At 70.9% G+C, this 111,606-nt stretch carries 109 protein-coding genes, 1 other RNA gene and 1 pseudogene (1 of these 111 only partly in view); 62 read left to right on the top strand and 49 right to left on the bottom strand.

What is annotated here, in order from left to right:
- The 3 genes from VF092_23805 to VF092_23795 all read left to right on the top strand — a co-directional run.
- Window positions 1–128: the final stretch of a hypothetical protein gene (locus VF092_23805; protein ID HEX6750339.1), read on the top strand. 877 nt of this gene lie to the left of the window's left edge; the window shows 128 of its 1,005 coding nt (coding positions 878–1,005); its start codon lies off the left edge, out of view; its stop codon occupies window positions 126–128.
- Between the two features lie 15 nt (window positions 129–143).
- Complete coding sequence (gene recO / locus VF092_23800; protein HEX6750338.1) at window positions 144–926, top strand: DNA repair protein RecO; 783 nt, start codon at window positions 144–146, stop codon at window positions 924–926.
- A gap of 380 nt (window positions 927–1,306) precedes the next feature.
- Entirely contained in the window at window positions 1,307–1,816 is a 510-nt protein-coding gene (locus VF092_23795) for a hypothetical protein (GenBank protein HEX6750337.1), read from the top strand.
- Window positions 1,817–1,985: 169 nt separating this feature from the next.
- Here the strand turns inward: VF092_23795 and VF092_23790 are convergent, their stop codons facing one another.
- Window positions 1,986–2,342 (bottom strand): C4-type zinc ribbon domain-containing protein, encoded by a 357-nt coding sequence (locus tag VF092_23790; GenBank protein ID HEX6750336.1) that lies wholly within the window; start codon window positions 2,340–2,342, stop codon window positions 1,986–1,988.
- An 18-nt stretch (window positions 2,343–2,360) separates the two neighbouring features.
- Window positions 2,361–2,813 (bottom strand): PTS sugar transporter subunit IIA, encoded by a 453-nt coding sequence (locus tag VF092_23785; protein ID HEX6750335.1) that lies wholly within the window; start codon window positions 2,811–2,813, stop codon window positions 2,361–2,363.
- A 268-nt stretch (window positions 2,814–3,081) separates the two neighbouring features.
- Between VF092_23785 and VF092_23780 the strand changes: the two genes are divergently transcribed.
- The 4 genes from VF092_23780 (at window position 3,082) to VF092_23765 (ending at window position 10,834) form a co-directional block, all read left to right on the top strand.
- Window positions 3,082–7,044 (top strand): hypothetical protein, encoded by a 3,963-nt coding sequence (locus VF092_23780; protein HEX6750334.1) that lies wholly within the window; start codon window positions 3,082–3,084, stop codon window positions 7,042–7,044.
- A 100-nt stretch (window positions 7,045–7,144) separates the two neighbouring features.
- Entirely contained in the window at window positions 7,145–8,143 is a 999-nt protein-coding gene (gene dusB / locus VF092_23775; GenBank protein ID HEX6750333.1) for a tRNA dihydrouridine synthase DusB, read from the top strand.
- Complete coding sequence (gene larB / locus VF092_23770) at window positions 8,140–8,901, top strand: nickel pincer cofactor biosynthesis protein LarB (GenBank protein HEX6750332.1); 762 nt, start codon at window positions 8,140–8,142, stop codon at window positions 8,899–8,901. Before dusB ends, larB begins: the two co-directional genes overlap by 4 nt.
- Window positions 8,902–8,962: 61 nt before the next feature.
- Entirely contained in the window at window positions 8,963–10,834 is a 1,872-nt protein-coding gene (locus VF092_23765) for a sensor domain-containing diguanylate cyclase (GenBank protein HEX6750331.1), read from the top strand.
- Window positions 10,835–10,941: 107 nt separating this feature from the next.
- Here VF092_23765 and VF092_23760 read toward each other — a convergent pair whose 3' ends face one another.
- Window positions 10,942–12,000, bottom strand: coding sequence for a phosphodiester glycosidase family protein (locus VF092_23760; GenBank protein HEX6750330.1), 1,059 nt, complete (start codon window positions 11,998–12,000; stop codon window positions 10,942–10,944).
- Between the two features lie 297 nt (window positions 12,001–12,297).
- On the opposite strand from VF092_23760, the gene ssrA reads away from it, so the two are divergent.
- Window positions 12,298–12,672, top strand: a transfer-messenger RNA (tmRNA) gene (gene ssrA, locus VF092_23755).
- 178 nt (window positions 12,673–12,850) lie between these two features.
- On the opposite strand, the gene VF092_23750 is transcribed toward ssrA, so the two are convergent.
- From VF092_23750 to VF092_23710, 9 genes are all read right to left on the bottom strand, one after another.
- The gene (locus VF092_23750) at window positions 12,851–14,062 is read right to left on the bottom strand and encodes a dienelactone hydrolase family protein (protein ID HEX6750329.1); all 1,212 of its coding nucleotides are present in this window, start codon (window positions 14,060–14,062) and stop codon (window positions 12,851–12,853) included.
- 311 nt (window positions 14,063–14,373) lie between these two features.
- A complete protein-coding gene (locus VF092_23745) occupies window positions 14,374–14,610 on the bottom strand; it encodes a hypothetical protein (protein ID HEX6750328.1) in 237 nt (78 codons plus the stop codon).
- Window positions 14,611–14,911: 301 nt separating this feature from the next.
- Window positions 14,912–16,255 (bottom strand): radical SAM protein, encoded by a 1,344-nt coding sequence (locus VF092_23740; protein ID HEX6750327.1) that lies wholly within the window; start codon window positions 16,253–16,255, stop codon window positions 14,912–14,914.
- Window positions 16,256–16,336: 81 nt separating this feature from the next.
- Complete coding sequence (locus VF092_23735) at window positions 16,337–16,801, bottom strand: nucleotidyltransferase (GenBank protein ID HEX6750326.1); 465 nt, start codon at window positions 16,799–16,801, stop codon at window positions 16,337–16,339.
- A complete protein-coding gene (locus VF092_23730; protein HEX6750325.1) occupies window positions 16,737–16,943 on the bottom strand; it encodes a hypothetical protein in 207 nt (68 codons plus the stop codon). Before VF092_23730 ends, VF092_23735 begins: the two co-directional genes overlap by 65 nt.
- A gap of 92 nt (window positions 16,944–17,035) precedes the next feature.
- Window positions 17,036–17,575, bottom strand: coding sequence for a DUF1697 domain-containing protein (locus VF092_23725; protein HEX6750324.1), 540 nt, complete (start codon window positions 17,573–17,575; stop codon window positions 17,036–17,038).
- A gap of 114 nt (window positions 17,576–17,689) precedes the next feature.
- Window positions 17,690–18,013 carry a hypothetical protein gene (locus VF092_23720; GenBank protein ID HEX6750323.1) on the bottom strand — a complete coding sequence of 108 codons (324 nt, stop codon included), beginning with the start codon at window positions 18,011–18,013 and terminating at the stop codon, window positions 17,690–17,692.
- 182 nt (window positions 18,014–18,195) lie between these two features.
- Window positions 18,196–18,351, bottom strand: a complete 156-nt coding sequence (locus VF092_23715) for a hypothetical protein (GenBank protein ID HEX6750322.1) — start codon at window positions 18,349–18,351, stop codon at window positions 18,196–18,198.
- Between the two features lie 400 nt (window positions 18,352–18,751).
- On the bottom strand, window positions 18,752–19,750 hold the full coding sequence (locus VF092_23710) for an L-threonylcarbamoyladenylate synthase (GenBank protein ID HEX6750321.1): 999 nt from the start codon (window positions 19,748–19,750) through the stop codon (window positions 18,752–18,754).
- A 113-nt stretch (window positions 19,751–19,863) separates the two neighbouring features.
- On the opposite strand from VF092_23710, the gene VF092_23705 reads away from it, so the two are divergent.
- Window positions 19,864–20,178: a hypothetical protein gene (locus VF092_23705; GenBank protein HEX6750320.1), complete on the top strand. Its 315-nt coding sequence runs from the start codon at window positions 19,864–19,866 to the stop codon at window positions 20,176–20,178.
- 453 nt (window positions 20,179–20,631) lie between these two features.
- Here the strand turns inward: VF092_23705 and VF092_23700 are convergent, their stop codons facing one another.
- Entirely contained in the window at window positions 20,632–21,936 is a 1,305-nt protein-coding gene (locus VF092_23700) for a pitrilysin family protein (protein HEX6750319.1), read from the bottom strand.
- Window positions 21,929–23,254, bottom strand: coding sequence for a pitrilysin family protein (locus tag VF092_23695; GenBank protein ID HEX6750318.1), 1,326 nt, complete (start codon window positions 23,252–23,254; stop codon window positions 21,929–21,931). Before VF092_23695 ends, VF092_23700 begins: the two co-directional genes overlap by 8 nt.
- Before the next feature lie 582 nt (window positions 23,255–23,836).
- Here VF092_23695 and asd point away from each other — a divergent pair.
- From asd to VF092_23675, 4 genes are all read left to right on the top strand, one after another.
- On the top strand, window positions 23,837–24,790 hold the full coding sequence (gene asd / locus VF092_23690; GenBank protein ID HEX6750317.1) for an archaetidylserine decarboxylase: 954 nt from the start codon (window positions 23,837–23,839) through the stop codon (window positions 24,788–24,790).
- Window positions 24,791–25,258 carry an SET domain-containing protein-lysine N-methyltransferase gene (locus tag VF092_23685; protein HEX6750316.1) on the top strand — a complete coding sequence of 156 codons (468 nt, stop codon included), beginning with the start codon at window positions 24,791–24,793 and terminating at the stop codon, window positions 25,256–25,258. It abuts the gene before it with no gap.
- Between the two features lie 8 nt (window positions 25,259–25,266).
- Entirely contained in the window at window positions 25,267–25,719 is a 453-nt protein-coding gene (locus tag VF092_23680; GenBank protein ID HEX6750315.1) for a hypothetical protein, read from the top strand.
- A gap of 205 nt (window positions 25,720–25,924) precedes the next feature.
- The gene (locus VF092_23675) at window positions 25,925–26,101 is read left to right on the top strand and encodes a hypothetical protein (GenBank protein ID HEX6750314.1); all 177 of its coding nucleotides are present in this window, start codon (window positions 25,925–25,927) and stop codon (window positions 26,099–26,101) included.
- A gap of 89 nt (window positions 26,102–26,190) precedes the next feature.
- Here VF092_23675 and VF092_23670 read toward each other — a convergent pair whose 3' ends face one another.
- Complete coding sequence (locus tag VF092_23670) at window positions 26,191–26,706, bottom strand: hypothetical protein (protein ID HEX6750313.1); 516 nt, start codon at window positions 26,704–26,706, stop codon at window positions 26,191–26,193.
- Between the two features lie 273 nt (window positions 26,707–26,979).
- Here VF092_23670 and VF092_23665 point away from each other — a divergent pair, with 273 nt between their 5' ends.
- On the top strand, window positions 26,980–27,225 hold the full coding sequence (locus tag VF092_23665) for a hypothetical protein (GenBank protein HEX6750312.1): 246 nt from the start codon (window positions 26,980–26,982) through the stop codon (window positions 27,223–27,225).
- A gap of 91 nt (window positions 27,226–27,316) precedes the next feature.
- Here VF092_23665 and VF092_23660 read toward each other — a convergent pair whose 3' ends face one another.
- Window positions 27,317–28,054 carry a MerR family transcriptional regulator gene (locus VF092_23660; GenBank protein ID HEX6750311.1) on the bottom strand — a complete coding sequence of 246 codons (738 nt, stop codon included), beginning with the start codon at window positions 28,052–28,054 and terminating at the stop codon, window positions 27,317–27,319.
- A 312-nt stretch (window positions 28,055–28,366) separates the two neighbouring features.
- Window positions 28,367–29,035: a glycoside hydrolase domain-containing protein gene (locus VF092_23655; GenBank protein ID HEX6750310.1), complete on the bottom strand. Its 669-nt coding sequence runs from the start codon at window positions 29,033–29,035 to the stop codon at window positions 28,367–28,369.
- A gap of 536 nt (window positions 29,036–29,571) precedes the next feature.
- Here VF092_23655 and VF092_23650 point away from each other — a divergent pair.
- Entirely contained in the window at window positions 29,572–32,469 is a 2,898-nt protein-coding gene (locus VF092_23650) for a BTAD domain-containing putative transcriptional regulator (GenBank protein ID HEX6750309.1), read from the top strand.
- A gap of 126 nt (window positions 32,470–32,595) precedes the next feature.
- Here the strand turns inward: VF092_23650 and VF092_23645 are convergent, their stop codons facing one another.
- From VF092_23645 to VF092_23635, 3 genes are all read right to left on the bottom strand, one after another.
- The gene (locus tag VF092_23645) at window positions 32,596–34,221 is read right to left on the bottom strand and encodes a M2 family metallopeptidase (protein ID HEX6750308.1); all 1,626 of its coding nucleotides are present in this window, start codon (window positions 34,219–34,221) and stop codon (window positions 32,596–32,598) included.
- On the bottom strand, window positions 34,218–35,576 hold the full coding sequence (locus VF092_23640) for a dipeptidase (GenBank protein ID HEX6750307.1): 1,359 nt from the start codon (window positions 35,574–35,576) through the stop codon (window positions 34,218–34,220). The genes VF092_23645 and VF092_23640 overlap by 4 nt, the downstream gene beginning before the upstream one ends.
- A 215-nt stretch (window positions 35,577–35,791) precedes the next feature.
- The gene (locus VF092_23635) at window positions 35,792–35,992 is read right to left on the bottom strand and encodes a hypothetical protein (GenBank protein HEX6750306.1); all 201 of its coding nucleotides are present in this window, start codon (window positions 35,990–35,992) and stop codon (window positions 35,792–35,794) included.
- Between the two features lie 294 nt (window positions 35,993–36,286).
- Here VF092_23635 and VF092_23630 point away from each other — a divergent pair, with 294 nt between their 5' ends.
- Entirely contained in the window at window positions 36,287–36,541 is a 255-nt protein-coding gene (locus VF092_23630; protein ID HEX6750305.1) for a hypothetical protein, read from the top strand.
- A 145-nt stretch (window positions 36,542–36,686) separates the two neighbouring features.
- Here VF092_23630 and VF092_23625 read toward each other — a convergent pair whose 3' ends face one another.
- Window positions 36,687–37,709, bottom strand: coding sequence for a helix-turn-helix domain-containing protein (locus VF092_23625; GenBank protein ID HEX6750304.1), 1,023 nt, complete (start codon window positions 37,707–37,709; stop codon window positions 36,687–36,689).
- 112 nt (window positions 37,710–37,821) lie between these two features.
- Here VF092_23625 and VF092_23620 point away from each other — a divergent pair, with 112 nt between their 5' ends.
- The 6 genes from VF092_23620 (at window position 37,822) to VF092_23595 (ending at window position 43,893) form a co-directional block, all read left to right on the top strand.
- Window positions 37,822–39,111 carry an MFS transporter gene (locus VF092_23620; protein ID HEX6750303.1) on the top strand — a complete coding sequence of 430 codons (1,290 nt, stop codon included), beginning with the start codon at window positions 37,822–37,824 and terminating at the stop codon, window positions 39,109–39,111.
- Window positions 39,112–39,479: 368 nt separating this feature from the next.
- Entirely contained in the window at window positions 39,480–39,899 is a 420-nt protein-coding gene (locus tag VF092_23615; GenBank protein HEX6750302.1) for an ester cyclase, read from the top strand.
- 75 nt (window positions 39,900–39,974) lie between these two features.
- Entirely contained in the window at window positions 39,975–40,580 is a 606-nt protein-coding gene (locus VF092_23610) for a hypothetical protein (GenBank protein ID HEX6750301.1), read from the top strand.
- 102 nt (window positions 40,581–40,682) lie between these two features.
- Complete coding sequence (locus VF092_23605) at window positions 40,683–41,270, top strand: hypothetical protein (GenBank protein HEX6750300.1); 588 nt, start codon at window positions 40,683–40,685, stop codon at window positions 41,268–41,270.
- A 122-nt stretch (window positions 41,271–41,392) separates the two neighbouring features.
- Window positions 41,393–41,713, top strand: coding sequence for a hypothetical protein (locus tag VF092_23600; protein HEX6750299.1), 321 nt, complete (start codon window positions 41,393–41,395; stop codon window positions 41,711–41,713).
- Between the two features lie 353 nt (window positions 41,714–42,066).
- Window positions 42,067–43,893 carry an Ig-like domain-containing protein gene (locus VF092_23595; GenBank protein HEX6750298.1) on the top strand — a complete coding sequence of 609 codons (1,827 nt, stop codon included), beginning with the start codon at window positions 42,067–42,069 and terminating at the stop codon, window positions 43,891–43,893.
- Between the two features lie 83 nt (window positions 43,894–43,976).
- Here the strand turns inward: VF092_23595 and VF092_23590 are convergent, their stop codons facing one another.
- From VF092_23590 to VF092_23580, 3 genes are all read right to left on the bottom strand, one after another.
- A complete protein-coding gene (locus tag VF092_23590) occupies window positions 43,977–44,207 on the bottom strand; it encodes a hypothetical protein (GenBank protein HEX6750297.1) in 231 nt (76 codons plus the stop codon).
- A 491-nt stretch (window positions 44,208–44,698) separates the two neighbouring features.
- On the bottom strand, window positions 44,699–46,036 hold the full coding sequence (locus VF092_23585) for a hypothetical protein (protein HEX6750296.1): 1,338 nt from the start codon (window positions 46,034–46,036) through the stop codon (window positions 44,699–44,701).
- Between the two features lie 26 nt (window positions 46,037–46,062).
- Window positions 46,063–46,881 (bottom strand): hypothetical protein, encoded by an 819-nt coding sequence (locus tag VF092_23580; GenBank protein HEX6750295.1) that lies wholly within the window; start codon window positions 46,879–46,881, stop codon window positions 46,063–46,065.
- An 887-nt stretch (window positions 46,882–47,768) separates the two neighbouring features.
- Here VF092_23580 and VF092_23575 point away from each other — a divergent pair.
- The 10 genes from VF092_23575 (at window position 47,769) to VF092_23530 (ending at window position 53,828) form a co-directional block, all read left to right on the top strand.
- Entirely contained in the window at window positions 47,769–48,608 is an 840-nt protein-coding gene (locus tag VF092_23575) for a S8 family serine peptidase (GenBank protein HEX6750294.1), read from the top strand.
- Window positions 48,605–49,606 carry a hypothetical protein gene (locus VF092_23570; GenBank protein HEX6750293.1) on the top strand — a complete coding sequence of 334 codons (1,002 nt, stop codon included), beginning with the start codon at window positions 48,605–48,607 and terminating at the stop codon, window positions 49,604–49,606. Before VF092_23575 ends, VF092_23570 begins: the two co-directional genes overlap by 4 nt.
- A gap of 37 nt (window positions 49,607–49,643) precedes the next feature.
- Complete coding sequence (locus VF092_23565; protein ID HEX6750292.1) at window positions 49,644–49,871, top strand: hypothetical protein; 228 nt, start codon at window positions 49,644–49,646, stop codon at window positions 49,869–49,871.
- Window positions 49,872–49,891: 20 nt separating this feature from the next.
- The gene (locus VF092_23560) at window positions 49,892–50,644 is read left to right on the top strand and encodes a LamG-like jellyroll fold domain-containing protein (GenBank protein ID HEX6750291.1); all 753 of its coding nucleotides are present in this window, start codon (window positions 49,892–49,894) and stop codon (window positions 50,642–50,644) included.
- Window positions 50,645–50,686: 42 nt separating this feature from the next.
- Window positions 50,687–50,929 carry a hypothetical protein gene (locus tag VF092_23555; protein HEX6750290.1) on the top strand — a complete coding sequence of 81 codons (243 nt, stop codon included), beginning with the start codon at window positions 50,687–50,689 and terminating at the stop codon, window positions 50,927–50,929.
- 12 nt (window positions 50,930–50,941) lie between these two features.
- Complete coding sequence (locus VF092_23550; protein ID HEX6750289.1) at window positions 50,942–51,802, top strand: hypothetical protein; 861 nt, start codon at window positions 50,942–50,944, stop codon at window positions 51,800–51,802.
- Between the two features lie 69 nt (window positions 51,803–51,871).
- The gene (locus VF092_23545; protein ID HEX6750288.1) at window positions 51,872–52,720 is read left to right on the top strand and encodes a hypothetical protein; all 849 of its coding nucleotides are present in this window, start codon (window positions 51,872–51,874) and stop codon (window positions 52,718–52,720) included.
- A gap of 9 nt (window positions 52,721–52,729) precedes the next feature.
- Window positions 52,730–53,089, top strand: coding sequence for a hypothetical protein (locus VF092_23540; protein ID HEX6750287.1), 360 nt, complete (start codon window positions 52,730–52,732; stop codon window positions 53,087–53,089).
- Window positions 53,090–53,222: 133 nt separating this feature from the next.
- A complete protein-coding gene (locus VF092_23535) occupies window positions 53,223–53,474 on the top strand; it encodes a hypothetical protein (GenBank protein HEX6750286.1) in 252 nt (83 codons plus the stop codon).
- Between the two features lie 69 nt (window positions 53,475–53,543).
- A complete protein-coding gene (locus VF092_23530; GenBank protein HEX6750285.1) occupies window positions 53,544–53,828 on the top strand; it encodes a hypothetical protein in 285 nt (94 codons plus the stop codon).
- Window positions 53,829–53,956: 128 nt separating this feature from the next.
- Here VF092_23530 and VF092_23525 read toward each other — a convergent pair whose 3' ends face one another.
- Entirely contained in the window at window positions 53,957–54,178 is a 222-nt protein-coding gene (locus VF092_23525) for a DUF3072 domain-containing protein (protein HEX6750284.1), read from the bottom strand.
- 170 nt (window positions 54,179–54,348) lie between these two features.
- On the bottom strand, window positions 54,349–54,912 hold the full coding sequence (locus VF092_23520) for a type 1 glutamine amidotransferase domain-containing protein (protein ID HEX6750283.1): 564 nt from the start codon (window positions 54,910–54,912) through the stop codon (window positions 54,349–54,351).
- Between the two features lie 144 nt (window positions 54,913–55,056).
- Between VF092_23520 and VF092_23515 the strand changes: the two genes are divergently transcribed.
- From VF092_23515 to VF092_23480, 8 genes are all read left to right on the top strand, one after another.
- Window positions 55,057–55,491: a hypothetical protein gene (locus VF092_23515; protein ID HEX6750282.1), complete on the top strand. Its 435-nt coding sequence runs from the start codon at window positions 55,057–55,059 to the stop codon at window positions 55,489–55,491.
- Window positions 55,492–55,738: 247 nt separating this feature from the next.
- Window positions 55,739–56,749, top strand: coding sequence for a DUF1028 domain-containing protein (locus VF092_23510; GenBank protein ID HEX6750281.1), 1,011 nt, complete (start codon window positions 55,739–55,741; stop codon window positions 56,747–56,749).
- A gap of 218 nt (window positions 56,750–56,967) precedes the next feature.
- Window positions 56,968–57,312 (top strand): hypothetical protein, encoded by a 345-nt coding sequence (locus tag VF092_23505; protein ID HEX6750280.1) that lies wholly within the window; start codon window positions 56,968–56,970, stop codon window positions 57,310–57,312.
- A gap of 100 nt (window positions 57,313–57,412) precedes the next feature.
- Window positions 57,413–57,835: a DUF4186 domain-containing protein gene (locus VF092_23500; protein ID HEX6750279.1), complete on the top strand. Its 423-nt coding sequence runs from the start codon at window positions 57,413–57,415 to the stop codon at window positions 57,833–57,835.
- Window positions 57,836–58,166: 331 nt separating this feature from the next.
- Entirely contained in the window at window positions 58,167–59,795 is a 1,629-nt protein-coding gene (locus VF092_23495) for a M28 family peptidase (GenBank protein ID HEX6750278.1), read from the top strand.
- A 245-nt stretch (window positions 59,796–60,040) separates the two neighbouring features.
- A complete protein-coding gene (locus tag VF092_23490; GenBank protein HEX6750277.1) occupies window positions 60,041–60,688 on the top strand; it encodes a hypothetical protein in 648 nt (215 codons plus the stop codon).
- The gene (locus VF092_23485) at window positions 60,685–60,957 is read left to right on the top strand and encodes a hypothetical protein (GenBank protein HEX6750276.1); all 273 of its coding nucleotides are present in this window, start codon (window positions 60,685–60,687) and stop codon (window positions 60,955–60,957) included. Before VF092_23490 ends, VF092_23485 begins: the two co-directional genes overlap by 4 nt.
- Window positions 60,958–60,995: 38 nt before the next feature.
- Window positions 60,996–62,117, top strand: a complete 1,122-nt coding sequence (locus VF092_23480; GenBank protein HEX6750275.1) for a hypothetical protein — start codon at window positions 60,996–60,998, stop codon at window positions 62,115–62,117.
- Window positions 62,118–62,288: 171 nt separating this feature from the next.
- Here the strand turns inward: VF092_23480 and VF092_23475 are convergent, their stop codons facing one another.
- Window positions 62,289–62,684 carry a hypothetical protein gene (locus tag VF092_23475; protein HEX6750274.1) on the bottom strand — a complete coding sequence of 132 codons (396 nt, stop codon included), beginning with the start codon at window positions 62,682–62,684 and terminating at the stop codon, window positions 62,289–62,291.
- 559 nt (window positions 62,685–63,243) lie between these two features.
- Here VF092_23475 and VF092_23470 point away from each other — a divergent pair.
- The gene (locus VF092_23470) at window positions 63,244–63,414 is read left to right on the top strand and encodes a hypothetical protein (GenBank protein HEX6750273.1); all 171 of its coding nucleotides are present in this window, start codon (window positions 63,244–63,246) and stop codon (window positions 63,412–63,414) included.
- 92 nt (window positions 63,415–63,506) lie between these two features.
- Here VF092_23470 and VF092_23465 read toward each other — a convergent pair whose 3' ends face one another.
- From VF092_23465 to VF092_23455, 3 genes are all read right to left on the bottom strand, one after another.
- A complete protein-coding gene (locus tag VF092_23465; protein ID HEX6750272.1) occupies window positions 63,507–63,872 on the bottom strand; it encodes a hypothetical protein in 366 nt (121 codons plus the stop codon).
- Between the two features lie 56 nt (window positions 63,873–63,928).
- Window positions 63,929–65,071: a hypothetical protein gene (locus tag VF092_23460; GenBank protein HEX6750271.1), complete on the bottom strand. Its 1,143-nt coding sequence runs from the start codon at window positions 65,069–65,071 to the stop codon at window positions 63,929–63,931.
- A 274-nt stretch (window positions 65,072–65,345) separates the two neighbouring features.
- Window positions 65,346–66,179: an acyltransferase gene (locus VF092_23455; GenBank protein HEX6750270.1), complete on the bottom strand. Its 834-nt coding sequence runs from the start codon at window positions 66,177–66,179 to the stop codon at window positions 65,346–65,348.
- A gap of 265 nt (window positions 66,180–66,444) precedes the next feature.
- Here VF092_23455 and VF092_23450 point away from each other — a divergent pair, with 265 nt between their 5' ends.
- A complete protein-coding gene (locus tag VF092_23450) occupies window positions 66,445–66,819 on the top strand; it encodes an NINE protein (GenBank protein HEX6750269.1) in 375 nt (124 codons plus the stop codon).
- A gap of 125 nt (window positions 66,820–66,944) precedes the next feature.
- Here the strand turns inward: VF092_23450 and VF092_23445 are convergent, their stop codons facing one another.
- Complete coding sequence (locus VF092_23445; protein HEX6750268.1) at window positions 66,945–67,544, bottom strand: hypothetical protein; 600 nt, start codon at window positions 67,542–67,544, stop codon at window positions 66,945–66,947.
- A 589-nt stretch (window positions 67,545–68,133) separates the two neighbouring features.
- Between VF092_23445 and VF092_23440 the strand changes: the two genes are divergently transcribed.
- The 6 genes from VF092_23440 to VF092_23415 all read left to right on the top strand — a co-directional run bounded on the left by VF092_23440 (window position 68,134) and on the right by VF092_23415 (window position 73,015).
- Window positions 68,134–68,523 carry a hypothetical protein gene (locus VF092_23440; GenBank protein HEX6750267.1) on the top strand — a complete coding sequence of 130 codons (390 nt, stop codon included), beginning with the start codon at window positions 68,134–68,136 and terminating at the stop codon, window positions 68,521–68,523.
- Window positions 68,524–68,564: 41 nt separating this feature from the next.
- Entirely contained in the window at window positions 68,565–69,101 is a 537-nt protein-coding gene (locus VF092_23435) for a YkvA family protein (protein HEX6750266.1), read from the top strand.
- A gap of 281 nt (window positions 69,102–69,382) precedes the next feature.
- Window positions 69,383–69,928: a hypothetical protein gene (locus VF092_23430; protein HEX6750265.1), complete on the top strand. Its 546-nt coding sequence runs from the start codon at window positions 69,383–69,385 to the stop codon at window positions 69,926–69,928.
- Window positions 69,929–70,065: 137 nt separating this feature from the next.
- Window positions 70,066–70,602, top strand: a complete 537-nt coding sequence (locus VF092_23425; protein ID HEX6750264.1) for a hypothetical protein — start codon at window positions 70,066–70,068, stop codon at window positions 70,600–70,602.
- A gap of 314 nt (window positions 70,603–70,916) precedes the next feature.
- Window positions 70,917–72,401, top strand: coding sequence for an IMP dehydrogenase (gene guaB / locus VF092_23420; protein ID HEX6750263.1), 1,485 nt, complete (start codon window positions 70,917–70,919; stop codon window positions 72,399–72,401).
- A 395-nt stretch (window positions 72,402–72,796) separates the two neighbouring features.
- A complete protein-coding gene (locus VF092_23415; GenBank protein HEX6750262.1) occupies window positions 72,797–73,015 on the top strand; it encodes a hypothetical protein in 219 nt (72 codons plus the stop codon).
- Window positions 73,016–73,100: 85 nt separating this feature from the next.
- On the opposite strand, the gene VF092_23410 is transcribed toward VF092_23415, so the two are convergent.
- Window positions 73,101–73,718, bottom strand: a complete 618-nt coding sequence (locus tag VF092_23410) for an outer membrane beta-barrel protein (GenBank protein ID HEX6750261.1) — start codon at window positions 73,716–73,718, stop codon at window positions 73,101–73,103.
- Window positions 73,719–74,024: 306 nt separating this feature from the next.
- Here VF092_23410 and VF092_23405 point away from each other — a divergent pair, with 306 nt between their 5' ends.
- On the top strand, window positions 74,025–75,620 hold the full coding sequence (locus tag VF092_23405) for a glycosyltransferase family 39 protein (protein HEX6750260.1): 1,596 nt from the start codon (window positions 74,025–74,027) through the stop codon (window positions 75,618–75,620).
- Between the two features lie 113 nt (window positions 75,621–75,733).
- Window positions 75,734–75,904 (top strand): hypothetical protein, encoded by a 171-nt coding sequence (locus VF092_23400; protein ID HEX6750259.1) that lies wholly within the window; start codon window positions 75,734–75,736, stop codon window positions 75,902–75,904.
- A 299-nt stretch (window positions 75,905–76,203) separates the two neighbouring features.
- Here the strand turns inward: VF092_23400 and VF092_23395 are convergent, their stop codons facing one another.
- Both VF092_23395 and VF092_23390 read right to left on the bottom strand, forming a co-directional pair.
- On the bottom strand, window positions 76,204–77,493 hold the full coding sequence (locus VF092_23395) for a hypothetical protein (GenBank protein HEX6750258.1): 1,290 nt from the start codon (window positions 77,491–77,493) through the stop codon (window positions 76,204–76,206).
- A gap of 111 nt (window positions 77,494–77,604) precedes the next feature.
- On the bottom strand, window positions 77,605–77,946 hold the full coding sequence (locus VF092_23390) for a hypothetical protein (protein ID HEX6750257.1): 342 nt from the start codon (window positions 77,944–77,946) through the stop codon (window positions 77,605–77,607).
- 166 nt (window positions 77,947–78,112) lie between these two features.
- Between VF092_23390 and VF092_23385 the strand changes: the two genes are divergently transcribed.
- The 4 genes from VF092_23385 to VF092_23370 all read left to right on the top strand — a co-directional run bounded on the left by VF092_23385 (window position 78,113) and on the right by VF092_23370 (window position 79,853).
- Complete coding sequence (locus VF092_23385) at window positions 78,113–78,259, top strand: hypothetical protein (GenBank protein ID HEX6750256.1); 147 nt, start codon at window positions 78,113–78,115, stop codon at window positions 78,257–78,259.
- A 150-nt stretch (window positions 78,260–78,409) separates the two neighbouring features.
- Window positions 78,410–78,763 (top strand): hypothetical protein, encoded by a 354-nt coding sequence (locus VF092_23380; protein HEX6750255.1) that lies wholly within the window; start codon window positions 78,410–78,412, stop codon window positions 78,761–78,763.
- Complete coding sequence (locus tag VF092_23375) at window positions 78,760–79,524, top strand: enoyl-CoA hydratase-related protein (protein ID HEX6750254.1); 765 nt, start codon at window positions 78,760–78,762, stop codon at window positions 79,522–79,524. Before VF092_23380 ends, VF092_23375 begins: the two co-directional genes overlap by 4 nt.
- A complete protein-coding gene (locus VF092_23370) occupies window positions 79,524–79,853 on the top strand; it encodes a hypothetical protein (protein HEX6750253.1) in 330 nt (109 codons plus the stop codon). Before VF092_23375 ends, VF092_23370 begins: the two co-directional genes overlap by 1 nt.
- Before the next feature lie 371 nt (window positions 79,854–80,224).
- Here VF092_23370 and lon read toward each other — a convergent pair whose 3' ends face one another.
- The 4 genes from lon to VF092_23350 all read right to left on the bottom strand — a co-directional run bounded on the left by lon (window position 80,225) and on the right by VF092_23350 (window position 86,576).
- Window positions 80,225–82,669 carry an endopeptidase La gene (gene lon, locus VF092_23365; GenBank protein HEX6750252.1) on the bottom strand — a complete coding sequence of 815 codons (2,445 nt, stop codon included), beginning with the start codon at window positions 82,667–82,669 and terminating at the stop codon, window positions 80,225–80,227.
- Window positions 82,670–83,083: a DUF1499 domain-containing protein gene (locus VF092_23360; GenBank protein ID HEX6750251.1), complete on the bottom strand. Its 414-nt coding sequence runs from the start codon at window positions 83,081–83,083 to the stop codon at window positions 82,670–82,672.
- A gap of 708 nt (window positions 83,084–83,791) precedes the next feature.
- Window positions 83,792–85,060 carry a hypothetical protein gene (locus VF092_23355; protein HEX6750250.1) on the bottom strand — a complete coding sequence of 423 codons (1,269 nt, stop codon included), beginning with the start codon at window positions 85,058–85,060 and terminating at the stop codon, window positions 83,792–83,794.
- A 154-nt stretch (window positions 85,061–85,214) separates the two neighbouring features.
- The gene (locus VF092_23350) at window positions 85,215–86,576 is read right to left on the bottom strand and encodes a hypothetical protein (GenBank protein ID HEX6750249.1); all 1,362 of its coding nucleotides are present in this window, start codon (window positions 86,574–86,576) and stop codon (window positions 85,215–85,217) included.
- 473 nt (window positions 86,577–87,049) lie between these two features.
- Here VF092_23350 and VF092_23345 point away from each other — a divergent pair, with 473 nt between their 5' ends.
- The gene (locus VF092_23345) at window positions 87,050–88,042 is read left to right on the top strand and encodes a sugar phosphate nucleotidyltransferase (GenBank protein ID HEX6750248.1); all 993 of its coding nucleotides are present in this window, start codon (window positions 87,050–87,052) and stop codon (window positions 88,040–88,042) included.
- 80 nt (window positions 88,043–88,122) lie between these two features.
- On the opposite strand, the gene VF092_23340 is transcribed toward VF092_23345, so the two are convergent.
- From VF092_23340 to VF092_23325, 4 genes are all read right to left on the bottom strand, one after another.
- The gene (locus VF092_23340; GenBank protein HEX6750247.1) at window positions 88,123–88,380 is read right to left on the bottom strand and encodes a hypothetical protein; all 258 of its coding nucleotides are present in this window, start codon (window positions 88,378–88,380) and stop codon (window positions 88,123–88,125) included.
- Between the two features lie 236 nt (window positions 88,381–88,616).
- Window positions 88,617–88,868: a hypothetical protein gene (locus tag VF092_23335; GenBank protein HEX6750246.1), complete on the bottom strand. Its 252-nt coding sequence runs from the start codon at window positions 88,866–88,868 to the stop codon at window positions 88,617–88,619.
- A gap of 240 nt (window positions 88,869–89,108) precedes the next feature.
- Window positions 89,109–89,390, bottom strand: a complete 282-nt coding sequence (locus tag VF092_23330) for a hypothetical protein (protein HEX6750245.1) — start codon at window positions 89,388–89,390, stop codon at window positions 89,109–89,111.
- Window positions 89,391–89,611: 221 nt separating this feature from the next.
- A complete protein-coding gene (locus tag VF092_23325; protein ID HEX6750244.1) occupies window positions 89,612–90,820 on the bottom strand; it encodes a M20/M25/M40 family metallo-hydrolase in 1,209 nt (402 codons plus the stop codon).
- Window positions 90,821–91,192: 372 nt separating this feature from the next.
- Here VF092_23325 and VF092_23320 point away from each other — a divergent pair, with 372 nt between their 5' ends.
- The 3 genes from VF092_23320 to VF092_23310 are packed head-to-tail and all read left to right on the top strand — an operon-like array spanning window position 91,193 to window position 93,193.
- On the top strand, window positions 91,193–91,594 hold the full coding sequence (locus VF092_23320; GenBank protein HEX6750243.1) for a hypothetical protein: 402 nt from the start codon (window positions 91,193–91,195) through the stop codon (window positions 91,592–91,594).
- A complete protein-coding gene (locus VF092_23315) occupies window positions 91,554–92,816 on the top strand; it encodes a LeuA family protein (protein HEX6750242.1) in 1,263 nt (420 codons plus the stop codon). Before VF092_23320 ends, VF092_23315 begins: the two co-directional genes overlap by 41 nt.
- Complete coding sequence (locus tag VF092_23310; GenBank protein ID HEX6750241.1) at window positions 92,816–93,193, top strand: ArsC/Spx/MgsR family protein; 378 nt, start codon at window positions 92,816–92,818, stop codon at window positions 93,191–93,193. Before VF092_23315 ends, VF092_23310 begins: the two co-directional genes overlap by 1 nt.
- A 399-nt stretch (window positions 93,194–93,592) precedes the next feature.
- On the opposite strand, the gene VF092_23305 is transcribed toward VF092_23310, so the two are convergent.
- Window positions 93,593–95,929 (bottom strand): hypothetical protein, encoded by a 2,337-nt coding sequence (locus VF092_23305; GenBank protein ID HEX6750240.1) that lies wholly within the window; start codon window positions 95,927–95,929, stop codon window positions 93,593–93,595.
- A gap of 614 nt (window positions 95,930–96,543) precedes the next feature.
- On the opposite strand from VF092_23305, the pseudogene VF092_23300 reads away from it, so the two are divergent.
- Window positions 96,544–96,861 (top strand): annotated as a pseudogene (locus VF092_23300) (ArsC/Spx/MgsR family protein).
- A gap of 68 nt (window positions 96,862–96,929) precedes the next feature.
- The gene (locus VF092_23295; GenBank protein HEX6750239.1) at window positions 96,930–97,343 is read left to right on the top strand and encodes a hypothetical protein; all 414 of its coding nucleotides are present in this window, start codon (window positions 96,930–96,932) and stop codon (window positions 97,341–97,343) included.
- Between the two features lie 94 nt (window positions 97,344–97,437).
- Here VF092_23295 and VF092_23290 read toward each other — a convergent pair whose 3' ends face one another.
- From VF092_23290 to VF092_23280, 3 genes are read right to left on the bottom strand one after another with little or no spacing between them, the layout of a single operon-like run.
- Window positions 97,438–98,589, bottom strand: coding sequence for an efflux RND transporter periplasmic adaptor subunit (locus VF092_23290; GenBank protein HEX6750238.1), 1,152 nt, complete (start codon window positions 98,587–98,589; stop codon window positions 97,438–97,440).
- The gene (locus VF092_23285; protein ID HEX6750237.1) at window positions 98,586–99,938 is read right to left on the bottom strand and encodes a TolC family protein; all 1,353 of its coding nucleotides are present in this window, start codon (window positions 99,936–99,938) and stop codon (window positions 98,586–98,588) included. Before VF092_23285 ends, VF092_23290 begins: the two co-directional genes overlap by 4 nt.
- Window positions 99,935–103,057, bottom strand: coding sequence for an efflux RND transporter permease subunit (locus VF092_23280; protein ID HEX6750236.1), 3,123 nt, complete (start codon window positions 103,055–103,057; stop codon window positions 99,935–99,937). Before VF092_23280 ends, VF092_23285 begins: the two co-directional genes overlap by 4 nt.
- Before the next feature lie 633 nt (window positions 103,058–103,690).
- Between VF092_23280 and VF092_23275 the strand changes: the two genes are divergently transcribed.
- Window positions 103,691–104,026: a hypothetical protein gene (locus VF092_23275; GenBank protein HEX6750235.1), complete on the top strand. Its 336-nt coding sequence runs from the start codon at window positions 103,691–103,693 to the stop codon at window positions 104,024–104,026.
- Between the two features lie 342 nt (window positions 104,027–104,368).
- Here VF092_23275 and VF092_23270 read toward each other — a convergent pair whose 3' ends face one another.
- The 3 genes from VF092_23270 to VF092_23260 form a co-directional block, all read right to left on the bottom strand.
- Window positions 104,369–109,327 (bottom strand): DUF5724 domain-containing protein, encoded by a 4,959-nt coding sequence (locus VF092_23270; protein ID HEX6750234.1) that lies wholly within the window; start codon window positions 109,325–109,327, stop codon window positions 104,369–104,371.
- A 3-nt stretch (window positions 109,328–109,330) separates the two neighbouring features.
- Entirely contained in the window at window positions 109,331–109,759 is a 429-nt protein-coding gene (locus tag VF092_23265; protein ID HEX6750233.1) for a hypothetical protein, read from the bottom strand.
- Window positions 109,760–109,923: 164 nt separating this feature from the next.
- On the bottom strand, window positions 109,924–111,363 hold the full coding sequence (locus tag VF092_23260; GenBank protein HEX6750232.1) for a DNA recombination protein RmuC: 1,440 nt from the start codon (window positions 111,361–111,363) through the stop codon (window positions 109,924–109,926).
- Between the two features lie 10 nt (window positions 111,364–111,373).
- Here VF092_23260 and VF092_23255 point away from each other — a divergent pair.
- The coding region (locus VF092_23255) for a hypothetical protein (protein HEX6750231.1) at window positions 111,374–111,606 on the top strand (233 nt) is incomplete at its 3' end.

Below are 111,606 nucleotides of genomic sequence, written 5' to 3'. Positions count from 1 at the left end.
CCGCGCTGGACTGGCGCGGCCCCCAGCCGCCGCCGGTGGACCCGCGCTGGGCCGCGCTGGCCATCGCCGGCGCCATCCTCGTGGGCGGCACGGTGCTCTCCGCGCGCCGGCGGCGCGCGGCGGGGTAGGGGAGGGGGCGAGCCGTGGCGCTGGTGACCACGCGGGCGCTGGTGCTGCAGGCGTTCCCGTACAGCGAGACCAGCAAGATCCTGCGGCTGTACACGTGGGACCACGGGCTGGTGTCGGTCATCGCCAAGGGCGCGCTGCGGCCGAAGAGCCGGTACGGCGGCGTGCTGGAGCCGTTCACCGAGGGGAACGCCACCTTCTACTACCGCTACGGGCGCGACCTGCACACGCTCAGCGGCTTCGACCTGCTGCGCAGCCGCCAGGCGCTGGGCCGCTCGCTGGCCGCGTTCGCCGGCGCGTCGCTGCTGGCCGAGCTGGTGCTGCACGCGGGGACGGAGGAGTCGCACCCCGCGGTCTACGAGGCGCTGGCCGCCGCGCTCGACGCCATGGCCGCCGCGGGCGACGCCGACGAGGCGCTGCGGGCGGCGCTGACCGGCGCGTGGACGCTGGTCTCGCTCTTCGGCTTCGAGCCCACGACCGACCACTGCATCGTCTGCGAGCGCCCGCTGGTGCCCGCCGAGCCGGTGCGCTTCGACACCACGGCGGGCGGCGTGGCCTGCACGCGCTGCCGCGTGGCGGGGCGCATCGTCCCCGCCGCGTCGCGAGCGGAGCTGCACGCGATGGTGCGCGGCCGCGCGCCCGCGGAGCCGCTGGCCGACGCGGGGCTGCACCGCGCGCTCCTGCGCGTGTTCCTGGAGACGCACGTGCAGCAGGACCGCCCCTTCCGATCGCTCGAGCTCTTCCTCGACCAGTTCGCCGCCGCCGTTCCCGCAGACGCCGGCGAGGCGGACGACGACTGAAAGAAGGTCTCTCACAGAGGACACAGAGGTCACGGAGGTACACGACGCGGGCTCTGTGCCTCTGTGTCCTCCGTGTCCTCTGTGAGAGAATCAAAGATCGCCTGCCCCGCATCCCGGCTGGCGGAATCGGCCGGACAGGATCGGTGTCGCCGGTGGCCGGTAGGGGTCGGCGGAGGGATGCGTGTCGGTACGGCAGGATGGGCGTTGCGAGGGTGAATCTTCGCGGCGCGAGCGGGGTAGACGGCGGGTCGCGCGGGACTCCGCGGCGCCGTCCGTAGTCTGCTTGACCCGCTGCGGACGCGGCGGATATACTGAGGTCAACCCTACACTTCCACCGTCACGACCCGTGCGATCCAGGAGGCGAATGCGACGGTAAACGCATGAACAGAGAGGTGCTGATGCGGCGCGCCCCACCTGTTCTGCTCCTCCTCCTGGTGATCTACGGCTTCCTCTCCCCCCCCGCGGCACGGGCGCAGGACCCCGCCGGAAGCCGGCCCGTGGTGACCCAGAAGGGCTTTCACCTGGAGCAGAACTATCCGAACCCCGCAAACCCGGGCACATACATCCCGTTCTACCTGGAGGAAAGCCTGTTCCAGCATGGAGGCAGCCGGGTCGTCTCCATCCGGATCGTGAACATCTTTCGTCAGCTTGTCGCCATACCCAAGGCCGTGGGCCATCCGCGAGGGCCCGACGTGCCGGTGAACAACCTCCCCTATACCGAGCCCGGGCGGAAGCAGGCCCGCTGGGACGGCAGGGACCTGAACGGCAGGGTGGTTCCCACGGGAGTGTACTACTGCGAGCTGGTGGTGGACGGCAACACCGACTACATCAAGATGGTGGTCACGCGTCCCCGCAGGCGGTCTCGCTTCCCGATTCCCTTCCTGCACTGAGAAGCCGGTTCCCCGCGCAAGCGCCAGGGCCGGCTTCTTCGTTTTCGGAGTCCTGAGTCCTGAGTCCTAAGTCCTGAGTGGGCGCACGAAAAAGCCGGCCCGACGCAGCAGCATCGGGCCGGCCTTCAGTTACTTGGGACTCAGGACTCAGGACTCAGGACTACTTTCCTCAGTCGACGTGGTAGAGGAACCGGCCGCAGTTCTGGCAGATGCGGATCTCGGCGTTGCGTTCGGCGTCGCTGGCCTGCGCGGTGGGCACGGCCACGAAGCAGCCGTAGCACGTGCCGTTGATCACCGGCGCCACCACTCGCGGCATCCGCGCGCTCACGCGGCGGTACCGGCTCAGCACAGCCGGCGGCAGCGTGCCCTCCATCTCGGCGATCTTGGTGTCGAGCTCGTGGACGGCGTCGTCCACGCTCAGCCCGAACACCTGCTCCTGGACCTCGCGCCCGCCGGCCTCGGCCAGCTCGCGCCGCTGCGACTTCAGGTCCTGGATCTCCAGCAGCGTTTCCAGATTGGGATGCATGTGCGTTCGTCTCCTCGCTCAGACGCCCTTTTCCTCGAGCAGTGCGAGGAACTCGCGCGGGTCCTGCAGCTGCGCCAGCCGCTCGGTCACGTCCGTCTCCTTGGCGAACTGGGCGATGCGCCCCAGCACCGGCAGGTACTGGTTGCTCACCTCCAGCGGCGGCGCCACGATCAGGAAGAAGTAGCTCACCGGCTGGTCGTCGATGGCCTTGTAGTCCACGCCGCCCCGCTTGCGCCCGAAGGCCAGGCGCAGGCGGTTCACCACCAGCGAGCGGCAGTGCGGGATGGCGATGTTCTTCCCGATCCCGGTGGAGCCCAGGTTCTCGCGGCGCTTGAGCATCTTGAACAGGATGCCCTGGCTCTTCTCGTCCACCCCCAGCAAGCCGATGAGCTCCTTCAGGATCTCGTCCTTGCTCTCCCCCTTCAGGTCGAGCTGGATCGCGTCCTCGGCCAAGAACTCACGAAGTTCCATAAGTTCAGTCACGGTTCGGATCTATGTGAAAACCGCGTCCGGGATTCCGGAAACGGAACGCGCCAATGTAACCGCCGTCCTCCGCACTGTCAAAACCAGCAGGGAACAGGGGATAGGGGACAGGGAACAGGGGGAGAGACGGCGCGGTTTCCTATGCGGCACTCGATGGTCGTGGCTCGATGAGCCCCGTTGGCGTATCGTTCCACGATCGCCTGTCCTGCCGATCGATTCGACAGAAATCCTCACGTACGATACACCCCAAGCGATCATGATCGACGTCCGCCGCGCGAGTCTTGAGCGCCATCTCGACGATCTCCGGAAGAACGACGGCTGGCGGCCGTTCCAGAACTTCGTCCTGGGGTTGCTGCACCACGAGGGCTACACGGACGTGCGCTTCAGCAACGCGCGCAGCGACTTTGGCCGCGACGCGGTCGCCGTCACGCCCGACGGCGAACGCTGCGTGGTGGCCGTTTCGTTCGACTGCAGCCGGTCCAAGGTGCTGCACGATGCGAAGCGGTGGACCGAGGATCCGGATCGTGAAGCAGCCATCGTGATGGTGTTCGTGACAGCGGACGCGCCGACGGAGAAGACTTGGGGACCGTGGAAGAGGGAGGTCGAGGAAGAAGTCGGTCTCGAGCTGAGAATGTTTCACCGGGATACGATCCTCGACGTAGCCACGCGCGATTCCGTCTGGCGCGAGACCTGTGCGCGCCTCGGCCTTCCCGGTGACCGCCCCGGCTTCCGGCTGGTCACCCCGTACGACGGCGAGCTGGTCCGCGCCGCACTCCAGGCCCGCCCGGCGGAGTGGCTGGCCAAGCGCATCGAGCTTCGCGAATGGCAGCAGCTTTCCGGCGAGCTTCGCAACCGCCTGATCCTCGGCAAACCCGGCGCGGGGAAGACGACGACGCTCTTCGTCCACTTGGAGGCAACGCGGCCGGAAAAAGTGCTGGTGGTCGAGCCCGATCTGCGCGCCGAAAAGGTGGAAGAACTGCTCGATGCCGCGTCTGGCGGTGGCGTGATCGTGTTCGACGACGCACACGAGAAGCCGAACGAGCTTCGAGGGCTCATGTCCGCGCTACGCGCGCGTCTGCGCGACATTCCCGAGGTGAGCGCCCGCTACCGCGACGTGCGGGTGCTTGTCGCTGCGCGTAGCCAAGAGTGGAGCGATATCCAGCCTCCGTTCTCGCCCACCGAGTTGCAGGACCTCCAACTGACGGCGAGTTCGCGGCTGGTTCTCGGCGCACTCTCGCGTGAGCAGTGCCGCGAGTTGGTTGCCGCATGTGTCGAGCAGAGGGACATCGAAGCGGAGCCACGGCTGCTGGACCTTGCCGCCGCGCGGGCGGCCGAGCGGGACGCTACGCCGCTCTACGTGCTCTCGATGCTCGCGCCAGCGCACGTCGAAGGCACACTCCGCGACGCGCACCTCGCCGGTCTGCCATCAAGCGTGCTTGAGTTGTGGCAAGAATACTGGCGGCGGCTCACATCCGTGGACCAAGGAGTTCTCCGCCTCGTGAAGCTGTTCGCAGTAACCCAAGCGCCATCCGAGCGGAACTTGTTCGATGCCGCTGCCCGTGCGTTCTCCCTGTCTCCACACGACGTCGCCGCAAGCCTAGATGCGCTGCAGAGCTCTTTGTGGATTGCGCTTCGAGGAGAGCTGCCCACGTGCCTCGACGTACAGTTCGAAGCAATTGCCCTCGGCCCCGGCGATCTGAGAACCTGGGATGCCTTCATCTCGGCATTGTCTGCCGATTCCGTTTCGAGAATTCAGATGCACATCGGAACAGGCGTGTACTATGTAAAGTTTAGAGCAGCCAGAGCAGGGACGAGAACTAAACGCCAGGATGTATTGCTCGCAGCTGAAAGAAACTTCATCGCGGTCACTGAATTGGCGGATAAGTCAGATACATCCTTTCGTGCCCTGGCACTGAACAATCTGTCTGTCATTTACTCCGATCTGACGGGGCTGGAGACCACGCGCGAGGGCCGCGCCGCGTGGCTGCGCAGGGCCGTCGACGCGGTCGAGGAGGCCGTTCGCATCTACAGCGAGCTAGGCGTTCAGGGCGACCTCGCGATGTCGCTCAACAACCTCTCGAACCGCTACTCCGATCTGGCGGGGCTCGAGACCACGCGCGAGGCCCGCGCCGCCTGGCTGCGCAGGGCCGTCGACGCGGTCGAGGAGGCCGTCCGCATCTATCGCGAGCTGGGCGTACAGGGCGACCTTGCGACGTCGCTCAACAACCTCTCGATCCACTACTCCGATCTGGCGGGGCTGGAGACCACGCGTGAGGCCCGCGACGCCTGGCTGCGCAGGGCCGTCGACGCGGTCGAGGAGGCCGTCCGCATTTTTCGCGGGCTGGGCGTGCAGGGCGACCTCGCGTCCTCGCTCAACAACCTCTCGAACCGCTACTCCGATCTGGCGGGGCTGGAGACCACGTGCGAAGCCCGCGCCGCCTGGCTGCGCAAGGCCGGCGACGCTGTCGAAGAGGCCATCCGCATCCGCCGCGAGCTGGGCGTGCAGGGCGACCTCGCGATGTCGCTCAACAACCTCTCGAACCGCTACTCCGATCTGTCGGGGCTGGAGACCACGCGCGAGGGCCGCGCCGCCTGGCTGCGCAGGGCCGTCGACGCCGTCGAGGAGGCCGTCCGCATCTACCGCGAACTTGGCGTCCAGGGCGACCTCGCGTCCTCGCTCAACAACCTCTCGAACCGCTACTCCGATCTGGCGGGGCTGGAGACCACGCGCGAGGCCCGCGCCACCTGGCTGCGCAGCGCCGTCGACGCGGTCGAGGAGGCCGTCCGCATTTTTCGCGGGCTGGGCGTGCAGGGCGACCTCGCGACGTCGCTCAACAACCTCTCCGTCATCTACTCCGCTCTGGCGGGGCTGGAGACCACGCGCGAGGCCCGCGCCGCCTGGCTGCGCAGGGCCGTCGACGCGGTCGAGGAAGCCGTCCGCATCCGCCGCGAGCTGGGCGTGCAGGGCGACCTCGCGATGTCGCTCAACAACCTCGCGAACCGCTACTCCGATCTGGCGGGGCTCGAGACCAAGCGCGAGGCCCGAGCCGCCTGGCTGCGCAGCGCCGTCGACGCGGTCGAGGAGGCCATTCGCATCGATCGCGAGCTGGGCGTGCAGGGCGACCTTGCGACGTCGCTCAACAACCTCTCGATCCACTACTCCGATCTGGCGGGGCTGAAGACCACGCGCGAGGCCCGCGCCGCCTGGCTGCGCAGCGCCGTCGACGCCGTCGAGGAGGCCGTCCGCATCCGTCGCGAACTCGGCGTCGAGGGCGACCTCGCGTCCTCGCTCAACAACCTCTCGGTCCACTACTCCGCTTTGGAGGGGCTGGAGACCACGCGCGAGGCCCGCGCCGCCTGGCTGCGCAGCGCCGTCGACGCGGTCGAGGAGGCCGTCCGCATCCGCCGCGAGGTGGGCGTGCAGGGCGACCTCGCCACGTCGCTCAACAACCTCTCGAACCGCTACTCCGATCTGGCGGGGCTGGAGACCACGCGCGAGGCCCGCGCCGCCTGGCTACGCAGCGCCGTCGACGCGGTCGAGGACGCCGTCCGCATCCGTCGCGAGCTCGGCGTCGAGGGCGACCTCGCGTCCTCGCTCAACAACCTCTCGGTCCATTACTCCGATCTAGCGGGGTTAGAGACCACGCGCGAGGGCCGCGTCGCATGGCTGCGCAAGGCCGTCGACGCGGTCGAAGAGGCCATCCGCATCCGCCGCGAGCTGGGCGTGCACGGCGACCTCGCGATGTCGCTCAACAACCTCTCGAACCGCTACTCCGGTCTGGCGGGGCTGGAGACCACCCGCGAGGCCCGCGCCGCCTGGCTGCAGAGGGCCGTCGCCGCGGTCGAGGAGGCCGTCCGCATCGATCGCGAGCTCGGCGTGCAGGGCGATCTCGCGACCTCGCTCGGTGCAACCTGCCAAGTTCTTCGCAGGCGCGCCGAGAATGCCGAGGATGCTGTCGAGTCGCTGCCGGACCTGCGAGCATCACGAGACGCGATTGAAGAGGCTGCCCGACTGTTCCGGGAGAACGGTAATACGCCGTATTTCCTCGTGTCGCTGGTGGATGTGGTGATCTCGCAGATCCTCCTCGCCCAGACCGGCGATCCGGTCGATCTGGCTGCCATTCGCGAGGTTTGTACGGAGGGGCGAACGCTTGCGGAGTCTATGGGAGACAATGATAAGCTCGCCTTTTTCGATGATGTGCTGAGCAAGCTCGGGTGACCGCCAGATCGTGCGAAGATCCAGGGTGCACGCGACCTCGCCGTAAGGTCCCTTTCTCGCGCAGCTTGAAGCGCGGCGCCGCCTTCGGTAACTTTGCGGCATGCCTCTGAACGCGTTCGAGATGCTCCGGAGCGGCCGCGTGCCGCTGTACCTGGCGCCCCAGGCGGGCGTCAGCGAGTCGCCGTTCCGCCGGCTCTGCCGCTCGTTCGGCGCGGACGTGGTGGTCAGCGAGTTCGTGTCGGCCGAGGGGATCCGGCGGCACGACCGCCGCACGCACTCGTACCTGCGCTTTCACGACGACGAGCGCCCCATCGGCATCCAGATCTTCGGCGCCGACCCGCAGGCCATGGCCGAGGCCGCCGCGCTGGTCGAGGAGGTGTACGCGCCCGACTACCTGGACATCAACTTCGGCTGCCCGGTCAAGAAGGTCGCCCTGCGCACCGGCGGCGGCTCGGGGTGCCTCAGGGACCTCGACCTCGTCGAATCGATCATCCGCGCGGTGAAGGGCGCCATCTCCATCCCCACCACGGTGAAGATCCGCAGCGGGTGGAACGAGGAGATGCGCGACCCCGTGTCCATCGCCCTGCGCTGCCAGGACGCGGGCGCCGAGGTGCTGACGCTGCACGCGCGCACCCGCACGCAGATGTACAGCGGCACGGCCGACTGGGACGAGATCGCCGCCGTGGTCGACGCGCTCGACATCCCCGTGATCGGCAACGGCGACGTGTGGGTGGGGGAAGACGCGAAGCGGATGCACGAGCACACGCGCTGCGCGGGGATCATGATCGCGCGCGGCTCGCACGGGCAGCCGTGGATCTTCGGTCAGGCACGCGCCGCGCTCGAGGGGCGCCCTGTCCCGCCCGACCCGGACGTGGACGAGCGCTTCCGCATCATCATCGACCACGCGCGGCTGGCCATCGCCTGGGAGAAGGACGAGGAGAAGGCGATGATCGAGTTCCGCAAACATCTCGGCTGGTACACGAAGGGGCTGCCGAACGGGCGCGTGCTGCGGCAGGAGTTGTTCGAGGTGACGTCGCTGCAGGAGGCCGAGGAGAAGCTGGAGCGCTACCGCGAGGCGTACGAGGGGGCGGCGGTTTGACCCCCGAGCGGCTGCGCGCCCTGCTGGCGGAGGTCGCCGCGGGCGCGGCGACGGTGGAGGACGCGGAGCGGCGCCTGGCCTGGGAGCCGTTCGAGGAGCTGGGATTCGCCTCGGTCGATCACCACCGCGCGCTGCGGCAGGGCTACCCCGAGGTGGTGTTCGGCCAGGGGAAGACGCCCGAGCAGGTCACCGCCATCGCCGAGCGCATCGCCGCGCGGGGGGACGGCTTCCTGGCCACGCGGCTCGCCCCCGACGCGGCCGAGACGCTGGCCGCGAAGATCCCCGGCATCGAGCTGAACACCCTCGGCCGCACGGCCTGGCTCGCCCCGCGCGAGCCCATCTCCCGCAGGGTGCGCGGCAGCGTCCTGGTCGTCACCGCGGGGACGAGCGACCTTCCCGTGGCCGAGGAGGCGGCGGTGACGGCGGCCGCGTTCGGGAATCCGGTGGAGCGGCTCACCGACGTCGGCGTCGCCGGGATCCACCGGCTCCTCTCGCGCACCGAGCGCCTGCGCTCCGCCGCCGTGGTCATCGTCGTGGCGGGGATGGAGGGCGCGCTCCCCTCCGTCGTCGGCGGCCTCGTCTCCGTCCCCGTGATCGCCGTTCCCACCAGCGTGGGCTACGGCGCGTCGTTCGGCGGGATCGCGGCGCTGCTGGGGATGCTGAACTCGTGCGCGTCCGGCGTCACCGTGGTCAACATCGACAACGGCTTCGGCGCGGCCGCCGCCGCCAGCCGCATCAACCTTCTGCCCCCCTCCTGACATTCCCTCCAGCGGACGGTCGCAGGCCACGCTCCCCCTGATCGCCGCCGGCGCCGCATACGTGGCGGTGCTGGCGGCCTTCGCGCGTCTCCCGGCGTGGGGGATGGTGGCGGCGATCGCCGCGCTGGTGCTCGCCGCCGCCTGGGTGCAGCGCTCCGGCGGGGGACGAACGGCCGTCTCGCTGGCCGCGTGGCCGGCGCTGCACGCGCTCCTCTTCGCCACCGGCTCGGCGGATTCGCCGCTGATCGCGCTGGCCGCGGCGTGGCTGGTGGCGCTCGGCCGCTCGTCCACCCGCCTCCTGCTGATCGGCTGGGCGGCGGCGGCGATCCTCGTCCCCGGCGCCGAATGGCTGCACCGCGCATCCCCATTCCTCGTCTCCATCACCCGCTACGAGCTGCTCCTGGCGGTCGCCGCCGGGCTGTCGCTGCTGCGCCGCGCGCGTCCCGCCGTCGCCCCGCCGGTGGAGGAGCCGCGGGAGACGGTGGTGGCTGGGGAGGAGGGGGACGACGATGCGGTGCTGAAGACCGCGCTGGAGATGGTGCGCCGCGCCACGGACGCGCACGAGGCCACGCTCTGGCGCGCGGACGGCGAGTGGCGGTCGGCGTCGCTGGTCGCGCGCGCGGCGGCGCCGGGGGTGCCGCTGCCGGACGCCGTCGTGGGGCTCGAAGGGTCGCCGTACAAGTGGGCGGTGGAGGAGCAGCTGCCGCAGCACGTCCGCCGCGGCAAGCGCGACCTCCCCGCGCCGTGGGCGGAGGAGATGCTGGTCGTCCCCGTCGATCTCCCCGAAGGCGTGCTCGCGCTGGCATATCCGGGGCTGGTGCCGCCCGGCGCGGATTCCGCCGCCGTCGCCGCGGCGAAGCACCTCACCACCGTGCACGCGCTGCTGCGGTCGCGCGGCGAGGCGGCGAGCGAGGATGCCCGCGTGCGCGCCATCGCCGAGGCCGCCCGTTCGCTGCCGGGGGAGATCGAGGTGGACGCGTTCGCGCGGCGCCTGGCCGCAGTGGTCCGCCAGGGGACGGGCGCGGCGGGGGTGGCCGTGGCCGTGGGGCCGGACGAGGCGGGGCGGGGAAAGGTGCTGCACGTGGACGACACCGGCCCGTCGCCCCAGCTCGCCGCCGACTTCGGCGAGGGCGACTCGCGGCTGGCGCTGGCGATGAAGCACGCGGTCGACCTCCGCTACGACGACCTCCGCCGCGAGCGCGAGTCGCTCCCGCTGCTCACCGCCGGGGAGACGTGGCGGATGGCGCCGCGCTCCGCCGCCGTCTTCCCGCTGGTCGCGGACGGTCGCGCGATCGGCGCCGTGGCCGCGTGGCATCCGGAGCCGGCGAAGTTCGGGGAGAAGGAAACGGAGCTGCTGCGCCTGCTCTGCTCCATGGCGCCGCTGCCGCTGCGCAGCGCGCGCAAGTACGAGGCGCTGGACCACCGCGCGCACACCGACGCGCTGACCGGGCTGCCGAACCGCGCCGCGTTCCAGGAGCGGCTGGCCACGCTGTCGCACGTGTTCGACCGCTACGCGCGGCCCTTCGGCGTGCTGGTGCTGGACGTGGACTTCTTCAAGAAGTTCAACGACACGCACGGGCACGACGCGGGCGACCGGGTGCTGCAGCACGTGGCCGCCGTGGTCCGCCAGACGGTGCGCGACGTGGACACCCCCGCGCGCCTGGGCGGCGAGGAGTTCGTGGTGCTGATGCCCGAGACGGGCCTGCGCGCCAGCCAGGACGCGGGCGAGCGCCTGCGCCGCAGCATCGAGACGCGCCCCGTCACCTGGAACGGCCGCCCGCTCTCGGTCACGGTGTCGATCGGCGCCGCCGCCTGCCCCGAGTGCACGGCGACCGCGGACGAAGTGCTGAAGCTGGCCGACGAGGCGCTCTACCGCGCCAAGGCCGACGGCCGCAACCGCGTGGCCAGCGCGCCGAAGGTGGCGAAGGTGTAATTGGCCTCGGGACGACGTCAGCGTGAGATTCCGGATTTCGTCCGAGGAAGAGCAAAGAAGCCGAGTCCCGGGTGAGGGCATTCACCCGGGACTCGGGACTTTCTCCCCTACTCCCCCAGCCGCGGCGCGATCACCCCGAAGAAGTTCCCCACCGCGCGCTCGACGCCGGGGGTGGTCTCGTCGCCGTAGGGGACGCCGGCGTGCACCAGCGTGCCGTCGGCGGCGCGCCAGGCCATCACCGACGAGCCGCCGCCGTCCAGCGGAATGGCGTCGGTCGCGCCGGCGATCTTCATCCACTCGCCCAGGTCGTAGAAGCCGGCCCCGTACGGATAGGCGTCGCCCTCGCGGCCGTCCAGCGTCATCAGGTACAGGTAGCGCACCCCCTCGGCCACCCCCAGCCCCACCGCGGTGCGTCCGGCCACCAGCTCCTCCGGGATCTCCTGCGGCGTCGCCTGGTTGTGGCCGTTCCAGAGAAGGCGGTTCAGCGGCACGATCTGCGGCTGCGGGCAGAGCGACCCCCTGGCGGGCTGCGCGCTCCCCGCGATGGCCGTGTGGACGTCCGAGAGGTCCACCGGGTCCGCGGCGGTCGCCAGCACGATCTCGGCGCGGTTGCCCTCCCGGATCAGGAGCGCCGCCGCGCCCGCGTAGCCCGGCCCGGGAACGTCGCACCCGTCCTTGCTCTGGTCGTTGCAGGGAAGGCATCCCGCGTTGTCCTGCGTCCACGGCGCCAGCGCGGGGTCGCAGACGACCGTCTCGTCGCGCACCGCCGCGCCGAACAGCACGAACTCCTTGCCCGACACGTCCGAACCCGTGTAATACGAGAAGTTGGCGTTGACCGCCAGCACGACCTCGGCGTTCTCTTCCTCGCTCAGGAACTCGGAGATGGTGCGGCTGATCGTCCGCCCGTTGTTGTTCACGTAGGGGATCGGCGGGGCGCTGGAGGTCGTCAGGAAGCGGATCCGGTCGTCGCCCAGGAACACCCGCACCACGTTCACGTTCTGCTTGCGGCAGACCGGGTGGGCGAAACCGAAGGCCAGGTCCGCCGTGCCCACGGCGCGGTCCACGCCCTGGAAGATCGGCTTCCAGCCGCTGAAGAAGTACTGCGTGCTTTCGGCCACCACGTGGCGTGCGGCGCCAAGGTCGACCTGTCCAATGTCCGTGCTCATTTTGTCCTCCGCGTGGAATGGGGGTGTCGGCGCCCACCGGCACGCTGCCGCGCGGCGCAAATGAAGTCCGGGGATTGGAAGACGGGGATTTCCCCGATGCATCGCAAGGGTCGCACGTTAACAGGCGGAAAAATGCGCCGCCGGGTGCCATTCGCCAAGTGTTTCGTCGGGCGGCGGCGAGCGAGGCGAACGGGCCTGCGCATTGCGGCCGTGTCACCTAAATCGTTGCAGGAACGTAAGATTGACACGCTCGGTCACATCCGCTAGATTTGGAGCGTGTTTGAAAACACGGGTCATGGGGATGACAGGTTTCGACGCGTACGGTGAAGCCGTGGCGGCGTGCCGAGGTGCTCGGAGCACTCGTTAAACCTCCGGGAAATCAGTAACCGCGAACGATAACTTCGCTCTGGCTGCGTAAGTAGACGCCCTCACGGGCTCCTTACCTCCCATCCGTCGGTCAGCCCCGCCTGAGGCGGGCCGCCGGGTGTCGCTAAATTCTGGCTGGCCTGCGTTCGGCGCCGTGACGCCGCAGGCGAGACTTGCACGGCTGGTTCGCGAGGGGCCTCCATCCGGCCGATGAGCGAGCGAGGAGAACAGAACGGGTGGATACGCACGTAGATGTCGCGGGGGATCGGTAGGCGGACCCGGGTTCGAATCCCGGCATCTCCACTTCACGAAAGCCGGGCTCAGCAATCATGCTGGGCCCGGCTTTCGTTGTTGTGGGCTGATGGAATACCCGAATCCAGAAAAAGAATTGCCTCACGCAGAGCAGCAGAGGCAGCAGAGAACTCACCTCTGCTGCCTCTGCTGCTCTGCGTGAGACCTGCTGTTTTTCAGGATTTGGATAAGGCTACAGGTGCGCGCGGAAAAAGGCGATGGCGGGCTCGGCGAAGTACTCGTGCCCGCCCTCGCGGACAGCGGACTGGAAGCCGTCTGGGCGACCCGCGGCGCGGTAGACGCCGCGGAGCAGGTCCGTCAGCCCGGGGTCGGCCGGGAGGTCGTCGCTGCCGGTCACCATCAGCATCGGCCGCGGGCTCACCAGCAGGAACAGGTCCTCCTGCCACAGGTCGCGGTTGGCCAGCAGCGTCTCGTGACAGCCGTGGAAGGGCATGGGCTCCGTGGCGGTTCGCGGCCGCAGCGGGCCGGTGCCGCCCTCGAATCCCTGCGCCACCACGGCCCGGAAGCGCGGCTCCATGGCCGCCAGCGCCACCGACATCTCCCCGCCGTACGACACGCCGGAAACGCCCATCCGCGCGGTGTCGACCTCCGGCTGCGCGGCCATCCACGCCGACACGGCGCGCAGGTCGCGCAGCACCACCGCCTTGTACGAAGTGCCGGCCAGCTGCGCGTTCTGCGCCACCGCCGAGTGGTCCGTGCCGATGCGGCCGCCCAGGTAGCCGAAGCCGCGCAGCTCCGGCGTGTAGGTGACGAACCCCGCCTCGGCCAGCCGCAGCGCGACCGCGTGCTGGTAGCTGTCCACCAGCCCCGCCGTCTCCACGATCCCCTCGCCGTGGCCAGGGATGACTATCACCGCGGGGCGGCGGGCCAGGCCGGGCGGCACGAACAGGTAGCCGGGGATGGCCGTGCCGTCGAACCCCGGCACGGAGACGAATCGCCGCTCGATCCCGCCCGCCAGCCGCACGCGCTCGAGCAGCCGCGGCGTGCCGGCGATCGGCGGGTCGGCCGGCGGCGGGGTGCGGAACGCGGTGGTGTCGAGGTACGCGCGCATGGTTTCGGCCCACGACGCCAGCCGCGCGGGGTCGGCCGCGTCGGGGCGGGGGAGGCGCGGGCGCTGCGCGGCCATCCAGCGCGCCAGCCCGGGGTCGCCGCTGGGCGTGAACGCGGCGAAGGGTTCGGGCGCGCGGCCCCGTAACAGCCGCGCGGCCTGCGCCGATCCACCGCCCAGGAACAGGACCGCCGCCAGCAGGTGCGCCAGCGCCAGGGGATACAGCCGCCTGCGCACGCCGTCCACCGCGCGGGGCATCAGGCCGAGCGCCCAGGCCCAGAGCGCCGCCTCCAGCAGCGCCACCAGCAGCGCCGCCGCAATCCGCGTTGTCGTCATTGTCCGAAGCCGAGCCGTCGTGAGTGGGTCAGGGGGGGCAAGTCGGGAGGATCGTGAACCGCGTCCCGGCCGGCATGCGGCGCGAGACCATTTGCATCGTACCCCAAATATTCAACGAAGATCGGCATCCGGCGAGCCCGTGATCGCCGCCCCGACATCATACCGGATCCCAACACATCGTTCGGGCATCTGCGATCCTGGTTTTTCACACACGGGCACAGAGAACACAGAGGCACGGAGGACCGCAATTGGTTCTCCGTGCCTCTGCGACTCCGTGCCTCTGTGTGATTGTTCTTTTTCCGGACTCGGGATCACACGGGGGTGGTGGTGGGGCAGACGATGCTCGGCTCGCAGCGCCGGTCGCAGGTGTCGCCGCCCGCGGTGTCGGCGACGAGGCAGTTCTGGCTGCACGCCAAGGTGCCGGCGTTCACGACTACGACCGTGTCCGGGTCGATGTTGCCCATTACCGTGCCGCGCCGCCCCGCCGGCGCGTGCGTGTCGAACGAGTCGACGGCGAGCGCATCGAGGTCCAGCCTGAGCTTCTTCATCTGCTTCTCCCTGTGGGAATGACGCGAGAGGCTGCTTCGGATCAACATGAAATTACGTCTGTTTCTGGAGATATTCAACGGCTGAGAGCGTGCGCTCACCCCGTGCGATGCGACTGTATGCCGGACGTCTGTTTGATTTCGGCAGGATGGGACGGCAAGGTTGCAGATCAACGCAGATGGCGTATTAGGGCTGATCTGGCGTCTCTTGGAGCCCCGGCGCATCGTCCGCGGATGCAGATCGGCCCCGCTCCGGAGGTTCCGGAGCGGGGCCGATCCATGTCCATCCACAAGGAGACGGCGGTCACGCCGCGGCGGGAACGGCCTCTTCCTCGGTGACCTCGTCGGGGCGGAGGGTGTCCATGAACGAGCTGACGGAGAACACCGCGTTCCCCGCGCCGGCCACGCCGTACCCCGGCGGCGGCTTCAGGCCGTGCTTCTCCAGCGTCTCGCGGTACACCTCCAGCAGCCGGATGTGGTACTCCAGCGGCGCGCCCTCGGGGTTGTCGCGCCCCAGCGGCGTGGCCGGCTCGGGGCACCAGGTGGTGAAGCGCGGCGTCACCCCGCGGCTCATGAAGTAGTCCAGCCCCTCGGCGGTCGAGGCGATGGCCTCGTCCACCGTCTGGAACCCGAACGGCTTCGCCATCTCCACCCCGGCCACGAAGTTGGGGATCACGTAGCGCGCGCCGAACACCTCCGCCGCGTCGAAGATGCGCCGGTGCCACTCCTCGCGGCCCACGTAGCGCTCCTTCCCCGGGCAGATGATCTCGAACAGCCGCTTGTCCCACACCTCGTAGTTGGGGTGGTAGATCTTGATCCCGTACTCCTTGTAGCGGCGTACGTCCTCCACCGGCAGCGCCTGGGCGACGACCTTGCCGATCCAGCGGTTGGGGAAGCGCTCCTCGATGGCCTGCGCGTAGCGGCCGTAGAAGTCCGCCTCCTCCAGCCCGTCCACCTTCGACGTCACCGAGCCGCCGGTGAGCGTGTACGCCTTGCTGGCCTTGGCGGTGTCGTAGCGGTCGATGATCTCCAGCGCCTCGAGCACGTCGGCCACGGGCTTCACGCCGGTGTAGGGGCGGCCCTCCTGCTTGTGCTGGCGCCAGTTGTGGTTGATGTCGCAGTACTGGCACTCCTCCTTGGCGCCGAAGTACTGGCAAAGCCGCAGCACGGTCAGGTAGATGAGGTAGCCCCACTGGATGGTGGGCGCCGTCTCCATCACCGTCTTCCCGTTGGCCAGCGTGTGCCGGTAGTACTCGGGCATCGGCGGCAGTCCCACGTCGGCGACGGTGCGCCCCTCCAGCGACAGCCGCAGCCCGCCCGCCTCGTCGCGCGCCACGCGGTACGGCGAGTCGGGGTTCACGCGCACGGAGACGATGGTGCGGCGCAGCTCGTACGGCCCGCCGGTGAGCGCGATCTCCTCGGGCGGGCGGCGCCGGGCGGCCTCGCCGAGCTGCGCCAGCGGCTTCTGGTCGAACGAGAAGATGAAGTACGACTTGGGCTTGACCTCGCCGTCGAGGTTGTCGGTCAGCGCCGAGTCGTCGAACGCGATGCCGGTGCGAAGGAGGTCCTCCTTGAGAACCGCCTCGCGGGGGATGTGCGGGAAGCGGGCGATGAGCCCTTCAACGAGCGTGGTGCGAGTCTGGTCCAATGCGTCCTTCCGGGGTGGATTGGGCGCATGAATCTATCGACGCCGCAAGGGATTGGGAACGGGGCGGGGGAGGGACGGCGCCTATTTGCCGCGATCCTGCCTCGCGAAAAAATCGAGATCCGCGAGATCCTTCGGCCGGCCGCTCGCGCGCTTGTTTCTCAAGAGGTCGCGCAGGCTGATGAGGGATACTTCTTCGCCGTCGAGGATCACGCTCTCTCGCTCTGAATACGCCTCATCGAACTCTATCCCCGAAACCACGGTCAGCACCTCGATGCGAAGCGGCGGCTCGCCCATTCGCACCATGCTGCGGTCTTCGAGGAAGAATCCGACGGAGAGCTGGGGCGTGTCGAACCCGAACTCGCGGATGGCCTCGACGGTCCGGGCCGCGTTCTCGGGGTCTACGGCGATCCAGACGTCCAGGTCGCCCGTGGCGCGCGGGTATCCGTAATACGCCACGGCGTGGCCGCCAATGAGGAGGTACCTAACCCCATGGGACCTTAACAAGCTCAAGAACTCTTTGAAGTCTTGCGGTAGCGAGAGCCCCATAGTTCATGCGCCGCAGGGTTTCAACGTGGCGGAGACGCTCGATCGGCGTGCGCGTCAGCCAGTACTCGATCTCCTCATCCTCCTCGAAGGCAGGAACGACGGAGAACGCCTTCTTGTCCAGACGCGGAAGGGATTCGTCCATCGGCGCTCCAGGTGAAGGCAGCAGCTTTGCGGCGACGTGAGCTACCGCACGAATGTTATCCGCGGAATCCGCGTACGCCAGTCTGCCATCTCTTACTCCTTCGCCGCGTACTTCGCGGCCATCTTGCGCACGGTGGTGAGGTTGCGGTTGGTGCCGGGTTGGCCGATGGCCTTCGCGAGCTGGGGGCCGGTGATGAGCGAGTCGCTCATCCGCCCGTTCCGCCGCCACCAGTAGACCTCCCGCGCGTGGACGGCGAAGCGGTCGTCGTCCGACTCCAGCGCGGCGAGGCGCTTCTTCGCGTCGGCGCCGGGCTCGTCGCGGACGAAGATGACGTAGGTCCCATCGCCGTCCGCGCGCGGGAAAGGCTCGTGATCGGCCGCGGCCTTCAGCTCGTCCGGCGTGCGGAGATACGTCCCCACCGCGTAGCCGAGCGCCTTCTCCAGGTGCGCCTCGATGTTCTTCTCCAGCTTCGCCGCGTCCTTCTCCTTCGCCTCGAAGATCACGTTGCCGCTGGCGATGAACGTCTCCACGTTCGCGAAGTCCATCTCCTCGAACAGCTTGCGCAGCTTGTCCATCTTCACCGTGTGGCCGCCGACGTTGATGGCGCGCAGGAGGGCGATGTATCTCGGCATGGGGACGGCGCTCGCGGCTGGGGGGATGATGAGGCTCGCGCGGGGCGATATACGGCGCGAACCCCGTCCGCGAAAGCCGCGGGCGGGGTTCGGTGCGTCGCGACGGCGACCGCGTCAGTCGAGGGAGATCTGCTCGACGTCCACGACCGGGCCCGCCTGGTGGATGCTCATGCCGGGGAGGATGCGGGCGCGGAAGCGCACCCGCAGCCCGTCCTGCTGGAACTCGGCCGGCAGCGGGTCGCGGGGATCGTAGGTGACGTCGTCGTCGCCGCGGATGGCGAAGAAGCCGCCCTCGAACGAGTACCACCGCACCGTCCCCGTGCCGGAGACGACGTCCCCGTCGCGATCGACGGTGCCGAGGACGAGGCGGTCGCATCCGCCCAGCGCCAGCAGCAGCCCCAGCACGGAGCCCAGCATCGCCCTGCGCGTGACGTGCATCGCCCTGCCCCTGCGTCGATTGGGAATTGTCGCCCGCCCGTCGAGGGATGGAACGCGCCGTCAGGGCGGATCGTGACATCCCGGCAGTTCGGGGACGCACCGCGAACGCCGGACGTGCCGTTGGGTGATGCCGGAGCGAAGAGATGGATCGATCTCTCCGCCGCCAGCACCGGCGGAGAGCGTCAGCAGAACTGCGGGAGCGTTTCCGGGCAGTCCTTGGGCCAGCGCGTGTGCATGTTCAGGATCATCTCCGGCGCGGAGGCCGGGTCACGGTGCGGGGCTTCGGTGGCGAAGCTCTCGACGCGGATCTCGCTCAGGTTCAGGAGGTTCGGCTGCATGGGTCCCTTCCTCTCTGGTGGTTTGCCGGTGCGTCCCCGACACCACCTGAAGAGTACCGCGCGCTGCCCGGCCGGTGAAGCGTCCGCGCAGAACCGGCCTTTCCCGCGCTCCAGGTCAGCTCACGCCCGGGCGGCTGAAGCCACGGCAACGACCGCACAAAGTCCCTGCGGGACTGACGCCGGATATCTGCTCTCCCAGGAGAGATCCTGCCCGCCCCGGCTGGCCCCCTCCCCCGGCCCCTCCCCCGCTGCGCAGGGGAGGGGAGAACTCAGCGCGGCGAGGATGTCGGCTCGGAGCGCGGATATCCGGCCTCAGTCCCGCAGGGACTTCGTGCAGTTGTTGCCGTGAATTCCATTCGCCCGGCGACATCATCTCCCGGCGACAATCGCCCGGCCAACATCACCCCGCCGCCCGCCGCAGCCGGTCGCGGATGCCGGCCCACTCGGGGGTGCCGGGAACGTCCTCGATCCAGATCATCTCGCAGCCGGCGGCGTCCAGCGCATGCAGGGCGGCGTAGAGGCGGGCGGCGTACTCCCGCGGATCGTCCGGCATCACCACCACCTCGGCGCCGGAGGCGGACACCGGCGCGAAGGCGATCACCCCCACCGCGCGGTCGTCGCTGGCGGCCCACACCGCCTTGGCGAACGCCGCGTCGCGCGATTCGGAGGAGAAGAGCCGCACCTCGGCCGCCGGCGCGTAGTGGCGGTCCAGCATTCCCGGCGACGGGCGCGCCTCGCGGCCCCGCGGCTCGGCCGAGGCGACGGCGACCTCGCCCAGCACCTCGCGCAGCGCGTCGGCCGAGACGGAGCCGGGGCGCAGGATCGTCGGCACCTCGCCGGCCAGGCTCAGCACGGTGGACTCGATGCCCACGGGGGAAGGGCCGCCGTCCACGATCACGTCCACCCGCTCGCCCAGGCTGCGCCGCACGTGCTCGGCCGTGGTCGGCGACACCCCCATCGAGCGGTTCGCCGAGGGCGCGGCCACCGGGATCCCCGCCGCCTCCAGGAGCGCGTGGGCGACCGGGTGCGCGGGGATGCGGATTCCCACCGTGTCCAGCCCCGCGCTCACCGCGTCCGGGATCTCCGCCGAGCGGGGGAGGACGAGGGTGAGCGGGCCCGGCCAGAAGCGCTCGGCGAGCCGGTCGGCCGCCGCGGGCCAATCTCCCGCCAGCCGCCGCGCCGCGTCGACGCCGGCGACGTGGACGATGAGCGGATTGTACGACGGGCGACCCTTGGCTTCGTAGATCCTTGCCACTGCCGCGGGGTCCAGCGCGTGCGCGCCAAGTCCGTACACCGTCTCGGTGGGGAACGCGACGAGACCTCCGCGCCGCAGCACGTCTGCCGCACCGGCCAGCGCGGCCGCGTCTGGGGTGGCGCTATCTACACGTAAGATGCGCATTTGCAACGAGATCAGGAGACGCCGGAGTGAGGGCGGAGCGGCATGCCCCTTGCCTTACGCGAAAGGCGAGCGCGGACGACGCGCAGAGGCACCGGGGAACCAGGGAGGACGCGATGTTCTGGATGTTCATGACCGCGCTGTGGGTGGTGATGCTCCTGGCCCCGCTGGCGCTGCTGGTGGCGCTCCTCCCCTCCGGCCGCGACTGCCCGCGCTGCGGATGCGAGAGCCTGCCCATCCGCTCGTCGCTGCTGCGCCCGGCGCGGCGCCTGCTGAACCGCCGGTGGTGCACATCGTGCGGGTGGGAAGGGGTGATGCGGGTCACGCGCCACGCGCCCGTCCCCGCGCTGGAGGTGGTGCCCGAGCACGACGAGTACGACGACGACGCCGTGTGGCGCGGCGAGCGGGACAGCGGCGGAGGGCTGATGTAGAAGCTGGATCGGTGGTCGGCAGCCCGAGAGCCGCTGGACGGCACCGCTCGCCCGGCCCCTCTCCCGGAAGTCATCGGGAGGGGGGCCGCGTCGTTTCCGCCGCAGCGGACTCCGCTCCGCTGTCCCGTCGCCGGGCGGGACCCTCCTCCCGCGGCTGGGGCCGCGTACCCCCTCCCGATAACGGGAGGGGGTAATTTCGCTCGTGCGGCGCGGCCTTTTCTGCACTCCTCGTCTCACGTGCGACGCAATCGTGGCGACCCGTCCCGCTCTTCGCGCCACCCTCGTCGCGGCGCTGAGTTCTCCCCGCCCCTGCGAAGCGGGGGAGGGGCCGGGGGAGGGGGCCAGCCCGCGGCCGCGCCGGCCTCCGATGTCGGCGCGAATCTGCTCATCCCCACCTCTCCAGGTTTGGGGGAGAGATGGCGAACCCTGGCGAGCCGGAGAGGGCGCGACGCCTCACCTCCACCCGCCGACCACCACGCGCACCAGCCGCTGGGGATCGAAGTGGCGGCGCGCCATGCGGCCGACGTCCTCCGTCGTCACGGCCTCGACCGCGTCGGGGAAGCGGTCCCACCACTCGTGCGGGAGGCCGTACGCCTCGACCGTGGCCAGGCGGCTGGCCACGCCCGCGGGCGTCTCGAACATGCGCGGGAGCGAGAGCATCAGCGCGTCCTTGGCGCGGCGCAGCTCGGCCTCGTCCACCGGCTCCTCGGCCAGGCGGCGGATCTCGCGCATCATCTCGTTCACCGCGTCGCGGGTGACGCCCACGTCCACGGCCGTCTCCGCCACCCACCCGCCGGGGACCACGCCCGCCGAGAAGAGGGAGCGCGCGCCGTAGGTCCACCCCTTGTCCTCGCGCAGGTTGGCGCCCAGCCGGCCGGTGATGGTGCTGCCGCCCAGCAGGAAGTTGGTCACCCCCGCGCGGATCCAGTCCGGGTCCGTGCGCGCCAGCCCCTGCCCGGCGATGCGGATCTCCGACTGCGCCGACTCCTCCCACGGCACGAACACCATCCGCTCCTCGCCGCCCAGCGGCGGGGCGGGGGGATAGGCGGTCGGCTCGGCATCTCCCGACCAAGAAGCGAACGCTGCGTCCAGCGCCTCGCGCAGCTCCGCCGGATCGAACTCGCCGGCCGCGACGAGGAACGAGCCGCCCGGCCGGTAGCGCGCGGCGTGGAAGGCGATCAGCGCCTCGCGCGGCACCTCGCGGATCCCCGCCTCGGTGCCGAACGAGGGGATGCCGTACGGGTGATCGGGGCCGAACACCTCCAGCGCCGCGCGGTCGTCGGCCACGTTCGCAGGCTCGTCGTGGCGGGCGACCAGCGCGTCGAGCGACTCGGCGCGGATGCGCTCCGTCTCGTGCTCGGGGAACGAGGGCCGCATCGCCATCTCCGCCAGCAGGCCCACGCCCTCGCGCAGCGTCTCGGAAAGGAGCACCAGCTCGATCTCCGCGAAGTCGTGCCCCACGTGGGGATGGACGGCGGCGCCCAGCAGGTCCAGCCGCGCGTGCAGTTCCTCCGCCGCCAGCGTGGCCGTCCCCTCGGCGACCAGGTGGCCGACGAGCGAGGCGGCGCCGGCGTAGGGCGCGGGATCGGCCGCGGAGCCGGCGGGAAGGACCAGCCGCAGCACCACCTGCGGCACCCCGTGCCGCGGCGCGGACACGATCCGCAGCCCGTTGGCCATCGTCCAGCGCGCGGGGTGGGGAACGCGCGGCGCGGGCGGCGGCCCCAGCCGCGGCGGCGGCAGCACGACGATCTCACTCATCGCCCGCCTCCCCGTCCTGAGACGCGCCCTCCGCGGGAACGACGACCAGCGTGGCGCCGCGCCCCGCGTCCAGCCACCGGGCGGCGGCGCGGCGCACCTCGTCGGGCGTGACTTCGCCGTACGTCTCCAGCACGCGCTCCAGCGCCTCGGGCTCGCCCAGCACCGTCGCGGCGTAGGCGAGCGACTCGGCGCGCTCCTCCACGGTGGCCAGGTCGCCCACCTGGTCGCGGCGGACGCGGCGGGCGGCGCCCAGCACCTCGTCGTCCGTCACCCCGTTGGCCACCACGTCGTCCAGCACGCGCCGGATCGCCGCCTCCAGCCGCTCGGGCGCGATCCCCGTGCGCGCGGTGGTCACGATCCCCCACACGCCGCAGAGCGCGGTGGGATAGAGGTAGGTGTCCACGTCCTGCGACAGCCGCCCCTCGCGGATGAGCGCGCGCTGCAGCCGCGAGCTGTCGCCGTCGGCCAGGAGATAGGCCAGCACGTCGAGCGCCACCCACTCGCGCGTCCCGTACCCCGGCACCGCCCACGCCTGGTAGACGCGCGGGAAGGAGACGTCGTCGCCCATCGCCTCGCGGCTGACGGCGGCGGCGGGCGCGGGGTCGGCCGGCGGGGTGAACGGAGGGATGGGCGGCCCGTGCGGCAGGTCGCCGAAGTAGCGCTCGGCCAGCGCGGCCGCCTCGTCGGCCGAGATGTCGCCGGCGAAGACCAGCACCGCGTTGCCCGGCGTGTAGTAGGTCGAGTAGAATCCGCGCGCGTCGTCCAGCGTGATCCGCTCCAAGTCGGCCATGTAGCCGATCGTCGGCCACGAGTACGGGTGCGCGTCGCCGAAGAGCATCTGGTGGAGCCGCTCGTCGGCCATCCCGTACGGGCGGTTCTCGTAGGCTTGGCGCCGCTCGTTCATCACCACCCCGCGCTGCACCTCCAGCATCTCCGAGGTCAGCACGGGAAGGAAGAAGGCCATGCGGTCGCGCTCCAGCCAGAGCGGGAGCTCCACGGCGTGCGAGGGGACGGTCTCGAAGTAGTTGGTGCGGTCGAGCCAGGTGGAGCCGTTGTTGGTGCCGCCCACGCGCTCCAGCAGGTCGTCGAACTGCCCTTTGGGCGCGTGCAGCGATCCCTCGAACATCAGGTGCTCGAGGAGATGGGCCAGCCCGGTGCGGCCGGGGGTCTCGTGGCGGCTGCCCACGCGGTACATCAGGTGCACGGCCACGATGGGCGCCGCGCGGTCCTCGTGGCAGACGATGCGCATCCCGTTGGCCAGCGTGTGCGTGCGCACGGGAAGGCGCAGGGCGGTGGTCGCTTCGGTCGTATCGGTCACGTCGTCCGGCGATGTCTTCGGGCGATTGATTCGCAGCGGGATTCCGGCCGCGGATGGGTCCGCAAGAGCCGGGCGCGCGAATCTAACACCTGCGCGGCGCGAACGAAGCCCTTCCCCCGCGGACCCTCCCCCCGCGGCTGGGGCCGCGTACCCCCTCCCGATAACGGGAGGGGGTAACTTCGACCGCGGCGCGCAGGCGGTGGCGCGTTCCTCGCCGTGCGTGCGCTGCGGGGCCAGGGCTGCAGCGTGGCGCCAAAATCGCTCCCGCGCTGAGTTCCCCCCTCCCCTGCGCAGCGGGGGAGGGGCGGGGGGAGGGGGCCGTCCGCGGCCGCGCAACGGCTTGCGTTGGGCGCAGTAGCTCTCCCCGCGCTGAGGTCTCCCCCTCCCCCAGTCGGTTTTGGGGGAGGGGGCCGGGGGGAGAGGGCCTCCGCGCCGCGGCCGCACGAATCTTCGAGTCGAGATCAGAAGCGAGTCCGAGAGTAGAAGTGAGTCCGAGATCAGAAGCGAGTCGAGCACAGAAGCGAGTCCGAGCGCAGTAGCGAGTCCAGCGCAGAAGCGAATCGAGAGCAGAAGCAGATCCCGATGCCCGACGATCCATCCGTCCGCCGCTCCGCGGACATCTCGCACAACCCCGACGACCCCGGCGCGCGCGCCCGGGCGATGCTCGGCGCGCTCCGGCGGCTGCCGCAGGGCGCGCTCAGCCGCGCGTTCGGCGCGATCGCCGACGTGCCGCTCCCCAGGCCGCTGCGCAAGCCCGTCCTCGGCGGCTTTGCGCGGATGGTGGGCGCCGACGTGGACGAGGCCGCGGCGCCGCTGGACAGCTTCCCGTCGCTCAACCGCTTCTTCACCCGCGAGCTGAAGCCCGGCGCGCGCACTTGGCCGCACGATCCCCGCGTCGCCGCCTGCCCGGTGGACGGCGCCGTGGGGCAGCTGGGGCGGGTGACGGGGGGGAAGCTGATCCAGGCGAAGGGCCGCACCTACTCGCTGCGCGATCTCCTCGACGAGGATGGGGAATGGGAGCGCTTCGACGGTGGCGCGTTCGTCACGCTCTATCTCAGCCCGAAGGACTACCACCGCATCCACGCGCCGTGCGACGGTGGCATCCCGCGCGCCCGCCACGTCCCCGGCGCGCTGATGCCGGTCAACGTTCCCGCGGTGATGCACGTGCCCGACCTGTTCGCGCGCAACGAGCGGCTGCTGTGCTACCTCGACGGGCCGCTGGGGCGCGTGGCCGTCGTCGCCGTCGGCGCGTACAACGTCGGCCGCATCTCCGCCGCGTTCGACGCCGAGTGGAACGCCGCGCCGGGCGCCGTCGGCTGGATCACCAACCGCCGCGGCGCCGAGGCGCGGACGAAGACGTACCATCCTCCCGTCGACGTGCGGCAGGGGGACCACATCATGACCTTCCACCTGGGCTCCACCGTGGTCCTCGTCTTCGAGCCCGGCCGCGTGGCCCTGGCGCCCGGCCTCGCGCCGGGGACGGCCGTGCGGCTGGGGATGGAGATCGGGCGGGCGCCGTCCGGCGGAGGTAAGTGAATGGCGAAGAAGGGCTTCCGGGTACGTGAGCGGCTGGCGCTGCGCAGCTCCGGCATCCATGGCCGCGGCGTCTTCGCGCGGGAGCGCATCCCCGCGGACACCCGGCTGATCGAGTACGCGGGCGAGCGCGTCACGCAGGAAGAGGGCGACCGGCGCTACCCGTGGGACGACTCCGTCCCGTATCACACGCTGCTGTTCAAGGTGGACGACGACGTCCTGGTGGACGGCGGGGCGGGGGGCAACATCTCCCGCTTCATCAACCATTCCTGCGACCCGAACTGCGCGTCGGTGATCGAGGATGGCCGCATCTACATCGACAGCATCCGCGAGATCCCGGAGGGCGAGGAGCTCACCTTCGACTACCACTTCATCATCGAAGGCCGCCACACGCCCGCAGCGAAGCGCCGCTATCCCTGCCACTGCGGCGCCGCGAGCTGCCGCGGCACCCTCCTCAAGAAGAAGCGCTGAGATTCTCCGTGAGGGTCGACTACCGCCTGTCCGGGATGGGATGGGCGCAGTGTAAAGTGGAAATCGCCGGCCAGCAGGTTGAGGTGATCGCGAGCTACCTCACCGACGCGCTGGACGACCTTCTGGCCGCGACGATCGCGGTGGTGCGTGGCGCGGAAGGGGCGACGTTCTCGTTCGAAGCGGAGCCGGAAGAGGTGCGCTGGCAGCTGCGCCGGGCCGGCCCCGACCGCCTGCGCGTCCGCATCCTCCGCCTGGAGGACTCCGCGCACCATCTGCCCGACGACCGCGGCGAGGTGCTGCTCGACGCCGAGTGCCGCCTGCGCACCTTCGCCGGCCAGGTCCTCTCCGCCGCGCAGCGTGTCCTCGCCGAGCACGGGCCCGCCGGATACCGGAAGGAGTGGGGGATGCACGACTTCCCGCTGGAGCGGATGCGCTCGCTCGAAGCCGCGCTCCGGATCTGATCCGGCCAGCGCGATGCGGAAGGTTGTCCGATTCTGGTGGAGATGACGATTGCAGCCTTGTCGTTCTCCATCTCAGGCGAACGCCGTCTGCGTTGTATCGCGCACCGCGAACGTTCCATCTCGAAGCGGCTTCACTTCCTCCCGCCACGGCCTATACTTAGCGGTGCCGATCTGCTCACTTCCACCTCATCCCAGGGAGGACCCCATGGACAAGCTGATGCTGAACGTGGAAGAGCTGAGGGTGCAGTCGTTCGTGACGGAGGACGCGGACGGCCGGAAGGGAACGGTGCAGGCGCAGGAAGCGGCGGCTCCCTCGCGCTTCCTCTCGCACTGCTGCCAGACGGACGAATTCCAGTCGTGCCCGGCCCGCTGCACGCCGTAAGCGGGGATCACCACGAGGGTTGGATGCGACACGCCCCGGCGGGAGCCTTCCCGCCGGGGCGCTGACTTGAAGCGGTCGCCCGCCGCTGCTCAGAACGCGTAGCCCACGCTGGCACCGACCCACGGGAACACGCCGCCCTGGGCGACGACGGGCGTGAAGCCGGCGCGGAACATCACGCCGCCCCCGGGCTTCTGGTAGCGGTAGCCGAGCGTGGCGGTGCCGTAGACGGTGCTTCCCCAGGCGTCGCCGATGTCGGTCGTCTCGATTCCCGCCGTCCCGAAGCCGACGCCGGCGCCCACCTCGAAGTGGCTGTTCCCCTGGCCCAGCAGCCAGGTACCCATCACCGGGAAGAGGGCGACGGAGATGCGGTCGCCCTCGTCCACCGTCTCGAAGTACATCCCGCCCACGCGAATCCCGAGTTGCGGCGTGAAGAAGCGCTCGTAGTTGAGCGAGTAGATCCCCGCGTTGCCGAGCAGCTCCACGAAGAAGGTGTTCCGTGCCTCCTTCGGAGCGGTGACGGAAGCGGTGTCCTGCGCCGCGGCCGTCGCCGCGGTCATGAGCGTGAGGGCGAGCGCCAGCGTGGCCGCGGGTCGGAAGCTGAACATGAGGATGTGCCTGTCCGGTGGGGGAGTAGGATCGTGCGCCGTTCGCGCGGCGGACGGAAAGGCAACTCCGGCGCCTTCTCGCCACCATCGCGCATCCGCTTGCGTCGGAACCTCTTACGAGCCTCCGACCTTTACGTGGAAGTGGATGGCTGTCCCGCCGGGGCTACAAACATCTGGTGAGCCGGGTGACACCGCGCACCGGCCTCTTGACGCGTACGAGAGTCTATTCACATCATTTTCCGTCCCTTTGTCACTAACACCCGGAGGAGCCGAATGCCTCGTCCCAAGCTGAAGCTGAACCTCGATGCGCTGAACGTGGAGTCGCTGGCGATGCCGCGCACCCTGAGCCGCAGCGGCACCGTACGCGGCAACGAGGTGATCATCTCCGAGTGGAACGACACGGTGTACCGGCCCACGGTCGACCCTTCGGGGTGGGACGACACCGTGCTGCGCGACACCGAGTGGGTTTCGTGCGGCGGGACCTGCGGCACCTGCGGCGGCACCGACTGCTGGGCCTGATCCGCGAGTGGTGAACGCACGAGCGCCCCGGCGGGAAACCCGCCGGGGCGCCGTCACGTGGATGGGCTCGTTCGCGCCACCGTGCGTGCGGCTACGAGGCCTTCCCCGCGTCCAGCGCGCGCTGGACGTAGGCCATCATCTCGCGCACCGGCGCCGTGTCGATGCCGTGGATGGTGGTTTCCTGCTGCCACATCCGGTTGAGCGAGCCGTGGATCTCCGGGTTGCCCCCGGTGAAGCCGCGCACCAGCTCCATCCAGCGCGCCGCCAGGGCCTGCACGCGTGGCTCGGAGGGATCGGTGCCGCGGTCCATCTCCGCGCGCACCTCGGCCATCAGCCGCTCCCATTCGCCCTCCACGGCGTGGATCCGGTCGTCGCCGAGCTCGGCGGCGCGGGCCTTCAGCTCCTCCCGCTGCTCGGGAGTGAAGTAGTTGTCGTACATGGTCGTTGCCTCGATGGTTCGGATGAGCTCGTCGGCGGAGACCGTCTCCGCGCGATCCAGCTGGGCGGCGATCCGTTCCAGCCGCTCGCAGAGCGCGCGCTGGAGCTCGATCTGCTCGCGCAGGCGTTCCAGGTGGAGCCCGACGACCTCCCGCGGCGAGATCCCGCGCCGGTCCAGCAGCGCGCGGATCTCCTCCAGCGGAAAGCCCAGCTCGCGCAGCGACGTCACCTGCTGCAGCCGGGCAACGTCGCCGTCGCCATAGAGCCGGTGCCCGGACGGCGTGCGGCGCGACGGCCGCAGCAGCCCGATCTCGTCGTAGTGGTGCAGCGTGCGCACGGTCAGCCCCGTGGCGCCCGCCAGCTCGCCCACCTTCCACCCGTCCCGCGCCATCCCGCCCCTCCTTCGGTTGAACTGCGTCTGCGTGGCCACGACGGAAGGCTAATACCTCACGTTACGTGAGGTGCAAGGGGGATGATGAAGAATCGCGGGAACGTGTTCCGCCCCCGTCGGCTATGTCATTGAAACGAATAAAGATATGAGATCACACGGAGGAAACGGAGGGAACGGAGAACTCGTCGTGGTCCTCCGTTCCCTCCGCTTCCTCCGTGTGATCCCGTTCTTCTGGAGATCAGGAAACGAGACGCAGCCCCGGCGGAGACGATCTCCCCGCCGGGGCTGAGAATGTGTGCGCCCGGTGGCGGCTCAGTGCGCCGAGAGCATGAGGGGAACGCCGCCCTTCTTGTCGCCGGTGATCACGTCCTCGTCGAAGGTGCTGGGATCGAGACCGGGGAGCGCCTTCTTGCTGCGCTGGCGCATCTGCGTGCCGCGGACGGCGGGCACCTGGTCGTCGTTCAGGTTGAACGAGCGCCAGTAGTGCGTGAACGGCAGCTTGAAGAGCTGCTGCGGGTTCAGCCCCGGATGGAAGCCCACGTACAGCCCGGGGACGTATCCGGCGCCGGATACCGCCGTGAACCAGGCGCGGCAGTATGCGTCGACGTCGGCGGCCGGGCACTTGGTGGAAACGCCCTCCAGGTCGCACCAGACGTTCATCCCCGGCGGAAGGCCGATGGACTGCGCGTATTCCACGCCGGTGTTGCCGTTCTGCGTCCCCTTCGTGGCGTTGGCGTCCCAGCTCTCCTCGCTCTCCACGTACTGCACGGCCATCAGCGACAGCCCCGAATCGAGGATCATCTGCGCCTCGTCGTGCTTCAGGTCGCCGTCGTGCGCCACCTTCCGGCGGATGTAGCGGATGGCGAAGGTGTAGCCGCGGTTGTGCGCCTCCTGCAGCGCCTTCTGGGTGACGGTCGACGCGGTGTCGAACCCGACCTGGCCGATGGTGGCCGGTTTGATGATGCCGTTCAGCGTTGCCATGGGAGAGAACCAGGTAGGAGATGAAGGGCGGTTCGCCGGCTGCCGGCCGCGTGGTGGGATCGAAGGCGGTGCGGCGGGAGGATCTTCGTGTCGCAAAATAAGCGCGCTCGCATCTCCTCCGGAAGGGATTCGATCTCCGTTCGGTGAACGTCTCCCGGGTAGACGCGAGAAAGGCGATCCGGCACGCCGGACCGCCTTCCTCGCCGGGACGGGTCGCCGCCCGCCCGCCGTCGTCTTGCTGTCCCCTGTCCCCCGCCGTCTACCGGGTTGCCCCGGCAAACAAACGAGGACAAATTGTTCGAGGGGGAGAGCGCCCGCTGGCGGCCCACCCCGCCAATCGGTCCCGTCCATCTGCGCTTTCCCCCTCGGTATCCTCCAGGCCGCTCCCTCCATCCCGCATCGGGAGCCGGGCCGCGCTTCCCCGAATCTCTCCGCGGCGCCCCGTCGTACGTCCGCGCCGTCGTCGAAGGGAAGCTACCGGCCCCGCATCACCGCCCCATCACCTGGAAGTCACCCGCCTTCGCGAACTTCGCAAGATGCTGCGAATCCACACCTTCGGCGCGCTCGCGGTGCGCGACGGCGACCGCCCGCTGGCCGGGGCGGCGGCCCAGCCGCGGCGCCTGGCGGTGCTGGCGGTGCTCGCGCGTGCCGGCGAGCGAGGGGTGACGCGAGACAAGCTGCTGGCGCTCCTCTGGCCCGACAGCCCCGACGAGGCCGGGCGCCGCGCGCTGGCGCAGGCGCTGTACGCGCTGCGCCGCGACCTGGGGGGCGAGGAGCCGTTCCTGGGGGTGAAGGACCTGCGGCTGAACCCGGAGGTGATCGGCAGCGACGTCGGCGACTTCGAATCCGCGCTGGCGGCGGCCGATCCGGAGCGCGCCGCGGCGGTCTACGCCGGCCCGTTCCTCGACGGCTTCCGCGTTCCCGGGCTCGACGACTTCGACCGCTGGATCGAGACCGAGCGCGCCGCGCTGGCTTTGCGCCACGCCGAGGCGCTGGAGTCGCTGGCCGGCGCGCGCGAGCGCGCGGGCGACCACACCGCCGCCGTCGCGTGGTGGCGCCGTCTCGCCGGCGCGGACCCGCTGAGCGCGCGCGTGGCCGTGCGCCTGATGCGCGCGCTCGACGCCGCCGGCGACCGAGCGGGTGCGCTGCAGCACGCGCGCATCTACGAATCGCTGGTCGACGCGCACCTCGGCCTGCCGCCCTCGCCGGAGGTGACGGCGCTCGCCGAGCGGCTGCGCAGCGAGCCGGAGCCCGTCCGAGCCGCCGCATCCCCAGCCATCGCCGCCGCTGCGTCATCGACGGACGAGGGAGATGACGACGCGGCGGCTCCCGACGTCTCCCGATCCTCCACGACCGCCGTCGCGGAGCCGCCGTCATCTCCCGTGGATGCGGTGCCGGCGCTGGCGATCGCGTCGGTTCCCGCGGACGAGCCGGCGCCGCGATGGCCGCGCATCTCCCGCTCCCGCTGGGCCATCGCCGGCGCGGCGGCGGTGGTCGGCGTGCTGCTCGCGGGGTGGCGGCTGACGCGCGGGGCGGAGGAGGCGGGCGAGCCGGTGCTCGCCATCGGCCGCATCGGCTCGTATACGGGCGGGCCGGTGGCGACGCCGATCTCCGACCTGCTGGCGACGGACCTGGCGCGCGGGGGTGGCGTGCGCGTGGTCAGCCGTGCGCGGCTCTTCCAGGAGTTGCGCGGGGCGACCGACACGACCGGCGCCGCGCTGGCCTCCGCGGCGCGCTCCGCCGGCGCCACGCAGCTGGTGGAGGGCGACGTCTACTCGCTGGCGGGCGGGCGGCTGCGGCTGGACCTCCGCCGCGTGGACCTGCGCAGCGGCGCGGTGATCGCCGCGTACCGGCTGGAGGGCTCCGACGCCGTCGCCCTGGCGGACAGCGGCGCCGGGCGGCTGGCGCGCGACCTCCCCTCCGGCAACTTCGTCGGCGGCGTGACGACGTCGTCGCCCATCGCCTACCGGCTGTACGAGCGCGGTCTGGAGTCGTACACGCAGGGCGACCCTGCCACCGCGGCGCGGATGTTCGACGCGGCGCTGGCGGAGGACAGCGCCTTCGCGATGGCGGCGTACCACATCGCGCTCGTCCGCGGCGGGCCGGGGATCAAGGAGCGCGCGCTGCGGCTGGCGGAGACGGCCAGCGACCGCGAGCGCCTGATCATCCGCGCGGGGATCGCCAACATCACCTCGTCGCCCACGCTGCTGGCGCTGGCGGAGACGCTTTCGGTGCGCTATCCGCGGGAGGCCGCTGGCCCCTTCTACGTGGGCGTGGCGCTGCTGGCCGACGCGCGCTGGCTCGACGCCGTCCCCTGGTTCCGCCGCGTGGTGGAGATGGACGGCGAGGGGCTGCGGGGCGAGGGCGCGGGGTGCATGGCCTGCAACGCGCTGCGGCAGATCGTCAGCGCGTACGAGAGCGCCGACTCGATCCCGGCGGCGAACCGCGTGGCGCGGGAGTGGACGCGCCTGCAGCCGCGCTCGGCCCCCGCGTGGAACGCGCTGTACGAAACGATGGAGCTGGCCGGCGCGGGCGACGAGGCCATGGCGGTCTACGGGAAGGCCAGCACCTACAACCCCGCGCTCACGCCCAACGCCATCCTGGTGATGGCGCAGCACCGCATCCTGCGCCGCGAGTACGACGCGGCCGACCGCCTGCTGGCCGAGCAGATGAAGGCGGGCGACGAGGAGCGCGTGGTAGACTCGTGGTGGTACCTGGCCATCTCGCGCCGCGAGCAGGGGAGGATGCGCGACGCGCTCCACGCGGCCCGGCAGGCGCGGCTCGCCTTCCGCAGCGCGCCGCGGTCGCACGGCGCGGTGCCGTCGGTGGCTCTGCTCGAGGCGCAGATCCTGTTCGAAACGGGGCGCTTCCGCGAGTCGGCCGCGCTCCTCGACTCCATCGCCTGGAACCGCGAGCCGGGCGACGCGCCCTCGCGGGTGGCGCGCGCGGAGACGTGGACGCTCACGCACAAGGCCAACGCGCTGGCGGCGCTGGACGACACCGCGCACCTGCGCGCCCTTGCCGACACCGTGCGCGAGCGGGGGATGCGCAGCTACCTGGCGCGCGACCACCGGCTGCATCACCACGTGCTGGGGCTGCTCCACCGCGCGCGGGGAGACTGGCCCCGCGCGGCGGCCGAACTCCGCCAGGCCATCGTGTCGCCCAACGCGGGGTACACGCGCACGAACGTGGCGCTGGCCGGCGTGCTGATGCGGATGAACCGCCCGCGCGAGGCGGTGGCCGTCCTGCAGCCGGCGCTGCGCGGGTCGCTCGAGGCCAGCAACCTCTACGTCAACCGCACCGAGGTGCACGCGCTCCTCGCCCGCGCCTGGCAGGCCGCTGGCAGCGCCGACAGCGCCGCCGCGCACCAGGCCGTCGTCGCCCGCGCACGCGTCCGCGCCGATCCCGATCTCATCGACACCAGTGGCTGGTGAAAAGACAAGAGAATTTCACACAGAGGACACAGAGGAAAGGGAGAGGCACAGAGGGCTCCGTCACCGCGAGCCTCTGTGCCTCTCCCTTATCTCTGTGCCTCTGCGTGATCAAAAAAGCTTGGCGGTTCAGGCGCCGACGAACTCCTCCACGAAGTAGCGGGGGGACAGCCCCTCGCCGGTGGCGTGGACGAGGAGCTCGTTCCAGTCCAGCGACGCGCCGGGGGCGAAGATCCGCTCGCGCAGGAAGCCGCCCACCCGCGGCTCGCCGGCGATGCTGCGTCCCTCGGCGATGCCGCGGCGCGCGTGCGCGGAGATCTGCGACGCCATCAGCTCGCCCAGCAGGTAGTTGTGATAGTACACGGGCGAAAGCGAGAGGTGGATCTTGCTCGCCCAGTCCGGCGCGCTCCGCCCGTCCGGCCGGCGGATGTACTGCAGCCGCTCGACCAGGTCCCACCAGAGCGAGTCCAGGTCGGCGCGATCGGGGTCGCGGTACAACTCGCGCTCGAAGTAGGCCATCACCAGGATCCATCGCGCGGAGACGAGCATCGCCGCGCGCTGCTGGGCCCGGACGTCGGCGGCCTCCACGTCGGTCAGCGCCGCGCCGGGCACCTCGCGCAGCCACGCCGGGTCGCGCGTGAGCCGCCCCATGTACATGGCGATGGCCTCGGTGCTCAGCGTGTGGGCGATGGTGCGCAGGAAGAAGGGGAGGTGATCGGGGATGTAGAGGTCGTAGGCGGCGTGCCCCAGCTCGTGCAGCAGCGTGCCCGTCCACTTCTCGTTCGGGCGCATGTTGCACAGCACGCGGACGTCGCCCTCGCGGTCCATGTCGATGCAGAAGGCGTGCTGGTCCTTCCCCTCGCGCTCGTACAGGTCGCTCCGCGCCAGCACCTCGTCGATCGGCAGATCGATCCCGCGGAAGAAGCCGGAGGCCAGGGCGACGGGGTCCAGGTCGCGGAAGTAGGCGTCCAGCTCCACCGTCCCCGCCACCGACGGCGCCTCCTGCGCGAAGAAGTCGTCCCAGTGCCAGGGGCGCAGCGCGTCGGCGGGCACGCCGAAGCGGCGCGCCATGCGCGCGTCCATCTCCGCCCGGAAGCGGCGGAAGGGCTCGTCGGTGCGGTCGCGGAACTCGTCGAGCACCGCGAACAGCCGCGCCTCGCCCAGCTCCTGGAGGTGCAGCTCCATCGCGTAGAAGTGGTCGAAGCCCAGCGAGCGCGCGGCCGCATTGCGGCGGCGGACCAGCTCGCGCAGCGGCTCGGCCACCTCGCGCCCGATCTCCTTCCCGGCCTCCCACGCCTCGCGCCGCACCCCCGAGTCCGTGGTCTCCTGCAGCGCGTCGACCAGCTCGTTGTTCGACTTGCGCTCGCCGCGGAAGGTGGAGCGGAAGGTGTGGAAGACGTGCTCCAGCTCGGTGCCGCGACGCACCAGGTCCTCGATGGTCTCTGGCGGTAGCTGGCAGCGGGTGAGCTCGTGGTCGAGCAGGACGAGCTGGCGGCGGAGCAGGGGATCGCCCACGCCGCCCTCCAGCCACGCGCGCACCTTCCGCGCGGCCTCCGCGTCCGCGTACACCATCGCCACGGCGGCGCGGGCGCGCGCGGAGCGCTCCAGCGCCTCGTCGCCGCCGCCGGTGGCCGCGTCCCAGCCGGCCACGTGCGACTCGCGCATCAGCGGCGCCAGCCGCGCCTCCATCTCCGCCACGAAGGCGCGCGCGTCGTCGTCGACCGTGCGCGCCCCGGCGTCCCGCGTCTCCGTCATCGCAGCTCGTCGTACAGCGCGGCGATGGCCTCGGCGCCGCGGTGGAAGTTCTCCACCGACATCCACTCGTTGGGCGCGTGCGCGTTCTCGCCCGGGAGCCCGAAGCCGATCAGCACCACCGGCGCGTGCAGCGTGTCCTCGAACGCCTTGACGATGGGGATCGACCCGCCCTCGCGGATCGTCACCGGCTCGCGCCCGTACGCCTTCGCCAGCGCGCGGCGTGCCGCTTCGAAGACGGGGCCCGACGGCGCCGCGTACCAGGGCTGGCCGCCGTGCAGCGCCTCCACCTCCACCGTGACCCCCTCGGGGGCGATGGACCTCACGTACTCGGTGAAGAGCCGCTCGATCTCGTGGTACTCCTGGTCGGGGACGAGGCGCATCGACACCTTCGCCATCGCTCGCGCGGGGAGGACGGTCTTGGCGCCCTCGCCGGTGTAGCCGCTGAGCAGGCCGTTCACGTCCAGCGTGGGCCGCACCCACACGCGCTCCAGCGGGCCGTATCCCTGCTCGCCGCCCAGCTTCGGCGCGCCGACCTCCTCGCGGAGATTCTCCTCCTCGAACGGGAGCCCGGCGATCATCCGCCGCTCCGCCTCTTCGATCTCCACCACCCGGTCGTAGAAGCCGGGGACGGCCACCCGCCCGCGCTCGTCGTGCAGTCGGGAGATGATCTTCGCCAGCGCGTTGGCGGGGTTGACCACCGCGCCGCCGTAGACGCCCGAGTGCAGGTCCACCGACGGGCCCTGCACGCGCACCTCCATGTACGCCAGCCCGCGCAGCCCGATGGTGATGGACGGCAGCCCGGGCGCAAACATGGTGGTGTCGGAGATCATCACCGCGTCGCAGCGCAGCCGCTCCGCGTTGGCCGCCAGGAACTCGGCCAGATGGGGGGATCCCACCTCCTCCTCGCCCTCGACGCAGAAGATCACGTTGACGGGGAGCGAGCCGTTGGTGGCCAGGTGCGCCTCGACGGCCTTGAGGTGGAGGTAGACCTGCCCCTTGTCGTCCACCGACCCGCGCGCGAACAGCTTGCCGTCGCGCACCGTGGGCTCGAAGGGCGGGGTGAGCCACTCGTCGAGCGGCTCGGGCGGCTGCACGTCGTAGTGGCCGTAGACGAGGAGCGTGGGCGCGCCCTCCGCGCCGCGCCACTCGCCGAGGACGACGGGATGCCCCGCGGTGGGGACGACCTCCACGGTGGTGAGGCCCACGGCGCGCATACGGCTCGCCAGCCACTCGGCGGCCGCGGCGGTGTCGCCGCGGTGCTCGCTCTTGGCGCTGATGCTGGGGATGCGCAGCAGCTCGTTCAGCTCGGCCAGGCTCTGCTCGCGCCGGCCCTGCAGGTATTCGGTGACGGACATCCGGCTCCGTGCTCTCGGCGAAGGGGTTCGCTCGCTCGCGCGCCGTTCCCGGCGGGCGATTGTGTGGAGGCGAATATAACCGCCCCGCGCGCGGGCGCTACGCGGCGCGGGCAGCGGCGGTCGCGAGCGCGCCGAGGGTCCTTGAACGGGTGAGAAAACAGTCGGGGAGCCGGTCCGGGACACCCCGGACCGGCTCCATCACGCCGAGGCCGATCTCAGTAGCAGAGGCACTGGAAGCCTTGGCAGATCCCGTAGCCGCCGCACTGCGCGTTGCACTGCACGGGCTCGCACCAAGGGCGGGCCGCGGTCTTGTCCGTCCGTGCGGACCCGAACGCTTCCGCGGCCCCGAAGGTGAGGCTGCCGATGATGCCGAGCGCGAAGAGACAGCGGTTCAGGATCTGCACGGATCGCTTCATGGTGGGAGCTCCTTTGCCGGGGTTGCAGGCGCGGAGAGGGTTGGTGTCCGCGAGCGGACCTGTGCGTCGCTCGGAACGGGTCACATCATCCTCTCCTCACGCCCGATTTCGTGCACAAGCATATCTCAATACGCCATGTTGTGCTAGGGGGTAACAGAGTGTTTCTTCGCCTCGGTGCGGTATTCAGATCAGATAAGCGCTCTATAAGCCAATTATAGTTGCAAGCAGGGGCTTCGTATTTCGCGGAGGGAGTCTTAGATTTCAACGTGGCTACCCACTCTCCAGGAGGCGCACATGAGGCACGTGCAGAACTCTCGGCCGCGGTACCCCGCTTCGCCGGTGCGTCCCTCCGCGTCCCGCCCGTCTCCGGACGCGTACAGCGAGGACGCGGCGTTCGATCGGCTGGTGGGTGTGGGGATCGGCGGAGCCATGCTCGGCGCCTCCCTCGGCGGGCCGGTCGGCGCCGTCGTCGGGGCGCTGGTGGGGCTGGTGGTCGGCGGCGCCGTCAACAACGCGGAGCGAGAGAAGGCAATCCACCGCCGCCATTGAACTCCGGATGAGCGATCGTTCGGGTATTGGCGATCCCGCTTTCACACAGAGGCACGGAGATCACAGAGGCACAGAGCACCGCAATGGGTTCTCTGTGCCTCTGTCACTCCGTGCCTCTGTGTGCCTGATTTCTTGGGATTCCTGATCACGCAGCCGCTGCGTCGACCACGCTCACCCTGCGGACGCCGAAGGCGCGGCGGTAGGCGGCGGGCGTGGCGCCCACCTCGCGCGTGAAGTGGTCGCGCAGCGAGAGCGCGGAGCCGAAGCCGCACTCGAGGGCGATCCGCCCCACCGACATCTCCGTGGTCTCCAGCAGCCGGCGGGCGCGAAGGACGCGCTGCTGCAGCAGCCACTGCAGCGGGCTGGTGCCCGTCTCCGCGCGGAAGCGGCGGGTGAAGTTGCGGCGGCTCGTCGCTGCGTGGCGCGCCATCTCGTCCACCGTCACGCGCCGGTCCAGGTGCTCCAGCGTCCAGGTGCGCGTGCGCTCCAGGCCTCCCGCTGGGCGCGCGGGCACCGGCTCCTCCACGAACTGCGCCTGCCCGCCGCTGCGGTGCGGCGGCACCACCAGCCGCCGCGCCAGCGCGTTGGCCACCTCGGCGCCCCAGTCGCGCCGCACGATGTGCAGGCACAGGTCGATCCCCGCCGCGATCCCCGCGCTGGTCAGCACCTGTCCCTCGTCCACGTACAGCACGCGCGGGTCCACGCACACCTCGGGGTAGCGCTCGGCCAGCAGCGCCGCGTCCTTCCAGTGCGTGGTCGCCTTGCGCCCGTCCAGCAGCCCCGCCTCGGCCAGGACGAACGCGCCGGTGCAGATGCTGGCGATCCGCGCCCCGCGCGCGTGCGCCGCCCGCAGCGCGTCCACCACCGCCGGCGGCGCGGGCGCGTCGTACGCGCGGATGCCGGGGACGATGATGGTGTGCGCCTCTTCCAGCGCGTCGAGCCCGCGGTCGACGGTGACGGGGAAGCCCACGGACGTCGTCACCGGGCCCGGCTCGGCCGCGCAGAGCGTCATCCGGTAGCGCATGGCGCCCAGGTCGGGGCGCGCGTAGCCGAACACCTGGCAGGCCACGCCCAGGTCGAACGGCACGATGCTGTCCAGCACCAGCAGCACCACGTGGATGGGCTCCGCCGCGCCGCCGGAGGTCGGGAGATGGGGTTCGATGCTCATGGCCCGAATATAATCGAAACTGTCCTTCGGGCCACTCTCCCGTTTCGTGCCGGGGATGTAGACTTCGGGCCGTGATGTCGGGCGATGGGAGACGAACGGGAGCGGAGGGGGGATGACGACGACGATCGGGCGCCCGCCGGGGCGCGTGCACTATGCGTGGGTGGTGGCGGCGGTGACGTTCGCCGTTCTGCTGGTGTCGGCGGGGATCCGGGCCACGCCGGGCGTGCTGATGGTGCCGCTGGAGGGCGAGTTCGGATGGACGCGCGCCACCATCTCGCTGGCCATCTCGGTGAACCTGGTGCTGTACGGCCTGATGGGCCCCTTCGCCGCCGCGCTGATGGAGCGGCTAGGGGTGCGGCGCACCATGCTGCTGGCGCTCTTCGCGCTCGCCGCCGGCGTGGGCGCCACGACGCTGATGACGCGGCCGTGGCAGCTGGTGCTGCTCTGGGGCGTGGTCGTCGGCGCGGGGTCGGGGATGGGCGCGCTGGTGCTGGGCGCCGTGGTGGTGAACCGCTGGTTCCACGATCGCCGCGGGCTGGTGATGGGGATCCTGACCGCGAGCACGGCCACGGGGCAGCTCGTCTTCCTCCCCGCGCTGGCGTGGATCGCCGAGCACCGCGGCTGGCGGACGTCGGTGGAGGTGGTGGCGGGCGCGGCGGTGATCGTCATCCCCCTGGTCCTGCTGCTGGTGCGCGAGCGGCCGCGCGACGTGGGGCTGCGTCCGTACGGCGCGGCGGACGATGCGGAGACGGCGCCGTCGCCCGCGGCCGCGGCGCCGCTGGCCGGGCTCGCGCGCGGGGTGCGCTCGCGCGACTTCTGGCTGCTGGCGGCCACGTTCTTCATCTGCGGCGCCAGCACCAATGGGCTGGTGGGGACGCACTTCATCCCCGCCGCGCACGACCATGGCATCCCCGAGGTGGCGGCCGCCGGACTGCTGGCGGTGATGGGGATCTGCGACCTGCTGGGGACCACGCTCAGCGGCTGGCTCTCGGATCGCTGGGACAGCCGGCGGCTCCTGGCCTGGTACTACGGGCTGCGCGGCCTCTCGCTGATCTTCCTCCCGTACGCCTTCGTGGGGCCGCACGCGTCGCTGGCCGTGTTCGCGCTCTTCTACGGGCTGGACTGGGTGGCGACGGTGCCGCCGACCGTGCGGCTCACCGCCGACGCGTTCGGGCGCGAGAGCGTGGGCGTGATGTTCGGGTGGATCATGGCCGGCCACCAGCTCGGCGCGGCGTTCGCGGCGGGCGGCGCAGGCGCGGTCCGCACGTGGATGGGCGACTACCACGCGGCCTTCGTCGCGTCGGGGATGCTCTGCCTGCTCGCGAGCGTGCTGGCGCTGAACGTCGGCCACGCGCGCCGGATCGCCATCTCCACGCCTGCGCCCGTGCCGCTGGAGGCGTGAATCCGGCGACTTCGGAGGATTCGGTGCAGACGCGGACACGGATTCCTCAGAGGGTGTTGCTCAACCTGCGGAAACGAGTCAGGTGTCATCCTGAGGGCGCGGAGCACCGCAGTCGCGTTCACGCGGATTCATGCGCGCCCGAAGGATCTTGCAGGGCGGGCCGGGTGTCTGTCGGAGGAGCCGGAATCTCGCGCGGGGTCGAGTAGATCCTTCGGTCGGCGCCCAGCGCTCGTGCGGACGAGAGCGCGATGCAGCGCCTCCCTCAGGATGACACCTGGAGGTGTTCCGGATCCCATGTTTCATCAGATTCTCGCGATTCGGACTCCGGCCGGCGGCGCCTTTGGAATGACAACGACGGGGTGGGGGAGATGACGGAGACCAGAACGGCTCGGCCGGAGCAGCTCGCGCTCGAGTTCCTAGGGCGGGTGTGGGGGCCGGCGCACGAGCTCGACGCCATCGACGAGCTGATGACGGAGGACTACGCGATCACCACCGGCGGGCGGGTGATCCGGGGTCGCGAGGCGTTCAAGGCGTGGGTGCGCGACTTCCAGGCGGTGCTCGGCGACGCGCGCACGGACAGCGTCGAGGCGTTCGCGAACGCGGCGGGCGACCGCATCGTCTCGCGCTGGGTGTGCACGGGAACGAACCGGGGGATCCTCGGCCTCCCCGCGGACGGGCGGCGCATCTCCTTCACCGGCATCGCCATCTGGCGCGTGCGCGACGGGCGGCTGGCGGAGTGCTGGGTGGAGCGCAGTGCGTGGGAGCTGTACCAGGAGCTGACGTCGTAGGACGGAGTGCAGCTTGGCGCGGGAGGGGCGGCGCGTGTATCGTGTGAGCCGACCCTCCGCTTCCGCCGACCGCCGATGATCCGTCGCATCCCCATCCTCCTCCTCCTCGCCGCCGCCGCGTGCGCGCATCCCGCGCCGCCCGTGCCGATCGCCGTTCCCGCGCCTCCGCAGAGGGCCATCTCCAGCGAGCCTGACTCCGACGAGGTCGCCGTGTACGCCGCGCTCGTGGACCAGCTGTTCTCGGCGCGCCGGGGCGCCATCGTCGTGGCCGACAGCGTCGGACGCCGCGAATGGCCGGAAGGCATTCGCGAGGCGCGGCTCGACTCCGCCGTGGCGGCCGAGATCGAGGCCGACTTCCGCGAGCGGAACCGGACGACGATCACGTTCCCCGCCGAAACGGGCGCCAGCCATCCCGTGCGGGTGTACGCGTCGGAGGAGGTTCTCGTCCTCGACGGCGGCGGCCGCCTGCGCGGCGGCTATGCCGTGTTCGTGCGGAGATTTCCGGGCGTGCCGGGCTACCACACCGTCTCGCGTCCCGGGTTCGACTCCGCGCGCCGGTACGCGCTCGTCACCCGGAGCTACTACTGCGGCCCGCTCTGCGCCGACGGCGGCTACGTGCTCCTGGAGCGCCGGCCCGACGGCTGGCACGTCCTGTCGGGTCGGGTGCTGTGGGTCTCCTGAGGCCGCGATGTCGGCTGGGTGTCGTCACCGGGATGCCGCTCACCATCTCCTGACCTGCTGTCTCACGATCGCGAACGTTCGCCGGGAAGCTGGATGATTCGGATGATGAGATTCGCCGCGCCGTGCCTGGCCGCGCTGATGCTGGCCGCGTGCCCCGGCCCCGCGCCGTCGCCCGCGCCCGCCGGCCCGCGCGCCGACGCCGACGAGCTGGCCGTGTACGCGGTGGTGATCGACAGCGTGCTGGCCGACAGCGCGCACCCCTTCGTCGTCGTGGCCGACAGCACCTCGGTGTCGCACGTGGAGGCGGAGACGGTGCGCAACTTCGTGGCGGACCTGGAGCCGGGGTTCCCCCCGACGGCCATCGACGACTACCGCGAGCGGAACGGCGCGCGGTATCCGCTCCCCGCGGCCATCCCGTCGAACACGCTGCTGCGCATCTTCAGCCCCAGCCGGCTCTTCATCCCCAACGGCAACCTGCGCGTGGAGTACCTGGAGTTCCAGCGCCGCTACGCGCCGGCCACGAGCTACCACACCCTCTCGCGCCCCGGCTTCGACACCGAGCGCCGCCGCGCCGTGATCGCCACCGGCTCGCACTGCGGCGCGCTGTGCGGCCACGGCACGATCGTGTTGCTGGAGCGCGGCCCCGACGGCTGGCGTGTGACGCAGCGGCGCACGACGTGGGTGAGCTGAGACGAGAAGTGCGTGAGTGCGGAAGTGCATGAGTGCGCTGGGTCCGATCGAGCCCGGCGCACTTGCGCACTTGCGCACTTTCGCACTTTCGCACTCTCGCACTCCTATTGAAGGAGCAGGGGATGACGGGCGCGCAGGGCGGCCCGGGAAGTCCGCAGCCGGGCCACGAAGGCACGTCGCCGCAGGGCACGCAGCGCGTGGAGAACGACACGCCGCCCAGCGAGCGGAAGGGCTTCGAGGCCGGCCAGGCGCCGTCGGACCAGGGCCGCGGCGATCCCAAGCCCGACACCATCGCCGAGCACCAGCAGGGGTTCGAGGGCCAGAGCGGGTCGCACGGCGCGCACACCAGGACGACGGAGGAGAGCAGCACGCGCGGCGAGCCGCACGACACGCACGTCCGCGACGGCCGCCAGCACGCGCCGGGAGACCGCCAGCGCGGCTGAAGCATCGCCTCTGCCGGAAATGACGAAGGGCCCGCGCCACGTCCGGTGTGGGCCCTTTTCGCGATCGCAGCTGTGGGGCGAGCGATGCAAATCGCGAAAAGCACTGCAAGGTGCGAAATCGTAACTCAAATTGCCGCAACGACTTGATTGAATCGAAGCGCGCGTAGATATTCATCCGTTCTCGTCCGCTGGACCGCCTTCCCGCGCGCGTTCTCATCTTTCGAGATTCCAATCCGATGATCCTTCGCTGCATCTCATGCCGCGGCGCCGTTGCGCTGCTGGCGCTGCCGGTGCTCGCCCTCGCTGCCTGCTCGGACCAAAACCCGGCCGCTCCGTCAGACTCGGAGCCCTTCGTGCCGGCCACCCCGGTGTCGACCGTGCTGCAATGCACGGCCGAGGTGCAGCCGCGCCTGGTGAGCTGCACCAGCGCGTCACCCGCGGGCGGCGTGGCGGGCGACCTGCTGCTGGGCGGGCAGAACGTGAACGTGAAGCTGCGCTCCAGCAACGTGCAGCTGTCCGGCGGCGTGCTGAGCGCCGACGTCACCGTTCAGAACCTGCTCCCCCGCGCCATGGGCACGACGGACGGCGTCACCCCGTCGCCGGCCGGCACGCGCGTGTTCTTCGCCTCGGGGCCCACGGTCACCGCCGGGAGCGGCACCGCCACGGTGGCCAACGCCGACGGCACCGGCGCGTTCACCGCGGCGGGGCAGAAGTACTTCCAGTACGACGGGATCCTGGCGCCGGGCGCCACCTCAGGCGCGAAGAGCTGGCAGTTCCAGCTCTCCGCCGGCGTCACGCAGTTCGTCTTCACCGTCTACGTGTCCACCGCCCTGCCGGGCGAGAACGGCTACATCCGCCTGGACCCGTTCAACTCGCGCGTGGCGCCGGGTGGAACGAAGTTCCTGAGCTCCTGGATCGTCAGCGCCGCCGGCACCGAGTCGCAGAGCTCGTCGCTGACCTGGACCAGCTCCGACACGACCGTGGCCACCGTCTCCGGCGGCACGGTGACGGCGAAGGCCGAGGGGACGGCGGTGATCACCGCCAGCGACGGCGTCCGCAGCGGGACCGCCACCATCACCGTGGGCCCGGTCGACACCTCGGCGCCCACCCTCAGCGCGTTTTCGTTCACCCCGGGCACGGTGGCCGCGGGCGACTCGGTGACGTTCACGATGTCGGCCTCCGACGCGGGGACGGGGATGCGCCTGGCGCAGGTGCAGCTCACCAGTCCCGGCGGCGCCAGCATGCGGCTGTGCAGCGCCACCACGCCGGCGAGCGGCACGCCGGCGGCCGGCTCGTACGCGTGCCGCATCACCATTCCCGTGGGCGCCGAAGCGGGGACGTGGACCGTCTCGTCGGTCCAGCTCGTTGACCATGCCGGCAAAGTGCTGCAGCTCCTCACCGCCAGCCTGGCCGCGCGGCACTACGCCACCACCATCGCCGTCAGCGACCCCGCGCCGGATGCCACGGCGCCGTCGCTGAACGGCTTCACCCTTTCGCCCGCGCCCGTAACGGCGGGAGACTCGGTGACGGCCACGTTCACCACGGCCGACGCGGGAAGCGGGGTAGAGACGGCGATCGTCACGCTCTACAACGCCGCGTCGGACCGCGGCGTCACCTGCGCCACGTCCACCCCGGCCACGGGGACGGCGGCCAGTGGCACCTTCCAGTGCCGGATGGGGATCTCGTCCGGCGCGGCCAACGGCACCTGGGCGGTGACCAGCCTCCAGGTGACGGACCGCGCGGGAAACAACACCAGCTTCACCGCGGCGCAGCTCGCGGGGCGCGGCTTCACCTCGTCGGTGGCGGTCAGCGGCGGCACCAACGACACCAACAAGCCCACGCTGACCTCGTTCAGCGTGACCCCCGCGGCCACGTCGGCCGACTCGGTGACCGTCACCGTTGGCGTGGCGGACCCGGGGAGCGGCGCGGGCACCATCTACGCCGAGATCCGCAGCCCCGTGTCGAGCGAGACCATCACCTGCCAGAGCGCGGCGCCAGTCATGGGAACGCGCGCCAACGGCACCTTCGCCTGCAAGGCCGGCTTCCCGGCGGGTGCGCCGGCGGGCACCTGGACGGTGAACCACCTGGAGCTGACCGACACCGCCGGCAACCAGCGCGTCTACGCCGCCGGCGACCTGCAGGCGTTCGGCTACACGCCGACGGTGACGCTGCTCCCGTAGCCGCCCGAGGCCCCCACGCACGCACGAAGGGCCCGCGCCAGGTACGGCGCGGGCCCTTCGTGCGTCGAACGGAGATCGGGAGATCAGCCCTCGGCCGCCTCGTCCTCGTCTTCCGTGTGCTCGTCGAGTTCGGGCTCCACGTCGCGGCGGCGTCGCGCGCGGGGCGGGGAAGCGTCGATCTCGCGCTCCTCGTCCAGCCGGTAGCGGCGCTTGACGCCCACGATGAACAGCAGCAGCCCCGCCGCGCCCGCCAGCAGCGCCGCCGTCTGCATCGCCTTCTTCCCCTTGCTGCTCTCCTTGCCGTCGCGCGCCATCGCCTTTGCTCCCGTGTGTCGAATGTGTCCGCGCCGGAACGATACCTGTCCGCTTTCGTCCGCGCCAGCCCGCGATCCGTCCACCCACATCTGTTCCCGCGGCCGGTATCACTACGCGCGATTTGTCCCGAAGATTCGAATCTCGCGAGGGAGCGAAGCACGGGGGAGACGGGCGAATAAATTCGCTGCAACAACGACACGAAGTCCCCCCGCGGGGACTACAGACCCGGGTGTGGACGAGGCCCTGGCGCTCGGAGCCGGTTTCGCCGAAGCCAGTCGCGAGCACCGGCATCTCGGCCTCACCGAAGCATGTAGTCCGCGAAGGCGGACTTCGTGTGGTTGTTGCCGCGATTTCATCAATCGCCCGGCCACCCCGGCCGCCAGCGAGGGAAAAAGATCGGGCCGGAGCGCCACCCGCGGCGCCCCGGCCCGATCTCCATCACCCTCGATCATCCGTCCGAACGCTCAGCGCGGTCGGCCGGAGATCTCCATCACCCCGCGCGGCCGCTGGGGAGCGTGACGGCGGGGACGGGGATGCGCGGCGCGCGCTCGGCGGGCGCGTCGCCGTCCAGCAGGCCGCCCTTGGCCACCAGCTGCGCGGCCAGCACCGTCTGGATCACGCTGGTGATGTTCCCCGCCGTGGCGTCGGCCGCGCCGCCCTCGCCGCCGCCGCCGCTGATGGTGACCAGGCGGGCCTGCGACAGCGCCTCGGCGATCGACGGGGCGATGTCCGGCAGCATCTCGATCTGCTTGTAGCGGAAGTACGCCTCGCCGCCCTGCTGGATGGCCTCGTTCACCTTGCGGATGCTCTCCGCGGTGGCCTCGGCCACGCGCCGGATGCGGATGGCCTCGGCGTCGGCCGCGGCCGCGGCCTCGATCTGCACCCGCTCGGCGTCGGCGCGCGCCTGCGCGATCTGCGTGGCCTCGAGCTCGGCCTGCCGCTGCTTGGCCAGCGCCTCCTGCTTCTTGGCCTCGGCCTCGGCGATCAGCGCCGCGTTCGACGCGCGCGTCTGCTCCAGCTCGCGCTGCCTGTCGCTGATGGTGCGCTCGGCCTCGAGCGCCGCCTCCTTGGCGCGCCGCGCCTGCACGGCGGCCACGATGTCGGCGTTGGCCTGCGCCTCGGCCGCCGACTGCCGGCGCCGCGCCTCGGCCACCTCGCTCTGCACCACCTTGATGTTCAGCGAGTTGAAGGTCAGCCCCAGGTCGGTCAGCTCGCGGCTGCACGCCTTGCGGATGATGATGGCCAGCGGATCGTCGTCGTCCTCGGTGCCCCCGGCGGGGACGATGGCCACCGGCGCCTCCTCGTGCACCGCCACGGCCACGGTCTGGCCGGGCACGGCGGCGGGAAGCTTCGGCGCCGTCTTGGCCGAGAACAGCTGGTCGTGCGTCAGCAGGTTGATGGCGCGGCGCCCCGACGAGCTCAGCAGGTCGATGAGGATGTTGAGCTGCTCCTCCTGCGGCTTGCTGAAGAAGCGGTTGGCCGCCGTCTTGATCATCGGGTCGCTGTCGCCCACCGAGACGATGGCGCTGGCGAGGACGCGCACCTTGATGGGCTGCGGCACGCCGTTCTGGTCCAGGTCGGCGGTCTGGTCGGTGATGTCGAGGTCGACGTTGATGGCCTTGCTGGAGATGGTGGTCCCGGTGGTGAAGAGCGGGATCTCCTTGCTCTTGCCGGGGCCGCGGTAGATGTAGGTGCGCCCGGTGAGCCAGCTCACCATGCGGATGGTGCCCGCCTCCACGTTGCGCAGAAAGGCCGACACCGTCATCGGGATCAGCACGAAGACGGCGACCAGCACCGCCACGGCCGTCCAGATCAGGCTCGATTCCATTGATCCTCCAGGTTGTGCGGCGCGGCTCAGGCGCCGCGGATGAGCCCCGCCGCGGAGACGGGGAGCGATACGGTGCAGCGGTTGCGAACCGCGTCCACTTCCTCCACCACCAGGGTGTCGCCGGCGCGCACGCGGGTGCCGCTGGCTCGGTCGGCCGGGCTCAGCCGCGCCAGCACCTGCACGATCTGGCCGTCCAGCTCGATCTTCACCAGCCCCTCGCCCTCGGGGTTGAAGCCGGTGACCGCCGTGGCCGTGTCGGTTACGGCGCTCTCCAGCGTGAGCGCGGGCTCCGATCCGAAGCGGAAGAAGAAGTTCCACACCGGCCGCACCGCCAGCAGCTCGAAGGCGAACCCGCCGGCGACCGCCGCGGCCGCCAGCAGCGGCCCGCCGAGCACGCCGCCCAGCAGCACCCCCGCCGCACCCACGCCGACCAGGACGCTGAACAGCACGCGCGGCGAGAGGAAGGAGAGGAACCAGCTTCCCACCGCCTTCCCGCCGTCGCCGGCATGGTGGTCGCCATGATGGCCGTGGTGCGCGTGCCCACCGTGCGCCACGTCGTGCCCGTGCCCCGCGTGGGCGACGCCGTGCCCGCCCGCGTGGCCCGCGTGGCCGAGGGCGTGTCCGCCGCCGGCGTCGAGCGCGTGGCCGCCCGCGTGCCCGTGGGCGATGCCGTGGCCGCCGATCCCGTGGACGTTGACGTCGCCGGCGTGGTGGCCGCCGGCGTGGAGGTGGCCGCCGCCGTGCCCGTGCGCGCCGTGGTCGCCGCCGTGGCCGGCCACGCCGCTCACGGCCATCACCAGCAGCCCCACGAAGCCCAGCAGCAGCGAAAAGAGGTAGAAGTCCATCCGTGCGGTGTCCTTGCCCGGACGTTTCCGGGCGGCAGGGACTACGAGGGGAGGAAGAAGGAAGTTGCGCAGCTACTCTGCTCGCGGGGAGCGTGGCAGAGGATGCCTGAATATAAGCGGGTTCAACGGGTGCGCCACGGACGAGAGTGCGAGAGTGCGAGAGTGCGAGAGTGCGAGAGTGCGAGAGTGCGAGAGTGCGCCGGGCTCGCCCAGGCCCGACGCACTCTCGCACTCTCTCTCAGGCTCGATCGGTGCCGCGCCCCATCTTCTGCTGCAGTATCTGGAACGAGGGCGCCTGATCCTGGCGCCGGCAGGGGAGTGGCCGCGTACATCGTGCCGCTTCCAAAGACGGACGGCTCAAAGCGGGAGGCGGGGTTCTTCCGGCCGGGGTATCCCCCGGCCGGGCGGGCCCGCGATGAATCCCCGCATCCATGGCCGGATGGGATGCGCCGTCGCGTGCTTATAGCCGGGCACGCCGGCGCGGCCGGGATCCACCTCCCCGATCCGGAAAGATCGTTCGCGTCCCGGCGATCTCGATTGTCACAGGAGGACACGGGCATCACGGAAGCACAGGGAACTGCGAGAGGGTCTCCTGTGCCTCCGTCACCCCTGTAGCCCTGTGCCGGTCCCGCGGGCGTCGGCCTTCCAAGCGCCTCGTACCGCTTCCCCCGTCCATCAAACATCCCACAAGCCGCTCTTTGATGAAGAAGCCGCATCCGCGTATCCCCGCACGTGTCACGACCTTGGGCGCGATCCGGTCGGCGCCGCACAACGAATGCCTTGCGCCGCGTCCTCCGGAACTGTATCCGTTTTACGTCGCAGTTTGAGAAATCCACCGCCCGTCGCCGATGTCCCCGTCGCTGGCAGCCACACGCCTGGACGCCCTCATGGCCGAAACCGAGGGAAGCCCGCGGGTGCTGGTGGGAATGATCGACGGGCCGGTGGACGTGACCCACCCCGACCTGGCGGGGGCGCCGATCTCCAGCGTGGGCACGGGCACCGGCGCCGCCTGCCGGGTCAGCGGGAGCGAGGCGTGCCACCACGGCACCTTCGTGGCCGGGATCCTGGCGGCGCGCCGCGGCGGCCAGGCGCCGGCGATCTGCCCGGGGTGCCCGCTGCGGGTGAGGCCGATCTTCTGCGAGGCGGCCACCATCGACGCCTGCCCCGTGGTGACCGCCGACGAGCTGGCGCAGGCCGTGGCCGAGTGCGTGGACGCCGGAGTCAAGGTGCTGAACATGAGCCTGGGACTGACCAGCAGCACGCTGGCCGACGCGCCCGCCCTGCGCGAGGCCCTGGGGTACGCGGCCGGGCGCGGGGTGCTGCTGGTGGCCGCCGCGGGGAACGGCGGCGGCATCGGGCCGGTGCCCCTCTTCCGCCACCCCGCCGTGCTCCCGGTGGCCGCGTGCGACGCGGCGGGAAGGCCGCTCCCGACGTCGAACCTGGGGGTGGGGGTGGGGCGCGGCGGGCTGCTGGCGCCGGGCACGCTGCGGAGCACCGTTCCCGGCGGCGGATACCGGCAGATGAGCGGCACCAGCGCCGCCGCCGCCCTGGTGAGCGGCGCCGCGGCCCTGCTCTGGTCGCTGCACCCCGGCGCCCCCGCCGCCGCCCTGCGCTCCGCGCTGCTGCGCCCGGGAACGCGCCGCGGCAGCATCGTTCCACCGCTCCTTGACGTCGCGCAAAGCCGGGCGGCGCTTGCCGCCGCACACCCTCAGCGCATCGCGAGATGACGGACGCCACCGAGACCCTCGACGGCGCGGCACCCCAGGCGGCCGGCGCCCCCCTGCTGGACTCGATCCCCGGCACCCCCGTGGCACCCGGGCTGGCCCCGGCGGCCGTGCCCGACCCCACCAGCGTACGCCCCGCCTGCGGCGACGGCGGCGACTGCGGCTGCGGGTGCGGCGGCGCCCGGAAGGCAGGCGGGTGCGGCTGCGGCGGGGGCGGCGGCCCGGTGGGCTTCGTCTACGCCATCGGCGACGTGCGGGCCCGCTTTCCCGACCAGAGCCTGGAGCAGGAGTTCCGGGCGGTGGCCGGGCTGCGCTCCGACGCAGCGATCTCGCGCCGCGAGCTGTACACCGTGCTGAGCCAGGCCCCCAACATCTACATCGCCCGGGACATGTGCTGGGTGTTCCTGGTGGAGGGGGTGGAGGTGTACCTGGTGGTCCCGCGCTCGTTCGTGGAGCTGTCGGACCTGATCATGGCGCTGCAGCCCGACCCCACCGAGCGCACCAACACGCTGGTGGTGGGCACGCTGGGGCCGGTGGCGCCCGCCTCGATGTGCAACGGGGTGCAGCTCCCGCTGGTCAACGCCACCCAGGTCTACCACTACACCAACGCCGCGCTCATCCAGAGCATCATCGAGCACGCGCGGGTCATCGGGACGACGCTCCCCGAAGACGTGGTGCGGCAGACCCTGCTGGTGCTGCAGGAGCTGGGCGACAACACGGGGCAGAGCGACGAGCACCGCGCCATCAACTTCATGACCGTGCGGGCGCTGGACATCTACGTGACGGCCGCCGAGCTGTTCGAGGAGCCGCGCCCCTTCCAGATCGCCTCGGTCTCGGCGCAGCCGTCGCGCCTGTCGGGCACGCGGCGCATCGTGGACGTGATCTTCTCGTTCAACAACACCGTGTCGAACGAGGTGCGGCGGTACTTCGCGCGGGTGGACGTGACCGGGCTGTTCCCGTTCCTCGCGTCGCCCGTGCAGCAGTACTTCGACCGGCCGTGACGCCGCCGGCCGGCCTTCCCGCGAACGGGGGAGAGAGATGAAGCTGCCGCCGATGACGCTGGGGCACGCGGCGCCGGGCGCCGCCCCGGCGGCCGGGCGGGCCCGGCCGCACGGCGCCGCCGGCGTGGCCCCGCAGTTCGACCTGGGATGCCTGCTGGGGTGCGGGGCCGGCGTGCTCTCGTGCCTGGTCTGCGGCCCCAACCCCGCCTGCTGGCTGGCCTGCGCCGGCCCGCAGGCCATCGGCTGCATCACCCGCTGCCTGTGAACCCCGCACCCGGAGGAGCCGTGTTCGCCACGCCGCCCACCACCGTGCCCCGCTTTGCGCCGCTGCTCGAGGCGGAGCTGCGCTTCGACGGCGTGGACGACGTGGTGGTGGCCCGCCTTCCCACGCCGGCGCTGGAACAGGGCTTCACGGTGATCTTCCGCGTCGACCTGGCCGAGCTGGTGGAGGAGGGGCGCAACGCCGGGGTGCTGGGGATCGCCGGCGCCGTGGAGCAGGGCGCGTGGTGGCGGGTGGAGGCCGCGGTCGGCCAGCCGATGCAGCTGCGCGTGCGCTACAACGCCACCGAGGTGGTGGTGCCGCTGGACGGGCTGGTGCCCCTGGACGGGCGGCGCGCCCGGATCTTCGTGGCCACCGTGTACGACGCGGCCGCGATGGCCCTGACCGTGACGGCGGGGGGGAGGATGTCGGTCACCGTGTACCGGAACTCGGGCGCCGACCCCATCCAGGGCGCCACCGCGCCGGTGACCATCGGCCACACGGACGCCCAGGGCGACCTGCACTTTCCCGGCTCGATCTCGCGGGTGCGGCTGTTCGGGCGCGCGCTGTCGGCGGCCGAGGTGGCCGCCGCGTCGGCGTGGAACGGGTTCGCGGCGTCGACGGCCGAGCCCGGGCTGCTGGGCGACTGGCGGATGAACGAGGGCTACGGCCCGCTGGCCTTCGACTACGCGCAGCCGGCGGACCGCGAGCGCCACGACGGCGACCTGGGCGGCGGCGTGCCCGAGGCGGCGCCGGCCTGGGTGGTGGCGCGCGGATAGCCGCGGCGGCGCTTTCTGAACCCGATGGGCAGGAGAAACGGCATGCGCGTCCCCCGGATGACCCTGGGCGCGGCGGTCACCGCCGGCGCCGCCCGCACCCCGGCCGCAGCGCCGCGCGGCGGCGGCATCCGCCCGGCCTTCGACGACACCTGCACGGCCGGGTGCGTGGGCGCCGCCACCGCGCGGCGCTGCGGCGCCGAGTGCGGCGGCGACCTGGCGTGCTGGGCGCGCTGCGCGGGGTCGGGCGCCAACCTGGCGTGCGTGGCCCGCTGCTTCACCAGCTGAGGGGGGGAAGCGATGGCCATCAGCGTTCCGTTCCCGCCCAGCGAGGCGGGCGGCCCCATGACCGGCGAGCTGGTCCACACCTTCCTGGACCCGCGGCTCTACCAGGTGGCGATCTGGTACGAGAAGTCGGGCGCGTGGAAGTTCAACGCCTACGTGCCGGTGGCGCCGCTCTGGAGCTTCGGGCTGGTGCAGGCGGGCACGCGCTACGCCGCGGCGGTGGTGGACCTGCAGTACGTGCCGGTGGCGGGCCGGCTGCCCGTGCCGGGCCCGCGCGTGGCCGACGTGGCCGTGTTCCCGCCCGGCCGGGTGAGCCTGAACGTGGGCACCGGGGTGGTGAACGGCACGGTGGACGGGCTGGGTGCGCCCACGGCGTTCCGGGTGCGGGTGTACGCCTGGTCGCCGGCCGCCGCGTGGAGCTTCGTGGGCGACAGCCCGGTGAACGGCGACGGCGCCTGGAGCGTGTCCACCACGCTGAGCCCGGGGCAGTGGGCCGCCCTCCTGGTTCCCGGGGATTTCGTCCCGCCGTCCGGGCCGGGGCTCCTTCCCGCCGAAGGGGTGGTGAACACCGTGTTCAGCGGCGGGGTGGGGGTGGGCGTGGTGGCGTGGCCCGGCGCCGCGGGCGGGCCGCTGCAGGGCGCGCTGCGCGGGGTGGCGCGGGGGACGGGGCTGTGGGCCTACGCCGTCAGCGTGCCGGCCGCCGGGCCCGCGGTGTTCGCGCTGGCCCCGGTGCAGCCGAACGGGGCCTTCGCCTTCGAGCACGTCCGCCGCGGGGCGGCGTACGCGGTGGTGATCACCGACAGCGACAACGACGCCTTCTACGCGTTACCCACGGCCGTGGGGGGGCGCGTGATCACCTACGCCACCTCGTCGTAGGAACGGCGGCGCGGGGAGTCCGCCCCGCCCGCGGCAGCGACACACCACCCCGATCCGGAGCGATTCCCGATGGCGGCCACGCTTACGCTGCACCTGGGCAGCGGATACCAGAACTACCAGAACCCGAACGTCCTGAACCGGGCGGGGAGCCAGACGGCGAAGCCCGGGAACCAGGTGCTGCCCAACGGGCCCAACTACGCCTGGGGAAACGTGGGGAACACGGGAAGCGACGCCGCCCCGCAGGCCACGATCAGCTTCTACTTCTGCACGCCCGGCGGGGCCGTGGACAAGTGGAAGTACTTCCTGAACAACCTGATCGGCATCGTGCCGGTGAACGTGCCGGCGAACGACACCACGGGGCAGCCGGTCACCTGCCCCGACGTCTGGGCCCCCAACTCCACGGCGCACACCTGCATGATCGCCGTGGTGCAGGCGCCCAACGACCCCCTCCCGCCCGGGTTCATGGATCCCGAGACGACGCCGCAGATCGGTGACCGCCGCGTGGGTCAGCAGAACCTGCTGATGGCGAGCATGGCCGCGGGCACCACGCAGGCGGTGGCCTTCCGCGCGCCCGAGACCGCGGGGAGCACGCTGCGGGTGACGCAGGGCGGCACGGACGGCGGCGCCATGCCGGCCATGGCTTCGGCCGATGCCGGCGAGGGCGCCGCGGCCGTGGAGTTCGGGCTCCTGCCGGGGCTCCGGCGCGACGCCGGCGACGTTGCCCGGCCGCTGGCCCGGGCCGAGGCCGCCGGGACGGTGCGGTCGCTCACCGTGGGCGAGGGCGAAGAGGGCTTCCGCGAGCTCTGGCTGCACGTGCCCGAAGACGCCCGCCCGGGGAGTACCGCCTTCCTGCGCATCGAGGCGGTGCAGGCGGACCGGGTGGTGGGCGGGCTGGCCGTGCTGGTGCGGGTGGAGTAGGGAGGGGCCATGCACCTTCCCATCCCGCGCCTGTACGGCGGAGCGCCCGCGGGCGCGATGCGGGCGCGTGCCGCGACGGCGGGGGCCGGCGTCGTCCCCGCCCTCGACCCGCCGGGAAACTGCAGCTGGGCGCGCCACAACCAGCTCATGGACGCGGTGAACGCGCACTGCCGCAACCTCAGCCGGTGCGAGGGGTGGATGAACGAAGACCAGCTCTTCGCGCGGATCCGGGCGTTCATCAACTGCTATACGGCGCGCGACCAGATCAACGACGAGTGCTTCGCGGGCGGCGACGCCGGGCACCGGCAGGCCGCCGACAACGCGTTCCGCGGGCGCGAGCTGTGCAACGAGTACTGGGTGGCCCGCTAGCCGTGAGAGCCCGGGCGCGCGCGAGGGTGCCGTGAAAGCGCGCGTCGAGGCCCCTGGCAGAGGGACGCGCACGGGTGCTCGCACGACGCCGCGCCGCCGTACCCCCTCTCCGCGCCTGCCGGGCGCCCGGGCCATGCTGACGTACGAAACGCTCGAGAGCAACTCCGCGCTGTTCGTCACCCTGCGGACGGCGGTGCCGGGCGGGTGGCTGGTGGTGGTCGACGCCGACTACGGCACGGGGGTGACCTTCTTCCCCGACCCCGACCACGCATGGGACGGCTCGTCGGTTCCGCCGCGCGAGCCGATCGTCACCCCGTCGGCCGACGCCGCGCCCGCCGGCACGGAGCCCGAGCCGCAAGCCTTCACCCCCGCCGACCAGGGCTGAGCCCGGCGGGTTCCCGACATCCGCCGCGGCGGGGGGTCCGCCGCGGCGTCCACCACCAGGAGGTGCGCCGTGAAGCTTCCCCCCATGACGCTGGCGTTCCAGGGCACTCCCGCCGCCGGCCCGGCCGGGCACGCGCCGGGCAGCTACCGCGCGCCCGCCTACGGGCGCGGCGTGGCTCCGCAGGGGATCTTCGACGACATCCTGGGGACGGTGACGGGCATCCTTCCCAACGTGGGGTGCCTGGCCAAGTGCGGCACCCAGGCGCTGGGATGCCTGCACTGCGGCACCAACCTGGCGTGCTGGACGCAGTGCGCCGGGCCGGTCGCGGTGCAGTGCATCCAGAGCTGCCTCTGATCCAGGAGGCCGTCCGGCCCCCGATGCCGTCCCGGAAGACGCCCCGGCGCACGCCGCGCCGGGGCGTCGTGGTGCCCGGGATACGCGCTACACGCCGCGCCGGGGCGTCGTGGTGCCCGGGATACGCGCTACACGCCGCGCCCGGTCTTCTCCTGCAGCTCGTCGATCATCTTCGACGCCTCGGCCTTGGTCAGCCCGCCGTCGTCGACCTCCTCGCCCGCCTCCTCGGCCAGAGTGTGGAGATACGAGCGCTGGGCGCCGGTCATCGGCTCGTCGCCGGTCACCCAGTCGTCCGGGTCCTTGATCATGTTGCCCTCGGAGGCCATCTCCGCCGTGCGCTTGTCGGTCATCCTTCAGTGCTCCTGTGAGAATCTCCTATCCTGTTCTCTCAGAAGATTTTACGCATGATCTATACCAAATGAAAACCGAAACAGGATGACTCACGCGGAGACGCGGAGACGCGGAGGCGCTGTGGGATGCGCCTCCGCGTCTCCGCGCCTCCGCGTGAGAACCAGCGATGTCAGGCGTGCTGGCGGTCGTGGCGGCCCTCGGCGAACTCCTCCACCATCTTGCGGTTGAAGGCGGGGATGTCGTCGGGCTTGCGGCTGGTGACGAGGCCCTGGTCCGTCACCACCTCCTCGTCCACCCAGTCCGCGCCCGCGTTCTTCAGGTCCGTCTGGATCGACGGATAGGACGTGACCTTCCGCCCCTCCACCACGCCGGCCTCGGCCAGCATCCACGGCCCGTGGCAGATGGCCGCGACGGGCTTGTGCGCCTCGAAGAAGTCGCGCACGAACTCCACCGCCTGCCGGTCCTGCCGCAGGTGGTCGGGGTTCATCACGCCGCCCGGAAGGAGCAGCGCGTCGAAGTCGTCCGCGCGCGCCGACGCCAAGGGGCGGTCGACGGGGAACTCGTCGCCCCACTCCGTGTGCTGCCATCCCTTCACCCGGCCGTCCTTCGGCGACACCAGCACCGTCTCGGCGCCCTCGTCCTGAAGCGCCCTGCGCGGCTCGGTCATCTCCACCTGCTCGAAGCCGTCGGTGACCAGGATCGCCACCTTCTTTCCCTGCAGCCTTCCAGCCATCTCCCCTCCTCCTGTTCTGCGTGGGTCCATCCCGCGAGCGGGGCAGGGGGATGCGGCAAGGCGCGGGCCGGGGCGGCGTCACGAAGCGGGGGCGTCGGACGTTTCCCGCACGAGCTCCATCTCCGCCCACGCCCGATTCGATCCATGCGACGCATCCTCTCCATCTCCGCGCTCCTCCTGGCCGGCGCCTGCTCCGATCCCGTCGGCTCCGGCGGCGTGCGCGTCCTTCCCGACCAGGAGATCTACGCCACGTTCGGCAACGACCAGCCGGTGACCATCCGCTATACGGTGGCCAACACCGGCAGCGGCGCCATCGACGTGCTGGCCTGCGAGGGCCGGATGACGGTGGAGATCCAGTTCAGGGAGGGCGCCGACTGGGTGACGTACAACGTGCCGGTCATCCCCGAGTGCGGCGGGAGCACGGCGGCGGTGCGGGTGGCGCCGGGGAGCTCGGCGGCCGATTCCGTGGTCGTGCAGGGGATCGGCACCTGGCGGCTGCGGGTGCCGTACCGGCGGCAGGGGACGGGCGGAAACACCGCCGACTCGCGCGAGTTCAAGACGCGCGTCCCGCTGGACTGACGGCCGCTGGTCGGCTGAATGACCGTGCATTCGAAGTCACGATGAAATGAAATCACACGGAGGAAACGGAGGGAACGGAGGAACCCAGGACGATCCTCCGTTTCCTCCGTTCCCTCCGTGTGATCCAATGCTGTCGGGACGTCGTGGGAAACGGTATGACGGCCGCTGGTCGCATCGCGCGGCGCCGCTTACCTTGCGCGCGCCGGGGCCGTCCGCCCCGGCGCGCAACCTTTTCCCCGAGCGAACGATGCGCCCGATCCGCCTCGCCCTCGCCCTCCTCGCCATGGCCCCGGCTGCGCTGGACGCGCAGACGCCGGCGCGGCCGCTGCGCCCCGTCGCCACCTACTCCATCGTCGCGCGCGATTCGGCCACGGGGGAGATGGGAGTGGCGGTGCAGTCGCACTGGTTCTCGGTGGGAACGGCGGTGCCGTGGGCCGAGGCGGGGGTGGGCGCCGTCGCCACGCAGTCGTTCGTCGAATCCTCTTACGGCCCGCTGGGGCTGGAATTGATGCGGCTGGGCCGGAGCGGCCCCGAGGCGCTGCGCGCCCTCGTCTCCACCGACGCCGACTCGGCGGTGCGGCAGGTGGCGATGATCGACGCGCGCGGCCGCGTCGCCGCGTGGACGGGCGGGCGCAACATCCAGGCGGCGGGAAACCACGTCGGCCGCGGCTACTCCACGCAGGCCAACCTGATGGACCGCGCCACGGTGTGGGACGCCATGGCGCGCGCCTACGAGTCCGCGCGCGGCGACCTGGCCGAGCGGCTGCTGCAGGCGCTCGAGGCCGCGCAGCGCGAGGGCGGCGACATCCGCGGCCGCCAGTCCGCCGCCATCATCGTCGTCTCCCCCACGAACACAGGGCGGCCGTGGGTGGACCGTGTCGTGGACCTGCGGGTGGAGGACAGCCCCGAACCGCTGCGCGAGCTGCGGCGGCTGGTTACGCTGAGCCGCGTCTACCGCTCGCTGAACGAGGGCGACGCGGCGGTCACGCGCAACGAGCTGGACGCGGCCGCGGCGGCGTACGGCCGCGCCACCAGCATCCTTCCCGATTCGGCGACGAACGGCGAGGCGGTGTTCTGGACGGGGATCAGCTTCGCCAGCGCGGGGAAGGTGGAGCAGGCGATCCCGTATCTGCGCCGCGCGTACGCCGTGTGGCCGAAGTGGGCCGAGCTGGTGCGCCGCCTTCCCGCCGCCGGCCTGCTGCCGAAGGACGACGCGCTGGTCGAACGCCTGGTGCGCGAGATGACGGCGGGGCGGTAAGCATCGAATCGTTGCGGGCGGCGGGCCACGCCGTTACAGGGAGGTTCGGAGCCTCGCGTCACGGCGGAGATGGCGCGCGAGGGGCGATCCGCATGCGGCGCAGCGTGTTGGGAAGGAACAGATCGGGCGCGGCGGAAATGGCCTGGCAGATGCCGTTTCGGGGTGGTGCGCTCCCGACGAGATCCATCGGCCCATCACTCTTCATGCGCGAGGCAATCATGTCTGGAACCAAGACGCTCACGAACGGATCGAAGGCGGCGATCGAAGTCACGCTGGTGGGACGCAGGGGAGCGGACCCCAGCAACGGCGATCTCCCGCCGGTGACGGTGACGATCGCCGCCGGCAGCACCGCCCGCGACGTGCGCTACGGCGACGACCAGAACCCGTACCTGAACGCCGTCACCGTGCACATCGTCGACCCCAACGCCCGGGCCAGCGACGAGATGCGCGTGACCCGGCGCGGGGGGGCGGGCACGCTGGACCACCGGCTGAACGCGTACAGCGTGTTCAAGATCGTGTCCGAACCGGAGCAGGCGGCGTTCAGCCTGACCAGCAGCAACTAGCCGTACACCCACTTCACGCGGAGCGCAGCGGGAGGGCCGCCGGGCGGGATCGGCGGCCCTTTCCGCATTCGTGGCCCGGAGTTTTCCGCGCGCCTCCGCCATGACCGATCCACGGGAGCTCGACGACGTCTTCGCCCGCCTCGCGAAGTCAGCCTTCCGCCGGCGCCAGCGGCTGGGGGACGGCGACCTCGCCTATCTGCGCCGCAGGGGGATGGAGACGGTGCTGCGCCACGCGGACGAGATGATCGCCGCCCGCCTCGCCCCCGCGCGGCCGCCGAACGACGGGAAGCAGACGCCGATGCGCGGCCACCCCGTCTTCGTCGCCCAGCACGCCACCGGCACGTGCTGCCGCGGCTGCCTCGCGAAGTGGCACCACATCCCCAAGGGGCGGGAGATGACGGACGACGAGCGCCGCTACGTCGTTTCCGTCCTCGCCCGCTGGCTGGGCGAGCAGGATCGCGCCGCGCCGCCGTCGTCCGACGAAGATCGGCTCGACGGAGATCAGCTCGGGCTGGGGATGTAGTTGCGGACGACTGGCATCTGCGCGGCCGCCGCGCGGAGGCCCCCCACCCCGCGCTTCGCGCGACCCTCCCCCCAAAACCGACTGGGGGGAGGGTGTTTTCGGGGCGATCCTTTAACCGTGCGCGCGGATGTCGGCGTGGGAGTCCGCGAAGGCGGACTTCGGGCCGTTGTTGTCGCGACTTCCAGTCGCCTGTCGGTGGGCTCGGGCGCCGGATCTTCATCTCCGCCCCACGGGTACCCACACCTTTCCCCAAACGTCTGCCGCGGGTAGCTTTGCGGCCTCCGCGCACGGGAGTCCCGCGCGCACGTCCACGCACATCTCCCACGAGCACATGCGAGCCACACGCATACCCACGCTCGCTCTGGCCGCCCTCGCGCTGGCTGCGGGCGCGGCGCGGGCCCAGGCGCCGGGCGCCATCACGCCCAACGAGATCGACGGGCACCTCCGCTTCCTCTCGTCGGACCTGCTGGAAGGACGCGCTCCCGCCACCCGCGGCGGCCGCCTGGCCGCCGAGTACATCGCCAGCCAGCTCCGCGCCTTCGGCGTGCAGCCCGCGGGCGACAATGGCACCTACTTCCAGCGCGTTCCCATCGACATCGTCGGCGCCGACGCGTCCACCATCAGGATCGCCGCGTCCGGCAAGGCGACGGGGACGCTGCGGTATCCGGACGACGTCGTCGTGTGGGGCGGATCCGCGGCGGAGCAGTCGAGCGCGAACGCCGAGGTCGTGTTCGTGGGCTACGGCGCCGCCGCGCCCGAGTTCCGCTGGGACGACTTCAAGAACGTGGACGTGCGCGGCAAGATCCTGATGGTGCTGGTGAACGATCCCCCCGCGCCGGCCGGCGAGCCCAACCTGTTCGGCGGCCGGGCGATGACCTACTACGGCCGCTGGACCTACAAGTTCGAGGAGGCCGAGCGCCGCGGCGCCGCGGGGATGCTGATCGTGCACACCACCGAGCAGGCGGGCTATCCCTGGCACACCGTCGTCGGCTCGTGGGCCAAGGAGCAGCGCATGCTCCCGCGCGATCCGAAGCTGCCGGCGCCGCTGGCGTTCCGCGGCTGGATCACCGACAGCGCGGCCACGTCGCTGCTGCGGCAGGCGGGGCTCGATCTCGCCGTGCTCCGCCGGCAGGCCGCCACCCGCGGCTTCCGCCCGGTGCCCACGGGCATCACGCTGAACGTGGGCTTCCGCAACAGCGTGCAGCACCTGGAGAGCGAGAACGTCGTCGGGGTCGTACGGGGCGGCGACGCGCAGCTGCGCGACCAGTACGTGGCCCTCAGCGCGCACTGGGACCACCTGGGGATCGGCCCCGCGGTGAGCGGCGACTCGATCTACAACGGCGCGGCCGACAACGCCTCGGGCGTGGCCGATCTCCTCGCGGCCGCCCGCGCGGCGGCAGAGCGGCCGGCGCCGAAGCGCTCGCTCCTCTTCGTCTTCGTCACCGCCGAGGAGAGCGGGCTGCTGGGCTCCGAGTCGTTCGCGCAGCGCCCCACCGTCCCCGCCGCGAGCATCGTCGCCAACCTGAACGTGGACGGCGGCAACCTCCTGGGCACGACGCGCGACTTCCGCGTGCTGGGCGAGTACAAGTCCACGCTCGGCCCGTCGTTCGCGCGGCTGGTGGCGGGCCACGGCTGGAAGCTGTCGCCGGACGAGCACCCCGAGCGCGGGTATTTCTACCGCTCGGACCACTTCTCCTTCGCCAAGGCGGGCGTCCCGGCCGTGTCCATCGGCGCGGGGAGCGACTTCGAGGGGAAGCCGGCGGGATGGGGCGTGCAGCAGGAGGAGGACTACACCGCGCACCGCTATCACCAGCCGTCGGACGAGTACCGGCCGGACTTCGACCTGCGCGGCGCGGTGCAGCTCTCCACGCTGGTGCTGGACTTCGCGACGGAGATCGCCAACGGCGCCGAGCTGCCGCGCTGGAACCCCGACGCCGAGTTCGCTTCCGTCCGGAGATAGGGGACAGGGGACTGCAGGAGGGCGCCGGGGCGGGATCGGCCCCGGGTCGCGCCCATCTCCCCCGTCTCCAGGCGCTTTGCACGAAATTGTCCGATGATCACCGCCGCGCGGCCGATCGACCCGCGGCGAATCGAATCACCTGAACGGGAGGTGGGGGATCGAAGGGTGATGTGGGCCCGGGGCGGCCAACCGCTTGCTGTCCCCTGATGCCTGCCCCCTGTCCCCTGAAATCTCCTGGAGGCACGATGAAGAAGCTGATCCTGGCGACCCTGGCCGCGCTGGCCCTGCCGCGCGCGGGCGCGGCGCAGGCCACGCCCGAGCAGGTGGCCACGCAGTACCTGGCCTCGATGAAGGCCGCCGACTGGGCGTCCAACGCCTCGCTCGTCCACTCCGGCGAGCAGGACTCGCTCAAGGCCGCGCTGCTCGAGGTGGTGTCGCTCGACACGGCCACGGCGGGGTTGCGGCAGATCTTCAACGTCGGCTCGGCGGCCGAGCTGCGCGCGCTGCCGTCGGCGCAGGTGTACCAGCGCTTCGTGGCGGGAACCATCGGCAGCCAGCAGGGGCTGCGCGAGCTGCTGGCGGCGGCCACCTTCAACGTGATGGGCCACGTCACCGCCGGCGACACGGCGTACGTCGTCTACCGCGTCTCGGCCACGCAGGGCGGCCAGACGCTCAGCCAGGTGACGGTGCTGAGCGTGCGCCGCGAGGGCGCGGGGTGGAAGGCGCGCCTCCCCGAGGAGATGAAGGGAATGATGATGGAGATGCGCACCGCCGCCGCCCAGCGCCGCGCCGCCAACTCCGCGCTGGCGCCGCGCGAGCCCGGCGCGCAGGGACCGACGCGCCCCGCGACGCCTCCGACGGCGCCGCCGCCCGCCCCGCCCACGCGCCCGTGACCGGCGTGCGGCCCCACGCGCTCGCCGACGCCGCGGCGGCGGGCCCGGAGCTGGCGGACCTCTGCGTCCGCGCCGTGACCACCGCCGCGTGGGACCTGGGGCTGGACCCCGCGCTCTTCGCCGGGGAGCTGGCGCAGGGCGAGATCGGGCTGCTGATGCACTATCTCGACGAGGCGGCCGGCTGCATCGACGACGTGGAGCTGCGCGAGAAGATCGAGGCGCTGCTCCACCGCCTGACCGCCTGGACCGAAAGCGCGGAGGACGGCTGATCCGCCCTCCGCGCCGTCCTTATCATCCCCAGCCTTCCATGATCCCCAACCGCCCGATCGCCACGCTCGCCGCCGCGCTCGCCCTCGCGGCCGCCGCCATGCCGCTGCGCGCGCAGGACACGGCCACGGTGACGGCCAAGGACAGCGTGCGCTCGTGGAAGCCGCGCTTTCCCGTCGTCGACGACAGCACGGCCGAGCCGCCGGCCAGCCACCGCGCGCTGAACCTGACCGTGGGCGGCGTGGGCCTCAGCATCGGCAACTCGCGGCGGGTGACGGGCGTCCGCGTCAACGCGGTGGACCACCAGGCCGAGCGGGTGAACGGGCTCAACCTCACGCTCTGGGTGCCCAAGCGGAATCCCGAGCTGGTGGTGAACGGCGCGGCCGTCGGCCTCGTGGCCCCGCGCGCGCGGCGGATCAACGGGATCGGGCTGGGTGGGCTGGGCGTGGTGACGTCGGAGCAGATGAACGGGATCGCGGCGGGCGGGCTGGCGGTGCTGTCGCAGGACCAGGTCAACGGCATCGCCGTCGGCGGACTCGCGATGATCGCCGAGCAGCGGCTGCGGGGGATCGGGCTCGGCGGCCTGGCGGCCATCGGCGACCACGGCATCGACGGGATCGCCGCCGCGGGCGTCATCTCGCTCTCGGAGGGCGGCGTGCGCGGCATCACCGCCGCGGGGATCGCGGCCATCACCGAGGGCGACCTCTCCGGGATCTCCATCAGCCCCGTCGCCTCGTTCGTGGACGGCGAGGTGCGCGGGATCAACGCCTCGGCGATCGTCACCTTCTCGCGCGGCACCGCGCGCGGCGTGAACGCGAGCGTGGGCGTGCTGGGCGGGCCGGACCTGCGCGGGCTGAACGTGGGCGGGGCGATCCTGCTCGCGCGGAAGGCGCAGGGGATCCAGGTGAGCAGCGCCGTGGTCTCGGCCGACACGCTGATCGGGCTGACGGTGTCGGGGATCTACGCGCGTACCTCGGACCTGCAGGGCGTGTCCGCGGCCAGCTGGAACGACGTGCGCGGCCTGCAGACGGGGATCACCATCGGCCTCTACAACTACGCGCGCACGATCCGCGGCGTGCAGCTGGGGCTGCTGAACTACGTGCGCAGCAACCCGCGCGGCCTGCGCCTCCTCCCGTTCTTCAATACGAAGTTCGGAAAGTAGTCTCACGCAGAGTCAGCAGAGTCAGCAGTGAAACTGCAGTTCATCTGCTGACCCTGCTGACTCTGCGTGAGACTTTCTGTTTTGGGGATTTAGATCGAGAGAAAGCGCCGCAAACACGAAGATGCGGACGAGGCATTTGCTTCGTCCGCATCGGTGTTTCGGCCTGGCTCGTCAGCCTGCCCGGGCGAGCTGCCGCGCGAACCCGCGCAGCCCCTGCACCACGTCGTCGGCGTAGGCGGGCATGTCGCCCACCATCAGCTCGGCGTCGCGCGGAAGGGCCAGCTCCAGCGCCTCCACGGCGCGGATGATGGCCTCTGCGCGGGCCGAGCGCGGGTTGCCGACCTCGGCGTGGGGGCTGGTGACGCGGCGGCGGCGCAGCTTCTCGAACTCCGCCTTCCCCGCGTCGGTCAGCGACAGCCACTCGCCCTTCTCGTGCACCAGCCCGCGCGAGCGCAGCGCGCGCACCACCCGGCCGTCCAGGTTGTCCATCAGGACGGGCCCGGTCTGGCGATAGAGGTGCCGCAGCAGGTCGACCTGCTTCTCGTTGAGCGGAAGTGTGAGGGTCATGTCGTGAAGTCTGAGGGTGCGCGCGCAAAAGCGCAAGCAGTTTGTACGTTCGTAGATCTCAATGTGCCATACGCCGCGCATCGCCCGCAAGCCGCCCCTGCACAAACAGATGGGCTGAAACGCCGAAGGGAATCTTGCTATTGTCCACATCCGCACGGGCGGCACGCGCGTCGTTACACGGGCTGCTGCAAAAGGTTCCGAAAAGATGAGGTTCATCTTGAACGCATGTTTTGTGACGCCGCAGTCACAATTTTGTCGTGGGCTCCCAAATTTTTGACTGGGCGATGAGCGTGAGATGTGGCGCACGTTCCGGTAGTACGTTATTGGCCCGCTCACGCCAACCTGATGCAATAGAATGTCCTGCATCATTGACGGCGGAGACGCGCCTCCGCCGCGAGCGACGCGGAGATGGCTCGGTCTCGACGCCTGGACGGCGATAAAGAACGCGTTTTTCACGCCGCGTGGTATTATCTTTCGTGCCCCCACCGCGGCGTCCGAGCCGCGGCGGGCATCCCTCCGATCCGCCTCTTCGCCCGTCGTCGATCTCCATCTCCCACCAATGATCCTGATCCTCTACACCACGCTCGCGCACGTCGAGCGCCAGTGGTCGCTCCCGCCGGGCGACGGTGGCCACCACTTCCTCACCACCGGCGATCCCGACGCCATGCGCCGTGCCGCGCGCCTCGCGTTCGGCGTGGAGCTGGATGGCATCGAGCAGATCATGATCTAAGAATTTCTCACGCAGAGTTAGCAGAGTCAGCAGAAAACCGCAGTTCATCTGCTAACCCTGCTAACTCTGCGTGAGACAATCTTTTAGCGATCTCAATCCAGCAGCATGCGCTCGTGGCCGCGGGGGCAGACGCCCTGGGTATAGTCGTAGAATCCCTCGTCGAACTCCATCCACTGGCGCCAGTGGTCGCTGCAGTAGCACGCGTCGCACTCGGGGCAGTAGAAAGGCGCCCACTCGAACCATCCCTTCCACAGCGCCCGCGCATCCCCCGCGTCGATCGCGGCGATGGCGTCGGCGTACGTGCCGTCCTTCGACATCTCTTCCCACATCTCGATGAAGACGGAGAGGACCAGCCGGTTCCGCGTCCCCGTGGGCGAGGGGACGACGGACACGCGCCCCGCGACCGCACCGCACTCGCGGCAGGTGAACTCGGCGGTGTGGATCACCTCGGGTCGCATCGCGAGGGGGATGGAAAGAAGAACGGCCGGCGGAGAAGTCCGCCGGCCGTGCCGCGTCAGTCGCGCATCGCGTCGGGGTCGAGGCCCACGTCGCGGCACCAGTCCGCGTACGCGAAGGGCGAGATCTCCGACGGCTTGATCTCGCTGCGGCCGCCCCAGAACACGTTGGTGTAGCCGACGGGGATCCCCGCCTCCTCCAGGTGCCGGTCGATGGCGGCCTTGTGGGCCAGCACGGCGTCCTTCTCGGTGCCGTGCGCCACGCCCATGATGTTGACGTCGCCGAACTCGGGGCCGCCCTCGCGCCAGTAGGCGTGCGTCATCACGTAGTGGCGCCCCACCTCGCGGCCGGCGTCGATCTCCCGCCCGGGCGGCACCTGCCAGTGGAAGAGCGCGTTGTAACGGGTGACGCGCTCGCCCGCGGCGTTCGGCTTGTAGTGCTCCAGGAAGGTGGAGAAGCGCCCGATCACCTTCCGCTCGTTCAGCCCGCGCGCCACGCGCACGAACGTCTCCAGCGGCACGCCCGCCTCCTCGGCGCGGCGGTCCCACGGGTGCTCGCCGATCTCGTCGAGGTCCAGCTCGCGCTTGAGCGCCATCAGCACGCGCCACTCCAGCTCGCTCAGCTCCACGACGTTGGTGTCGATCACGGCGCCGGGCTCGCCGGAGCGCTCGCCCGGCTCCAGCCCGCGCCGGCGGACGTGGCCCACGCCCAGGGTGAACAGCTTCTTCGCGGGAAGGAGCTTGAAGGAGAGCGCGCCCGTGCGGCCGCGCAGGTACTCCGCGTGCTTCCGCATGGAGAACCCCTGCGGCACCTTGAGCGTGGTCCACAGGCGGTACTTCGATCCCTGCGTCTCGCGGTCGGTGGAGCGGATGACCACGTGGCCGGAGAAGGGGTCGTCGCGGAACATGGTCTCGAACGCGGCGTCCAGCTTTTCCGGCGGCACCTCCCAGGCGACCAGCGCGCCTGGCGCCAGGTTGGTGGCCATCAGCGTCTGCCGCACGCGGCGGATGGTGCCGCTGGCCAGCATGGCGCGGATGCGCTCGAGCACCGTCTCCAGCTCCACGCCGCTCTGCCCGGCGATCGCGCGGAACGGCTGCTCCTGGAATCCCTGCAGCCGGTCTTCGGAGACGGCCAGGATCGCCGCGTTCACCGGGTCGGCGGTGTCGACGGGAATGGTCGCCGCGGCGGAATCGTTATCCATCATCAAGCCTCGCTTGCCTTTACTTCAATCGAACCCGGCGGTGAGGCTGTCGCGAGCACGGATGCCTCGCCCGCATCACCGCCAGTAGTCCGCGAAGGCGGACTTCGTGTAGTTGTTGCTGCGAATTTATTCGCCCGACCGCGTCAGCGCATCACCCATCTCCATAATCCCAACAAACTTTCGCACTCTCGCACTCCCGCACTCCCGCACTCCCGCACTTTCGCACTTTCGCACTTTCGCACTTTCGCACTTTCGCACTTTCGCACTTTCGCACTCAATCATCCCCCGTCGCCGCGCCCTCCTCGGTGCGCAGGGTGACCTTGTACGCCTCGGGCGGGGCGTTGGGCTTCACGCGCACCGACTTGGCGGGGATGCCGACGTTCACGTGGTACGGCCGCACGTCCTTGGTGGCCACGGCCATGGCGCCCACCATCGCTTGCTCGCCCACGTAGGTGCCGGCCAGCACCGTGGCGTGGTAGGTGATGCGCACGCCGTCGGCCAGCGTGGTGACCAGGTCGCTCACGTCCACCTGGTCGACGATGGAGTGCGTGTGCGAGTAGATGTTGGCGTAGTCGCTGATCGACACCTTGTCGCCGATGACGATGCCGCCGCGGTCGTCCAGCAGCACGTTGCGGTGCACCACCACGTCGTCGCCCACCTCAAGGTTGTAGCCGAAGCTGAACTCCACGTAGTGGAAGCACTTGAAGTTGCGGCCCACGCGCCGGAAGATGTACGGCGCCAGCACCCGCCTGAAGCGCACGCCCAGGTGGACGTTCTGCCCCAGCGGGCTCTTGTCGAACATCTGCCACATCCACAGCAGCGGCTTGCGCTCGTAGAACTTCTCGACGTCGATCTCGGCGTAGTATTCGGGCTCGAGGGTGATGTTGCGCGCGTCCATCTGCGCCAACGCCACCTGCGCCGCCAGCGGGAGCGTCGACGGGTCGACGTCCGCGAGCTCGGGATGGTAGATGGAGGTGAGGACGCTGCGGCAGAGCTCCCACCGGTCGTCGCCGCGGGCCAGCGCGGCGTCCAGCTCGCCCAGCCAGCGGTCGTACAGCTCCACCGATGCTTCGGCGGGGTTGAGCTGGCGCAGCGGGTAGATGGCCATGGTCGGGGTATCCGTCTGGGGCCGCGGGGGGCGGCGTGCGTGTCTGTACCGGGATCACGTGAAAGGTAGGCACGCGCCTGACGGCTCGTCAATTCGTGCATCCGCCCAAAAGTATGGCCGAAGATGTCTGGCCGCGATCGGCCGCAACCCACGGATTGTCCACGCACTCTTGTGCGCCGCAACGATTTGGGCGATATTGCGCGCCTCGTCTCCATCCGCTCTCCGCCGGACAAACCATCCCCAACGCATCACCCCTGGAGTTTCCGTGGCCACCCAGACCGTGCCCCAGACCAAGTTCTGCACCTCGTGCGGCAACCAGATCCACGTGATGGCCGAGATCTGTCCCGTTTGTGGCGTCCGCCAGATGGCGCCGCCGGTGCAGCCGTACGGCTACGTGCCCGCGCCGCCGCGCAAGGACAAGACGGTGGCCGCGCTGCTGGCCATCTTCCTGGGCGGCTTGGGCATCCACAAGTTCTACCTGGGCAAGACCGGGATGGGGATCCTGTACATTCTGCTCTGCTGGACCTTCCTCCCCGCGCTGGCCGGGTTCATCGAGGGGATCGTCTACCTGGTGCAGTCGGAGCAGAGCTTCCAGTCCTCGCTCGCCGGCCCGTATCGCACCGGCCAGTTCTCCGCCTGACGAAATCGCGGAGCTGAAAGACGCGGAGATGGTGAAACCGGGCGTGGAGCGCATGGCGGCTCCACACCCGGTGACGGTCCTCAGCGGTTTTCTGCCGATCCAAACCCGCCCATTGTCCCAAGCGATCAGAATTTGGGGTAGTGCCACCAACGGGTGAACCACCACGTGGCTCTGGACGCGTGGCGATAGGGATTCGGATCACCAAACAGTAAGTACTCATACCTCTCTTGCAACTCCATTGTCTTCATCCTGATTCTTGAATGCAACTGCTCGGATGCAGGTGCTTGGGAGGTCCGACGAACGGTTGTTGAATCCTCAGATACACACATCGCCTTATACGAAGTGACATCTCTGACGTACTGAAGTAGCAACTCCCGTAAGTCGGTCTCTGCCTCAGCCACGTACGTACGCAATTCGATAATTTTCACAATCTCGTCGTGGATCGGAATCAGCACGTCCGAGGCGACGATGTCCTTAACGTGCTGCTCACCCATTCCACGCGAATCCGATATCTCCCGGTGGAGAAGTTCGGACTGTTCTAATCGGATGAAAATTGGCCAGTAGAATTCCGCGAGCTGCCGCTCCCGAAAATCAACCTGTTTTATCAATCCAAGGCTCTCCATCTCCCGCCGACGAGCATAAAACCAGTCCCACACGGATTTAAGTGTAACTCCGATCAAGGCGGAGACGGCAGCAATTAAAGCTTGATGCATCGTAGTTGGCATGGCAGAGGTTCTTATCGAGCGATGCTCACCATCACCCCCGCCGGGAGCGGCGTAATGGTGGCGCTCAAGGCGGCGGATTCGCCCGTGGCGCGGTGGATCTGCAGGCGGCGGGTGGTTTAGCGGGTCGTGGCCGCGTCGATCATTGCTCGGCCGCATCCGGGCGGGCGGGTGGTGCCGCGCAAATACACTCGCGGCCACCACAAAGTCGCTGCGCGACTGCGGGGGATGCATCGAGGCGGGGAGCGGCCAAACGCGCCGCGGATACCCCGCGTCCCGAACCGGCGCAGCCTGCGCAGCAGACTCCCGTTGTTGTAGTGCGGGGTTGCGCCTGTGGCAGATCACTCACCCGTCGATATACTCGCCGGGCAGCCTCTGTCGACGTCGGCAGCAGCAACGTATCCCCCGGCACCCTCACGCGGCAATGCTTGGATCCCACCATGATTGCCCGCGCTCCCGCGCCCGCCCATCTTGGGGATAGCGAAACACTTCGGGGGCGGCGGACGTACGCTGGGCAGACCCCGTCGCCGTCCGGTGAGGCACGGAAATCGCTCCGCACCGGCTTTCCCGATGACATGCGAGCCTGAATCCGATGCATGACCTTCTGCGCGCCCGGCTCATGCGCCACATCGAGGCGCTCCCCGAGGCGCAGATCTACCAGGCGCTCGACTTCGTCGAGTTCCTGTCTTCGAAGTACGCGCGCGACGCGGCGCGCGAGCCCGGCATGTTCCAGAAGTTCAGCGAGCTGCTGGAAGACAAGATGCGCGGGCAGGGGCTGGCCTTCGGCACCATCCGCAGCGCCATGGGGGTGATGGGGACGGCGACGCGCGTGGTCAGCGGCATCACCGAGGCCGGGCGCACGGTGGTGCGCGAGGTGGAGAGCGCGCTGACGCCCCGCGACGACGAGCCGCCGCCCCCGCAGCTGCCGCCCGCCACCCGCCAGCCCGACGGCGACCCGCAGGCCGGCGGCGCCACAGGATGATCGATCCGAGGTAACGCGAACCAGGAACGCGAGGGGATGGGATGGCCGAGAGGAAGAGACGAATTCCGGTGAGGGGGCGGTTCCTGGACGAAGACGAGGACGACGACGACCTCGTGGGCCCGCGCACCGGCGGCACGCGCAAGCCGCGTGGCGAGGAGAAGCCGCGCCGCCGCGAGGCCTCGCGAACCCGGCGCCCGCCGCCCTCGCGCCGCGGCGGCGACCGCGCGTGGATCCGCTCGCTGGTGGCCGACATCCCCAGCTTCCTGAAGCTGCTGTGGGGCCTGGCCCGCGACCCGCGCGTCTCCAAGCTCGACAAGGCGATCGTCGCGGGCGCGCTGGCCTACGCCGCGCTCCCCGCCGACGTGATCCCCGACTGGATCCCCGCGCTGGGCGAGGTGGAGGACGTGATCCTCATCGCCGTGGCCCTCTCCCGGCTTCTCGCCAACGCGGGTGAGGAGGTGCTGCTCGACCACTGGGAGGGCGACGAGGAGACGCTCGAGGCGGCGCTCGACGCGCTCGACACCGCGTCGGAGTACCTCCCCGGCCCCGTCCGCGGCCTCCTGCGCGGCCGCCGCTGAAGCTTCGCATCGCGATGCACGAACCGCCGCCCGGCACCCGCCGGGCGGCGGTTTTTTCGCGCTTTGGGGATCTGGAAACTTTATGAGATCCTGATCTCCATCTCCTTTCCGGATTTCACCTTACGCAGGTGTTCGTGCGATGCCGGTGCAGTTCGGATCTCTCCCGGTGCAGATGGGCTTCGGGGCAGGACCGCGGGGGGATCATCGCCGCTATCATCCTCCTGCGCGGCCCGACGAGGGGCGGCGCGAAGGGAAGGACCAACACACGGAAGGATACGACGATGAAGAGCACGATCATCCGCACGTTCGCGGCCGGAGCCGCCCTGGCCGCCGCGCTGGTGACGCAGGCGCCCGCCCGGGCGCAGACGCAGCTGGACGTGCAGCCCGGCCAGCGCCGGGAGCATGCCCAGCGCCAGGATCCCGGGCAGCGGCTGGACCGGCAGGTCTCGATGCTGACCCGGCGCCTGGGCCTCAGCTCCAGCCAGCAGACGCAGATCCGCCGCATCCTGCAGCAGCGCGACGAGCAGTTCCGCGCCTGGCGCGAGAGCCACCGCGACCAGTTCGGCGGGCAGCGTGACGGACAGCGCCGCGACGGCCGGCAGGGCGGGTTCCAGCGCGGTCAGGGGCAGCGTCCCCAGCTTCTGGCCGAGCTGCAGGCCATCCGCGACCGCAGCGAGCAGCAGATCGAGCGCGTGCTGACCGACAGCCAGCGCGCCCAGTACCGCCAGCTGCGCGACGAGCACGGCCGCTTCGGCGAGCGCCGCGGCGGCGAGCGCCGCGAGCAGCACGGCGACCATCAGCGCGGCGGCACCAGCGGCGCCCGCTGATTCGTGGAGATCGGGAAGGGAGGATGAGGATAGATGCGGCCCCGCTCGCCACTCCGGCGGGCGGGGCCGTCGTACGTCGGCGGCCTGCGGGTTGCTGGGTGATGGCGATGGAGATGTCCCCACGCCCGGAGGTGTTCATGCGCACGCCGATCGCCGTCATCGCCCTCGCCGCCGCGGCCGTTCTCGCGTCGATCCCTGCAGCCGCGCAGGAGATTGCGGCGGGGACGCGGGTGCGCATCACCCTGACGCCGCAGCGCGACGTGGAGGGCTACACGCCGCCGCAGGTGCTGCGCGGCACGCTGGTGGCGATGGACGCCACGTCGATGACGCTGCAACTGCACCCCGGCGCCGGCCCCGTGCGCGTGCAGCGCGACGCGGTGCGGCGTGTGGACGTCAGCCGCGGCGTGCCCAGCCGCGCGGCGAACGCGGCGATGGGCGCCGTGGGCGGCGCGGTGGTCGGCGCGCTGGAGTTCTGGCTGCTGAACGACGAGGAGTTCGACAGTGACAGCGAGGCCGCGTGGACGGGCGCCGCCGTGGGCGCGGGCTTCGGCCTTGTCACCGGCGCTCTCTTCCCGCGCGAGCGGTGGAAGCGCGTCCGCCTCCCCGACGCCCGCGTGAGCCTCGCCCCCGGCGTCGAGGGAGGCACCGCGATCGCCATCTCCATCTCCCGCTAGTTTCGAATCCGCGTCCACGCGTCACGAGCGCAGCGAGCCCGTCCCTCCCCCAGTCGGTTTTGGGGGAGGGACAGGCGCGCAGCGCCAGGGAGAGGGCCCCGCGCGGCGCCATCGCACCCAGCTCCTCATTGGCGGCGCCCAGATCGGGGCACGAACGAGCGTACTGCGACGATCAGCGAATCTCCCCCGGTTGACGATGCGGACGGTCGGGCGCTAAATTGCCCCATGGAACACCCGATCCATCATACGATGCCCGCCGTCTCCTCCCGCGAGGGAGCGCGAGACCGGCGGGCTCTGCGCATTCAGGAGGCCCGATGAGCGATTCCCCCGTGCCCGCCGGCCGCTACGCCGGCGAGGGGCTGACCTTCGACGACGTCCTGCTGGTGCCGCGCCACTCGCCGGTGCATCCCTCCGACACCGTCGTCAAGACGCGGCTCACCCGGAAGATCGACCTCGCCATCCCCCTCGTCTCCGCGGCGATGGACACGGTCACCGAGAGCCGCATGGCCATCACCATGGCGCGCGAGGGCGGCATCGGCATCATCCACAAGAACATGCCCATCGAGCGGCAGGCCAAGGAGGTGGACCGGGTCAAGCGCTCGGAGAGCGGGATGATCTCCGATCCCTTCCATGTCCGCCGCGACGCCACCCTCCGCCACCTGCTGGCCAAGATGGAGCAGTACGGCGTGAGCGGCGCCCCGGTGGTGGACGAGGACCACCGGCTGATCGGCATCGTCACCAACCGCGACGTGCAGTTCGAGGGCGACCTCGACCGCCCCATCGGCGAGCTGATGACCAGCGGGCACGACCTGGTGAGCGCGCCCGTCGGCACCTCGCTCGAAGAGGCGGTGAAGATCCTGCACGCGCACCGCATCGAGAAGCTGCCGCTGGTCGACGGCGACGGGCGGCTGCGCGGGCTGATCACCGTGAAGGACGTGCGCAAGCGGGCGCAGTTCCCCAACGCCTGCAAGGACGAGCAGGGGCGGCTGCGCGTGGGCGCGGCCGTCGGCGTCTCCGCGCGCGACGCCGAGCGTGCGAAGGCGCTGGTGCAGGCGGGGGTCGACGTGCTGGTGATCGACACCGCGCACGGCCACTCGCAGGGCGTGCTCGACGCGGTGGCGCGGATGCGCGACGCCTTCCCCGACGTGCAGCTGATCGCCGGCAACATCGCCACGAAGGACGGCGCGGCGGCGCTGGTGGAGCGCGGCGTGGACGGGGTGAAGGTGGGGGTGGGCCCCGGCTCCATCTGCACCACGCGGGTGGTGACGGGGATCGGCGTGCCGCAGCTGACCGCCGTGTTCGACGCGGTGGAGGGCGCGGCGGGGGAGGTGCCGGTCATCGCCGACGGGGGGATCAAGTACAGCGGCGACGTGGTGAAGGCGCTGGCCGGGGGCGCGCACTCGGTGATGATGGGATCGATGCTGGCGGGGACGGAGGAGAGCCCGGGGGAGAGCTTCCTGCTCGAGGGCCGCCGCTTCAAGACCATCCGGGGGATGGGGAGCCTGGGGGCGATGGCCGAGGGCTCGGCCGACCGCTACTTCCAGGACCCGGCCAACGCCGACGCGCGCAAGTTCGTCCCCGAGGGGATCGAGGGGCGGGTGCCCTACAAGGGCGCCGCGGCCGACACCATCTACCAGCTGGTGGGCGGCCTGCGCTCGGGGATGGGGTACCTGGGGTGCGCCGACGTCGAGGAGCTGCGCACCCGGCCGCAGTTCATGCGCATCACCGGCGGCGGCCTGCGCGAGAGCCATCCGCATGACGTGGTGATCACGCGAGAGGCGCCGAACTACCACGCGTGATCTAAAGTGCTGAGTGCCGAATGCTGAGTGCGCCGGATCCGGGCCGGATCTGGCGCACTCGCGTTTAAACGGAATCCGGGAATTGGTTTGATGCACCCGGACCGATCCCACGCTGACGTCATCCTGAGGCCGGCCAGACCGTAATCAGTGTCTGTGCAAGCGTTTGCAGGCCGAAGGACCTATCGTCGTGTCAGCACGGAGATTCGGTCGGACGCACCAATACTTCACCCGAACCTGGTATTACCCCGTGCAGATCGGCGATTGCATCGGGCGTCGAATCTTGTCTTCTGGCGCGCGGGAAGGCATAATGTGTGCGGCGGGCGATTGCTGCCGGGGATAGGACTCCGGTTCGCATCTCCTTACGCCAGGCCTCTCCCTTTGCAGGAGGTGGTGCCATGACGGCGAAGCACGTTCGGCGGGTGGTGTCGACGGCGGTGGCGCTCGCGCTGGCCTTCGGAGCCTCGCAGGCGCTCGCCACGCCGTCCGCGCCGAAGCGGGCAGACACGTGTCCCCTGGGCTGCCGCACCGGCGGCTGCGACTGCGACGTCTACTGCGTCGACATCGGGGGCTCGTGGGGGACTTGCAGCAACAACGTCTGCCAGTGCTTCCTCTGAACGGAAGTCGAGTGGACCCCACCTGAAGAACGGGCCGCCTCCCCGCGAACGGAGAGGCGGCCCGCAACTGCTTCGGATCGGGCGATCAGGGATGGATGTTGACGCCGATCTCGATGGCCACGTAGTTCGCGTCCACGTCGGCGTCGTCCTCGCCGAACGCCTCGCTGAAGTCCGCGTTGTGCGAGCGGAAGCGCACGCCCGGCGTGAGCGACACGTGCGGCGCCACGTCGAAGATCACCCCGGCGCCCACCTCAAAGCCGATGCTCTGGTCCGAGTCGATGTCCAGCGTGGTCGAGCCGTCGCTGGCGTGCAGCGTGGTCTTGTTGAAGGTGGCGCCGCCCTCGATCCAGGGCGACACGCCGGTCATCATCCCCACCAGCGGCACCGTCAGCCGGGCGCCGGCGCGGAAGCCCTGGTCGCGGATCGCCACGTCCACGCCCTCGGCGAAGTCGCTCGCCGAGTCGGCGCCGAACGAGAAGTAGGCGTAGCCGCCGTACACGTCCACCATCGGCGCGATCCGGTAGCGCAGCGTGCCGTCGATGCCCCAGCCGGTGCCGGCGCCGTCGCCGAACTCGCCGGTGGGCAGGGCCACGCCGCCGCGGACCTCGGCCGAGAAGGGAATGCCGATCTGGGCGCGCGCGGGATGCGCCAGGATCGCCCCCAGCACGAGCGCCGGGGCGAGAATTCGGGTGATGCGGGTCATGTGGGTGTTTGCCTGTTGAACGGGTGGGACTGCAGCAAGGCGGGAATGAATTCCACCGTCGCACGGGCCGGCATGCGTTCGGCCGTTCCGTGCGCGTGATTCTGCGGTTCCGGCGCCCGTTTCGCAACCTCTGAGACATAATGCTCGGTTTCCATCCGGTCCGCCGGATCCGCTCCCCATGGCCCGGCGTCGGGGTGAGACGCAGATTCGCATCGGACCCGCGTCCCCCTCGCGCGGGAAACCTGATCCCCCCTCGCGGCGTACGTGCTCTCGTCGCCTTCGCCACTTCCTCCCGCGAGCTTGTCGATGTCCACAGTCCCCGCCGGTTCCACCTCCGCCGCGAAGCCGGCGCCCGACGCGCGCGCGGGCGCCGTTCCCGAGCGGCCGCCGGTGGCATGGGGGATCGTGGCCGGCTTCGCGCTGGTCAAGCTGGCGCTGCACCTGGCGACGAACCTCTTCACCCCGTACGGCATCCACCGCGACGAGCTGCTGTACCTGGCCATGGGCCGCCACCTGCAGCTCTGGCGGATGGACTTCCCGCCGCTGATCGCCCTGCTGGCCGAGGGGCAGCGCGCCGCGTTCGGCGACTCGCTCCTCTCCATCCGTCTCGCCTCGGCGGTCGCGGGGGCGCTGATCGTCGTCCTCGCCGCGCTGATCGCGCGCGAGCTGGGCGGCGGCCGGTTCGCGCAGGGCGCCGCCGCGCTGGGGGTGATGACCGGCGCGCTCTTCCTGCGCACCGCCAACCTCTTCCAGCCCGTGGTGCTCGACCAGCTCTGGTGGACGCTGGCGCTGTTCGCGCTCGTCCTCCTCTGCCGGTCGCGCAACCCGCGCTGGTGGCTGGCGGTGGGGCTTGCGTGCGGCATCGGCCTTCTCACCAAGTTCAGCATCCTCTTCCTCGGCGCGGCGCTCTTCGGGGCGATGCTGCTGACCAAGCACCGCTGGTTCCTCTTCACGCCGTGGCCGTGGTTCGCCCTGGTCATCGCGCTGGCGGTCGGCAGCCCGAGCCTGGTGGGGCAGGTGAGGCTGGGGTTCCCGGTGATGTCGTCGATGGAGGACCTGCAGCACTCGCAGCTGGCGCACGTGGGGTACGTCGACTTCCTCATGGGGCAGGTGATGATGATCGGCCCGGCGATCCTCCTCGCGGTCGCCGGCGTCGTCTCCCTGCTGGTGGGGAAGGGAAGGGCGTTCCGCGTGGTGGGATGGGTGTGCGTGCTGGCCGTGGCGATCCTGATGCTGCTGCACGGGAAGCCGTACTACGCCGGGCCCGTCTACCCCACGCTGATCGGCGCCGGCGCGGCCGCGCTGGGGCGGCTGCGCGTGCGCTTCCTGGCGCCGGCGCTGCAGTGGGGCGCGGTGGTGGTGATGGTCGCCGGCGGGCTCTACATCCTCCCGCTCGGCATTCCCATCCTTCCGCCGCGGTGGATGGCGGAGTACTCGCGCGCCGCGCGACTGGACGAGGCCAACCGCAACAACCGCGGCGAGATGGAGCGCCTGCCGCAGGACTACGCCGACATGCTGGAGTGGGAAGACGAGGTGGCCGCCGTGGCCCGCGTCTACCGCTCGCTGCCGCCCGAGAAGCGCGCGCAGGCGGTGATCTGGGCCAACAACTACGGTCAGGCGGGGGCGATCGACTTCTACGGGCCGAAGTACGGCCTCCCGCCGGCGGCGAGCGACGCGGGGACGTACTGGTTCTTCGGCCCGCCGCGCCTCCCCGGCCAGGTGCTGGTCGCCATCGGCGAGAACCCCGCCGACCTGCGCCGGATCTACGCGTCGGTCCGTCCCGTCCTGCACATCGATAACCCGTGGTGGGTGAGCGAGGAGCGCCACAACACCGTATACGTCGCGGAGGGCCCGAACACCACGCTGCAGGCACTCTGGCCGAAGCTGGCGGGGAACAACTGACCACGGTCAGTGACCCGGGACAGGAACATTCGTCTGGCTACCGCTCGAACGCTCGTTCGATTAGGTTGGGATCGGGAGGCGGCGTGTCGTACCGCCTCCAAGGAGGGTAGCCGATGCGTCACCATCACCACATCGAGTTCCGCTGGGTCGCACTCACGGCACTCGTGGCGCTGGTCGTCGGCATCGTCCTCACGATGGGCTACGGGTTGATCGGCCTGGCGTTCCTGTTCCTGGCCGGCTCGCTCATCGGGGGAGCGATGATGTCGTACCTGCGCACGTCATAGCCTCTCGCCGCCGCCCCGGCGGCAGTCGAGGTGACGCGCGGGACCCGGTCCGCCGCTTTGCATCCGCGGGCCGAAGGGAGGGATCGCTGCGCCATGCGCCGGCAGAAATGCCGGCGCTTCGTGTTTATCGAACAGTCGCGGCAGTTCGCGAGGCTTCACGAGAGCACAGGCGGCTGACGAAGCCGCGGCTACGAGGTAACGCCGATCGCGGCGGTGCCGGGGGCCACCGCCGCGATCACGTCCGTCACCGTCGGGCACGCGTCATTGGGGCACAGGCCGTTCGCCTGGCCGGAACCGCCTCAGCAGCCGAAGCCGGGGCGGCACAGGTCGGTCAGCGCGCCCAGGTCCTGCTCGATCCCCGAGAGGCGGCTGGAGTAGGTGGTGTTCCAGTCGCCGTTCGGGCCGCCCCACAGGATCCCGTAGAGCTGCACGTCGTTCTCGGCGTCGCCGATCCCGGCGAGGGCAACGTACATCGGCGAGCCGCTGTCGCCGCCCTCCGACCACACCGTGGAAATGTCCTGGCAGCGCAGCTCGCCGATGGTCACGCACGAGCTGGTGACCAGGCCGCGGGTGGAGCCGCTGGTGCGCCCCGTCTTGTCCAGCAGGGTGCCCACCGGAACGGTGCCGGTGTAGCGGGCCACGATGTCGTACTCGCCGATGGTGGTGATCCCGGCGTTGGCGCCCGTCTTCAACGCGGTGCGCAGGATCCCGCCCTGGCCCACGCCGCGCGTGCCGTTGTTGCTGATGTAGGCGGCGTCGGCAAGGCGGCAGGAGGTGCCGGCCCCGGCGCAGGCGTACATCCCGCGGTCGGCGATCTCGACGCCGATCTCGTTCCCGTTCACCTTGGTGGGCTGGAAGATGGCGATCCCGTCGCTGGCGAACCGCCTCCGGGTGCAGTGCGCGTTGGTGACGAAGATGTTCGCCCCCGTGGAGACCTGGCGCGCGTTGAAGCCCAGGGTGCACACGTAAACGCTGAACGCGATCTGGGTTCCGCCCACGATGGTGGTGAGGCGGTCACGGAGCGTGGCGCGCATTTCGGGCTTCGGCTGCGTCTGCACGAAGAGCGCGGCCGCCGGGATCCCCATCCGCGCGGCCTCGGACCGCACCACGCCGACGGCCGTGTTGTCCGCCACGCCCACGTGGACGCGGTTGTTCACCTCGTCCACGTCGACCAGGAACACGTCGCTGCGCGCAAGCAGCGTCTCCACCTGCTCGGCCCAGCCCTTCAGCTGCGCGAAGTCGTAGGCCGCGCCCAGGAAGACCGGCTCCGTGGGCGCGCCGGCGCGGCGCGCGTGGGCGCGGGAGAGCTCCTGCGCCAGGTAGCGCTGCGCGGCGCCGCGCTGCGAGGGGTCGACCAGGCGCACCACCGGGGTCCCGTCTTCCTGGAGGTAGAAGCCGGCGAAACCGGGGACTTCCGCCCGCGCCACGCGCGCGTGCTCGTCGTCCTGCGTCCAGATCTGCGCCTGCGGGGCGGCGGCCCGGTCGGGCGTCGGGCCGCCCGCGTCGGAGGTGACCAGCTCGGACGTGTCGCATGCGGCGGTGGCCAGCACAGCGAGAACGGCGGTGGGAACGAATCTCGTGTACTTCATGGGGCTCCTGGAGCGGTGGGTGTCTGGAGATGGGGGGGTCGAAAATTATATGCGGTATACGATTGTGAAACAAGGGGAGTGATTTTGCAGTTTCTGCCACCCGGAGTTGTATCACGCGGAGAAAACAAGCCTCTCTTGTGCGGGAATTCTCCTGCATAACCGGGAAATACCTCGATAAGCATTCATCTTGCACGCCAGATCAAACCAGAGTAAACGAATGAACTTGCCTGGATGGCCCCGGTTCTTAAATGCCTTGCTGAGTGTCGTATAAAGCTCTATGCGAGAGACAAAGCCATGCTTCTCCATCAAATCCACGCGGGCTGGGCGGCGAGACATACCGCCTGTTGACGCGCTGGGCGAGACGAATGCAAAGCCGAGACGGCCGGAGCGAATCACAAGAGCTGAGGGGGGAGCCAGGATCGCACGCTCAAGCTGGATGTCGACTCTGGACATGGGCGTGCCTTGACGATTCCCGCCGCTTGATAGACCTTCGGAACGGATGCAGCCGCCCCGGCCACGCATTCACCGGCATGTTTCGGCACTTCGCGCGCGTGCGGCTTCTCCGGACGTGCGTTTAGGGAGCGCGGGCGCGCTCCGATCCTTCCACTCGGAGGAGAGCATGAAGAAGCTGACGCTGGAACTCGACTCGCTGGGCGTGGAGACCTTCACGGTCGAGCCGCAGCTGGTGCAGGAATCCGAGTTCCTGCAGGGGATGATCTCGCGGCGCAGCTGCATCGAGCAGTGCACCACGTCGTGCGTGCCCTGATCTCGCCAGGCTGAACGCGCGGAGCGGGCCCGCCGGAGACCACATCTCCCGCGGGCCTTTTCGTTGCCGCGAGGCCGAGCGCTCTTGCGATTCCCCGCGCCGCGCCGATATTCCGCCCGCCGGCATCGTATACCACGACGATAGACAGAGATGGCTCGCATCCAGCTTCTGCACCTGGCCCACGCCCGCTCGGGCGACAAGGGCGACACCGCCAACGTGGGCGTCATCGCCCTGCGCCCTGAGTACTACCCGTTCCTCGTCGAGCAGCTGACGGTCGAGCGGGTGAAGCGGCACTTCGAGGGGATCGCGCACGGGCCGGTGGAGCGCTTCGAGCTGCCGAACCTGGAGGCGCTCAACTTCCTTCTCCACAACGCCCTGGGCGGCGGGGGGACGGTGTCGCTGAAGACCGACGCGCAGGGGAAGGTCCTGTCCACCGCGATGCTGCGGATGGAGATCGACGTGCCCGACGAGATCGCCGAGCGCGCGCTCCGCGAGGCCGCGTGACCGAGCCGCTGCAGGTCCGGCGCGAGGGCGGCGTCGCCCGGCTGGTGCTGAACCGGCCGGAGAAGCGCAACGCCCTCAACGCCGAGCTCGTCGCCGCGCTGAAGGCGGCGCTGCGCGAGGCGGACGCGGACGCGGAGGTGCGCGTGGTGGCCATCGAGGGGGCGGGGCAGGACTTCTGCTCGGGCGCCGACCTCTCCGCGCTGCGCACCATCGCCGAGAGCGGGGCGATGGAGAACCTGGAGGACGTGGACGCGCTGGCCGAGCTCTTCGCCCTCCCCCGGCGGATGCGGAAGCCGGTGGTCGCCCTCGTGCGCGGCCGCGCGCTGGCGGGGGGATGCGGGCTGGCGACGGCGTGCGACCTGGTGCTGGCGGCGGAATCCGCGCAGTTCGGCTATCCCGAGGTGCGCATCGGCTTCGTCCCCGCGATGGTGATGGCCATCCTCCGCCGCAACGTGAGCGAGAAGCGGGCGTTCGAGCTGATCGTCCGCGGCCACCCGATTTCCGCGGCCGAGGCGGAGCGCATCGGCCTGATCAACCACGTCTGGGCCGACGACGCGTTCGACGCCGAGGCCGCGGCGGTGCTGGAGGACCTGGCCGCGAGGAGCGCGTCGGCGGTGCAGCTGAGCAAGCGGCTGCTCTACAACAGCGACGCGATGGGATTCGAGGCGGCCATCCGCGCCGGCGCCGACGTGAACGTGGTGGCGCGGATGACGGACGACATGCAGGCCGGCGTGGCGCGCTTCCTGGAGCGCGGCGGCTGATGCCGTTCCTGGACCGCAGGGTCCGCCGCGGCCCCGGGCGCTTCCTGCACTGGAAGATGCGGCTGCTGGCCGTGGGCGCCGTGCTGCTGCTGGTGGGGATGGCCCGCGAGCTGGACCTGCTGGTGATCGTCGCCGCCACCGTCTTGGCCATCGCCTTCATCCTCCGCTTCTTCGAGAAGGACGACCAACAGGAGCCCGTCGCGGACGGGAATGATGGTGACGCTAGCGCGGAGGACGGGCCGGACTGGGTGCCGAGGCGCCGCGCGACGGACGCGGAAGGGGCGGCATCACCGTCGCCGTCTGCAGATGGAAACCGGGATCAGAGCTGAGATGACGACGCCGCGGAGCGAGGTGCTCTCCGCGGCGGTTTTCGTCGCTGCGCCCTCTCCGGCTCGCCTAGGCTCGCCACCTCTCCCGTACCGGGAGAGGTAGCACGCATGCATCTGCTTTGACGGACGGCATCCTGCCCGCCCGGCTGGCCCCCTCCCCCGGCCCCTCCCCCGCTGCGCAGGGGAGGGGAGAACTCAGCGCGGCCGCGACGACGGTGCCGTAGGCCTCGCTTCACAGCGACGGTGCGAGGTGGCCCAGGGGTGAGCGGCGCAGAGAAACCAAAACCCTCTCCCGTTATCGGGAGAGGGCGAGCGCTCTAAGGCGCGGGGTGAGGGCTGCCTGCGGCCGCCATGAAGCTGGATGCCGCCCTCTACTTCTCGCTCGCCGCCTGCCTGTCCGGCTCGGCGGGGCGGGGGATGTCGGGGCCCTCGTCGGCCGCGGGGCGGGGCTCGTCGCGCAGCACGCGCGGCTCGCCCATCAGCGCCAGGTCGAAGATCTGGTCCATCCGCTCCACGTACTCGAAGGTCATCCCCTCGCGCACGTCCTCGGGCACGTCGCGCAGGTCGCGGCGGTTGCCGGTGGGCAGGATCACGTGCGTGATCCCCGCGCGGTAGGCGGCCAGCACCTTCTCCTTCACCCCGCCGATCTCCAGGATCTTCCCGCGCAGCGTCACCTCGCCCGTCATGGCGATGTCGTGCCGCACCGGCCGCTCCGACAGCGAGCTGGCGATGGCCAGCGTGACCGCCGCGCCGGCCGACGGGCCGTCCTTCGGCGTCGCCCCCACGGGGAAGTGGACGTGGATGTCGAAGTCCTGGAAGGCGTCGCGCGGGATCCCCAGCTCGGCGGCGCGCGAGCGGACGTAGCTGAACGCGGCGTTCACCGACTCGCGCATCACGTCGCCCAGCAGCCCGGTGATGATCAGCCGCCCCGTGCCTGGCATCTTCAGCGCCTCGATGAACATCAGCTCGCCGCCCGACGCGGTCCACGCCAGCCCCGTCACCACCCCCACCTCGGGCGCCACCTCGGCCGGCGTGGGGTTGTAGCGCGGATAGCCCAGCACCTCCTCCACCGTCTCCCGCGTCACCTGCCATTCCTCGCCCTTCCCCGCGGCCTTCTCCGCCGCCAGGTAGCGCATGATGGCGGCGAGCGAGCGGCGCAGGTTTCCCACGCCGGCATCGCGCGCGTAGCCGCGGGATAGGAAGAGGAGCGTCTCGTCGTCGACCGTCACCTTCTCGGGATCCAGCCCGTGCTCGCGGACGATGCGGGGGAAGAGCCACTCGCGCGCGATGGCGATCTTCTCCTCGGGCGTGTAGCCGGCGATGCGGATCTCGATGAAGTAGTCGCGCAGGTCGCGCGGGATGCGGTAGAAGTCCGCCGCCGAGCCCACGAAGAAGACCTCGGAGAGGTCGAAGGGTACGTCCAGGTAGCGGTCGACGAAGGCATCCCGGTTGTCGGGGTCCAGCGTCTCCTCCAGCGCCTCGACAGGATCGCCGTCCACATTCCCCAGGCCGATCTCGTCCAGCTCCTCGAGGAGGAAGACGGGGTCCTTGGCGCCGGAGTCGCGGATGAGCTGCATCAGCTTGCCCAGCTGCGCGCCGCTGCGGCCGCGCTTGCTTCCCACCAGCTGCGCCTCGCTGCGCCCGCCCAACTCCAGCCGCACCATCGGCCGGTTCAGCCCCTTGGCGATCGCTTCGGCCAGCGTCTTCTTCCCCACGCCGGGAGGACCGACGAGGCAGGGGATGGGGCCGCGCAGGTCGCCGCGCAGCTCGGCCACGGCGATGACCTCGAGAAGGCGCCGCTTGGGCTCGTCGAGCCCCAGGTGCTCGTCCTCCACCGCCTGGCGCACGGCCTCGAGGTCGAACTTCCCGCCGTCCGCGCGCCGCGTCCAGGGGATGTCGATCACCGTCTCGAGGTACGAGCGGATGTCCTGCGCCTCGGACGCCGTGGTCGAGGTGGAGCGCAGCCGCTCGGCCTCGCGCCGGGCGACGGCGGCCACGCGCGGGGGGAGCTGCGCGCGCTCGACCAGCCGCAGCGCCTCGTTGGCCTCGCGCTCGACCGGGTCGGTCTCGCCCAGCTCGGCCTGCAGCGCCTGGATGCGGCGGCGGATCTCGTCGCGCCGCTCGCGGCCGCCGGCGGGAAGCGGGCCGCCGTCCTCGCCGCTGGTGGCCTGCTCCACCTCGCGGGCGTGCTCCCACTCCTCCTCGAGCGAGGTGAGGACGAGCCTGAGCCGCGCCAGCACGTCGGCCTCCTGCAGCACCGCGTCGCGCGTGGGGAGCTTGAGGTTCGACAGCGTGGCGGCCAGGTCGGCGAACCGTCCCGCATCTCCCAGGTTCATGCGCAGGATGCGCGGCACCTCGTCGGGGACGCGCTCCACCGCGCCGGCCAGGGCGGTGATGGTGGCCACGATCTTCTCGATCAGCGGCGCCGCCTCATCCTCGGGCGCCGCGATCTCGTCCACCTCGAACGGGGTGGCCGAGTAGTAGCCGTCCTCCAGCCGCACGTCGGCCAGGCGGATGCGGCGCAGTCCCTGGAGCGTGGTCTGGATCGTCCCGCCGGGGAGGTTCAGCCGGTCGAGCACGCGCACCGCGGTGGCCACCTTCTCCAGCTCGCGCCCGTCCAGCGGGAAGCCGTCGTCCATGGTGGACACCATGGCCACGACCAGGTCGTGCTCGGGGTGCCTGCTGAGCGCCTCGACGTTGGGCGCGAACCCGATCTGGAGCGCCGTGGCCCCGCCGGGGAACACGATGGTGCTGCGGATGGGAAGGACCGGGATGCGGTCCGGGAGAGCCGGCCGGCTTGTCTTCGACGACGCCATCTACTTGCCGCTGCCTGATTTGCGTGGTTCCGCCCCGCCCGCGCGGCGGCGAATCTGGCGGTCGAGCGCGTGCAAGAACCGGGCGATGCGGCGCGCGTTGGTGCCGAGGTCGGCCTTCCCCACGCGCGACTGTGACACGACGTCGACCCGCGTCATCCCGTCACCGTCCAGCGACACGCGGATGGTAACGTCGTCGATGAACTTCCAGAGCGCGGTGCGCGCCTCGGCGTGGATCTCGCCGGTGCGCGGCTTTGCTTCGGTGACGGTCCAGCGTGGCCGCTTTCGCGCGGTGTCCAGCGCCGCCTCCCACACCTCGGCGTAGGGGACGGGATACTCGCGCCCGCGCAGCCGCCGGTCCGGCGAGTCGGGTGCGGTCCAGGCGCGGTTGCGGGTGAGGGCGCGGATCAGCCCCATACCGTCGGGTCGTTCGGACGATGGTCGGTCGCGGCCGGAGATGCCCGGCCATGAAGGGCGCCAATCTACCGGCCGCCGTCCCCCGGCGCGAGACTGCGAATCGCCGGCCCAATACAACCTCCGTCCGAACCCCCAAAGCTGTCATTCCGAGGGCGCTGCGCCGAACCCTCGAAGTGCTCCAAGTCCTTGCGCCCGAGGAATCTATAGCCGGTTGCCGCGCGACCGGCCGCTGACCGCTCGGACGCCGGCCACAGATTCCTCAGGCGCCGCAAGCGCTTGCGCGGACGCAGCTTCGGTGCGCGGCGCCTTCGGAATGACATCGCTGGTGGTTGGGCCATTAGGACGAACTTGCGCGAAGCCGCGCCGGCTATTGGAACAGCCGGACTCAACCCGAATCTGTCATTCCGAGGGCGCTGCGCCGAACCCTTCGAAGTGCTCCAAGTCGTTGCGCCCGAGGAATCTATAGCCGGTTACCGCGCGACAGGCCGCTGACTGCGCCGGACGCCGGCCACAGATTCCTCAGGCGCCGCAAGCGCTTGCGCGGACGCAGCTTCGGTGCGCGGCGCCTTCGGAATGACATCGCTGGTGGTTGGTCCGTTAGGACGAACTTGCGCGGAAGTGCGCCGGGCTACTGGAACAGCCGCCGTTCAGACGAACGTGCGCGGAAGCAGGCCGCTCCCGCGCAAGTGGTCGGCATTGGCGCGACGTCTATCGGAACTCGCGGAGGCCGCTGAGGTCCTTCCAGTTGGGGGTGACGACGTAGGCGAAGGTGGGCGACTTCAGCTCGCGCGTCCACGTGCCGCAGTTGAGGTAGCGCTGCTTCGTGAACGTCTCGCGGTAGAGCCACTGGTTCAGCGGCCGGTGGGTGTGGCCCAGCAGCAGCTTGTTGGTGCTCCCCGCGTCGAGGTCGGGGAAGGGCGGGCTGGCGCCGTTGAAGCGGGTGATCAGCCCCTCGGTGTAGCGGTCGTAGAACGGGTCGGGGGTCAGCTCCTCGGCGGGGCTCCCCGGCAGCAGGCCCATCGCCGCGCCGGCGGCCTGCGTCTCCGACTGCTTGGCGGCCTTGAGGTCGGCCGCGGCCCGCTTGGCCATCAGCTCGCTCGCCTCCTTCGGCTTCCCCTCCTTGCGCCACCGCGCGTGCACGATCCCGATCCCGAACCCGCCCGCCAGCTTGGGCACGGCGCCGTCCTCGAAGGCCAGGAAGTAGTCGATCAGGTACTGCATCACCTCGAGCTGCTGGGGCGTGTACTGCCCGCTGAGGATGGCGCGCACCAGCGACAGCTGCTCGGCCGTGCTCGGTGCGATCACGTTGTGCTGGGCCTGGTAGCGGTTCCAGGTGAAGCGCAGCGCGTAGTAGCCGAGCGCCTCTTCCGTCCACTTCGCCGGGTTGCGGAAGGCCGAGTCGTCGCCGGCGAACTGGTTGCCGTGCTCGACGTAGGCGTGCAGCTCGTCGTCCTGGTGGTAGAAGCTGAAGCGCAGCCGCTCGGGGTCGTGCGCGCCGACCGGGCCCGCCTCGTCGACGTGGTCGCGGAAGTGCGCCTGCAGCCGCGGGTTGGCCATCGCGTGGTCGTGGTTCCCGATGGTGTACACGATCCGCACGTTGGGCGCGGAGAGCAGCGTCCGGAGCCCGTTGACGAAGCCGCGGTGCACGCCCAGGCAGGCGTCGATCTGCCACATCCCGAACGCGGTGGCGCGGTCCTCCGCCTCGGGGCTCTCGGCCGGGTAGCAGAGGTTGCGGCGGATCTCCTCCGCGGCGCCGGGCCCGGACAGCTCCTCGTCCTTCGCGATCTCCCAGAGGTCGATGATGTCGCCGTTCAGCACGAAGGTCAGCCGCTTTCCCTCCGACGCGTCGACCACGGAGCCGCAGAACGCCTCCCACTCGCCGTCGCGCCAGTTGCCGTCGACGGGGCTGCGGAAGTCGTCCTGGTTGTTCCCGCGCCCCATGTGCAGGTCGCTGACGGCGATGATCTTGTCGGCCATAGGATTGCCTCTGTGGTGGGGGTGATCGAGATGACCGGAATGGAGAGGATGCGGCCGCACCCGCGTTGGATGCAGCCGCCGAATGGATGGTCCTTCCGAAGGTGATTTCCGCCGCGGCGCGGGGCAACGATCGCGTTCGGCCGCGGGCGCCCGCTCACTCGCGGCGGGTGCGCGCGGGGAGCGGGGTGGGAGAGACGGAGGATGACGCGCATCCGTCCTCTCCGTCGCGCCGCGCGGGGACGGCGGAGGCGCCGCGTCGGGGCGCGACCACGCGCAGGCGCACGGTGTCGGAGAGCCCCGCGAAGGGGGTGGTGGTCAGGACGACGGGCCCCAGCCGGTCGAAGCGGATGGTCGTGTCCCCCGGCGCCGGCCAGTGCAGGTAGGGGGCGCCGTCGTGGATGACGATGTTGGCCGGCGGATCGCGGTAGACGACACCCTCGCGGTCGACCAGCTCCACGCGGAAGGGGATGGGGATCCCGCCCGGCACCTCCTCTGGGCGCGGGCAGATGCGCACGGCGGCGACGGGACCGGTGACCACGATCTCGCGCGCGATCTCGGGGACGAAGCGTCCGGGGATGGGGATGGTGTCGAGGTCGCTGTGCAGCCCGGAGATGCGGATCGTCGTCCGCCCGGGCCGCAGCGCCGTGAGCAGCACGGGCCGCTTGCCGAAGACGTGCCGCCGCCGCCGCGAGGCCGTGTCGGGGATCTCGCGCAGCCGCACCACCGAGCCGTCGTCGACCGACCACCGCGCGTCGGCGAAGGAGGTCGCCGTCTCGCTGCAGGCGTCGCCTTGGCAGCGGTTCTCCTCGATGCGCACGACGACCGAATCGCCCGGCGTGAGCCACAGGTGCGAGGAGAAATCCTCCGCCTGGATCGACCGCCCGCCGCCGTTCAGCTGCGCGTGGACGAGCCTGCGCGCGGCGGCCACTTCCGCCCGGAGCGCGGCGTCGGGCGGCGGCAGCTGCGGCGCCACGTAGGTGATGGGCACCGTGGTCCACGTGGCCTGCTGGGGGCGGCCGGGCACGGTCACGGACGCCATCGTCGAGTCCGGGCGCAGGCCGAACAGGCGCCGGATCGCCGCGCGGTCGCGCAGGGTGAGGACCACGCGGCCGCCGCGGACGTCGGCGTCCACCGGCGTCTGGTCGCAGGTGATCATCATCACCGGCCAGCAGACGCGCGCGTCGCCCGCGGCCACCAGCGCGGCGAGCGACGGGAAGCTGCGGCGGGCGTCGCGCGGCGGCAGCACGCTCAGGTGGACCTGGCGCGGGATACCCTCTCCCTCCATGAAGATCCGCCACTCGTACCCGCCCCGGAGCATGCGGCCGTCGCCCGCCAGCCATCCCCACGCCGCCGCGTCGTACCGCGGGAAGGTGATGGTGGCCTCGACGCTGCTCACACGCACCTCCGTCCCCTGCACGGCGCTCGACGGCAGCCGGTCATCCTGCGCGGCGGCGGGCGACGAGATCGCCATCGCGGCGAGCAGGGCGGTGCGGGGGAGGCGGTTCCGCGGGCTCATCCTCATCTCCAGCGAAGGAGTTCCGGCGTGCTCCGGATGTAACGATCCACGCCGCCGGATTCCGACATCCCCATCCCCCAATCTCGACTTCGGCGACACCGCCGGTTCATCCTGAGGGAGGCGTCGCGCCTAACTTTCGTCCGCACCGGCGTCTGGCGCCGACCGAAGGATCTACTCGCCCCTGCGGAAACGCCTGCCCGTTGAGCTAATCTCCAGCCGGCCCTGCAAGATCCTTCGGGCGCGCAGGCATCGTCCGCGACGCGACGACGGTGCACGCGCCCTCAGGATGACAATCCGGATCGGTGTCCGGCAGTCTATCGAATATCATCTCCGTCACGCGATCCCCAGCACTTTCGCACACGCGGACTTTCGCCTGCCCGGCTGCTTCACCATCTTCCCGCGCCGGGTACGGAACCTGCCCCGTCCCCGCCGGTCCGTACGTCCAATCACCCCAATCGCATCCGGAGATCCGCGTGATCGTCGTCATGCCGGTGGCGGGGAAGGGCACGCGCCTTCGCCCCCACACGCACGTGACCCCCAAGCCGCTGCTGAAGGTGGGCGACAAGCCCGTCCTCTCCTACATCCTCGACGACCTCCGCCAGCTGGGCGTGCACGAGGCGGTGCTCATCACCGGGCACCTGAAGGAGAAGGTCGAGGCGTACATGCGCGCCGAGTACCCCGACTTCCACGCCGAGTACGTGGAGCAGGTGGAGCAGAACGGCACCGCCGACGCCATCCGCCTGGCCGAGCCGTTCGTGCGCGAAGACCTGCTCATCATCTTCGTCGACACGCTGTTCGATGCCGACCTGACCGTCGTCAACCGCCTTCCCGAGGGCGTGGCGGGGGTGATCTGGGCCAAGGAGGTCGAGGACTACCAGCGCTTCGGGGTGATCCAGACCGACGAGCAGGGCTTCATGCGGCGCATCATCGAGAAGCCGAAGGAGCCTGTCTCGAAGCTCGCCAACATCGGCCTGTACTACATCCGCGACTGGAAGCTGCTGTTCGAGGGGATCCACCACGTGATGGCGCAGCCCACCGGCCCCGGCGGCGAGTACTTCCTGACCGACGCCTTCCAGTACATGGTGGACCACGGCGGGAAGCTGAAGGTGGAGGAGGTGCAGGGGTGGTACGACGCGGGGAAGCCGGAGACGCTGCTGGAGACGAACCTCCACGTGCTCTCGACCACGCGGGGGAAGAGCCCCCCGGCGAACGACGGCGTCACCGTGCGCGAGCCCGTGCACGTGGCCGATGGCGTCACGCTGGAAGATGCGGAGATCGGCCCCAACGTCACCCTCGGCGCCGGGACGACGGTACGGCGGTCGAAGCTGCGCGACTGCATCGTCGGCCAGGGAGCGGAGATCGACGGCTGCGACCTGCACGACTCGCTGGTGGGCGACAACGCGAAGGTGCGCGGCGTCACCGGCCAGGTGGACGTGGGCGACCACTCGGTGGTGGCGCAGGGATAGCGCCGTCCGCTCCCTGCTCGAACGAAGCCCCGCTCCGGAGCATCCGGGGCGGGGCTTCGCGCTCGTCCGGCGCACGCGGATCAGCAGCGGCAGGTGAAGGTGCACTGGCACGAGTAGATGATGCAGGTGGCCTGCTGGCACGAGTTGCCGTCGGTCGGTACGCAGTAGTAGGTGCCGCACACGCCGTCGCAGCTGTCCCAGCAGGTATTGCCGATGCACGTCTCGCCCGCGCCGAGAGTTTCCGCGTGGCCGTGCACCGTACCCTTCTCCTTCTCCGCCGCCTGGGTGGTGAACGAGGTCACCTGCAGCTGGTCGACGTCGAGCCTGATCTTGCGCATGGTCGTCTCCGTTCCGGGGTTCGGCCGCGGGATGGTCGCGGCCGGGCGCGCTCCGGCGCCACGGTAGAACGGCTGGCATGGGACGGGATTGGCGGTGATGTGACTGGTTGCGCGGAGCGGATGTGGGAGGCGGCAGGAAAGAGGTGAGCGGGAGAAGGGAAGGGGATGGCGGAGATGCGGAAGCCCCGCTCCGGAGCATCCGGGGCGGGGCTTCGAGCTCGGCCGGCACGCGCGGTTCAGCAGCGGCACGACCAGATGACGCAGCTTACCTGCTGGCAGGAGCTCCCCTCGGTCGGCGCGCAGAAGTAGGTGCCGCACACGCCGTCGCAGCTGTCCCAGCAGGTGTCGCCGGGGTCGCAGGTGCCGCCCTGGCAGGTGTTCCACTCGGTCTGCGCGTGGGCGTGCACGGTGCCCTCCTTGTTCTCCGCCTTCTGCGTGGTGAACGACACCACCTGCAGGTCGTCCATGTCGAGCCTGATCTTGCGCATGGTAGGGTCTCCGGTCCGAGGGGTGGCCGCGGATGGGGTCGCGGCCAGGCGCGTTCCGCGCCGTCTATAGGACGCGCGATACGGCGCCGGGGTGCCGGAAATGTGACCGGCCGCGCGGAGCTGACGCGGAGAGCGGTGGGGGAGGGATGGACGGAGGGGGATGAAGCGTCGACGAAGGGCCGCTCTCCGGCGGGGAGTGCGGCCCTTCCGTACCGGTCCGGGGATCTACTCAGCGGAGCGTCAGCACCCGACCGCGCAGGTGTACACGCACGACAACCGGCCGCACGACACGCCGCCCGTGGCGCAGTAGTACGAGTTGCAGTCGGAGCAGCTGATCTGGCAGCTGTTGGCGTCGTCGCAGGTGTTGCCGCCACCGTCGCACGTGAAGTCGCCGGTGTCGCATGTCTCGGTGCAGCGGAGCAGGCTCTCGTGCGCGCGCACGGTGCCGGCCTCCTGAGCCAGGCCATCAGTCGCAAATGAGTCCACCCGCAGCTCGTCGAGCATCAGCCGAAGCTTCTTCATGGCGCCTCCCCCACGTGAACGGTTCACGGCCGTGCGCCTCCGGATCTGAAGGGCGCAACCGCATGATACCGGGTGAACCGTGGCGCTAAAAGGATATCTCTCCGGCTTTGCGAATCGATTCGGCTGTGATATTGAGAGATGGGGATGCAGATCACCCACGCGGATGCCGACGTGGGGCGATCTGCATTGGCGCGAAGTGATGATGCGGGGAGCGTCTGCGTCTACGCCTGCACGCCAGCGGCGGCGAGGATGATGAGGAGGGCGCGCTCGACGCCGAGGGCGCCGTTCTCGTTGCTGTACCACTCGTCGGTGGTGTGGATGCCGCCCGAGTCGCCGCCCACGCCGATGGCGATGGAGGGGATGCCGAGCGCCATCGGCACGTTCGCGTCGGTCGACGAGCCGACCAGCTCCGGCCGCTGCCCCAGGCCGTAGGTGATGGCCGACGCCGCCTGCACCAGCGGCTCGCGCGGCTGCGTCTCGCCGCTGGGGCGGTCGCCGATGACGGTGATGGCGGCCGCCAGCGGCTCCGTTCCCTTCCGCCGCGTGGCGTTCTCCTCGTCGACCACGCGGGCCAGGACGCCGCGCACGCTCTCCTCCAAGCGCGGGAGCACGCCGGGCGCCTCGCTGCGCATGTCCAGCTCCATCCACGCGCCGTCGGGGATGGCGTTGATGCTGGTGCCGCCGCCGATCCGCGCTACCGTCAGCGCCGTGCGAGACGGCTCGGGGAGCGCCAGCGTGGCGATCTCCGACACCGCCGCGCCGAGCGCCACGATGGGGTTGGGCGCGCCGCGGTCCGCCCACGAGTGCCCGCCCGGCCCCGCCACCTCCACCCGCAGCCGCCGCGAGCCGATGGCGCGGTGCACGATGCGGCGCAGCCCCGACCCGTCCAGCGCGATGAACGCCGCCGCCCGCCGCAGCTCGCCCTCGCCGGCGAAGAGGTGCTTCACGCCGCGCAGGTCGCCCGCGCCCTCCTCGCCCACGGTGCCGACGAACACCACGGGGCGATGCGGCCGCACGCCCGTCCGCGCCAGCACGCGCGCCACGGCCAGCATCCCCGCCAGCCCGCGCGCGTTGTCGGTGATCCCCGGCGCGTAGATGCGCCCGTTCTCGCGCCGGAGCGACAGGTCCGTTCCCGCGGGGAAGACGGTGTCGAGGTGCGCGGCCACGACCACGGGCCGCGGGTCGCCGTTCGCGCCGGGGATGGCGCCGAGCACGTTTCCCTCGCCGTCGCGGCGCACGTCGGCCAGCCCGATCTCGCGGAAGCGCTCGACCAGCCGGGCGGCGCGCGTATCCTCGCCGAAGGGCGGGGCGGGGATGGACACCAGCTCGAGCTGGTCGTGCAGCGTGTCGGCGTCGGTCTCGTGCGCGAGCGCGCGGACGGGCTTCAGGCGGGCGTCGGAAAGCAGGGGAACCGCCGGCGTCGAGGGCATCGCGATCAACGGGAGGTGGACGGCGGAAGAATGCCGAGGGAGGGAGGTGGTGTCAAACGCAGTGCTTGACCTCTGCAGATACACACGCTAGGTTCGCTTTCAACAGCGCCGCGTCGGGCGCACCTGATTCTGCTGAGACGAGCCGATACCCCCTGCCGGGGTGCCGGCTCGATTTGTTTTTATCGACCGCTTCAAGTCCTCTGGAGCGATCTAGATGGGAACTTCTGGTGCGGCGGTACCTGCGGAACTGGGGAGAGCTGTTGCCCGTTCATCTCGTCTAGCTACTGCATCCGCTCTGTCCTTTAGGACCTCATCCGCACAGGGTGCCAGATGAGAAGAAACGCCTCAAACGCAGGTGGGTCTGGTGCTCGCGTGAAGACGCCGCTGTGGAATGTGGTCCTGCCGAATGATCCAGCTTCAGCGGTGTTCGTCGCGATTGCCTTCTGCCTGCTCGGCTGTTTTTTCATCACCGCTCGGGCGGCTACGAAGTCCTCTTGGGTGTTCCCGGTTCTGGGCACTGAGGTCCTGTTGCTGTTCTTCGCCGTGATCCTATCCCATCACAAGTACGCCGTCCACGCTGGCAGAGGCTTCCCGCCGCGGCCCCATTCGCACGGCACGTTTCGTTCGGACGACCGTTCTGCTAAGATTCCGGCCGCCGCGGCTGAGCGCCGCTCAACGCGCGCTCCGGCCCGTCCACGCCCGTCGCCGTCCGCACCACGCCCACAGAGGAACGATGCAGGAAAGCGAGCTGATCCACGACTGGAACTGCGTTGAAGGCTGCTTCGACTACTCCACCCGCCGCGGCGTGCAGCTGAACGACGAGACGCTGCGCGACGGGCTGCAGTCGCCCTCGGTGACCGACCCCACCATCGAGGAGAAGGTCCGGCTGCTGCACCTGATGTCGGAGCTGGGCATCGCCTCGGCCGACATCGGCCTTCCCGGCGCCGGCCCTCGCGCGGTGCGCGACGTGGAGGCGCTCGCCCGCGAGATCGCCGACCACCGCCTTCCCATCGAGCCCAACTGCGCCGCGCGGACGGTGCGCGCCGACTTGCAGCCCATCATCGACATCTCGCAGCGGGTGGGGATCGCGATCGAGGCGGCGACGTTCATCGGCAGCTCGCCCATCCGCCAGTACGCCGAGGACTGGACGCTCGACCGGATGCTCCATGCCACCGAGGACGCCGTCGGCTTCTCGGTTCAGAACGGGCTGCCGGTGATGTACGTGACCGAGGACACCACCCGCGCCCGGCCGGAGGTGCTCAAGAAACTGTATCAGACCGCCATCGAGTGCGGCGCGCGGCGGATCTGCCTGGCCGACACGGTGGGGCACGCAACGCCGCACGGCGTCCGCCGGCTGGTGCGCTTCATCCGCCAGGAGGTGGTGGAGCCCAGCGGCGAGGACGTGAAGATCGACTGGCACGGCCACCGCGACCGCGGGTTGGCCATCCCCAACTGCCTGGCGGCCATCGAGGAGGGCGCGCACCGCATCCACGGCACCGCGCTGGGGATCGGCGAGCGCTGCGGCAACGCGGAGATGGACCTGCTGCTCGTCAACCTCAAGCTCCTGGGGCTCCACGACCGGGACGTGTCGAAGCTGAACGAGTACGTGCAGCTGGCCGCCGACGCCTGCCGCGTTCCCATCGCCTACAACTGGCCGGTGTTCGGCGAGGACGCGTTCCGCACGGGCACGGGGGTGCACGCCGCGGCCATCGTCAAGGCCGAGGCCAAGGGCGACGCCTGGCTGGCCGACCGCATCTACTCGGGCGTTCCCGCCGGGTGGTTCGGGCTGAGCCAGAAGATCGAGATCGGCCACATGAGCGGCATCTCCAACGTGCGCTACTGGCTGAAGGCGCACGGGTTCGACGGCGCCGACGACGGCCTGGCGAACCACGTGTTCGACGCCGCCAAGAAGTGCGACCACACCTTCACCGACGCCGAGGTGCTGGCCCTCTGCGCGGAGTACGCCGATACGCGCCAGCCCGCGGCGGTGGGGTGATGGCGGCCGCGAAGGACGACGGCGCGGTCGACGTCTACTGGCTTCCGTACTGCACCACCTGCCAGAAGGCCGTCACCCGCCTGCAGGAGAAGGGCATCCCGGTCCGCGCCTATCGCAATCTCAAGGAGCAGCCGCTGTCGGAGGACGAGGTCCGCGCGCTCGCGGCGAAGGTGGGCGGCGTGGAGAAGCTGTTCTCAAAGCGCGCGATGAAGTTCCGCCAGATGGGCCTGCACGAGCGCGACGTCTCCGAGGACGAGATGGTGCGGCTGATGGCGCAGGAGTACACCTTCGTCACCCGCCCCGTCCTCGTCCGCGGTGAGCGCGCCACGGCGGGGTTCTCAGCGAAGCGGGTGGACGAACTCGTCGCCGAAGCATGATGAATGTACCTGCGAAATTGGCATTGAGGATTTCAGTACGGTGCACGATTCGCTGGTGAGTTCCACAGGTGGCCCGAGCGGTTCATCGTTGACGGGAATTTTGTTCTCATGCAAGGGGGGCCGATAGATGCGCTTCGGGCCTTCGCGCGCGGCCGAACGATCCGGACGGGGTGCGGGTGGGAGCGCAGGCGGCGCTCCGATCCTTCTTCATGCAGGACCTGATCTCACGGAAGAGCTGCATCGAGCGATGCACGACCTCGTGCGCCCCTGATCGAGTGGGCTGAGGCTGAGGGTATGGACAGCCCGCCGGGAGCGCTCCCCCCGGCGGGCCTTTGATTTCGGGATGGTGCGCTGTCGCCGTCTGCCTTCTCCGGCTCGGCAATCATCCCGGACCGCTTCTCAGAATCCGATCTTTCCGGTGCAGAAGAAGTAGTTTACCAGCAGCGCCGCCACGAAGATCCCGGCCGCCACCAGCAGCGCGGGTCCCAGCCCCACCAGCACGACGCCGAACAGCAGGGCGAAGACGACCACCACGATGAACACGATCAGCGCGATCCAGGTGCACTTCACCAGGCTGCACAGCTTGCAGAGCTTGATGTACAGCCAGGCGAACAGGACCAGCACGACCGTGGCGATGGCGAGCGCCACCACGTTCGCGAGCGCACCGGTCGCGATGCCGAGCAGGTAGCCCGCCAGGAGTATGATCCACAGCCAGCAGAGGATGCGGCAGAGGCAGCCCATGCAGCTCCCCCCGCACCCCAGGCACCCGGCGCAGCCGGAGACGCATCCCGCGGGGCATCCCGGGAGCGTGAGATCGATACAGCCGGGTGGGAGGTCGGGGATCGAGGTGCACCCGGGCGGGCACGGGGGACACGGAGGGCACTCCGCCACGTTGAGGGTGAGGCTCTGCGCGGGGCAGTCCGGGAGGACCAAGGTGACCGTGTACGGCCCGGCCCCGTAGGTGTGCTGCTCGCTCCCCGACGCGTTGGGGCCCAGCGGAAAGAGGGCCCCCTGCAACCCGTCTCCGAACTTCCAGTAGGCGTTGACGGTGCCCGGCCCGGTGCTCGAGGCGTGCAGCGTCACGTCCCGCTTTCCCGCGTTGCAGGCGCCCACCGTGGCCGAGATGGTCACCGTGGGGCAGCACGGCGGAACGTCGAAGGTGACGGGCACGTCCGGGCAGCCGGGGATCTTTAGCGTGGCCGTGTAGCTTGCCGGCGTCTTCGGCGCGTAGCCGTGCGTCGAAGTGTTCGTCGTGCCGACGCCGAGCGAGAACGGGGACCCGTTCGGGGAGCCGTCGCCGTACACCCAATAGATCCCGTTCGCAGGCGGCCCGGCGTTCGTGGCCTGCAACGTCACCAGCCGCTTGCCGTCCCGGTCGCAGTCGCCCACCTTCGCCGAGACGGTGATCTGCGGGCAGCAGGGCTCCACGGTGAAGGTCACGGGCACACCGGGACATCCCTCGCCGACCATCAGGGTCGCGGTGTACGTCCCCGGCGCGTAGTCGTGGTTCTCCGAGTGCGGCGTGCCCACGCCCAGCGAGAACGGTGACCCAATCTGGGGCGGACTCTGGCCGAAGACCCAGTAGATCGAGCTCACCGGCGGCCCGGCGTTCGAGGCGTGCAGCGTCACCGTCCGCGTGCCGTCGGGGTTGCACTTGCCCACCTGCGCAGCCACCGTGATCGCCGGGCAGCAGACTGGGACCTTGACGGTGACGCTCTGCGGCGGGCACCCGGGGATCGTGAGCGTCGCCGGGTAGGTGCCCGGCAGGGAGAGATGCTGCTCCGTGTGCGTGGCGCCCGGTGCCAGCGTGAACGGGGTGCCGGCGTTGCCTGCGTAGTTCCAGGTCGCTACCACGCTCGTGCTGCCCAGGCTCTGGGCGTTCTGGGCGACGAGCGTCACCATGCGCTTCCCGAGCTTGTCGCACTTGCCCACGGTGGCCGAGACCACCAACTCCGTGCAGCAGCCCGGGATCTCGACGTTGATGTCCTGGGACGGGCATCCGGGGACCGTTAGCGTCGCCGTGTAAGGACCCGGTGGCAGATAGGAATGCTGCTCTGTGTGCGTGGCGCCCGGCGCCAGCGTGAACGGGTTGCCGAAGTGGCCGTCGCCGTAGTTCCAGGTCGGCGTGGCGCTCACGCTCCCCGCGTTCTGGACGACGAGCGTCACCGGGCGCTTCCCGGACTCGTCGCACTCGCCCACGGTCGCCGAAGCCATCAGCTTCGTGCAGCAGGGCGGGACCGTGATGGACACCGGGAGGTCGGGGCACCCGGGGAGCTTGAGCTTGGCCGGGTACGGGCCCGGCGGCTGGTAGGCGTGTTGGGTCCCGACCGGTGGCCCGATGGGAAGCGCGAACGCAGCGCCGGTCTGTCCGTCGCCGAAGTCCCAACTCGGGGTCGCCGCGGTCGGGCCGGAGTTCTGCGCAAACAGCATCACCAGGCGCTCGCCGTCGCCGTTGCACTCGCCCACCACGGCCGAGACGGCGATGTCCTGGCAGCACGCCAGCTTCCCCGTCCATGACTGCGCCTTGCACTTGCCGTTGGAACAGGTCACGTCGACGGTGACGGTGCCTCCGCACAGGCAGCCGGCCGCCTTCAGGTCCGCGGCTGGGAAGGTGGCGGTGAACACGTTCCCGGGGCCGATCATCACCTGCTTGAGCGCCGCGATCTTCACGCACCGGATCTGGACGTCCACCACGTCGCAGTCGAAGGTGGTGCCCACCACTGTGACCTGCGACAAGGCTCCCTGGCTGTAGACCGGCGTGACGGATGTGATGGTGATGGTGCACATTGACTCCTCCAATCCATGAAATACCGCATGAAAACGCACAGGCCTGCAGCTAACGCTTCGAATCCGATTCAAGAGTCTGCTCGCCGCGCCTTCTCGCGGTGAGCTTGGCCCCCGCTGCTGCCGCTACCAGGCGGCGAAGAGTGCATCGTGCAGCGGCGACGCCAGCGCGAGCCCGGTGCTCGTCTGGACCCGCGGGTGCATGTGGACAAGAGGGTCGCCTCGCGGACCATGGGTGGCGCGAGGTGCTGGTTGGATGAGGAGGCGTCAGATCACGGGACTTGCGAGCAGTGCGACGATTTGCTGACTCAACGCGCTCATGACTGCGGCCTCCCGTTGTGCATGCGTTGAGCCGGAGTTTTTCGTCCGCCGGCCTCCACTTGTAAGCCGTTAATGGGGCATCGGCTATCGGGCGGAGCTGGAACAGGCGTTTTTGCGGCTCGTATCAGCATCGTGGCACCAATGGGACAGCCTTGGGACGTTAATGTACCAATGTGTGGATCTCCCCGTCCGGTTAGAGGGATACATAAATTCGTGAACCGTGGTTACTCTGAAACACACAGTGCACCACCTGCCAGAAGGCCGTCGCCCACCTGCAGGAGAAGGGCGTCCCGGTCCGCGGCTACCGCAATCTCAAGGAACAGCCGCTGTCTGAGGACGAGGTCCGCGCGCTTGCCGCGAAGGTCGGCGGCGTGGAAAAGCTCTTCTCGAAGCGGGCGATGAAATTCCGCCAGATGGGCCTGCACGAGCGCGAGGTCTCCGAGGACGAGATGGTGCGGCTGATGGCGCAGGAGTACACCTTCGTCACCCGCCCCGTCATCGTCCGCAGCGATAAAGCGACGGCCGGGTTCTCGGCGAAGCGGGTGGACGAACTGGTGGGCTGAACGACGGCGGACGATTACGTTGGGTCGAGATGTCGTCGGTTTCTTCTTCCCCTCACCCACATCCGCTCATGGCACGCACCAGCAAGAGCTTCGAGCCCCATCCCTTTGTCGCGGCGATGACGAAGGGCGGCGAGCGCCCGCGCGTGAAGGCGATCCGCGGCTACGTCGGCCCGTCCGCCGACCGCAAGTCGGTCCGCATCTTTCTCGACCTCGAGCTGCGGCATTTCGTGGACGTGCCGCTCGAGGGGATCGTGCACAGCGAGCGGATCTCCGAGTCCGCGGTGCCGCTCGGCGGGATCTACGTATGGGTGCGCGAGGACCTGCCGATCACGCACCACGGCTCGTGGGGGATGTCGGAGGACCCGAGCACCATGGCCACGGGCGAGGAGGGCGATCCGCCGACGACCATGGCCACGGGGGAGGAATGCGGTGGCTTCGTGAATCCCCTGGACCTGGTGGGGAACCCGTTCAGCCGTTTCTGATCGACATTCCTCGACCGATCCGCGTTTGGATGAAGCGAATTTGCCGAAGAGGGCGGCCACCGGCCGCCCTCTTCGGCATCTCCCACCACGAGGGTTACGGCGCCGGGGGCGGCGTGGAAGGCTGCGCCCCACCGCGAGGCCGCGGCGCCACCGCCATCCCCTCCGCCATCCGCTCCAGCCCGCCCACCACCACCGGCTCGCCCGCCTGGACGCCGCTCAGCACCTCCACGAAGCCCTGCGAGCGCGCGCCGAGCCGGACTTCGCGGCGGCTCGCTTTCCCGCCGGCCACGGCCCAGACGACGTTCGCGGTTCGCAGCGGCTGCACCGCGTCCTCGGGAACCACGATCGCGTTCGCGCGCGTCTCGATGGCCAGCCGGGCCTCGACGAACATCCCCGGCTTCAGCAGGCGGTCGCCGTTGGGGGCGCGTGCCTTCACCACGATGGTGCGGCCGGCCCTCTGCACCACCGGGTCGATGAACTCGACCTGCGCCTGGAACATGCGTCCCGGCTGGGCCGCCACCGTGAACTCCACGGTCTGCCCGGGGCGGAGCTGCAGCGCGTGGCGCTCGGGCACGTCGAGCACCACCCGCTGCGGATCGACCGTCTGCAGCGTGAGCAGCGGCGTGGCGGGGGTGACGTAGTCGCCCGTACTGACCAGGCGCTGGCCCACCACGCCGGCGAAGGGCGCGCGCACCGTGGTCCGCGCGATCTGCAGCCGGAGCAGCCCCAGCGCCGCCTCGGCGCTGCGCGCGGCGGCCTCGGCCCGCTCGAGGTCGGCGGGCGCCGCCGCGTTCTGCTCGCGCAGCCGGCGCACGCGCGCGAGCTGCTGTTGGGCCAGGTCGCGCTCCGCCTCGGCGCGCTCGGCCTGCGCCAGCAGCATGGCCGCGTCGATCCGGATCAGCGGCGTGCCCCGCGCCACCGACTGCCCCTCCTGGAAGAGAAGCCGGGTGATGCGGCCCTGCTCGTCGGGGCGCAGCTCGACCGCCTGCACCGCCTCGATCCGCCCGGTGGCGCGCAGGGCGTCGACCACGCTCTGCCGCCGCGCGGTGTCGACGTCCACCGGCATCGGCGGCATCGCCCCGGGCCCGGCGCCGCCCGCGCCGGCCGTTTTCGCCTCGCCCGGGCTGGCGAAGCGGCCGCGGGCCAGCAGCACGGCCACCACCAGCCCGAGCACCACGATCACCGCCGTGCGGATGGGGCGCCGCGGCCGCCACCGCCGTGCCGGTTCGGGTGAAGGTGTCGTCATCGTCCGCCTCGCGGGTTGGTGGGTTCCGTTTCGCCTGCGTCGAAGATGCGCCGGCCGAGGAGCGCCTCGAGCCGCGCCAGCGCCAGCCGCGCCGCGTAGCGCGCCTGAACCAGCTCGGCCTCGGCTCCGGTGAGCGCGACCTGCGCCTCCAGCAGGTCCAGCATGGTGGTGGCGCCCTCGCGGTAGCGCACGCGCTGCACGCGGTATCCCTCGGATGCGGCGGCCACGCCCACCCTGGCCAGCCCGGCGGCCGCCCGCGCCGTCTCGTAGCCGTGATACGCCTCCGCGGCGGCCTCGGCCGCGGACCGCTCGCGCTCCTCGCGCGCGGCGCGGGCCGCGTCGCGCTGGCCGCGCGCCCGCGCCACCGCCAGCTCGCGCTGGCCGCCGTTCCAGATCGGCAGCGAGACGGTGACCGCCAGCTGCGTGCGCTGGAGCGCGGAAGGGAAGAACTCGGCGTCGTACGCGCCCCGGACCAGGTCCAGCGACAGCTGCGGCAGGTACCCCGCGCGCTCCACCCCCAGGGCGGCGTCCGCGCGCCGCTCGACCGCGCGCGCCGCCTCGAGCTCCGGCCCGCGCGCGCGCAGCTCGGCCACCGCCTGCTCCTCGCTCAGCGGCAGCGGCGGCGGCGCGGCCGTGTCGAGCGGCGCCGGCTCGGCGGGCCCCGCCAGGCCGATCCTGCGCCCAAGGCGCAACCGCGACACCGCCACCGCCGAGTCGCTGCGCAGCATGGCCAGCCGCGCGCGGTTGGCCTCGAGCAGGAGCTGCAGCGAGTCCGAGGCGATCGCCTCGCCCGCGGCCACCCGCACCCGCGCGATGCCGAGCTGCTCCTCGGCGCGGCGCAGCCGGTCGGCCGCCACGCGGGCCAGCTCGCGGTCGGCCAGCACCGCGAAGTAGGCCGCGTCGGCCTCCAGCGCGGTGCGGAAGCGGGTGGCCGTCTCGCTGGCCTCCGCGCTCTCCAGCGTGGCCCGCGAGCGCCGGAGCTCCGCCAGCTTGGCCGTCCCCGGGAGGGTGTAGCTGGCCTGGAGGGTGGCGCTGGTGGCGCTGGCGCTGATGTCGCCGGTGCCGAAGTTGAAGAAGGGGTCCGAGAAGCGGGTGTAGCTGGTGGCCGCCGTCACCCGGGGGGTGACCAGGTCGGTCCACGCGGCGCGCCGCTCCGAGACGGCCGTCCGTACCTCGATCCGCGCCGCCACCGCGTCGGCGTCGACCGCCGCCGCCCGCTGCCGCGCCTCGGACAGCGTCACCACCGGCACGCCGCCCGCCGGCGCCTGGGCCGCCGCCGTCGCCGCCGTCCGGCCGCCCGCCAGCGCGAGCGCGGCGAGCAGCGCCGAATGTCTCCATCTCCTGCTCATCGGGCCTCCATGGACGCGGCCGCCGGGGTGCGCGCCGGCTCGCCGTGGATCGGGGGAACGGGGATGGCCACCGGCGCCGCGGCGTGCCGCTCTCCGCGCAGCCGCTCGAACAGCACGAACACGGCGGGCACCAGGTAGAGCGTGAGCAGCGTCGACACCAGCAGGCCGCCGATGATGGCGTAGCCCAGCGGCCGCCGGCTGCCGCCGCCGGCGCCCAGCCCCAGCGCGATCGGCAGCATCCCGATGATCGCGGCCACCGAGGTCATCAGGATTGGCCTGAGGCGGATGCGGCCGGCCTCGCGCATGGCCCAGAGGGCGTCGTGCCCCCGCTCGCGCAGGTCGTTGGCGTAGGTAACGAGGAGGATGGAGTTCTTCGACACCAGCCCGATCAGCAGGATCATCCCGATCTGGCTGTAGACGTTGAGGGTGGAGCCCGCCAGCCAGAGCGCCGCAAGCGCGCCGGTGACCGCCAGCGGCACCGCCAGCAGCACGGTCAGCGGGTGCAGCAGCGACTCGAACTGCGCCGCCAGCACCATGTACACGAAGATCAGCGCCAGCGCGAAAGCGAAGTACAGCGCGCCGCCGCTCTCGCGGAACTCGCGTGACTCGCCGGCCAGCTCCACCGTGCTCCCGGGCGGCAGCACCTCGGCGGCCGCGGCGTTCAGCGAGTCGAGCGCGGCGCCGATGGTGAATCCCGGGGCCAGGCTGGCCGAGAGGGTGAACGCGCGGACGCGGTTGTGGTGGTTCAGCTGCCGCGGCGCCACCCGCTCCTCCACGCGCGTGACCGCGTCGAGCTGCACCAGGCTGCCGTCGCGGCCGCGCACCTGCAGCCCGGTGATGTCCGACGGCGTGGCCCGCTCGCGCGGGTCGAGCCGCAGGATCACGTCGTACAGCTTGTTGTCGGAGGTGAAGCGCGAGACGTCGCGGCCGCCCAGCAGCGTCTGCAGCGTGGTGGCGATGTCGCGCGCCGGCACGCCCAGGTCCTCGGCCCGGTCACGGTCCATCTCCACCACCAGCTCGGGGCGGGTCACGCGCAGGTCGGTGTCCACGTTCAGCAGCCCCGGGATCTTCCCCGCGCGCGCGGTCAGCGCGTCCATCCCCCCCACCAGCGCGTCGAAGTCGCGGTTCCGCACCACGAACTGCACCGGGGGAAGGAAGCCCCCGAACGCCGGCGGGTTGGCCGCGAACGCGAACACGCCGGGGACGCCAAAGAAGTACTGCGGCTGGACCTCTTGGATGATCTCCTGCGCGGAGCGGTCGCGCTTGTCCATGTCCTCCAGGATGGTCCCGAAGAAGGCCGAGCTCGGCGCGCTCCCGCCGAAGCCGATCACCGTGAAGGTCGAGCGTACGTCCTTCGTGCGCTGGGTGATCGCCTCGATCTGGCGCAGGTACCCGTCGGTGTAGGCCACCGACGAGCCCTCCGGCGCCACCACGAAGGTGAAGAAGAACCCCCGGTCGTCCGGCGGCACGAACTCGCGCTCCAGCGCGCGGAAGAGCAGCACCGCCGAGGCGGTGAGCGCGGCCCCGCCCGCCACCACCAGCAGCGGGCGGCGGAGCGACGCCTGCAGCGTGCGCCCGTAGCGCGCGGTGAGCCCGTCGAGGAACGCGCCCACCGCGTGCGAGAAGCGCGACTCGCGCGGCGGAACGCGGAGGATCTTGGCCGACAGCATGGGCGAGAGGGTGAGCGCCACGATCCCCGAGGCCAGCACCGCGCCGCCCACCGCCACGCCGAACTCGTTGAACAGCCGCCCCGTGGCGCCGGTCAGGAAGAGCAGCGGCGAGAACACCGCCAGGAGGGCGATGGTGGTGGCGATCACCGCCGTGGTGATCTCGCGCGTGCCGTCGATGGCCGCCGTCTGCGGGTCCTTCCCCAGCTCCTCCTGGTGCCGGTAGGCGTTCTCCAGCACGATGATGGCGTCGTCCACCACGATGCCGATGGCCAGGATCAGCCCCAGCAGGGTGAGGGTGTTGATGCTGTAGCCGAGCGCGGCCAGGACGGCGAAGGTGGCCACGATCGACACGGGGATGGCCACCGCGGGGATGAAGGTGGCACGCAGCGTCCGCAGGAACACGAAGATGATGACGATCACCAGCCCGGCGGCGATCAGCAGCGTTTCCTGCGCCTCCCGGATCGAGCGCTGCACGAACACCGAGCCGTCGAACGCCATCTCCAGCCTCACCCCCGGCGGGAGCGCCGCCTGGATGGCCGGCAGCTGGTCGTGCACCCCCTCGGCCACCTGCAGCATGTTCGACTTCGACTGCCGCACCACGCCGATGAACACCGCGTCCTTCCCCGAGTAGCGGGTCACCGAGCGCTCGTCCTCGGGCCCGGGCTCCACGCGCGCCACGTCGCCCAGCCGCACCAGCCCACCCTCGCCGCTGGCCACGGTGAGCGCGGCGAACTCGTCGGGCGTCTTCATCTCGCCCAGGTAGCGCACCGAGAACTCGCGCCGGTCCGACTCGATGCGCCCCGCCGGGATCTCCACGCTGCGCGAGCGGATCGCGTTCTCCACGTCCTGCGCGGTCAGCCCGCGCGCCGCCAGCTCGCGCGGCGACAGCCACACGCGCATGGAAAAGCGCCGCTCGCCGTAGATCGGCGCGCCCGAGACGCCGGGGATGGTCTGCAGCCGCGGCTTGATCTGGCGGTCGGCGATGTCCGAGAGCTCCATCAACCCGTGGCTGGTGGAGCTCAGCGCCAGGAACATGATGGGAAAGGCGTCGGCCTCCTCCTTGGCGATCACCGGCTCCTCGGCGTCCTCGGGCAGGAGGCCGCGCACCCGCGAGACCTTGTCGCGCACGTCCTGCGCGGCGGCCTCGATGGAGCGGTCGAGCGTGAACTCCAGGGTGATGGTGCTGACCTGCTCCTGGCTGGCGCTGGTGAGCGTGCGCAGCCCCTCCACGCTCGACAGCTCCTCCTCCAGCACGTCCGTCACCGCCGACTCGACCACCTGCGGGCTGGCGCCGGGCAGGAACACGGTGACGGACACGATCGGCGGGTCGGCGTCGGGAAACTCGCGCACCGGCAGGCGGGTGTAGCCGATCGCGCCGACCAGCACCAGGCCGAGGCTCACCATGCTGGACAGCACGGGCCGGCGGATGAACATCTCGGCAAGCTGCATGGGCTCTCCTCCTCCAGCTTCGGGCGACCCGCCGCGCGGGTGGGCGCGGCGAACGTGCAATCTGGCGCGGTGCCGGATGTCCGCGCCTCGTGCGAAGGGCGGGGCAGGGGCTGCCCTTACGGACAGGGACTCACCGTCTCCCCCTGCAGAAGCGACGAACGACGGGCCGCCGGATCGACACGAACCGATGAGATCCGGATGGGTCCCGCCGTTTCCGACGGTCCGGCCAAGATATACCGAAGAAAAGTCGAACACAACAGAAATTTTCACGCAGAATACATACGTTTGCCCACAGGTCGTAAGTCGTTGCCGGTCAGGTCGATACGTACAAGAACATCCGCGGCGGTCCCGCTCGACCAGACTGCGTGGTAGAGGGAAGGCGCTCGCTCGATCGGCCGACCAGCGGTCGAGGTGAGCCCAAGATAATCAGAGTGAACAATCCGTCAAGAGAGTTGGATGATCACTTCGAACGATGAAGACGGGAGCGGCAACGCTGCCCCCGTCGCTCGTCACTCATCGTGTCGTTTACGCCTTTCTTGTTCGACTGCTCGATCGGACGAATATTGTAGCTGCCTCCGCGGGCTGCCTCGGCGGGGCAGCCCATTTCATCTCACCACGGAATGGGAGGGGATCATGAGGAAGCTCACGCTGGACCTGAACGCGCTGGAAGTGCAGTCGTTCGCGACGGACGCGGCGGTGCGCGCGTTCGGCACGGTGAACGCGCGGCAGAAGGGGAACACCGGGCTGCAGGATCCCGACTGCTCGGCGGTCGACGCGTGCCCCTCGGCGCGCGGCTGCAGCGAGCTGGCCGAGTGCCCGCGCACGAAGGGCGACAACTGCCCGTCGGCGGCGCTGGACTGCCCGACGTCGCGCGAGTGCACCAAGGGGCCGCGCTGTGACGAATCCGCCGTGGACCGGTGCGTCTCCGAGCGCGGCTGCACCCAGGTCGGCTGCCCGGTCGGGGCCTGATCCCGAAGGAAGAATCAAATCACGCAGAGCCGCGGAGGGGTCGTGTGCCTCTCTGCGGCTCTGCGTCTTTGCGTGATATGATACCGGCTGCCGCAATCGATCGTGCATTCCGAGCGGCGCCGCTGCTCCGAACCTTCAATCGCGCTGATGCCAGGCGGTACCCGAGGAATCCATGGCATGGGTCCCGAGCGGCAGGCGGCCTGTGGCTCGGGAGCCGGCCACAGATTCCTCAGGCGCCACGCATTGGCATGGAGGACAGGGCGGCGCAGCGCCTTCGGAATGACATTCCTTCCTCCGATGCGCAGCTGATCCTGGGATCCGGTATGGGGGCCGGGAGCGGATCTACGCCGCGCCCGTCAGCCCGGCCGCGCGGATCTGGTCGAGGATGTTGGGGTCCTGGATCTTTTTGTCGCGGGCGAGGAGGAGCACCTTCGCCAGCACCTCGGCGGTGCGCGGGTCGTCGTCGGCGAAGGGGAGGAAGAGGCGCCCGCGGTGCTGCGAGTGCACGGCCACGATGAACAGCGCCGCGCCGGGAAGCACCTGCGCCCCCGCGCTCCCCAGGTGCACCGAATAGGTGCCGAGCGAACCGCGGATCACCGCGTGGTTCGCCTGCACCTCCACGTTCTCCAGCCCCAGCAGCGCGCACGTCTCCCGCAGCAGCGCGGCGCGCATCTCCACCGTCGACGCGCTGGCCTCGGGGTCCACGGCGCCGCGGTGCGCCACGCTCACGACGAGGTCGAGGTCGCGCATCGCCTCGCTGAACACGCGCGGCGGGACCTCGGCCAGCGGCACCGGCTTCCACGCCTCGCCGCGGGTGAAGATCACCTCCTCCAGCGTCAGCCCCTCGACGTCGGCCGGCGTGTAGAACGCTTCCTGGAAGCCGAGCCGCGCGGTGAGCCCCGCCTCGTGGAAGGTGCGGTTCACGCCCTCGTCGGGGTGCGCCACCCATCCCCGTCCCCCCAGCAGCGCCAGCGCCTGCCGCGGCTGCACCTGGTGGCCGGCGTAGCGGCGCGTGCGGTCGGCGCCGCGCTCCGTCTCCGTGATCGGGTAGAGCTCGCGGAAGAGCTGCTTGAACGGCTGCACCCGCTCGGCCGCGAAGCACTCGCGCTGCCATTCGGACCAGCCACCGCGGGCCAGCAGGTCGGCGGGATGGGCGATGCGCACCGGCTCCGCCGCGCCGAGCGGGTGCGGGCGCCCGGCCGCGTCGCGCAGCGCCAGCCCGTCCTCGGCGGGATAGCCGGCGATCTCCTCGCCGACGAAGACGAGGCGCGAGAGGGCGGGGGAGAGGATGGGGTGCCCCAGCAGCTCGCGCAGCTCCGCGCCGGTGAAGCGGTCGCCGCGGATCATCGCCTCTTCCAGCGCGCCGCGGACGCGCGTGCGCTGGCGGCGGAGCTCCTGCAGCCGCTCCTTCAGCTCCGCGATCTCCGCGTCGTCCTTCAGCGAGGCGGGGATGGACTTGAGCGCCTTCCCCGCGCGCGCGGTGGACAGCTCCGCCACGCCGCCGGCATCGATCGACAGGGTGATGCGGAGGTCGCCGCGCTCGACGGCGACGGGGCCGTGCGCGAGATCCGCGACGGCTTCGCGCTCCATCGCCCACTGCAGCCGCTGGGGATCGCGGAAGCCGGCGGTGCGCGCGAGGTTGGCCATGGCGATGTCGGCCGCGCGGCGCTCGCTCTGCTGGCGCTGCGAGCCAAACTTGCGGCTCTCGCGGCGGAAATCCTGGAGACGGGTGTAGCGCGCCAGCAGGTCGCGCCTCCCCTCGTCTCCATCCCGCAGGGGGACGAGGCCGAGCGCGCGCACCGTGTCCTGGTGGCGCGACGAAGCGATCCGTTCGAGCAACTCGTCCACCGTCGTCTCCCCCAGCATCGCGCGGGCGAAGAGCTGCGCGCGGGTGTGGCCGCCGGCGCTGGAGGCGTACTTCGCGGCGGCGTCCACCATCTTCCACCGCTCCGCGCCCAGTCTTCCGAACGCGTCGTGGAACCAGGCCACGTCCACCGCGCCCTCGGTCAGGTCCTCGGCGGAGAGCGGGGTGCGCTCGCTGACCTCGGCGGCCCACTCCTCCTTGAGCTCCTTCAGGTCCCACCCGCGGTCGTCCTTGGTGTGCGCCTGCACCCACCAGACGGCGGACTCCAGCCCCGGCCAGTCGAGCACGTGGTTGACGTGGCCGGCCCACTGCGGCGCGTAGACGGCCAACTCCACCAGCCGCGACTCGCGCAGCTTCGCCGTGCGCGCCCACGCGGCGAACGCCTCGGGGGTGTCGTCCTCGCGCGGGGCGCTGCGGAGGACGAGGTGGCTGAGCGTCGCCTGGCGCGACTCGCCGCTCGCGCGCCAGTTGCTGGCCCGCGCGAACGGCGTCTTCCCCAGCGCGGGGAGGGCGAGCGAGACCGTCTCCAATCCCCCGCTGTAGCGCAGCTGGACGGCGAGGGTGGACGCGGGGCCTTCGCGATCTCCCCGCCGCGCCTCGACCTCCACGATGCGGCGGCGGCAGCGCGCCACGGCGCCCATCAGCTCGGCGTCGTCGGCCAGCTCGCGCGGCGGCTTGCGCCCACTGAGGTCGCGGAGGAGCCGGTGGAACGGGCGATTGCTCCATCGCCCCGCGAGAAGGTGGACGAGCTCGTCCGCGCCCGCCGCGCCCGCGCGCCGCGCGCCGATGAAGTCGGCGAAGGTGATCTCCAGCGCGCCCAAGCCGGCGGAGCGCTCCTGGAACCAGCGCAGCAGCCCGTAGAGCCGCACCGCCCGCTCCGGCGCCACGCCGGTGGGAAAGACCTGCCGCCACCAGGACAGGCTGTGCAGCCACTGCTGCGCCGTCCACACGGGCCGGGCGTACGATGGCGCGTTCGGCTGCCGGACGTGGGGATTCCAGTAGAAGTGCGATCCCCGCTCCGCATCCCCCGCCATCGCGTCGAAGTCGCGCTGCTTCAGCTCGGCGAGCGCGGTCTCCATCCCGTCGACCAGCAGCGCGTCGCCGCCGTCGGGGGCCTGCCAGAGGAGGCACCACCGCGTCACCAGCTGCAGGAAGCTCCGCCCCAGGCTCCACGGCTGCGTTCCCACCACGCGCGTCGTGGCGCGGCCACCCCACACCGGCGACTCGTTCGGCGCCAGCAGCACGCGCAGCAGCTCCAGCCCGTCGGGGTCGCGCGTATCCGCGGGGCGATGGGCGAGCCAGTCGCGCCACACCTGCTCCAGCGGGAGCGGCTCGGCGCCCTCGGGGACGATCGTGCCGGGGCCGGGCGACCAGCGTGCGGCCTCCAGCAGCAGCTTCGTCTCCCCGCTCTTCGTGCGGATCTCCGCCTGCTCGTGGGAGATGACGAGCTCCGCGAGCGACTCCAGCGCGCGCCGCGCGGCGGGCGTGTCGAGCTCCACGCGGCGCGCGGCGGGTCCCGGCCACACGCGCAGGGAGCGGGGATCGATGAGCCCCAGCGCGTCGTCCCGCGTCACCGTCTCCTCGTGCGCGCCGAGGAGCGCGTCGAGGTGCGCCTGCTCCGCCGCGGCGGGATTCGGATGCGACGCGCGGTACGCCGCCGCCCGCCCGCGCGCGTCGGGAACGGCGCGCTGCGTCTCGGCCAGGTCGCGCAGCAGCTCCAGCCCGGCCAGGCGCCGCAGCTCGTCTCCGTTCGCCAGCAGTCGGTCTGCGCACGCCAGCAGCCGCGGGACGGGGAGCGTGCGCAGGCGGCCCAGCGCCGCGCCGCGCAGGTCGGCGGCCTTGCGCGAGAGGAGGTCGAACAGGCGGTCCGTCTCGTCCTCCGCCGGCGCCGCGCCCTGCAGCGCCTCGAACGCGGCACCGCGCACGTCGGCCGAGGGGTCGCCGAGGAGATCGAGGACGGTGGCGCGGATCTCACCGACCAGCGGCTTGCGCTTGGGCGGCGGCTCGCGGCTCCAGCGCGGCGGGAGGCCGGCCATCTGCCGCAGCAGCGCCTCGCGCCGGTACGTGTCCAGGTCGCGGAGCCAGGGGAGCATCCGTGCGGCGGGAAGCTTCTCCGCGTTCGCCGCCATCGCGGCGGCGACGGTGGTGCGCTCCAGCTTGCGCCCGGTCCACGGCCAGAGGATGGGCTCCACCGCCTGCGTCCGCTTCTCCAGCCTCCGGATCAGCCCCTCCAGCGCGGCGAAGAGCTTTGGGCCGTCCACCCACTCCGTCACGTCGCCCACGAAGGCGTCCAGCGCCCGCGCGGCAACGCGGAGGTCGGGATCGCCGAGCGGGCGCACCAGCGGCGGGAGCGCGCTCGACCAGCCGGCCTGCACGAGGAGATGCGTCGCCGCGAACCGGACCTCCGCCGACGGATGGTCCAGCAGCCGCACGGCGTCGGCGACGGCGGCGTCCACGTCCTCGAACGCGACCGTCCAGAGCGCGAGGTAGACGTCCTCCGCGTTCTCGCCCGCGAGCGCCGCCGCGCGCGCGTCCGCGTGCTCGAGAAACCGCAGCACGCGGGCGAGCACGTCGTCCACCGCGACGGAGCTGGCGCCGTCCCAGAGGAACCCGAACCAGGTGTCGAACGCGCGGACGACGGAGGAGAAGCGCGACAGGTCCTCCTCCGCGATCAGGCGCAGCATCCGGCGGAAGGCGTCGGGATGCGCCTCGTCGACCGTCTCCAGGATCACCTGACGCAGCCCTTCCTGGCGCTGCGCCGCGAGGAGGAGACGCTCGACGAACTCCCACGCCTCCGGCCGGCTGCAGCAGAGGAGCGCGCGGGTGACGTGGCGCCCCATCTGCCCGATCTCGTGGTCGCCGCTCGCAGAGGCCTTCAGGATCTCCAGCACCTCGTCCGCGACGGGGCCGCCGGCGTCGATGGCGCCGGCCAGGAGCCAGCCGATCTCGTCCGCGCCGCTCCATCCCGCGACGTGCGGCGCCCAGGCGGCCACCCAGCGCGCGTCCGGGTCGTAGTCGCCCAGCACGCTCGCCAGGTCGACGAGCCACACGGCGCGCACATTCGCCAGCATCGCCGGCGCGCGCGGGCAGCGGAACGGCTTGCGCGTGAAGGAGGTCTGGTACGGGCGGCGCGCCATCCCCTGCCACGCGGCCTCCACGGCGGGCGCTAGGCGCGGGAGGAGGACCTCGATCACCCGCCGGCGCTCCGCCTCGCCCATCCGCGAGAAGATCTTCCCGAGGTCGTGGCCGAGGAGCTGCTGCCGGCGCTGGTAGGGATGCTCGACGGCGAACGTCCGCTCCAGCAGCGCGCGCAGCTCGGCGGGGAGGGCGCGCCCGAGCAGGCCGGAGACGATGCCGCCGGACGCGCGGACGCGCTGGAGCGCGGAGCCGGGCTTCCGGAACACCGCCAGCTCTTCCTGCGCCTTCTGCGGATCCATCGCTCAGGCCCCGGCCAGGAAGGCCAGGCGCAGGAACACCATGCGGCTGCCCTGCTGCGGATAGACGGGGGCGTCGAGCTCCTTCTGCTCCTGCCCGTCCAGGATCACCAGGTACAGCCCGTCCTCGAACCCGGCGAGGGCGACGCCGACGGCCTGCTCCTCGTCCACCTCCTGCTCGGCGGGGCGGCCGCCGGAGTCCACCTTGCCGCGCGCCGCGCCCTCGGCGATCTCGCGCTCGGAGAGGACGCGGATGAGCGAGCGGTCGCGCTGCCGCTGCCGGAACGCGGCCACCTCGGCGCGCACCACGCGGGCGATCAGGTCGCGCAGCGTCAGCCCGCCGTCCCCGTCCCGCGGGGCGGGGGGAAGGTCGATGGACCAGTCGTCGAGGAGCGGGCGCCTGCGTCCCAGCGCGCGGGTTTCGATGACGAGCATGTGGAGATCGGGGATCGGGAAGGCGACGGGCGATGTGCCGGGAAGCGGAGCTGCGGACGGTGATCAAATCTACAGAAAACAGATGGCTCACGCAGGGTTGGCAGAGTCAGCAGAGAACAAACTGCTTACCCTGCTAACTCTGCGCTGCGTGAGCCCATCTTTTCCTAGGCCGCCTCGAGGTCCGCGTCGTCGCCCGTCGCGAGGACCAGCGAGTCGACGGGGATGATGCCTTCCGCGGCCTCGGCGGGGAGTTCCTGCACGTCGCGCAGCCGGCGCTCGATGGCGCGCGTGCGGCGGTCGGCCTGGTCCATCTCGCGGCTGGCGGACTCCAGCTTCTTCTTCACCTTGGCCAGCACCTCGCCGAACCTGGCGAACTCGGTCTTCACGCCGCCGAGCACCTTCCACACCTCGCTGGAGCGCTGCTGGATGGCCAGCGTGCGGAAGCCCATCTGCAGGCTGTTCAGGATCGCCCAGAGCGTGATGGGCCCGGCGACGATCACCCGCGACTCGCGCTGCAGCGCGTCGAGCAGCCCGGGACGGCGCACCACCTCGCCGTAGAGGCCCTCCGTCGGCAGGAACATGATGGCGAAGTCGGTGGTCTGCGGCGGGTTCAGGTACTTGACGCAGATCTCCTTCGCGCTGGCGCGGACGCGCTGCTCCAGCTGCCGCGCGGCGGCGTCGGCGGCGTCGAGGTCGCCCGCCTCCTGCGCGTCGATCAGGCGCTGGTAGTCTTCCAGCGGGAACTTGGCGTCGATGGGAAGCCACACCGGCCCCAGGTCGTGCCCGGGGAGCCGGATCGCGTACTCGACGCGCATCCCGCTGTACTCGTTGGTGGCCACGTTGGCGGCGTACTGCTCGGGCGCCAGCACCTCGGCCAGGAGCTTGCCCAGCTGCATCTCGCCCCAGGTGCCGCGCACCTTCACGTTGGCCAGCACCTTCTTCAGGTCGCCCACGCCGCTGGCCAGCGTCTGCATCTCGCCCAGCCCGCGGTGCACCTGCTCCAGCTGCGCGCTCACCGAGCGGAAGCTCTCGCCCAGCCGCTGCTCCAGCACGCCCTGCAGCTTCTCGTCGACCGTCTGCCGCACCTGCTCGAGCTTTTCCGTGTTGTCGCTGCGGATCTGCTCCAGCTTCCCCTCGACGGTGGCGGCGAGGGTGCCCACCTGCGCGGTGACGCCGTCGAGCTGCGCCTTCTGCGCGGCGGAGAGCTCGCCCATCGTCCTCACGACGGAGTCGCCGACGCCCTTGAGCGTGGCGCCCACCTCCTCGCGCAGCCGGCTGGAGCCCGCGCGCGCCGACTCGTCCATCTGCTGCAGCGCGCCGAGCACCGCCGCCAGCTGCTCCTGCTGCCGTGCCGACATCACCCCCAGGTGCTGGAACACCTCGTCGCGGATCCCCGTGAGCGACTGCGATACCTCGGCGCGCAGCAGGTGCCCCTCGCGCCCGCCCTGCTCGCGCGACAGCGCGACCTCCTCGCGCACGGACGCCAGCCGCGTCTCCAGCAACTTCGCGTCCGGCCGTCTCACGCGGCGCAGCAGGGCGATGAGCAGGCCGGCGCACGCCACCAGCAGCGCGATCGCCACGTAGAGGAGGATCTCGGTGGTCATGAGATGCGGGATGGAGATGGAGGGAGATGCGATCGCCCACGGGATGAGCGAAGCCGCATCGCCAGCGCCGTTCGCATTAGCCGGGGGGAGGTGGCCGTGCAGCGGGCGCGAGGGAAACGCGTGTGCGCTGAAAATGCCGCCAGAGCGTAGACTCGACAAGGAGATGATGACCGACAGCTCTCCGTTGGACGTCCACGCCGCGCACGTTTCCCGGGGAAGAAAGGAATCTCACGCAGAGGGCGC

The organism is Longimicrobium sp., from assembly GCA_036377595.1.
Lineage (GTDB): Bacteria > Gemmatimonadota > Gemmatimonadetes > Longimicrobiales > Longimicrobiaceae > Longimicrobium.
The sequence above is the reverse complement of the archived record's forward strand: the minus strand, read 5'-3'. Positions and strand labels throughout refer to the sequence as shown.

Excerpts from the sequence above, each read along its gene's own strand:
- VF092_23750 (HEX6750329.1), bottom strand. The coding sequence starts at position 14,062 with ATGACGACAACGCGGATTGCGGCGGCGCTGCTGGTGGCGCTGCTGGAG.
- VF092_23360 (HEX6750251.1), bottom strand. The coding sequence starts at position 83,083 with ATGGGGCTGATCCGCGCCCTCACCCGCAACCGCGCCTGGACCGCACCC.
- VF092_23600 (HEX6750299.1), top strand. The coding sequence starts at position 41,393 with ATGACGGGCGCGCAGGGCGGCCCGGGAAGTCCGCAGCCGGGCCACGAA.
- VF092_23460 (HEX6750271.1), bottom strand. The coding sequence starts at position 65,071 with ATGGATAACGATTCCGCCGCGGCGACCATTCCCGTCGACACCGCCGAC.
- VF092_23730 (HEX6750325.1), bottom strand. The coding sequence starts at position 16,943 with ATGGACGAATCCCTTCCGCGTCTGGACAAGAAGGCGTTCTCCGTCGTT.
- VF092_23575 (HEX6750294.1), top strand. The coding sequence starts at position 47,769 with ATGGCCGAAACCGAGGGAAGCCCGCGGGTGCTGGTGGGAATGATCGAC.
- VF092_23675 (HEX6750314.1), top strand. The coding sequence starts at position 25,925 with ATGGACAAGCTGATGCTGAACGTGGAAGAGCTGAGGGTGCAGTCGTTC.
- VF092_23465 (HEX6750272.1), bottom strand. The coding sequence starts at position 63,872 with ATGCGACCCGAGGTGATCCACACCGCCGAGTTCACCTGCCGCGAGTGC.
- VF092_23700 (HEX6750319.1), bottom strand. The coding sequence starts at position 21,936 with ATGAGTGAGATCGTCGTGCTGCCGCCGCCGCGGCTGGGGCCGCCGCCC.
- VF092_23605 (HEX6750300.1), top strand. The coding sequence starts at position 40,683 with ATGATGAGATTCGCCGCGCCGTGCCTGGCCGCGCTGATGCTGGCCGCG.
- VF092_23380 (HEX6750255.1), top strand. The coding sequence starts at position 78,410 with ATGGCTCGCATCCAGCTTCTGCACCTGGCCCACGCCCGCTCGGGCGAC.
- VF092_23335 (HEX6750246.1), bottom strand. The coding sequence starts at position 88,868 with ATGCGCAAGATCAGGCTCGACATGGACGACCTGCAGGTGGTGTCGTTC.
- VF092_23725 (HEX6750324.1), bottom strand. The coding sequence starts at position 17,575 with ATGCCGAGATACATCGCCCTCCTGCGCGCCATCAACGTCGGCGGCCAC.
- VF092_23390 (HEX6750257.1), bottom strand. The coding sequence starts at position 77,946 with ATGTCCAGAGTCGACATCCAGCTTGAGCGTGCGATCCTGGCTCCCCCC.
- VF092_23500 (HEX6750279.1), top strand. The coding sequence starts at position 57,413 with ATGACCGATCCACGGGAGCTCGACGACGTCTTCGCCCGCCTCGCGAAG.
- VF092_23640 (HEX6750307.1), bottom strand. The coding sequence starts at position 35,576 with ATGTCCGTCACCGAATACCTGCAGGGCCGGCGCGAGCAGAGCCTGGCC.
- dusB (HEX6750333.1), top strand. The coding sequence starts at position 7,145 with ATGCCTCTGAACGCGTTCGAGATGCTCCGGAGCGGCCGCGTGCCGCTG.
- VF092_23710 (HEX6750321.1), bottom strand. The coding sequence starts at position 19,750 with ATGCGCATCTTACGTGTAGATAGCGCCACCCCAGACGCGGCCGCGCTG.
- VF092_23520 (HEX6750283.1), bottom strand. The coding sequence starts at position 54,912 with ATGGCTGGAAGGCTGCAGGGAAAGAAGGTGGCGATCCTGGTCACCGAC.
- VF092_23615 (HEX6750302.1), top strand. The coding sequence starts at position 39,480 with ATGACGGAGACCAGAACGGCTCGGCCGGAGCAGCTCGCGCTCGAGTTC.
- VF092_23290 (HEX6750238.1), bottom strand. The coding sequence starts at position 98,589 with ATGACGACACCTTCACCCGAACCGGCACGGCGGTGGCGGCCGCGGCGC.
- VF092_23660 (HEX6750311.1), bottom strand. The coding sequence starts at position 28,054 with ATGGCGCGGGACGGGTGGAAGGTGGGCGAGCTGGCGGGCGCCACGGGG.
- VF092_23385 (HEX6750256.1), top strand. The coding sequence starts at position 78,113 with ATGAAGAAGCTGACGCTGGAACTCGACTCGCTGGGCGTGGAGACCTTC.
- VF092_23515 (HEX6750282.1), top strand. The coding sequence starts at position 55,057 with ATGCGACGCATCCTCTCCATCTCCGCGCTCCTCCTGGCCGGCGCCTGC.
- VF092_23555 (HEX6750290.1), top strand. The coding sequence starts at position 50,687 with ATGCGCGTCCCCCGGATGACCCTGGGCGCGGCGGTCACCGCCGGCGCC.
- guaB (HEX6750263.1), top strand. The coding sequence starts at position 70,917 with ATGAGCGATTCCCCCGTGCCCGCCGGCCGCTACGCCGGCGAGGGGCTG.
- VF092_23585 (HEX6750296.1), bottom strand. The coding sequence starts at position 46,036 with ATGGAATCGAGCCTGATCTGGACGGCCGTGGCGGTGCTGGTCGCCGTC.
- VF092_23545 (HEX6750288.1), top strand. The coding sequence starts at position 51,872 with ATGGCGGCCACGCTTACGCTGCACCTGGGCAGCGGATACCAGAACTAC.
- VF092_23475 (HEX6750274.1), bottom strand. The coding sequence starts at position 62,684 with ATGACCCTCACACTTCCGCTCAACGAGAAGCAGGTCGACCTGCTGCGG.
- VF092_23625 (HEX6750304.1), bottom strand. The coding sequence starts at position 37,709 with ATGAGCATCGAACCCCATCTCCCGACCTCCGGCGGCGCGGCGGAGCCC.
- VF092_23350 (HEX6750249.1), bottom strand. The coding sequence starts at position 86,576 with ATGAGCCCGCGGAACCGCCTCCCCCGCACCGCCCTGCTCGCCGCGATG.
- VF092_23490 (HEX6750277.1), top strand. The coding sequence starts at position 60,041 with ATGAAGAAGCTGATCCTGGCGACCCTGGCCGCGCTGGCCCTGCCGCGC.
- VF092_23295 (HEX6750239.1), top strand. The coding sequence starts at position 96,930 with ATGGCACGCACCAGCAAGAGCTTCGAGCCCCATCCCTTTGTCGCGGCG.
- VF092_23510 (HEX6750281.1), top strand. The coding sequence starts at position 55,739 with ATGCGCCCGATCCGCCTCGCCCTCGCCCTCCTCGCCATGGCCCCGGCT.
- VF092_23395 (HEX6750258.1), bottom strand. The coding sequence starts at position 77,493 with ATGAAGTACACGAGATTCGTTCCCACCGCCGTTCTCGCTGTGCTGGCC.
- VF092_23470 (HEX6750273.1), top strand. The coding sequence starts at position 63,244 with ATGATCCTGATCCTCTACACCACGCTCGCGCACGTCGAGCGCCAGTGG.
- VF092_23745 (HEX6750328.1), bottom strand. The coding sequence starts at position 14,610 with ATGAAGAAGCTCAGGCTGGACCTCGATGCGCTCGCCGTCGACTCGTTC.
- VF092_23610 (HEX6750301.1), top strand. The coding sequence starts at position 39,975 with ATGATCCGTCGCATCCCCATCCTCCTCCTCCTCGCCGCCGCCGCGTGC.
- VF092_23265 (HEX6750233.1), bottom strand. The coding sequence starts at position 109,759 with ATGCTCGTCATCGAAACCCGCGCGCTGGGACGCAGGCGCCCGCTCCTC.
- VF092_23580 (HEX6750295.1), bottom strand. The coding sequence starts at position 46,881 with ATGGACTTCTACCTCTTTTCGCTGCTGCTGGGCTTCGTGGGGCTGCTG.
- VF092_23780 (HEX6750334.1), top strand. The coding sequence starts at position 3,082 with ATGATCGACGTCCGCCGCGCGAGTCTTGAGCGCCATCTCGACGATCTC.
- VF092_23540 (HEX6750287.1), top strand. The coding sequence starts at position 52,730 with ATGCACCTTCCCATCCCGCGCCTGTACGGCGGAGCGCCCGCGGGCGCG.
- VF092_23665 (HEX6750312.1), top strand. The coding sequence starts at position 26,980 with ATGCCTCGTCCCAAGCTGAAGCTGAACCTCGATGCGCTGAACGTGGAG.
- VF092_23405 (HEX6750260.1), top strand. The coding sequence starts at position 74,025 with ATGTCCACAGTCCCCGCCGGTTCCACCTCCGCCGCGAAGCCGGCGCCC.
- VF092_23270 (HEX6750234.1), bottom strand. The coding sequence starts at position 109,327 with ATGGATCCGCAGAAGGCGCAGGAAGAGCTGGCGGTGTTCCGGAAGCCC.
- VF092_23415 (HEX6750262.1), top strand. The coding sequence starts at position 72,797 with ATGACGGCGAAGCACGTTCGGCGGGTGGTGTCGACGGCGGTGGCGCTC.
- VF092_23280 (HEX6750236.1), bottom strand. The coding sequence starts at position 103,057 with ATGCAGCTTGCCGAGATGTTCATCCGCCGGCCCGTGCTGTCCAGCATG.
- VF092_23275 (HEX6750235.1), top strand. The coding sequence starts at position 103,691 with ATGAGGAAGCTCACGCTGGACCTGAACGCGCTGGAAGTGCAGTCGTTC.
- VF092_23495 (HEX6750278.1), top strand. The coding sequence starts at position 58,167 with ATGCGAGCCACACGCATACCCACGCTCGCTCTGGCCGCCCTCGCGCTG.
- VF092_23480 (HEX6750275.1), top strand. The coding sequence starts at position 60,996 with ATGATCCCCAACCGCCCGATCGCCACGCTCGCCGCCGCGCTCGCCCTC.
- VF092_23760 (HEX6750330.1), bottom strand. The coding sequence starts at position 12,000 with ATGAGCACGGACATTGGACAGGTCGACCTTGGCGCCGCACGCCACGTG.
- VF092_23720 (HEX6750323.1), bottom strand. The coding sequence starts at position 18,013 with ATGCACGTCACGCGCAGGGCGATGCTGGGCTCCGTGCTGGGGCTGCTG.
- VF092_23655 (HEX6750310.1), bottom strand. The coding sequence starts at position 29,035 with ATGGCAACGCTGAACGGCATCATCAAACCGGCCACCATCGGCCAGGTC.
- VF092_23325 (HEX6750244.1), bottom strand. The coding sequence starts at position 90,820 with ATGCCCTCGACGCCGGCGGTTCCCCTGCTTTCCGACGCCCGCCTGAAG.
- VF092_23425 (HEX6750264.1), top strand. The coding sequence starts at position 70,066 with ATGCGCACGCCGATCGCCGTCATCGCCCTCGCCGCCGCGGCCGTTCTC.
- VF092_23790 (HEX6750336.1), bottom strand. The coding sequence starts at position 2,342 with ATGCATCCCAATCTGGAAACGCTGCTGGAGATCCAGGACCTGAAGTCG.
- VF092_23430 (HEX6750265.1), top strand. The coding sequence starts at position 69,383 with ATGAAGAGCACGATCATCCGCACGTTCGCGGCCGGAGCCGCCCTGGCC.
- VF092_23400 (HEX6750259.1), top strand. The coding sequence starts at position 75,734 with ATGCGTCACCATCACCACATCGAGTTCCGCTGGGTCGCACTCACGGCA.
- asd (HEX6750317.1), top strand. The coding sequence starts at position 23,837 with ATGCCCGACGATCCATCCGTCCGCCGCTCCGCGGACATCTCGCACAAC.
- VF092_23670 (HEX6750313.1), bottom strand. The coding sequence starts at position 26,706 with ATGTTCAGCTTCCGACCCGCGGCCACGCTGGCGCTCGCCCTCACGCTC.
- VF092_23535 (HEX6750286.1), top strand. The coding sequence starts at position 53,223 with ATGCTGACGTACGAAACGCTCGAGAGCAACTCCGCGCTGTTCGTCACC.
- VF092_23550 (HEX6750289.1), top strand. The coding sequence starts at position 50,942 with ATGGCCATCAGCGTTCCGTTCCCGCCCAGCGAGGCGGGCGGCCCCATG.
- VF092_23570 (HEX6750293.1), top strand. The coding sequence starts at position 48,605 with ATGACGGACGCCACCGAGACCCTCGACGGCGCGGCACCCCAGGCGGCC.
- VF092_23565 (HEX6750292.1), top strand. The coding sequence starts at position 49,644 with ATGAAGCTGCCGCCGATGACGCTGGGGCACGCGGCGCCGGGCGCCGCC.
- VF092_23370 (HEX6750253.1), top strand. The coding sequence starts at position 79,524 with ATGCCGTTCCTGGACCGCAGGGTCCGCCGCGGCCCCGGGCGCTTCCTG.
- VF092_23645 (HEX6750308.1), bottom strand. The coding sequence starts at position 34,221 with ATGACGGAGACGCGGGACGCCGGGGCGCGCACGGTCGACGACGACGCG.
- VF092_23505 (HEX6750280.1), top strand. The coding sequence starts at position 56,968 with ATGTCTGGAACCAAGACGCTCACGAACGGATCGAAGGCGGCGATCGAA.
- VF092_23440 (HEX6750267.1), top strand. The coding sequence starts at position 68,134 with ATGCATGACCTTCTGCGCGCCCGGCTCATGCGCCACATCGAGGCGCTC.
- VF092_23785 (HEX6750335.1), bottom strand. The coding sequence starts at position 2,813 with ATGGAACTTCGTGAGTTCTTGGCCGAGGACGCGATCCAGCTCGACCTG.
- VF092_23795 (HEX6750337.1), top strand. The coding sequence starts at position 1,307 with ATGAACAGAGAGGTGCTGATGCGGCGCGCCCCACCTGTTCTGCTCCTC.
- VF092_23620 (HEX6750303.1), top strand. The coding sequence starts at position 37,822 with ATGACGACGACGATCGGGCGCCCGCCGGGGCGCGTGCACTATGCGTGG.
- VF092_23285 (HEX6750237.1), bottom strand. The coding sequence starts at position 99,938 with ATGAGCAGGAGATGGAGACATTCGGCGCTGCTCGCCGCGCTCGCGCTG.
- VF092_23715 (HEX6750322.1), bottom strand. The coding sequence starts at position 18,351 with ATGCAGCCGAACCTCCTGAACCTGAGCGAGATCCGCGTCGAGAGCTTC.
- VF092_23445 (HEX6750268.1), bottom strand. The coding sequence starts at position 67,544 with ATGCCAACTACGATGCATCAAGCTTTAATTGCTGCCGTCTCCGCCTTG.
- VF092_23635 (HEX6750306.1), bottom strand. The coding sequence starts at position 35,992 with ATGAAGCGATCCGTGCAGATCCTGAACCGCTGTCTCTTCGCGCTCGGC.
- VF092_23705 (HEX6750320.1), top strand. The coding sequence starts at position 19,864 with ATGTTCTGGATGTTCATGACCGCGCTGTGGGTGGTGATGCTCCTGGCC.
- VF092_23260 (HEX6750232.1), bottom strand. The coding sequence starts at position 111,363 with ATGACCACCGAGATCCTCCTCTACGTGGCGATCGCGCTGCTGGTGGCG.
- VF092_23735 (HEX6750326.1), bottom strand. The coding sequence starts at position 16,801 with ATGGGGCTCTCGCTACCGCAAGACTTCAAAGAGTTCTTGAGCTTGTTA.
- VF092_23455 (HEX6750270.1), bottom strand. The coding sequence starts at position 66,179 with ATGGCCATCTACCCGCTGCGCCAGCTCAACCCCGCCGAAGCATCGGTG.
- VF092_23330 (HEX6750245.1), bottom strand. The coding sequence starts at position 89,390 with ATGAAGAAGCTTCGGCTGATGCTCGACGAGCTGCGGGTGGACTCATTT.
- VF092_23685 (HEX6750316.1), top strand. The coding sequence starts at position 24,791 with ATGGCGAAGAAGGGCTTCCGGGTACGTGAGCGGCTGGCGCTGCGCAGC.
- VF092_23650 (HEX6750309.1), top strand. The coding sequence starts at position 29,572 with ATGCTGCGAATCCACACCTTCGGCGCGCTCGCGGTGCGCGACGGCGAC.
- VF092_23590 (HEX6750297.1), bottom strand. The coding sequence starts at position 44,207 with ATGGCGCGCGACGGCAAGGAGAGCAGCAAGGGGAAGAAGGCGATGCAG.
- VF092_23310 (HEX6750241.1), top strand. The coding sequence starts at position 92,816 with ATGGCGGCCGCGAAGGACGACGGCGCGGTCGACGTCTACTGGCTTCCG.
- lon (HEX6750252.1), bottom strand. The coding sequence starts at position 82,669 with ATGGCGTCGTCGAAGACAAGCCGGCCGGCTCTCCCGGACCGCATCCCG.
- VF092_23525 (HEX6750284.1), bottom strand. The coding sequence starts at position 54,178 with ATGACCGACAAGCGCACGGCGGAGATGGCCTCCGAGGGCAACATGATC.
- VF092_23340 (HEX6750247.1), bottom strand. The coding sequence starts at position 88,380 with ATGCGCAAGATCAGGCTCGACGTCGACCAGCTGCAGGTGACCTCGTTC.
- VF092_23355 (HEX6750250.1), bottom strand. The coding sequence starts at position 85,060 with ATGGCCGACAAGATCATCGCCGTCAGCGACCTGCACATGGGGCGCGGG.
- VF092_23315 (HEX6750242.1), top strand. The coding sequence starts at position 91,554 with ATGCAGGAAAGCGAGCTGATCCACGACTGGAACTGCGTTGAAGGCTGC.
- VF092_23435 (HEX6750266.1), top strand. The coding sequence starts at position 68,565 with ATGGCCGAGAGGAAGAGACGAATTCCGGTGAGGGGGCGGTTCCTGGAC.
- VF092_23410 (HEX6750261.1), bottom strand. The coding sequence starts at position 73,718 with ATGACCCGCATCACCCGAATTCTCGCCCCGGCGCTCGTGCTGGGGGCG.
- VF092_23630 (HEX6750305.1), top strand. The coding sequence starts at position 36,287 with ATGAGGCACGTGCAGAACTCTCGGCCGCGGTACCCCGCTTCGCCGGTG.